General features: G+C 35.9%; 123 protein-coding genes, 1 pseudogene, 2 riboswitches and 1 other annotated feature (1 of these 127 only partly in view). Of the genes and pseudogenes, 27 read left to right on the forward strand and 97 right to left on the reverse strand.

Annotation, left to right across the window (positions count from 1 at the left end):
* Positions 1 to 16 precede the first annotated feature (16 nt).
* A complete protein-coding gene (locus EUC40_RS18215; protein WP_079999533.1) occupies positions 17 to 193 on the forward strand; it encodes a phage portal protein in 177 nt (58 codons plus the stop codon).
* A 205-nt stretch (positions 194 to 398) separates the two neighbouring features.
* Here EUC40_RS18215 and EUC40_RS18220 read toward each other — a convergent pair whose 3' ends face one another.
* Positions 399 to 1,424: a DUF2515 domain-containing protein gene (locus tag EUC40_RS18220; protein ID WP_156576222.1), complete on the reverse strand. Its 1,026-nt coding sequence runs from the start codon at positions 1,422 to 1,424 to the stop codon at positions 399 to 401.
* A gap of 103 nt (positions 1,425 to 1,527) precedes the next feature.
* Here EUC40_RS18220 and recU point away from each other — a divergent pair, with 103 nt between their 5' ends.
* The 3 genes and pseudogenes from recU (at position 1,528) to EUC40_RS27320 (ending at position 4,883) form a co-directional block, all read left to right on the forward strand.
* Positions 1,528 to 2,130, forward strand: a complete 603-nt coding sequence (gene recU, locus EUC40_RS18225; protein ID WP_000155592.1) for a Holliday junction resolvase RecU — start codon at positions 1,528 to 1,530, stop codon at positions 2,128 to 2,130.
* 240 nt (positions 2,131 to 2,370) lie between these two features.
* Positions 2,371 to 4,040: pseudogene (locus EUC40_RS27315) on the forward strand (transglycosylase domain-containing protein); the annotation flags it as partial.
* A 72-nt stretch (positions 4,041 to 4,112) separates the two neighbouring features.
* Complete coding sequence (locus EUC40_RS27320) at positions 4,113 to 4,883, forward strand: fibronectin type III domain-containing protein (RefSeq protein WP_244322207.1); 771 nt, start codon at positions 4,113 to 4,115, stop codon at positions 4,881 to 4,883.
* A gap of 25 nt (positions 4,884 to 4,908) precedes the next feature.
* On the opposite strand, the gene EUC40_RS18235 is transcribed toward EUC40_RS27320, so the two are convergent.
* The 10 genes from EUC40_RS18235 to panB all read right to left on the reverse strand — a co-directional run bounded on the left by EUC40_RS18235 (position 4,909) and on the right by panB (position 14,076).
* Positions 4,909 to 5,427, reverse strand: a complete 519-nt coding sequence (locus EUC40_RS18235; RefSeq protein WP_156576223.1) for a YpoC family protein — start codon at positions 5,425 to 5,427, stop codon at positions 4,909 to 4,911.
* Positions 5,428 to 5,430: 3 nt separating this feature from the next.
* A complete protein-coding gene (nth, locus tag EUC40_RS18240) occupies positions 5,431 to 6,078 on the reverse strand; it encodes an endonuclease III (RefSeq protein ID WP_071709754.1) in 648 nt (215 codons plus the stop codon).
* A gap of 15 nt (positions 6,079 to 6,093) precedes the next feature.
* A complete protein-coding gene (dnaD, locus tag EUC40_RS18245) occupies positions 6,094 to 6,801 on the reverse strand; it encodes a DNA replication protein DnaD (protein ID WP_000728544.1) in 708 nt (235 codons plus the stop codon).
* Between the two features lie 121 nt (positions 6,802 to 6,922).
* Positions 6,923 to 8,110 carry an aspartate transaminase AspB gene (gene aspB, locus EUC40_RS18250; protein WP_071709756.1) on the reverse strand — a complete coding sequence of 396 codons (1,188 nt, stop codon included), beginning with the start codon at positions 8,108 to 8,110 and terminating at the stop codon, positions 6,923 to 6,925.
* An 18-nt stretch (positions 8,111 to 8,128) separates the two neighbouring features.
* Positions 8,129 to 8,632, reverse strand: coding sequence for a cell wall elongation regulator TseB-like domain-containing protein (locus tag EUC40_RS18255; RefSeq protein ID WP_071709757.1), 504 nt, complete (start codon positions 8,630 to 8,632; stop codon positions 8,129 to 8,131).
* A gap of 7 nt (positions 8,633 to 8,639) precedes the next feature.
* Positions 8,640 to 8,810, reverse strand: coding sequence for a YpmA family protein (locus EUC40_RS18260; RefSeq protein WP_000412179.1), 171 nt, complete (start codon positions 8,808 to 8,810; stop codon positions 8,640 to 8,642).
* A 254-nt stretch (positions 8,811 to 9,064) separates the two neighbouring features.
* The gene (gene dinG, locus EUC40_RS18265; RefSeq protein ID WP_156576224.1) at positions 9,065 to 11,866 is read right to left on the reverse strand and encodes an ATP-dependent DNA helicase DinG; all 2,802 of its coding nucleotides are present in this window, start codon (positions 11,864 to 11,866) and stop codon (positions 9,065 to 9,067) included.
* Between the two features lie 129 nt (positions 11,867 to 11,995).
* Positions 11,996 to 12,379 carry an aspartate 1-decarboxylase gene (panD, locus tag EUC40_RS18270; protein ID WP_156576225.1) on the reverse strand — a complete coding sequence of 128 codons (384 nt, stop codon included), beginning with the start codon at positions 12,377 to 12,379 and terminating at the stop codon, positions 11,996 to 11,998.
* A gap of 12 nt (positions 12,380 to 12,391) precedes the next feature.
* Positions 12,392 to 13,240: a pantoate--beta-alanine ligase gene (gene panC / locus EUC40_RS18275; protein ID WP_156576226.1), complete on the reverse strand. Its 849-nt coding sequence runs from the start codon at positions 13,238 to 13,240 to the stop codon at positions 12,392 to 12,394.
* Entirely contained in the window at positions 13,240 to 14,076 is an 837-nt protein-coding gene (panB, locus tag EUC40_RS18280; protein WP_071709760.1) for a 3-methyl-2-oxobutanoate hydroxymethyltransferase, read from the reverse strand. The genes panC and panB overlap by 1 nt, the downstream gene beginning before the upstream one ends.
* A 411-nt stretch (positions 14,077 to 14,487) precedes the next feature.
* On the opposite strand from panB, the gene EUC40_RS18285 reads away from it, so the two are divergent.
* Positions 14,488 to 14,877 (forward strand): cupredoxin domain-containing protein, encoded by a 390-nt coding sequence (locus EUC40_RS18285; protein ID WP_156576227.1) that lies wholly within the window; start codon positions 14,488 to 14,490, stop codon positions 14,875 to 14,877.
* Between the two features lie 92 nt (positions 14,878 to 14,969).
* Here EUC40_RS18285 and EUC40_RS18290 read toward each other — a convergent pair whose 3' ends face one another.
* The 7 genes from EUC40_RS18290 to EUC40_RS18320 are packed head-to-tail and all read right to left on the reverse strand — an operon-like array spanning position 14,970 to position 20,524.
* Positions 14,970 to 15,950: a biotin--[acetyl-CoA-carboxylase] ligase gene (locus EUC40_RS18290; RefSeq protein ID WP_001192066.1), complete on the reverse strand. Its 981-nt coding sequence runs from the start codon at positions 15,948 to 15,950 to the stop codon at positions 14,970 to 14,972.
* Positions 15,935 to 17,128: a CCA tRNA nucleotidyltransferase gene (locus tag EUC40_RS18295; protein WP_156576228.1), complete on the reverse strand. Its 1,194-nt coding sequence runs from the start codon at positions 17,126 to 17,128 to the stop codon at positions 15,935 to 15,937. Before EUC40_RS18295 ends, EUC40_RS18290 begins: the two co-directional genes overlap by 16 nt.
* Positions 17,115 to 18,260 carry an N-acetyl-alpha-D-glucosaminyl L-malate synthase BshA gene (gene bshA, locus EUC40_RS18300; protein WP_156576229.1) on the reverse strand — a complete coding sequence of 382 codons (1,146 nt, stop codon included), beginning with the start codon at positions 18,258 to 18,260 and terminating at the stop codon, positions 17,115 to 17,117. Before bshA ends, EUC40_RS18295 begins: the two co-directional genes overlap by 14 nt.
* Positions 18,257 to 18,961 carry a bacillithiol biosynthesis deacetylase BshB1 gene (gene bshB1, locus EUC40_RS18305; RefSeq protein ID WP_071709765.1) on the reverse strand — a complete coding sequence of 235 codons (705 nt, stop codon included), beginning with the start codon at positions 18,959 to 18,961 and terminating at the stop codon, positions 18,257 to 18,259. Before bshB1 ends, bshA begins: the two co-directional genes overlap by 4 nt.
* 11 nt (positions 18,962 to 18,972) lie before the next feature.
* Positions 18,973 to 19,368 carry a methylglyoxal synthase gene (mgsA, locus tag EUC40_RS18310; RefSeq protein ID WP_000684760.1) on the reverse strand — a complete coding sequence of 132 codons (396 nt, stop codon included), beginning with the start codon at positions 19,366 to 19,368 and terminating at the stop codon, positions 18,973 to 18,975.
* Between the two features lie 14 nt (positions 19,369 to 19,382).
* A complete protein-coding gene (gene dapB, locus EUC40_RS18315) occupies positions 19,383 to 20,183 on the reverse strand; it encodes a dihydrodipicolinate reductase (RefSeq protein ID WP_071709766.1) in 801 nt (266 codons plus the stop codon).
* The gene (locus tag EUC40_RS18320) at positions 20,183 to 20,524 is read right to left on the reverse strand and encodes a nucleotide pyrophosphohydrolase (RefSeq protein ID WP_071709801.1); all 342 of its coding nucleotides are present in this window, start codon (positions 20,522 to 20,524) and stop codon (positions 20,183 to 20,185) included. Before EUC40_RS18320 ends, dapB begins: the two co-directional genes overlap by 1 nt.
* A 388-nt stretch (positions 20,525 to 20,912) precedes the next feature.
* On the opposite strand from EUC40_RS18320, the gene EUC40_RS18325 reads away from it, so the two are divergent.
* Entirely contained in the window at positions 20,913 to 21,794 is an 882-nt protein-coding gene (locus EUC40_RS18325; RefSeq protein WP_156576230.1) for a YitT family protein, read from the forward strand.
* Between the two features lie 27 nt (positions 21,795 to 21,821).
* Here the strand turns inward: EUC40_RS18325 and EUC40_RS18330 are convergent, their stop codons facing one another.
* From EUC40_RS18330 to EUC40_RS18470, 29 genes are all read right to left on the reverse strand, one after another.
* The gene (locus tag EUC40_RS18330; protein WP_156576231.1) at positions 21,822 to 22,466 is read right to left on the reverse strand and encodes a uracil-DNA glycosylase; all 645 of its coding nucleotides are present in this window, start codon (positions 22,464 to 22,466) and stop codon (positions 21,822 to 21,824) included.
* A gap of 123 nt (positions 22,467 to 22,589) precedes the next feature.
* Positions 22,590 to 23,273 carry a zinc metallopeptidase gene (locus tag EUC40_RS18335; protein ID WP_011109966.1) on the reverse strand — a complete coding sequence of 228 codons (684 nt, stop codon included), beginning with the start codon at positions 23,271 to 23,273 and terminating at the stop codon, positions 22,590 to 22,592.
* A 102-nt stretch (positions 23,274 to 23,375) separates the two neighbouring features.
* Positions 23,376 to 24,164, reverse strand: coding sequence for a sporulation protein YpjB (gene ypjB / locus EUC40_RS18340; RefSeq protein WP_000831593.1), 789 nt, complete (start codon positions 24,162 to 24,164; stop codon positions 23,376 to 23,378).
* Positions 24,165 to 24,271: 107 nt separating this feature from the next.
* Entirely contained in the window at positions 24,272 to 24,958 is a 687-nt protein-coding gene (gene lit / locus EUC40_RS18345; protein WP_071709771.1) for a lipoprotein intramolecular transacylase Lit, read from the reverse strand.
* Between the two features lie 22 nt (positions 24,959 to 24,980).
* Entirely contained in the window at positions 24,981 to 25,574 is a 594-nt protein-coding gene (gene lhaT / locus EUC40_RS18350) for a lipoprotein heptaprenylglyceryl N-acetyltransferase LhaT (RefSeq protein ID WP_116758450.1), read from the reverse strand.
* A 109-nt stretch (positions 25,575 to 25,683) separates the two neighbouring features.
* Positions 25,684 to 26,451, reverse strand: coding sequence for a menaquinol-cytochrome c reductase cytochrome b/c subunit (gene qcrC, locus EUC40_RS18355; RefSeq protein ID WP_000554602.1), 768 nt, complete (start codon positions 26,449 to 26,451; stop codon positions 25,684 to 25,686).
* 43 nt (positions 26,452 to 26,494) lie between these two features.
* Positions 26,495 to 27,169, reverse strand: a complete 675-nt coding sequence (qcrB, locus tag EUC40_RS18360) for a menaquinol-cytochrome c reductase cytochrome b subunit (RefSeq protein WP_000932700.1) — start codon at positions 27,167 to 27,169, stop codon at positions 26,495 to 26,497.
* Positions 27,170 to 27,682, reverse strand: a complete 513-nt coding sequence (gene qcrA / locus EUC40_RS18365; RefSeq protein WP_001290419.1) for a menaquinol-cytochrome c reductase iron-sulfur subunit — start codon at positions 27,680 to 27,682, stop codon at positions 27,170 to 27,172.
* Positions 27,683 to 27,825: 143 nt separating this feature from the next.
* Entirely contained in the window at positions 27,826 to 28,299 is a 474-nt protein-coding gene (locus EUC40_RS18370; RefSeq protein WP_156576232.1) for a YpiF family protein, read from the reverse strand.
* Between the two features lie 136 nt (positions 28,300 to 28,435).
* Entirely contained in the window at positions 28,436 to 28,972 is a 537-nt protein-coding gene (locus EUC40_RS18375) for a ReoY family proteolytic degradation factor (RefSeq protein ID WP_001095928.1), read from the reverse strand.
* Positions 28,973 to 29,045: 73 nt separating this feature from the next.
* Positions 29,046 to 30,308, reverse strand: coding sequence for a tetratricopeptide repeat protein (locus tag EUC40_RS18380; RefSeq protein WP_156576233.1), 1,263 nt, complete (start codon positions 30,306 to 30,308; stop codon positions 29,046 to 29,048).
* Positions 30,309 to 30,715: 407 nt separating this feature from the next.
* Entirely contained in the window at positions 30,716 to 31,828 is a 1,113-nt protein-coding gene (gene hisC / locus EUC40_RS18385; protein WP_156576234.1) for a histidinol-phosphate transaminase, read from the reverse strand.
* Positions 31,829 to 31,938: 110 nt separating this feature from the next.
* Complete coding sequence (gene aroB / locus EUC40_RS18390) at positions 31,939 to 33,024, reverse strand: 3-dehydroquinate synthase (protein WP_156576235.1); 1,086 nt, start codon at positions 33,022 to 33,024, stop codon at positions 31,939 to 31,941.
* The gene (gene aroC / locus EUC40_RS18395; protein WP_071709777.1) at positions 33,024 to 34,196 is read right to left on the reverse strand and encodes a chorismate synthase; all 1,173 of its coding nucleotides are present in this window, start codon (positions 34,194 to 34,196) and stop codon (positions 33,024 to 33,026) included. The genes aroB and aroC overlap by 1 nt, the downstream gene beginning before the upstream one ends.
* A gap of 285 nt (positions 34,197 to 34,481) precedes the next feature.
* Entirely contained in the window at positions 34,482 to 34,928 is a 447-nt protein-coding gene (gene ndk, locus EUC40_RS18400) for a nucleoside-diphosphate kinase (protein ID WP_000415881.1), read from the reverse strand.
* Positions 34,929 to 35,052: 124 nt separating this feature from the next.
* Positions 35,053 to 36,015 (reverse strand): heptaprenyl diphosphate synthase component II, encoded by a 963-nt coding sequence (gene hepT / locus EUC40_RS18405; protein ID WP_071709778.1) that lies wholly within the window; start codon positions 36,013 to 36,015, stop codon positions 35,053 to 35,055.
* A 31-nt stretch (positions 36,016 to 36,046) separates the two neighbouring features.
* On the reverse strand, positions 36,047 to 36,760 hold the full coding sequence (gene menG, locus EUC40_RS18410) for a 2-heptaprenyl-1,4-naphthoquinone methyltransferase (RefSeq protein WP_001187669.1): 714 nt from the start codon (positions 36,758 to 36,760) through the stop codon (positions 36,047 to 36,049).
* A 29-nt stretch (positions 36,761 to 36,789) separates the two neighbouring features.
* A complete protein-coding gene (locus EUC40_RS18415) occupies positions 36,790 to 37,539 on the reverse strand; it encodes a heptaprenyl diphosphate synthase component 1 (protein WP_071709779.1) in 750 nt (249 codons plus the stop codon).
* Between the two features lie 191 nt (positions 37,540 to 37,730).
* Positions 37,731 to 38,300 (reverse strand): GTP cyclohydrolase I FolE, encoded by a 570-nt coding sequence (gene folE, locus EUC40_RS18420; RefSeq protein WP_001151478.1) that lies wholly within the window; start codon positions 38,298 to 38,300, stop codon positions 37,731 to 37,733.
* A 120-nt stretch (positions 38,301 to 38,420) separates the two neighbouring features.
* Positions 38,421 to 38,693: an HU family DNA-binding protein gene (locus tag EUC40_RS18425; RefSeq protein WP_001043860.1), complete on the reverse strand. Its 273-nt coding sequence runs from the start codon at positions 38,691 to 38,693 to the stop codon at positions 38,421 to 38,423.
* A gap of 297 nt (positions 38,694 to 38,990) precedes the next feature.
* Positions 38,991 to 40,469, reverse strand: a complete 1,479-nt coding sequence (gene spoIVA / locus EUC40_RS18430; RefSeq protein ID WP_000416519.1) for a stage IV sporulation protein A — start codon at positions 40,467 to 40,469, stop codon at positions 38,991 to 38,993.
* A gap of 242 nt (positions 40,470 to 40,711) precedes the next feature.
* Positions 40,712 to 41,425, reverse strand: coding sequence for a hypothetical protein (locus EUC40_RS18435; protein ID WP_071709780.1), 714 nt, complete (start codon positions 41,423 to 41,425; stop codon positions 40,712 to 40,714).
* Between the two features lie 64 nt (positions 41,426 to 41,489).
* Positions 41,490 to 41,693, reverse strand: a complete 204-nt coding sequence (locus EUC40_RS18440) for a DUF2768 domain-containing protein (RefSeq protein ID WP_071709781.1) — start codon at positions 41,691 to 41,693, stop codon at positions 41,490 to 41,492.
* Between the two features lie 266 nt (positions 41,694 to 41,959).
* Positions 41,960 to 42,211 carry a stage VI sporulation protein F gene (locus EUC40_RS18445; protein ID WP_000369752.1) on the reverse strand — a complete coding sequence of 84 codons (252 nt, stop codon included), beginning with the start codon at positions 42,209 to 42,211 and terminating at the stop codon, positions 41,960 to 41,962.
* Positions 42,212 to 42,326: 115 nt separating this feature from the next.
* The gene (locus tag EUC40_RS18450; protein WP_071709782.1) at positions 42,327 to 43,349 is read right to left on the reverse strand and encodes an NAD(P)H-dependent glycerol-3-phosphate dehydrogenase; all 1,023 of its coding nucleotides are present in this window, start codon (positions 43,347 to 43,349) and stop codon (positions 42,327 to 42,329) included.
* Positions 43,350 to 43,367: 18 nt separating this feature from the next.
* On the reverse strand, positions 43,368 to 44,678 hold the full coding sequence (der, locus tag EUC40_RS18455; RefSeq protein ID WP_001125891.1) for a ribosome biogenesis GTPase Der: 1,311 nt from the start codon (positions 44,676 to 44,678) through the stop codon (positions 43,368 to 43,370).
* Between the two features lie 124 nt (positions 44,679 to 44,802).
* Positions 44,803 to 44,988, reverse strand: coding sequence for a capping complex subunit for YIEGIA (locus EUC40_RS18460; protein WP_071709783.1), 186 nt, complete (start codon positions 44,986 to 44,988; stop codon positions 44,803 to 44,805).
* The gene (locus EUC40_RS18465; protein WP_156576236.1) at positions 44,985 to 45,878 is read right to left on the reverse strand and encodes a YIEGIA family protein; all 894 of its coding nucleotides are present in this window, start codon (positions 45,876 to 45,878) and stop codon (positions 44,985 to 44,987) included. The genes EUC40_RS18460 and EUC40_RS18465 overlap by 4 nt, the downstream gene beginning before the upstream one ends.
* Entirely contained in the window at positions 45,871 to 46,482 is a 612-nt protein-coding gene (locus EUC40_RS18470; RefSeq protein ID WP_156576237.1) for a YphA family membrane protein, read from the reverse strand. The genes EUC40_RS18465 and EUC40_RS18470 overlap by 8 nt, the downstream gene beginning before the upstream one ends.
* A 117-nt stretch (positions 46,483 to 46,599) precedes the next feature.
* Here EUC40_RS18470 and EUC40_RS18475 point away from each other — a divergent pair, with 117 nt between their 5' ends.
* Positions 46,600 to 46,734, forward strand: a complete 135-nt coding sequence (locus EUC40_RS18475) for a YpzI family protein (protein ID WP_000513898.1) — start codon at positions 46,600 to 46,602, stop codon at positions 46,732 to 46,734.
* 308 nt (positions 46,735 to 47,042) lie between these two features.
* Here EUC40_RS18475 and EUC40_RS18480 read toward each other — a convergent pair whose 3' ends face one another.
* From EUC40_RS18480 to EUC40_RS27025, 4 genes are all read right to left on the reverse strand, one after another.
* Positions 47,043 to 48,092 (reverse strand): type 2 isopentenyl-diphosphate Delta-isomerase, encoded by a 1,050-nt coding sequence (locus EUC40_RS18480; RefSeq protein ID WP_071709786.1) that lies wholly within the window; start codon positions 48,090 to 48,092, stop codon positions 47,043 to 47,045.
* Between the two features lie 12 nt (positions 48,093 to 48,104).
* Positions 48,105 to 49,253 carry a 30S ribosomal protein S1 gene (gene rpsA, locus EUC40_RS18485; protein ID WP_071709787.1) on the reverse strand — a complete coding sequence of 383 codons (1,149 nt, stop codon included), beginning with the start codon at positions 49,251 to 49,253 and terminating at the stop codon, positions 48,105 to 48,107.
* A gap of 333 nt (positions 49,254 to 49,586) precedes the next feature.
* A complete protein-coding gene (cmk, locus tag EUC40_RS18490; protein WP_071709788.1) occupies positions 49,587 to 50,264 on the reverse strand; it encodes a (d)CMP kinase in 678 nt (225 codons plus the stop codon).
* A gap of 130 nt (positions 50,265 to 50,394) precedes the next feature.
* Positions 50,395 to 50,568, reverse strand: coding sequence for a YpfB family protein (locus EUC40_RS27025; protein WP_084064354.1), 174 nt, complete (start codon positions 50,566 to 50,568; stop codon positions 50,395 to 50,397).
* A 178-nt stretch (positions 50,569 to 50,746) separates the two neighbouring features.
* Here EUC40_RS27025 and ansA point away from each other — a divergent pair, with 178 nt between their 5' ends.
* Complete coding sequence (gene ansA / locus EUC40_RS18495; protein WP_071709789.1) at positions 50,747 to 51,721, forward strand: asparaginase; 975 nt, start codon at positions 50,747 to 50,749, stop codon at positions 51,719 to 51,721.
* A gap of 31 nt (positions 51,722 to 51,752) precedes the next feature.
* On the opposite strand, the gene EUC40_RS18500 is transcribed toward ansA, so the two are convergent.
* From EUC40_RS18500 to EUC40_RS18555, 12 genes are all read right to left on the reverse strand, one after another.
* On the reverse strand, positions 51,753 to 52,733 hold the full coding sequence (locus EUC40_RS18500) for a YpdA family putative bacillithiol disulfide reductase (protein ID WP_156576238.1): 981 nt from the start codon (positions 52,731 to 52,733) through the stop codon (positions 51,753 to 51,755).
* Positions 52,734 to 52,842: 109 nt separating this feature from the next.
* A complete protein-coding gene (locus EUC40_RS18505) occupies positions 52,843 to 53,373 on the reverse strand; it encodes a peptidoglycan recognition protein family protein (RefSeq protein WP_156576239.1) in 531 nt (176 codons plus the stop codon).
* Positions 53,374 to 53,452: 79 nt separating this feature from the next.
* Positions 53,453 to 53,689, reverse strand: coding sequence for a DUF3961 domain-containing protein (locus EUC40_RS18510; protein ID WP_001983018.1), 237 nt, complete (start codon positions 53,687 to 53,689; stop codon positions 53,453 to 53,455).
* A gap of 93 nt (positions 53,690 to 53,782) precedes the next feature.
* Complete coding sequence (locus tag EUC40_RS18515) at positions 53,783 to 53,992, reverse strand: hypothetical protein (protein ID WP_071709792.1); 210 nt, start codon at positions 53,990 to 53,992, stop codon at positions 53,783 to 53,785.
* A gap of 78 nt (positions 53,993 to 54,070) precedes the next feature.
* Positions 54,071 to 55,357 (reverse strand): NAD-specific glutamate dehydrogenase, encoded by a 1,287-nt coding sequence (gene gudB / locus EUC40_RS18520; protein ID WP_071709793.1) that lies wholly within the window; start codon positions 55,355 to 55,357, stop codon positions 54,071 to 54,073.
* Between the two features lie 336 nt (positions 55,358 to 55,693).
* Positions 55,694 to 56,302 (reverse strand): genetic competence negative regulator, encoded by a 609-nt coding sequence (locus tag EUC40_RS18525; RefSeq protein ID WP_071709794.1) that lies wholly within the window; start codon positions 56,300 to 56,302, stop codon positions 55,694 to 55,696.
* A gap of 77 nt (positions 56,303 to 56,379) precedes the next feature.
* On the reverse strand, positions 56,380 to 57,255 hold the full coding sequence (locus tag EUC40_RS18530; protein ID WP_156576240.1) for a MerR family transcriptional regulator: 876 nt from the start codon (positions 57,253 to 57,255) through the stop codon (positions 56,380 to 56,382).
* Entirely contained in the window at positions 57,255 to 58,031 is a 777-nt protein-coding gene (locus EUC40_RS18535; protein ID WP_071709796.1) for a metallophosphoesterase, read from the reverse strand. The genes EUC40_RS18530 and EUC40_RS18535 overlap by 1 nt, the downstream gene beginning before the upstream one ends.
* Positions 58,032 to 58,097: 66 nt before the next feature.
* The gene (locus EUC40_RS18540; protein ID WP_001231539.1) at positions 58,098 to 58,577 is read right to left on the reverse strand and encodes a LysM peptidoglycan-binding domain-containing protein; all 480 of its coding nucleotides are present in this window, start codon (positions 58,575 to 58,577) and stop codon (positions 58,098 to 58,100) included.
* Positions 58,578 to 58,599: 22 nt separating this feature from the next.
* Positions 58,600 to 59,163 (reverse strand): CPBP family intramembrane glutamic endopeptidase, encoded by a 564-nt coding sequence (locus EUC40_RS18545; protein ID WP_071709797.1) that lies wholly within the window; start codon positions 59,161 to 59,163, stop codon positions 58,600 to 58,602.
* Positions 59,163 to 60,692, reverse strand: coding sequence for a RecQ family ATP-dependent DNA helicase (locus EUC40_RS18550; RefSeq protein WP_071709798.1), 1,530 nt, complete (start codon positions 60,690 to 60,692; stop codon positions 59,163 to 59,165). The genes EUC40_RS18545 and EUC40_RS18550 overlap by 1 nt, the downstream gene beginning before the upstream one ends.
* Positions 60,682 to 61,743 (reverse strand): YpbB family protein, encoded by a 1,062-nt coding sequence (locus EUC40_RS18555; RefSeq protein WP_156576241.1) that lies wholly within the window; start codon positions 61,741 to 61,743, stop codon positions 60,682 to 60,684. Before EUC40_RS18555 ends, EUC40_RS18550 begins: the two co-directional genes overlap by 11 nt.
* Before the next feature lie 304 nt (positions 61,744 to 62,047).
* On the opposite strand from EUC40_RS18555, the gene EUC40_RS18560 reads away from it, so the two are divergent.
* A complete protein-coding gene (locus EUC40_RS18560; RefSeq protein ID WP_001151996.1) occupies positions 62,048 to 62,296 on the forward strand; it encodes a ferredoxin in 249 nt (82 codons plus the stop codon).
* 116 nt (positions 62,297 to 62,412) lie between these two features.
* On the opposite strand, the gene EUC40_RS18565 is transcribed toward EUC40_RS18560, so the two are convergent.
* Positions 62,413 to 62,991: an ECF transporter S component gene (locus tag EUC40_RS18565; protein WP_000810847.1), complete on the reverse strand. Its 579-nt coding sequence runs from the start codon at positions 62,989 to 62,991 to the stop codon at positions 62,413 to 62,415.
* 162 nt (positions 62,992 to 63,153) lie between these two features.
* A riboswitch (FMN riboswitch) is annotated at positions 63,154 to 63,293 on the reverse strand.
* Positions 63,294 to 63,541: 248 nt separating this feature from the next.
* On the opposite strand from EUC40_RS18565, the gene EUC40_RS18570 reads away from it, so the two are divergent.
* Positions 63,542 to 64,228 carry a hypothetical protein gene (locus tag EUC40_RS18570; RefSeq protein WP_000710834.1) on the forward strand — a complete coding sequence of 229 codons (687 nt, stop codon included), beginning with the start codon at positions 63,542 to 63,544 and terminating at the stop codon, positions 64,226 to 64,228.
* 177 nt (positions 64,229 to 64,405) lie between these two features.
* On the opposite strand, the gene EUC40_RS18575 is transcribed toward EUC40_RS18570, so the two are convergent.
* The 14 genes from EUC40_RS18575 to EUC40_RS18640 all read right to left on the reverse strand — a co-directional run bounded on the left by EUC40_RS18575 (position 64,406) and on the right by EUC40_RS18640 (position 77,457).
* Positions 64,406 to 65,020 carry a peptidoglycan DD-metalloendopeptidase family protein gene (locus EUC40_RS18575; RefSeq protein ID WP_156576242.1) on the reverse strand — a complete coding sequence of 205 codons (615 nt, stop codon included), beginning with the start codon at positions 65,018 to 65,020 and terminating at the stop codon, positions 64,406 to 64,408.
* 84 nt (positions 65,021 to 65,104) lie between these two features.
* Complete coding sequence (locus EUC40_RS18580; protein WP_156576243.1) at positions 65,105 to 65,686, reverse strand: cob(I)yrinic acid a,c-diamide adenosyltransferase; 582 nt, start codon at positions 65,684 to 65,686, stop codon at positions 65,105 to 65,107.
* Positions 65,687 to 65,822: 136 nt separating this feature from the next.
* The gene (gene resE, locus EUC40_RS18585) at positions 65,823 to 67,598 is read right to left on the reverse strand and encodes a sensor histidine kinase ResE (RefSeq protein ID WP_084064359.1); all 1,776 of its coding nucleotides are present in this window, start codon (positions 67,596 to 67,598) and stop codon (positions 65,823 to 65,825) included.
* Positions 67,598 to 68,314: a DNA-binding response regulator ResD gene (resD, locus tag EUC40_RS18590; RefSeq protein ID WP_002017976.1), complete on the reverse strand. Its 717-nt coding sequence runs from the start codon at positions 68,312 to 68,314 to the stop codon at positions 67,598 to 67,600. Before resD ends, resE begins: the two co-directional genes overlap by 1 nt.
* 302 nt (positions 68,315 to 68,616) lie before the next feature.
* The gene (gene resC, locus EUC40_RS18595) at positions 68,617 to 69,774 is read right to left on the reverse strand and encodes a cytochrome c biogenesis protein ResC (protein WP_156576244.1); all 1,158 of its coding nucleotides are present in this window, start codon (positions 69,772 to 69,774) and stop codon (positions 68,617 to 68,619) included.
* A gap of 14 nt (positions 69,775 to 69,788) precedes the next feature.
* Entirely contained in the window at positions 69,789 to 71,414 is a 1,626-nt protein-coding gene (resB, locus tag EUC40_RS18600; RefSeq protein ID WP_071709804.1) for a cytochrome c biogenesis protein ResB, read from the reverse strand.
* Positions 71,415 to 71,532: 118 nt separating this feature from the next.
* On the reverse strand, positions 71,533 to 72,057 hold the full coding sequence (gene resA, locus EUC40_RS18605; protein WP_156576245.1) for a thiol-disulfide oxidoreductase ResA: 525 nt from the start codon (positions 72,055 to 72,057) through the stop codon (positions 71,533 to 71,535).
* A gap of 106 nt (positions 72,058 to 72,163) precedes the next feature.
* Entirely contained in the window at positions 72,164 to 72,892 is a 729-nt protein-coding gene (gene rluB, locus EUC40_RS18610; RefSeq protein WP_060630153.1) for a 23S rRNA pseudouridine(2605) synthase RluB, read from the reverse strand.
* A gap of 289 nt (positions 72,893 to 73,181) precedes the next feature.
* Positions 73,182 to 73,712, reverse strand: a complete 531-nt coding sequence (gene spmB, locus EUC40_RS18615) for a spore maturation protein SpmB (RefSeq protein ID WP_016088671.1) — start codon at positions 73,710 to 73,712, stop codon at positions 73,182 to 73,184.
* Positions 73,709 to 74,305, reverse strand: coding sequence for a spore maturation protein SpmA (spmA, locus tag EUC40_RS18620; protein ID WP_046955232.1), 597 nt, complete (start codon positions 74,303 to 74,305; stop codon positions 73,709 to 73,711). The genes spmB and spmA overlap by 4 nt, the downstream gene beginning before the upstream one ends.
* The gene (gene dacB / locus EUC40_RS18625; RefSeq protein ID WP_149174946.1) at positions 74,298 to 75,422 is read right to left on the reverse strand and encodes a D-alanyl-D-alanine carboxypeptidase DacB; all 1,125 of its coding nucleotides are present in this window, start codon (positions 75,420 to 75,422) and stop codon (positions 74,298 to 74,300) included. Before dacB ends, spmA begins: the two co-directional genes overlap by 8 nt.
* A gap of 111 nt (positions 75,423 to 75,533) precedes the next feature.
* Positions 75,534 to 76,448: a superoxide dismutase gene (locus EUC40_RS18630; RefSeq protein WP_156576246.1), complete on the reverse strand. Its 915-nt coding sequence runs from the start codon at positions 76,446 to 76,448 to the stop codon at positions 75,534 to 75,536.
* A 105-nt stretch (positions 76,449 to 76,553) separates the two neighbouring features.
* Entirely contained in the window at positions 76,554 to 77,045 is a 492-nt protein-coding gene (locus tag EUC40_RS18635; RefSeq protein ID WP_149174947.1) for a YpuI family protein, read from the reverse strand.
* A gap of 22 nt (positions 77,046 to 77,067) precedes the next feature.
* Entirely contained in the window at positions 77,068 to 77,457 is a 390-nt protein-coding gene (locus EUC40_RS18640; protein WP_156576247.1) for a hypothetical protein, read from the reverse strand.
* 185 nt (positions 77,458 to 77,642) lie between these two features.
* Here EUC40_RS18640 and mprF point away from each other — a divergent pair, with 185 nt between their 5' ends.
* Entirely contained in the window at positions 77,643 to 80,222 is a 2,580-nt protein-coding gene (gene mprF / locus EUC40_RS18645; protein ID WP_156576248.1) for a bifunctional lysylphosphatidylglycerol flippase/synthetase MprF, read from the forward strand.
* A gap of 4 nt (positions 80,223 to 80,226) precedes the next feature.
* Here mprF and EUC40_RS18650 read toward each other — a convergent pair whose 3' ends face one another.
* Positions 80,227 to 81,015 carry a DUF8832 domain-containing protein gene (locus tag EUC40_RS18650; protein WP_156576962.1) on the reverse strand — a complete coding sequence of 263 codons (789 nt, stop codon included), beginning with the start codon at positions 81,013 to 81,015 and terminating at the stop codon, positions 80,227 to 80,229.
* Positions 81,016 to 81,189: 174 nt separating this feature from the next.
* Here EUC40_RS18650 and deoD point away from each other — a divergent pair, with 174 nt between their 5' ends.
* The 4 genes from deoD (at position 81,190) to EUC40_RS18670 (ending at position 84,820) form a co-directional block, all read left to right on the forward strand.
* On the forward strand, positions 81,190 to 81,897 hold the full coding sequence (gene deoD / locus EUC40_RS18655; RefSeq protein ID WP_000110707.1) for a purine-nucleoside phosphorylase: 708 nt from the start codon (positions 81,190 to 81,192) through the stop codon (positions 81,895 to 81,897).
* A gap of 157 nt (positions 81,898 to 82,054) precedes the next feature.
* Complete coding sequence (locus tag EUC40_RS18660) at positions 82,055 to 83,866, forward strand: sensor histidine kinase (RefSeq protein WP_071709812.1); 1,812 nt, start codon at positions 82,055 to 82,057, stop codon at positions 83,864 to 83,866.
* A 107-nt stretch (positions 83,867 to 83,973) separates the two neighbouring features.
* Positions 83,974 to 84,504 carry a tyrosine-type recombinase/integrase gene (locus EUC40_RS18665; protein ID WP_000806236.1) on the forward strand — a complete coding sequence of 177 codons (531 nt, stop codon included), beginning with the start codon at positions 83,974 to 83,976 and terminating at the stop codon, positions 84,502 to 84,504.
* A gap of 121 nt (positions 84,505 to 84,625) precedes the next feature.
* Entirely contained in the window at positions 84,626 to 84,820 is a 195-nt protein-coding gene (locus tag EUC40_RS18670) for a DUF3924 domain-containing protein (RefSeq protein WP_001094864.1), read from the forward strand.
* A 212-nt stretch (positions 84,821 to 85,032) separates the two neighbouring features.
* Here EUC40_RS18670 and EUC40_RS18675 read toward each other — a convergent pair whose 3' ends face one another.
* On the reverse strand, positions 85,033 to 85,878 hold the full coding sequence (locus EUC40_RS18675) for a DUF72 domain-containing protein (protein WP_156576249.1): 846 nt from the start codon (positions 85,876 to 85,878) through the stop codon (positions 85,033 to 85,035).
* A 160-nt stretch (positions 85,879 to 86,038) separates the two neighbouring features.
* Here EUC40_RS18675 and EUC40_RS18680 point away from each other — a divergent pair, with 160 nt between their 5' ends.
* The 3 genes from EUC40_RS18680 (at position 86,039) to EUC40_RS18690 (ending at position 90,927) form a co-directional block, all read left to right on the forward strand.
* On the forward strand, positions 86,039 to 87,310 hold the full coding sequence (locus EUC40_RS18680; protein ID WP_156576250.1) for an ATP-binding protein: 1,272 nt from the start codon (positions 86,039 to 86,041) through the stop codon (positions 87,308 to 87,310).
* 245 nt (positions 87,311 to 87,555) lie between these two features.
* Positions 87,556 to 90,303 carry a Gly-Xaa-Xaa repeat protein gene (locus tag EUC40_RS18685; RefSeq protein ID WP_244322166.1) on the forward strand — a complete coding sequence of 916 codons (2,748 nt, stop codon included), beginning with the start codon at positions 87,556 to 87,558 and terminating at the stop codon, positions 90,301 to 90,303.
* Between the two features lie 195 nt (positions 90,304 to 90,498).
* Positions 90,499 to 90,927, forward strand: coding sequence for a hypothetical protein (locus EUC40_RS18690; RefSeq protein ID WP_156576252.1), 429 nt, complete (start codon positions 90,499 to 90,501; stop codon positions 90,925 to 90,927).
* Positions 90,928 to 91,002: 75 nt separating this feature from the next.
* On the opposite strand, the gene EUC40_RS18695 is transcribed toward EUC40_RS18690, so the two are convergent.
* A complete protein-coding gene (locus EUC40_RS18695) occupies positions 91,003 to 93,045 on the reverse strand; it encodes a transglycosylase domain-containing protein (RefSeq protein WP_156576253.1) in 2,043 nt (680 codons plus the stop codon).
* Between the two features lie 311 nt (positions 93,046 to 93,356).
* Here EUC40_RS18695 and EUC40_RS18700 point away from each other — a divergent pair, with 311 nt between their 5' ends.
* From EUC40_RS18700 to EUC40_RS18710, 3 genes are all read left to right on the forward strand, one after another.
* Complete coding sequence (locus EUC40_RS18700; protein ID WP_000231448.1) at positions 93,357 to 93,977, forward strand: DUF47 domain-containing protein; 621 nt, start codon at positions 93,357 to 93,359, stop codon at positions 93,975 to 93,977.
* Between the two features lie 11 nt (positions 93,978 to 93,988).
* The gene (locus EUC40_RS18705) at positions 93,989 to 94,987 is read left to right on the forward strand and encodes an inorganic phosphate transporter (protein ID WP_000380268.1); all 999 of its coding nucleotides are present in this window, start codon (positions 93,989 to 93,991) and stop codon (positions 94,985 to 94,987) included.
* A 117-nt stretch (positions 94,988 to 95,104) separates the two neighbouring features.
* Entirely contained in the window at positions 95,105 to 95,905 is an 801-nt protein-coding gene (locus EUC40_RS18710) for a sulfite exporter TauE/SafE family protein (protein ID WP_156576254.1), read from the forward strand.
* 293 nt (positions 95,906 to 96,198) lie between these two features.
* Here EUC40_RS18710 and EUC40_RS18715 read toward each other — a convergent pair whose 3' ends face one another.
* Positions 96,199 to 96,426, reverse strand: coding sequence for a hypothetical protein (locus EUC40_RS18715; RefSeq protein ID WP_000883004.1), 228 nt, complete (start codon positions 96,424 to 96,426; stop codon positions 96,199 to 96,201).
* 170 nt (positions 96,427 to 96,596) lie between these two features.
* Between EUC40_RS18715 and EUC40_RS18720 the strand changes: the two genes are divergently transcribed.
* Entirely contained in the window at positions 96,597 to 97,109 is a 513-nt protein-coding gene (locus EUC40_RS18720; protein WP_071709819.1) for a Crp/Fnr family transcriptional regulator, read from the forward strand.
* A gap of 30 nt (positions 97,110 to 97,139) precedes the next feature.
* Here EUC40_RS18720 and hmpA read toward each other — a convergent pair whose 3' ends face one another.
* The 3 genes from hmpA to EUC40_RS18735 form a co-directional block, all read right to left on the reverse strand.
* Positions 97,140 to 98,348, reverse strand: a complete 1,209-nt coding sequence (gene hmpA, locus EUC40_RS18725; RefSeq protein WP_071709820.1) for an NO-inducible flavohemoprotein — start codon at positions 98,346 to 98,348, stop codon at positions 97,140 to 97,142.
* 159 nt (positions 98,349 to 98,507) lie between these two features.
* The gene (locus tag EUC40_RS18730) at positions 98,508 to 99,026 is read right to left on the reverse strand and encodes a hypothetical protein (RefSeq protein WP_156576255.1); all 519 of its coding nucleotides are present in this window, start codon (positions 99,024 to 99,026) and stop codon (positions 98,508 to 98,510) included.
* 114 nt (positions 99,027 to 99,140) lie between these two features.
* Positions 99,141 to 100,238 carry a site-2 protease family protein gene (locus tag EUC40_RS18735; protein WP_156576256.1) on the reverse strand — a complete coding sequence of 366 codons (1,098 nt, stop codon included), beginning with the start codon at positions 100,236 to 100,238 and terminating at the stop codon, positions 99,141 to 99,143.
* Between the two features lie 151 nt (positions 100,239 to 100,389).
* Between EUC40_RS18735 and EUC40_RS18740 the strand changes: the two genes are divergently transcribed.
* Positions 100,390 to 100,587 carry a hypothetical protein gene (locus tag EUC40_RS18740; RefSeq protein ID WP_001053353.1) on the forward strand — a complete coding sequence of 66 codons (198 nt, stop codon included), beginning with the start codon at positions 100,390 to 100,392 and terminating at the stop codon, positions 100,585 to 100,587.
* Between the two features lie 69 nt (positions 100,588 to 100,656).
* Here EUC40_RS18740 and EUC40_RS18745 read toward each other — a convergent pair whose 3' ends face one another.
* A complete protein-coding gene (locus tag EUC40_RS18745) occupies positions 100,657 to 101,508 on the reverse strand; it encodes a YhfM domain-containing protein (protein ID WP_156576257.1) in 852 nt (283 codons plus the stop codon).
* A gap of 108 nt (positions 101,509 to 101,616) precedes the next feature.
* On the opposite strand from EUC40_RS18745, the gene EUC40_RS18750 reads away from it, so the two are divergent.
* The gene (locus tag EUC40_RS18750; RefSeq protein ID WP_156576258.1) at positions 101,617 to 102,393 is read left to right on the forward strand and encodes a class I SAM-dependent methyltransferase; all 777 of its coding nucleotides are present in this window, start codon (positions 101,617 to 101,619) and stop codon (positions 102,391 to 102,393) included.
* A 39-nt stretch (positions 102,394 to 102,432) separates the two neighbouring features.
* On the opposite strand, the gene EUC40_RS18755 is transcribed toward EUC40_RS18750, so the two are convergent.
* A complete protein-coding gene (locus EUC40_RS18755) occupies positions 102,433 to 102,642 on the reverse strand; it encodes a hypothetical protein (RefSeq protein WP_000880632.1) in 210 nt (69 codons plus the stop codon).
* 282 nt (positions 102,643 to 102,924) lie between these two features.
* Positions 102,925 to 103,183, forward strand: a binding site (T-box leader).
* A 59-nt stretch (positions 103,184 to 103,242) separates the two neighbouring features.
* On the opposite strand from EUC40_RS18755, the gene brnQ3 reads away from it, so the two are divergent.
* Positions 103,243 to 104,598, forward strand: a complete 1,356-nt coding sequence (gene brnQ3 / locus EUC40_RS18760; protein ID WP_156576259.1) for a branched-chain amino acid transport system II carrier protein BrnQ3 — start codon at positions 103,243 to 103,245, stop codon at positions 104,596 to 104,598.
* Between the two features lie 24 nt (positions 104,599 to 104,622).
* Here the strand turns inward: brnQ3 and EUC40_RS18765 are convergent, their stop codons facing one another.
* The 9 genes from EUC40_RS18765 to gltP form a co-directional block, all read right to left on the reverse strand.
* Positions 104,623 to 104,994 (reverse strand): DUF3922 domain-containing protein, encoded by a 372-nt coding sequence (locus tag EUC40_RS18765; protein ID WP_156576260.1) that lies wholly within the window; start codon positions 104,992 to 104,994, stop codon positions 104,623 to 104,625.
* On the reverse strand, positions 104,991 to 105,623 hold the full coding sequence (locus tag EUC40_RS18770; protein WP_000598710.1) for a response regulator: 633 nt from the start codon (positions 105,621 to 105,623) through the stop codon (positions 104,991 to 104,993). The genes EUC40_RS18765 and EUC40_RS18770 overlap by 4 nt, the downstream gene beginning before the upstream one ends.
* A complete protein-coding gene (locus EUC40_RS18775) occupies positions 105,620 to 106,675 on the reverse strand; it encodes a sensor histidine kinase (protein ID WP_156576261.1) in 1,056 nt (351 codons plus the stop codon). The genes EUC40_RS18770 and EUC40_RS18775 overlap by 4 nt, the downstream gene beginning before the upstream one ends.
* The gene (liaF, locus tag EUC40_RS18780; protein WP_071709828.1) at positions 106,675 to 107,415 is read right to left on the reverse strand and encodes a cell wall-active antibiotics response protein LiaF; all 741 of its coding nucleotides are present in this window, start codon (positions 107,413 to 107,415) and stop codon (positions 106,675 to 106,677) included. Before liaF ends, EUC40_RS18775 begins: the two co-directional genes overlap by 1 nt.
* Positions 107,416 to 107,522: 107 nt before the next feature.
* A complete protein-coding gene (locus EUC40_RS18785) occupies positions 107,523 to 108,185 on the reverse strand; it encodes a PspA/IM30 family protein (RefSeq protein WP_000814149.1) in 663 nt (220 codons plus the stop codon).
* Between the two features lie 47 nt (positions 108,186 to 108,232).
* Complete coding sequence (locus EUC40_RS18790) at positions 108,233 to 108,589, reverse strand: lmo0954 family membrane protein (protein WP_156576262.1); 357 nt, start codon at positions 108,587 to 108,589, stop codon at positions 108,233 to 108,235.
* Positions 108,590 to 108,777: 188 nt separating this feature from the next.
* Positions 108,778 to 110,094 (reverse strand): Na+/H+ antiporter NhaC family protein, encoded by a 1,317-nt coding sequence (locus EUC40_RS18795; protein ID WP_156576263.1) that lies wholly within the window; start codon positions 110,092 to 110,094, stop codon positions 108,778 to 108,780.
* Between the two features lie 95 nt (positions 110,095 to 110,189).
* A riboswitch (SAM riboswitch) is annotated at positions 110,190 to 110,295 on the reverse strand.
* A gap of 120 nt (positions 110,296 to 110,415) precedes the next feature.
* Positions 110,416 to 110,934 carry a ribonuclease FAU-1 family protein gene (locus EUC40_RS18800; protein ID WP_156576264.1) on the reverse strand — a complete coding sequence of 173 codons (519 nt, stop codon included), beginning with the start codon at positions 110,932 to 110,934 and terminating at the stop codon, positions 110,416 to 110,418.
* A 68-nt stretch (positions 110,935 to 111,002) separates the two neighbouring features.
* Positions 111,003 to 112,277, reverse strand: coding sequence for a glutamate/aspartate:proton symporter GltP (gene gltP / locus EUC40_RS18805; RefSeq protein WP_156576265.1), 1,275 nt, complete (start codon positions 112,275 to 112,277; stop codon positions 111,003 to 111,005).
* A 493-nt stretch (positions 112,278 to 112,770) separates the two neighbouring features.
* Between gltP and EUC40_RS18810 the strand changes: the two genes are divergently transcribed.
* Together EUC40_RS18810 and EUC40_RS27030 are read left to right on the forward strand one after the other, a co-directional pair.
* Complete coding sequence (locus EUC40_RS18810) at positions 112,771 to 114,036, forward strand: murein hydrolase activator EnvC family protein (RefSeq protein WP_151625686.1); 1,266 nt, start codon at positions 112,771 to 112,773, stop codon at positions 114,034 to 114,036.
* Positions 114,037 to 114,134: 98 nt separating this feature from the next.
* Positions 114,135 to 114,293, forward strand: coding sequence for a hypothetical protein (locus EUC40_RS27030; RefSeq protein WP_001095992.1), 159 nt, complete (start codon positions 114,135 to 114,137; stop codon positions 114,291 to 114,293).
* A gap of 26 nt (positions 114,294 to 114,319) precedes the next feature.
* On the opposite strand, the gene EUC40_RS18815 is transcribed toward EUC40_RS27030, so the two are convergent.
* Positions 114,320 to 115,343 carry the 3' portion of a sodium-dependent transporter gene (locus EUC40_RS18815; RefSeq protein ID WP_000665438.1) on the reverse strand. 332 nt of this gene lie beyond the right edge of the window, so the window shows 1,024 of its 1,356 coding nt (coding positions 333-1,356); its start codon lies off the right edge, out of view — the gene reads right to left on this strand; its stop codon occupies positions 114,320 to 114,322.

A 115,343-nucleotide genomic window follows, 5' to 3' on the forward strand; every position in this document is an offset into this window, starting at 1 on the left:
CACATGACAAAACTAGTTGTTATTCGTCAAAGAAATCATTTTGTATGTCATTTATAGAAATGGTAACAATACAAAAGGGAGGTGTATTAAGATGGCAAAGAACAAAAACGAAAAAAAGAAGAAACAAAACAAACAAAATAAACCCGAAACTGGCAATCCAAAATTAGATGGTCCAAACTTCCCTGCTACATAAAGTGAAACTTTAATCAGTGGGGAGTTGTTCATCCCCACTGATTATTAGCCTTCACCAATCAGGCTTTTACAAAAAGCTAATTTCTAAGGCATCCTTAATCTCTTATATTCATTAAGTTTTGAGATTAAATTTTTAACACACTTGGCAGGATTACTTCACATTAAGAAGTCCCGTCTTCATTTATGAAGACGGGACTTCTTTTTTATTATATCACGAACTCATCCATCCTTTTAACAAAACGATTTACGATAGAAGCCGCATAGATCTGCTCCCTCTTTCTTTTATACCATTCTGTTATATCAACTTCCCCCTTATACTCTTTCAATAAAAATAGCTCATTTATTTCTGTATCTCTACAAAACCAATCCCTCATACTTATTTCCTTATGTGCAACAGCAGGATAAACCTCTCTAAGGGGTGGCGTACAAGATTTTCTAGCTTCTCTTACATAATATTCATAATCTGCTCTCGACCCTGTGTGTATCGTTTGCAATGCAAACCTATGGAATAAACTTTTATACTTCGGATGAAATAGTAACTCTGCTAATTTCTTCCCTAGTTCTATACGCTTCTGTAATGTTTCAAATTGATAAACTGAAAAACCATACATACTCCCTTCAACGGTTGGAAAAATAACGGCACTAACATGAAACATTTCTTGCAATTTAAAAAGTGCTGTATGGAATACATGTTTTTTAAAATATGTATTCTCAATAACTGGTTTTTGAATTTTATTTTGTTCATTTATAATAAGCGCTGTCATAAGCCTATTTATATCTTTTTTCTCCCAAAAATATATCCATTCTTTTTCCATAAAAATTGATACATCGAAATATTGTAACAAGTAAAATAGCGGCACCTGCCTCTTCTTACTTTCTTCGTATAACAACAGCTGAGGAAATGCATCTAAAAAAATAATCCAATTAGCTTCTTCATAAGTCTGAAACAAATGTTTTTTTACTATTTGAGGTAAAACAGCAGCATAATACCTCCCTTTTAAATCAGTCATATTCCATCCCGCATTTCTCGAGACCATACTCGCTAAAAAAGCCCATCTAATTTCACTATTTCTTACATAATATTCTTGATAAGACTGCGTTCGAGAAATGTTGTCCATATTAGCTATTTCTATTTCCTTGTTAATGTTGTAAACCATTGTTTTTTCTTCTTCTGTACAGACCATATTTTTACGATATTGTTTAATTTTTTCATAATCATTCCATGTAAACATGAATAAGTCATCATACCTTTCTTCAAAAAGGTCACATCTTTTTTCATTTTTTGTTATAATCACCTTTGTAAGTAATTCTTAGCAAGTTGGGAGTGGACACACTATGACCATTCGTTACCCAAATGGAAAACGGTACAATCAAGCTTCACAACCTCATAAAACACCAATTAAAAAACATACTTATAGTAATAGAGGTATGTCCCTTGAAGAGGAACTGAATGAAACAAATGAATATTACTTAACCCATAATATTGCATGTGTACATAAAAAACCGACACCTCTTCAAATTGTAAAAGTAGATTACCCCGCTCGAAGTGCTGCAGTGGTAAAAGAAGCGTATTTTAAACAACCTTCTACAACAGATTACAACGGTGTATATAAAGGGAAATACATCGATTTTGAAGCGAAAGAAACAAAAAATAAAACTAGTTTCCCACTTCAAAACTTCCACCTTCATCAAATTGAACATATGAAGCAAGTGATTGCTCATAATGGAATTGCATTTGTTATTATTAAATTTACACTTTTTGATGAACTTTATTTACTCGATGCTAAACATATTATTGCATTTTGGAATCGTCAAAATACTGGTGGACGTAAATCAATTACGAAAGAAGAAATAGAAGAGCATGGCTCTTTATTGTCATGCGGTTATCACCCTCGGATTGATTATATCCGTGTACTAGACACGGTTTATTTTTCGTGATAGAGTCATCACTAAGGCTCTTTTTTCGACTTTTGGGGGAGAGAATGAAAGGTAGGAGAAAGTATAATGTCAGATAATTATCGTTCTCGTACAGAACGAAATCATGTGAAAAATCAAAAGAAAGAAACCAATAAAGAAGAAAAACCAAAGAAAAAAGGCTCCTTTTTCAAGAAATTTCTTGTAGGTTGTCTACTTCTTGGTATCGTTGGTCTCATAGCTAGCGTTTCCGCTTTCTTTGTAATGGTAAAGGACGCTCCAAAATTAGACAAATCAAAACTTGTTAATCCTTTATCTACAAAGTTTCTTGATAAAAACGGAAATTTCTTCTATGAATATGGTGCTGAAAAACGAACCCATGTTACTTACGATCAAATTCCAAAGGTAGTTGAAAATGCATTCCTTGCGACTGAGGATTCACGCTTCTATGATCATAATGGAATTGATTTTAAACGAACTACTAAAGCAGTTATGGAAAATGTCACTGGCGGTTTCGGTTCCCAAGGTGGTAGTACGATTACACAACAAGTAGTTAAAAACTATTTTCTAACGATGGACAAAACTGCAAAACGAAAAGTGCAAGAATGGTACTTATCTTACAAATTAGAGCAACAATACTCTAAACATGAGATTTTAGAAATGTACTTAAACAAAATTAACTTAGGTAACCGTTCGTATGGTATTGCAACAGCAGCCCAAAAATATTATGCCAAAGATTTAAAAGACTTACAGTTGCATGAAGCTGCAATGCTCGCTGGTTTACCCCAAGGTCCTAATATTTATGATCCAACAAAACCAGACAATGTTGAACGAGCTACACAACGTCGTAACGTCGTATTATCATTAATGAATCGACATGGTTATATAACAAAAGATGAAATGAATAACGCAATGAAAATCCCTGTAACTGAGGGCCTTCAACCGTCTTCAGAAGTAACTGAGATGAAGTATCAAGCATTTTTAGATGCTGTTGTAAAAGAAGTTGAAAAAGAATATCCGGATGTAAATATCGGTTCAGATGGTTTAACGATTCATACAACACTTGATCAAGATGCTCAAGATTACGCTGATAAAATTATGGATGGCAATCTTATTAAATATCCGAACGATCAATTCCAAGGATCATTCGTATTTATGGATACACAATCTGGAGAAGTTCGAGCAATTGGAGCTGGGCGTAAAGAAAGTAAGTCTACTTTCAAAGGTCATAATATGGCCACTGATTTAAAACGCCAAGTCGGTTCAACAATGAAACCAATTTTCGACTACGGCCCAGCAATTGAGAATTTACAATGGTCTACATACCATCAATTAAATGACTCAGAGTATACGTATTCCAATGGTAAAAAATACGAAATGCAACAAATAGTTACAAAGGTGACGTTTCACTACGTGAAGCTTTGAAAAAATCATTAAACATCCCTGCTTTAAAAACAGCCCAAGCGGTTGGTATTCCTAAGTCACAAGCGTTTGCTGAAGGCTTGGGTATGACATTTAAAGACGGAAAAGCATATGAATCAACAGCAATTGGTAGTAACGATAGTTCTCCATTAGCATTAGCAGGGGCGTATGCCGCATTTGGTAATGACGGTGTGTATAACAAGCCTCACTTCGTAAAAGAAGTCATCTTCCCAGACGGGAAAAAGAAAAACTTTAAACCGAAAGAACAACGTGCAATGCACGACTATACAGCTTACATGGTGACTGACGTTCTTCGCGACGTAGTAAAACCTGGTTCTGGTGGTACAGGTCCAACAGCATACGTTTCAGGTGTTGATGTAGCCGGTAAAACAGGGACACAAAACTTTGATGAAGACGTTATTAAAAAATATGGCATTCCAGCTGATGCAAACAGAGATAGCTGGTTCGCTGGATATTCACCGCAATATACAATGGCTGTTTGGACTGGTTATGAAAAAGATGGTCCAGAAAATTACATTGGCGATCGCTCTACTAAAATTGCGCAACAAATGTTCCAAGTAATGATGAGCAAATTCGCTACAGATAGCTCTCGTTTCGAACGCCCTTCTTCTGTACAAGAATTAAATGGTGAATTGTACGTAAAAGGTGCTAAGAAAGATGCAGTGAAACAAATTAAAGTAGATGCACCTAGTGGTCTTAATGTCACTTTCGATGGCGCTAGCACTGTTACATTAAAATGGTCTGGCCCAGCAGAAGTTGATGCATATGCAGCAAGCTATAAAGCGACTGACGGTTCAAGTGGTAGCCTATCAATAAGTGGTACAACAGCTACTCTTGGTGGTATTAAACCAGGTGTTACTTACAGCTTCTCTGTAGTAGCGAAAAAAGGTACTGGAACAAGCCCTGCAGTTGGTGCATCCTTCACTGCCCCTGGCGGAACTCCAGCTCCAGATACTAAGAAAGCTGAAGATGAGGCTAAGAAAAAGGCTGAAGATGAAGCTAAGAAAAAAGCTGAAGATGAACAGAAAAAAGCTAATGAAGACAAACTAAAACAAGAAGAAGCTCAAAAGAAAGCCGCTGAAGAACAGCGCAAACAACAAGAACAGCAGCAGCAACAGCAAGAGCAACAACGTAAACAGCAAGAAGAAGCTCAAAAGAAAGCTGAAGATGAGGCAAGAAAAAAAGCTGAAGATGAGGCTAAGAAAAAAGCTGAAGATGAAGCTAAGAAAAAGGCTGAAGAAGAGCGCAAACAACAAGAACAGCAACAACAACAAGATACTGGAGGAGATCCTACTCCTCACGCAGACGGAAGTGTTGTTACAACAGAGTCTTAATAAACAAAAAAGAAGTCCATTTCTCTTAATGAGAAATGGACTTCTTTTTTGTTATCATTTTCTTTACATATAGCTTTTCTATTTCGATATACAACTGTGCTAATTGAATGTAAGAATGATAATTACTCGGTTTTTTTATAATAAATGAATATCTCTCCATAAAATTAACAGGTTGCACTTCCAATTTATTCGTATAAACTTCCATATCATTTAAACTATGAACAGGTTGCTCATTTAGCCAGCATAGAATCGATAACAAATGCGCTGCAAAAAGAATCATTGGACTCTCAGCTTCTTGCTTTTTTCTGTTTCGAAACAGTGTAGCAATTTCTTCATGCTTGTTTTTCCATACATTCAACATCGCAGGAATACTTTTTTCAATTTCATTCCATGGCTCATATTGTCTTTCAATGTCAAATATAAAGTAAGTATTTTGTATTATTTCTTCAAAAGATTGTTCTATATTATACGCAATCGAATTTACGCCTTCTTTAAAAAATGGTACGTATCGAAATTTTTTCGGTATTTCTATAACTCGCTCCATCCTTTAGTTCCCCTTCATTCTCTTCTTTCCCTCTCGACATACTTCTAGCAATCGGCACTCTTCACATTGTGGTCGCTGCGCTTTACAGTGATAACGTCCAAAGAAAATCATTCGGTGATGTGTAACGCTCCACTCATCCATCGGAATTTTCTTCATTAACGTTTTTTCCACTTCTAATACAGAGTCTTTCCATCTACAAATCGCTAATCGTTTACTCACCCGTTCCACATGCGTATCAACAGCAATTGCAGGCATTCCAAATGCTACTGATACGACAACATTTGCTGTCTTCCTTCCTACACCTGGTAATTTCGTAAGTTCATCGCGGTCCCTTGGTACTTCTCCATTATAATCATCTAATAACATTTGGCTTAGCTTTTGAATATTTTTTGCTTTGTTTCTATACAATCCAATAGAGCGTATATCTTGTTGTAATTCTTCTAGAGAAACACTTAAATAATCTTCTGGTGTTTTATATTTTTGAAATAAATTTTTCGTCACCTTATTTACAAGTGCATCTGTACATTGTGCAGATAATGCCACCGCGATCACAAGTTCAAACGGATTATCATGAATTAATTCACAATGTGCTTCTGGATACATATCCGCCATTGTGTCTAAACAATAACGAATTTGTGTTTTATTTAACATATACTTCCTCCTACATTACTGCTCCAACCAATTATAAAAAGGCACTTTCCCAGTAAATTTCGTCTCTTGTTTCGTCGTTTGTTGCGTTCGTTGCTGATTCGCTCTAAATTTCCGCCCTTGATTTTGAGCTTGATCTACTGTTTTAATGCCATTCTTTTTCCACTCAAATAAAATACGGTCAATATATCGGAAATTCAACTTACCACTCATCACAGCTTCCCTAAGAGCCGCTTGAATTAAATTCGGATGATGTTGATCTTGATCTTCCCACATTCCTAACGTTTCACATTCAAATGGCGAAAGTGGTCTTCCAAATTCTTTTTCAAACACTGTATATAAATTGACTTGCATCTGTTTTTTTTCTTTTTGTTCTTCCTCTATTGATTCATCCATTAAGAAATGCAATATTTTTTCCCATAACGGTTGTAATGAATAACTTTCGCACATCATCGCTTCTGATCTTTGTCCACCTTCTAGTGATAAAAAACCTTTTTGAATCAATGCCTGAATTACTTCCATACATTTCATTTCCGTTATCGTCATCCGTTCTGAAATCTCTGAAGGAGTCGGAAACGAATTACCCGATTCTAAAAATGTGTGCACATGAAGTACAACCATAAATTCCGTCTCATTTAAACCTAATTTTTTATAATGCATCATTAGCAATTTTGGAATTGCAATACTTCCCTGCTCAAACCACTGTAACATCATTTTCTTTTTCATCACCAAACACCTCGCTCTCTAGTATAACACACCTTTCGCTATTTCTTTTTGCCACAATTCGTCAAAAAAACCTTCCTATTATGTAGGAAGGTTTTTTGTATTACATGAATAAAATATACGATTAAGCTTGCACTTTACTTTTCATGAACGTATGAATGCGTTCTAGTGCTTTTTCTACTTGTTCAAGAGATGTCGCATATGATAAACGAACGTTATTTGGAGCCCCAAATCCTGTACCTGGTACAAGTGCTACTTTTTCCTCTTCTAATAAAGCTTTTGCCCACTCGTCAACTGTATCATATCCTGATAAAGCTACAGCTTCCTTCACGTTAGGGAATAAGTAAAATGCACCTTGTGGCTTAATACAAGTAAAGCCAGGGATTTGAATTAATTTATCATAAATAATGTTTAATCTTTCTTCAAACGCTTGACGCATTATTTCTACAGGTTGTTGTGAGCCTGCATATGCCGCAATCGCGCCGTATTGAGCGATTGAAGTAGGGTTTGACGTACTATGACTTGCTAAGTTCGTCATCGCTTTAATAAGCTGCTTATTTCCTGCTGCATATCCAATACGCCATCCTGTCATAGAATGAGATTTAGATACACCATTAATAATTAGGGTTTGTTCTTTTAATGCATTAGAAAGCTGGGCAATTGAAGTATATTCTGCACCACCATAAATTAACTTCTCATAAATTTCATCTGAAACGATTAAAATATTGTGTTCCAAACATACTTCTCCAAGCTGTTGTAATTCTTCTTTGCTGTAAATCATTCCTGTTGGATTGCTCGGTGAATTAATAATAACTGCTTTCGTTTTTTCTGTAATTGCCTCACGTAGCTGCTTTGCTGTAATTTTGTACTCATTGTCTTCTAGACCTTCTACATAAACCGGATTACCGCCAGCAAGCTTTACTTGTTCTGGATAACTTACCCAGTAAGGAGTTGGGATGATAACTTCATCTCCCTCATCAAGTAATACTTGGAATAATGTATATAGTGCATGTTTTGCACCATTACACACAATAATCTCAGATGGATCATACTTAATGCCTTGATCGCGCGTAAATTTCTTCACAATTTCTTGCTTTAACGCTTGCAAACCACCTGTTGGTGTATATTTCGTATGTCCTTCTAACATCGCTTTATGCGCCGCTTCCATAATATGCTCTGGTGTATTAAAGTCAGGTTCCCCTGCTCCTAATGCAATTACATCATGACCTTCTGCTTTTAATGCTTGTGCCTTTGCTGTAATTTCTAAAGTTGAAGACGGTGTTAAAGCAGCTACTCGCTTTGCTAATTTCATTTGTGGTTCCCCCTACATCTATTTTTCAATGCTGTAATGTGCAGCATATTCCCCATTTTGAAATTCTAGATAATAATACGTATAACGATCTTCCTGATCAATATATGTAATTTCCCACAACGGAATATCGTTTTCAGCACCTAATTTTACTTTGACAATTTGTTTTGGCTTCGGCTTCGGCTCATCGCCTTTTCCAGTTGCTTGGTCTGCCAATCTTTGTAAAGCCTCTTTTTCAGAAATGCCTTCACTCTTTTTCTTCACAAGAACATTTCCTTTTTTATCAGGTACCCAAACAATAGTTGCTTCTCCTTTTTCATCTGTACCTTGTACGACTGTATATGAAGATTTTCCGTTATAATAATCAACTGATTTTACCTTTGTAAGCTTTGCTTTTTCTTTAGCAATTTCTACAGATTTTGATTCTTTTGGAATTTTCTTTTCCATCGTTTTATTATAAACATACGCCCCGTATATTCCGCTAGCAACGATAACGATAATGATTGCAAAGATCCACTTTTTCATTGTATCACTACGTTCTGTAAATGGTAAATACAGCTGTTTCTTTGTCTTTTTCGTCTAATGCTAATCCGAACATAAGGTCCTGCTCTTTTAACGTACGATTCAAACTATCAACAATTTTATACAAATCAGACGAATACTTAATACGCGTCGTTGATAGTACTTCGATTTTCTTCTCCATGAAAAAACTCCTCCGTTACACAAAAATTTCTAATTATAGAAGAACGCAATGCGGTTACAATAAGAGTACATTCTTTACAACCCCTGCTTCATCACCCATCTATTATAGCAGGACATGTACAGCAAAAAAAGGTTTCAAGTCGAAAACCAATACATTTTGTATACAAGAAGTAAGAAAAATAAAATTCCTCCTACCCACATTTTTTACGCCTGAAGTTTCTAAATACTTCAGGCGTATTTTTCTTCCAAAATTTATCAACTTAATGGTTCTTCTAATTGTACTAGTAATTCTTCTAATGGCCCCTCATACAGCGGGACATTCGGAATAGATTGTAAAAATCGTTTTCCATAGGAAGAACTCGTCAAACGACGATCTAACACTACTACGGTCCCCGTGTCTGTACTCGTTCGAATTAAACGTCCGAACCCTTGTTTAAAACGCAATATTGCTTGTGGGAGCGCTAATTTAGCGAATACATCCTCACCTTGATTTTTTAACCATTCACCTTTCGCTTCCATCATTGGCTGATGAGGAGGTGTAAACGGAAGACGGACAATGACTAGACAACTTAAGGCATCTCCCGGAATATCTACCCCTTCCCAAAAACTACTTGTACCTAACAAAATCGATTTGTCGAACTCTTGAAACTTTCGAATTAAACGGCTTCGACTTCTATTATTCACACTTTGCGTTAATAATAAATAACCTTCTAATTCATCATTATTTTTCAAATTCGTATAGGCTTCTTTCAACATTTCATACGAAGTAAATAATACGAGCATTCTACCTTTTGTAGTTTTCGCTATCTTTGCAATATGTGCCGATACAGATTCAATATATTCCTCATTACTTACTTGCTTAATAAAAGGCACATCCGTTGAAACCATTAATTTCATTTGTTCATCATAACGAAATGGCGATGGAACCTTTAATGTGTTTGGAGCAAAATCATGTAAACCAAGCTCCTCTTTTATATAATCAAACGTATCGTTAACTGTTAATGTCGCTGATGTAAAAATAACACTCTTTTTCTCCGTTAAAAATTCATCAGCAAATCTTTCACCAATATGAACAGGTTGCGCATATAAAACAGTCGAATGAATCGTCCCTTTCGTTTCCGTCTCCATCCAAGTTACATATGCATTTTTTTCTAATACGAGTAACTGTAATGATTCTGCCATCTTTCTCAGTAACTCAATTAAATGCATAAATTCACCCGTAACAACATGCATCTCCCATTCTAACTTACTTTGCAATATATCCACTTGTTTCTCAAGATTCGTCACTAGTCTTCTTAATTCATATACAAAACGATTTGTTAATTCAACAATACTACCCCACAACTTACCTTTCTCTACTTCTGTGTTATATCGATATATGAGAGGCATATTGTTTGGTCCTTGCTCTTGCTTCGTTTGTTTAAATATAAAAGCGCGTAGCATTTGAAATAGTTCATCCGCATCAAATTTTAGTTCCTTCAAACTATGACTTATCATACGGAAAGTCGAACGAGATGCTTGCTCTGACTTTTTCATCATTTTATATACTTTAGACAGCACATCATCCGTTTCTAGTGTACCAAGACGAGATAAAATCAATTGAAAATACATACAGGAGAACTGCTCACCTAATGTTCTACTCGCGGCCTCTTCAATATGATGAGCTTCATCAAAAATAATATGTTCGCATGAAGCAAATAATGGTTCTTCACTTGAAAAATCTTGGAATAATAACGCATGATTTGTAATAACGATATCTGCAAATAAAGCTTTATTCTTTGCTCGCTGGTAAAAACAACGACTAAACCAATTACTTTGCATACCACCCGGGCTATATGCGTCACTACAAATACGATTCCATAGTAACTTTCCGCCCTCAGGAATATTTAATTCGTCACGATCACCCGTTTCAGTTTGCAATAACCAAACTAAAATCTTCGCCTTCGTAAGTGCCATATCATAATTTTTCTCTTCCTCTTGCAAAGCATACTCAAATTTATGTAAACAAAGATAATGCTTTCTTCCCTTTAGAAGAGCTACCTCAAATACAAATGGCATTATTTTTTGTAATAACGGAATTTCTTTTTCCAATATTTGTTGTTGGAGTTGTACCGTCTGTGTACTGATAATGACAGGTTCTTCTTTTTTCTTTGCAAAATAAAGACTAGGAAGTAAATAAGCAAGCGTTTTTCCAGTCCCTGTACCCGCTTCAATAAGAGAAAAACGAGAATCTCTTAACGCCGTATATATCTCTTTCATCATCATTTGCTGACTTTCTCTTCTTTCAAACTTTGGCATATGTAATTCCAGTTTATCCATCGTTTTATTCAAGAAAGCATCAAACTTTAATGAACATGTTTCTCCAATGCTTAAAGAATAGTTCCGTTTTCGCAGCGCAATATTTCGATGTACTTCATACTCTGCTATCTCTTCTTTACCGTGCATTACTTTCTTTAAAATATTTTCAGAAAGCACATCAGCTATATCACTTTGGAATACATCGCTTAATTCATAAAGCGATTGTAACGTGACAAGTGGTAACCTTTCAATTTCATTTAAAAATTGTAAAAACAATTCCGCTGTTGCAAGAGCATCACTATCCGCACGGTGTGGTTGATCATGCTCGAGTTCATGTTTTTTAGCTAAATCACGTAATTTATAACTATCAGCTGTTGGCAAAAGAATTTGGGCCAATTCAACCGTATCGATTTTCGGACAATGTATTTCTGTATATCCAGCTTGTCTTAATTCTTCATTTAAAAAATTCCAATCAAAGTGAACATTATGCGCAACGAAAGCCGCACCTTGTAATAGCTCAACAATCATCGGGGCTACATCTTGAAATAACGGGGCTTGTTTTACAAGACTTTCATCAATCCCTGTTAATTCTGTAATAAATGGTGGGATTTCTCTCTTTGGGTTAACAAAAGACGAAAAAATCTCCAATATCTCTCCATCTTCTACTACAACAGCTGCAATTTGGGTAATTTTATCCTTCCCATCTTTCCAGGAGTTCCCTGTCGTCTCTAAATCAACAACGACATAACGCTTACTCATATATGTAACACCTCAATTTCTTACCTATCAAACACAAAAATTATATAATGTTACTATACCACGTTTTATCTCATCTTAATGAAAAGATGCACAAAAAAGCTACCTCTGTAATAGAGATAGCCTTTCCTACTATAATATCGTACCTGCTTTTTCAGCACCTAACATTTTAATAATTTGATTCTGATCGTCTAACACTGCAATTTTTGGTTCTTGTTTATGAACCTCTTCTTCCGTAACTAGGCCATAACAAATAATAATTACTTTGTCTCCTGGTTGTACAAGCCTTGCCGCAGCACCGTTTAAACAAACAACACCACTACCACGTTCCCCTTTAATAACGTATGTCTCTAAACGAGCTCCATTATTATTATTTACAATTTGTACTTTTTCGTTTTCTACAATATTTACTGCATCCATTAAATCTTCATCAATTGTAATACTACCTACATAATTTAAATTTGCTTCCGTTACTGTTGCACGATGTAACTTCGCTCTCATCATTGTGCGAAACATAGATGCTCCCCCTTATTTAACTGTTAATGTTATATTGTCAATTAATCGTACATTTTCAAATTTAACTGCAATCGCTAAAATGATTCGTCCTTCAAGTTTATCTATTATTTCCAATGAAGGATATGCATATAAATCTACATAATCTACAGTGCCTTTCGTATGCGTCTCGATATGCTCTTTCACTAGATTTGTAATGATTTCCGGATTACGTTCGCCCGCCTCAATTCTTTCTTTCGCTATACATAGACTGCGGTATAAATGAGGAACCTCTGCACGCTCTTCTTGTGATAAATACACGTTACGAGAACTTTTCGCTAATCCGTCTTCTTCTCTTACGATATCGACTGGCACAATCGTAACTGGAATATTAAAATCAGTTACAAATCCTTCAATTACAGCCACTTGCTGTGCATCTTTCATACCAAAATAAGCACGCGTTGGCAATGTAATATTAAATAATTTCATTAGTACAGTCGCAACACCAGCGAAATGACCAGGCCTTTGTTTGCCGCATAATACATCAGTACGCTTCACAACTTCTACTATTGTCGTTTGTTCTGCTGGATACATTTCTTCTACGCTCGGATAAAACAAATAATCTACACCGTTCTCTTTTGCTACATTTTCATCTCTATCAATATCACGAGGATATCGATCTAAATCTTCATTCGGTCCAAACTGTAGCGGATTAACAAACACGCTTAAAACTACAATTTCATTTTCTTCTCTTGCCTTACGTAATAAAGTAGCATGACCCTCATGTAAATAACCCATCGTTGGAACAAAACCAATACTTTTTCCACTTGCATGCAGTTCGCTCGTAATTTGCTGCATCTCTTGCACTGTAGTTACGATTTTCATTATTGTTTTCCTCCGTATAACGCTAAGCATTCTTCCTCTTTCATTGTGAACGAATGTTTTTCTTCAGGAAATTGCTTTGCCTTTACTTCCGCAACATATTGCGAAATGCCTCGCACAATCTCCTCCTGAACAGACGTATATTGTTTCACAAACTTCGGAACACGCTTTACGCCATATGATATAAGATCGTGGTATACAAGAACTTGCCCATCTACTTTCTGTCCTGCTCCAATGCCAATTGTAGGAATTGTTAGTTGCTTCGAAATTAGTTCTGCTAACTGCATAGGCACACATTCTAATACAAGCGCTATCGCACCAGCTTCCTCACATTTCTTCGCATCTTCAATTAATTTTTTTGCACTTTCAGCATCTTTTCCTTGTACTTTATATCCACCCAATACTCCTACAGATTGAGGGGTTAAACCTAAATGTGCTACAACAGGAATTCCTGCATTCGTCAAATAGTGAATCGTTGATATCACTTCTCCAGCACCTTCTACTTTCAGTGCATGCGCCCCACTCTCTTGAACGATACGGCGTGCATTCACCATCGTTTCTTGTAATGATACGTGATAAGACATAAACGGCATATCAGTTACAATAAATGTTTCTTTTGCTCCGCGGCGTACAGCTTTCGTATGATGAATCATATCCTCTACTGTTACAGGTACTGTTGAATCGTATCCGAGTACAACCATCCCAAGAGAATCTCCAACTAAAATCATATCAACTTCAGCTTCTTCTGCTAATTGAGCAGAAGGATAATCATACGCCGTTAGCATTGTAATCGGCTCACCTTGCTCTTTCATCTTCAAAAAATCTGTTTTTGTTTTCAAAAACTACTCCTCCTTTATGCAGGAGAGAGGAGATGGCCGAAATCATATAAAAAACCCCTCTGGCCATAAAAGGGCAGAAGGGTTGTGTGTTAGTCGGCATTATTCATCCCTCTGTCCCAGTCCGTTATTGGATCAAGGCAGAATCCAAGTTATTATTTTTCGTATTGCTTCGAATCATGGTGCAGTTCGCTCTGATACTGCCCACATTCGAACTAATTATAGCAAACTCCAAAAAGGAATTGCTACATTTTTTCGAAAAAATAATTTTTTATTCCTATTACGGTATGTGAAATTTCCATAAATAACTCAAATTATAAAAAGATAAATAGCTTTGTTTACATACATCGTATAACTCTTTCAATAATGATGCAGGTTAATTGAGGAAACATACTTACAAAAGGAGAATTACGAATGTCTATGAACAAATGGTTATTTCAATTCATCTGTTTGCTTGTGATGATTATAGGGATAATAACTTTTAGCTCCTTCCATGCATTTGCCTCAGTTAACGTCGTAACACAACCTGTTGAGCCAGCGAAAGTGATTGAAGTCGAGCTAAACGATGATTACTTTAAGCCAAACGTCATCACAATTCCGATTGACGAATCAACAACATTGCTATTGAAAAATAAAGGTAAAAACGAGCACACCTTTACAGTAAAAAATCTCGGCGTTGACGTCGTAGTCGAGCCAGGGAAAGAAAAAAACATTACCGTGAATCCTAAAAATGCCGGTACATATGAATTAATATGCCGATACCATCTCCTTAAAGGAATGGAGGGCAAAGTAATCGTCAAATAACATGCATGGCCAACTAGACGAATTTATTATCAATTTACAAATTCAACTCAAAAATATTGAAATAAAAAGAAGTTCCAAAAGAGGAACTTCTTTTACTTAATTTCGATATCCGCAGAATGAATATGATGTACTTTTCCTTCATGATCCTCCAGAAGTAATACACCATCCTCTGTAATTCCTTTTGCTACCCCCGTAATCGTCTCTCTCATCGTTCGAGCGGTAATTTCTTTCCCGATGCTCACAGCGTAACTTTCCCAAAGAATTTTAATAACAGAGAAACCATTTTGTAAATACTCTTCATATAATTTTTCTAGTTGTAAATAGATTTGTTGCATAAGCTCTGCACGAACAATCGGCTTACCTGATTCAATCGCTAATGAAGTAGCAATGTGCTGAATTTCTTCGTCAAAATGTTCTTGCTTTTGATTCGCATTAATACCAATTCCCATAATGACAGCATTAATTTTATCAGGATCCGCTTGCATTTCTGTTAATATGCCGACAGCTTTTTTACCTTGGATTAAAATATCATTTGGCCATTTTATTCCTACGTTTACACCCGCACATTTTTCAATTGCTTGCGCAACGCTAACTGCAGCTAACAAAGTAAGCTGCGGTGCATGATGAACCGGGATTGATGGACGCAAAATAATACTCATCCAAATTCCTGTTCCTTTTGGCGAATGCCATTTTCTGCTTAAACGACCTCTGCCCGCTGTTTGCTCTTCTGCTACAACAATCGTTCCTTCTTCTGCACCTTCATAAGCAAGTCTTGCCGCAATATGCTGCGTAGATTCAACAGTTTCTTCAAAATACACTGTTCTACCAATTCGTTTCGTTTGTAGCCCTAACTGAATTTCATTAGCAGTCACTTTGTCTGGCTTACTTGCAATGCGGTAACCTAATCGACGCACAGCTTCAAGTTCATATCCCTCACTCCTGAGATCTTCCATATGTTTCCACACGGCAGTTCTTGAACAACCAAGTTTATCACTAATCGTTTGGCCGGATACAAACTCGCCATCCGCTTCAGAAAAAACTTGCAATAACTGCTTTCTTATAGTAGATTGCATCCTTGCAGCCACTCCCTTATACGCTCTTTCTCATTAACTACGTTTCCTTGTACGATTGCTTCCTCGATTTTCTGAAGCATTTCAGCAACCCACGGACCAGGATTTTTGTTTGCCCAGTTTAATAAATCATTACCAGTCACATTCATTTCTTGACGGCTCTTTATTGGCAATGCTTGAAACAATGTTTGTACTCGTTTAACAGATGTAGAGTCATAGCTTTCAATCATCGCTTCATATACTCGCTCTGCCATTTCAGCAATATGAATTCCCGTTTTATAAAGAAGAACTGTATCCCAATCCTTCTCCTTTCTAGTACGGATTGCTAATAAAATTGCGACAATATCTTTTATTTTTTTATTCGAAAACTTCCATTGACGTAAAAAGACGGATGGATGTTCTTCTCCGATACAATATAAGAAAAATGCCCACGCCTCAATATCCGTTTCGAAAGAATCCCATTTATACTGCGTAGCTTTTAACAGTCTCTCTTCTGACATTTGTAAATATGGCAAATGAGAAAATAGCTTCGTCTCTACTAACTCTTGGAGACCCTTCACACAATATGTGCCAGTTAACAGTTTCTCAAACTCTACTGTAATGCGCTCAATTGCTATATGTTCCAGCAAATGTCCATACGTTTCAATTGCTTGCTTCGTTTTTGTTTCTAAAGCAAATCCTAACGTACTTACGAATCGAATACCGCGCATCATTCGCAGGGCATCTTCTTGAAAGCGATCTGCCGCATTTCCAACTGTTACAATTTCTTTCTTTTGAATCGCTTCCTGCCCAGCAAATAAATCAACCATTTCGCCTTCTTCTGTCATGGCAATCGCATTCATTGTAAAATCACGACGCTTTAAATCTTCTTCTAATGAACGAACAAATTGAACACTACTAGGTCTTCGAAAATCTTCATATTCGCTTTCTGTTCGAAAAGTGGTTACCTCATAAGGTTCACCATTTTCTACAACAATTACAGTTCCATGCTCAAGACCAACAGGAACATGCCTCGGAAATATCCCCATCACTTCTTCTGGTAAAGCAGATGTCGCAATATCAATATCTCCAATCGGTCTGTCGATAATAAGATCTCTCACGCTCCCACCAACAAAGTAAGCCTCATGTCCTTGTCGCTTTAATGTCTCAATAATAGAACTAGCTTTTTTAAATCTTTCCATTTTTGTCATCCCTTAGTATGTCATAGTAAATCGTTTCATATTGTGAGACGATTTTTTCTGAGCGGAACTGCTCGTAAACACTTTCTCTCGCTCGTTCTCCCATATTACGGTGAAGTTCCTCATCCTTTAACAGCTGAATAGCTTGATTTGCCACTCCTGTTATATCGCCAACTTCACATAAATACCCTGTTTCACCATGTTGAATGACCTCTGGAATACCTCCAACCCTTGTTCCGATACAAGGTACACCACACGCCATCGCTTCTAATAAAACAAGGCCAAAACTTTCCTTCTCTGATAGAAGCAACATTAAGTCACTCATCGCAAGTAACTCTGCAACATTATCCTGTTTTCCTAGGAATAAAACGCGATCTTCAATATGTAAGTTCTTCACTAACTGTAAGATCGTACAAAATTCTGGTCCGTCCCCAACAAGAAGCAACTTCGCATCTACTTCTTTAGCCACTTTAGCAAATGCCTGAACAACGTCCTGTACACGTTTCACTTTACGGAAATTTGAAATATGAATCAGTATCTTTTCACTCTCACTTATACCGTATTCTTTCTTTAATTGAGACATATCGCGCTTGAAATATACGCGTTCATCTATAAAGTTGTATACCGTTTGAATGTCTTTATTTGGTTTTACAAGCTCATGCGTTTCATCAATTAATGAATGCGAGACAGCCGTAACAACATCCGACTGCTCAATACCAAACCGAATTAAATTATTTAACGAAGGGTCGGAACCTAACACAGTAATATCTGTTCCATGCAAGGTTGTAACAATTTTAATGCGCTCTCCAATCATTTGTTTTGCTAAATACGCACAAATCGCATGTGGTATTGCGTAATGCACATGTAAAATATCTAAGTTTTCTCTTTGTGCAACCTCTGCCATTTTACTCGCTAATGCTAAATCGTATGGTGGATATTGAAATACAGAGTATTGATTTACTGTCACTTCATGGAAATAAATGTTTGGATACACTTTATTTAACCGGAATGGTAAACCCGATGTAATAAAATGAATTTCATGCCCGCGCTCCGCCAATTGCTTTCCTAATTCTGTTCCAACAACTCCAGAACCACCTACAGAAGGATAACATGTAATACCTATTTTCAATTTCATTTACATCCCCCTATTAAATCAGCATGTAATAAAACCGGTTTCTTACTCATAAATCCTTCGGCATACAAAGCTCCCACTTCTTTTCCAAACATCTTCTCACGAGCGACCACAGTTTCAACGTAACCTTCTGTTAACGGCGTCTTAACACCATCACTCCCTGTTGAAAACTGACTTTCATACGCTTCTAATGCCTCCACTTTTTGCGATAGGTACTCACTAATATCTATACAAAAATTCGGTTTATGAAAACCATTAATCATATAATTATAAAATGACTCTACACGATGCGGTGGAAGTTCTGGCATATATTTACGGATTCCTGCCGAAAAAATAGCTTCTTCCACAAGCTTTGCACAATTTGCATGATCTGGATGACGATCTTCATAATACGGTGCAAAAACTAGTTTTGGTTTATATGTACGGATCACCTTTACAATTTCACGTATATACTCTTCTTTCATATACAAACCACGGTCTGGCATCGCTAAATTCAGTCTCGTCTTTACTCCCATTATACGAGCAGCGACCTTTGCTTCTTCTTTTCTCAACTCTATCGTTCCATTTGAAGAAAGATCAGCTTCTGTTAAATCACAAATACCTACTTCATACCCTTGCTTTGTATATTTAGCAATGGTACCAGCCATGCCGATTTCAACATCATCGGCATGAGCACCAAACGCTAATATATGTAATCCACTCATAATTGTTCCCCTCATTTTCTTAACTTGCGATAATCTAAATCTCCTCGCTCTAATGCGTGCATTAACATTTCAGCACTTGCCATATTCGTTGCAAGTGGAATCGCATATACATCGCATAAACGAAGCAACGCATTCACATCAGGTTCATGCGGTTGTGCTGTTAATGGATCACGGAAGAAAATCACCATATCCATATCATTTTTTGCAATCATCGCACCGATTTCTTGGTCACCGCCAAGTGGACCCGACTGATATCTTGTTACAACTAAACCAGTCGCTTCCATAATACGAAGTCCTGTCGTTCCGGTTGCAAATAATTCATGTTTTTCAAAAATTGGTTTATACGCGTATGCAAACGAAACCATATCATTTTTCTTTTTGTCATGTGCAATTAAGGCAATTTTCATCCGTTGTCTCCCCTTTAGTCGATAATATTTTCTAAACCGTACACAAGATGATCCAGGTTCATTACTGTCTCAATTGATAGTTTTACACCCGACATAAATGATGCACGATTAAATGAATCATGACGAACTGTTAACATTTGTCCATCCCCACCGAACATTACTTCTTGGTGCGCAATAAGTCCTGGTAAACGCACACTATGAATGTGAATGCCATCTACATTTGCACCACGTGCTCCTGCTAATTGTTCCGTTTCATTAGGATGTCCTTGCTCTTTTGGCACACGATTTTGACGGATTAACTCTACCGTTTTTACAGCTGTACCAGATGGTGCATCTAATTTTTGGTCATGATGTAATTCAATTACTTCAACATCTTGGAAATACTTCGCTGCCATTTGTGAGAATTTCATCATAAGAACTGCACCAATTGCAAAGTTCGGAGCGATAATTGTTCCTACTTCTTTTTCTTTTGCATTTTCTGTTAATTGCTTTAGTTCTTCTTCAGTAAATCCAGTTGTACCAATAACAGATCGAAGTCCACGTTCAACTGCAAGTGTCACATGTTTCTTTCCAACTTCTGGTGTTGTTAAATCTAATAATACATCTGCTTCTACTTCATCTAAACAAGTATGTAAATCTGCGTAAACTGGTGTGTCTAACATCGGCATACCGGGTAAATCGGAAATCTTCTCTCCACCATGCTTATAATCCACTGCTGCTACTAAATTGAAATGTTCTGTTCTTTCCATAAGAAGGACTGCTTCATGTCCCATACGTCCTCTTGGCCCAGCGATAATTACTTTAATTTCTTTCATTATTCTTTCTCTCCCTCATCAATACGTGTCCAACGATCTTTATCACGTGTATTAAATTTCTCCATTACAATGTTATGTGCTGTTTCTAAATCAATATTTAAACTATTTGCCATACAAATCATAACAAACAATACATCTCCAAGCTCTTCTTCAATACTTCGTTCTTTTTCAGTTGTTTTCTTCGGTTTCTCACCATAATAATGGTTTAATTCCCTCGCAAGCTCTCCCATTTCTTCTGTTAAACGAGCCATCATTGCAAGCGGGCTGAAATAACCTTCTTTAAACTGACCGATATATGCATCTACTTCTTTCTGCATATCCTTCATCGTTTTTGCTTCCATACAATTCACCTCTAATCCTTCCTCTTTCATGTTAGCCAATTCATCGCGATTTGACAAATATTATTCCCCGCCAAACACCTATTTGCGACCCTTTTTTGGATAGACTATAATAAAGTGAAACTTTCTTTTGCGATTTTTGCAAAAGATTAGTTGAACCAATCGGGTCCCAACGGCTGGTTTGTACTTCTTCCTTGCTCCATCTCCTACCAGCCGTTGGGACGGGGTAAAGTGAAACTTTCTTTTGCGATTTTTGCAAAAGATTAGCCCACACCAATCGGGTTCCTACGGAATTTTACTATTTTCACCAACAACTAGAAATAACTTTTTATTATGTTTTATCGTTTCAGCGGAGCACTGCCAATCATTACATAATTAGGGGGATTTCTATATGAAAGCAAACTTGAAGATCCGAAATATCATTTTCATTTTAATCGGTTCCGCTATTTTCTCTTTCGGTATTGTGAATATCAATATTGAAAATCACCTTGCAGAGGGTGGCTTTACTGGTATTACGCTATTATTATACTTTCTATTTTCGCTTGATCCTTCCTATACAAACTTAATTTTGAATATTCCTATATTTTTTATCGGTTGGAAGTTACTCGGTCGAACGACATTTTTGTACACATTAATAGGTACCTTTAGCGTATCTTTATTCCTATGGGTTTTTCAGCGTTACGAAGTACTCAACTTACATTTAAACTTGCAAAATGATATGACACTCGCTGCTTTATTCGCTGGAGCATTTATCGGTATCGGGCTTGGAATTATATTTAAGTACGGCGGTACTACTGGCGGTGTTGATATTATTGCAAGGCTAGCTCACAAATATTTTGGATGGAGTATGGGAAAAACGATGTTTATGTTTGATGCCGTCGTTATTGTCGTCTCTATTCTTACCTATTTATCATATCGCGAAGGCATGTATACGTTAGTTGCTGTTTTTATCGGCGCAAAAGTCATCGATTTTATGCAAGAAGGTGCTTATGCAGCTAAAGGAGCAACTATTATCTCAGATAGAAACGATGAAATTGCTGCAAAAATTTTATCCGAAATGGAGCGCGGTGCAACCTTTTTAAAAGCTGTTGGATCCTATACAAAAATAGAACGTAACGTATTGTATTGCGTCGTTGCAAAAAATGAAATCGTGAAATTAAAAAATATCATTACTTCTGTAGATCCTCACGCCTTTGTTGCTGTAAGTGATGTACATGATGTAGTTGGCGAAGGATTTACATTAGATGAAAATAAAAAACCGTTACATAATTAATATGACTAGAAAAGCTGCTTAGCTTTTCTAGTTTTTTATTGATATATGTTGCTTCAGCTTCTCTAAATCCTCATAAATCAACTCCAATAAACTCCGGTTATAAAAAATTGAAGCTGGATGAAAGGTCGGAAAAATATGATATTCTTTCTCTGACCATGTAAACTCTGCACTTTGCATATCCTTTAATTTTTGAATGGGTTGTTTTAATAATTTTCCGTGTACATCTGTTATTTTTTTATTTTTTCCTGTTAAACGTTGAAGACCGATATTTCCAAGCGTTACGATAAGCTTCGGGTTTATTTGCTCTAATTCATAATCTAACAAAGGTGCATGCGCAATTATTTCCCCTTGATTTGGCGTTCTATTATATTTTTTCTGTATGATTTCACCATTTCGTTCTTTTTTCTCTCGCCATTTATAAGGTCTACTCCGAACAGCGCTCGTAATATATACTTCTTCCCTTGTAACTTGAATCCGTTCTAAAAAATCCATCAATTGTTTTCCTGCCCTCCCGCTAAACGGTATCCCATTATGAATTTCTGTTTCACCAGGCGCTTCTCCTAACAACATAAATTTTGGATTTTCAGGACCTTGTCCCCTTAAAAAACCTTCTAATTGATAAGAATTACTACGCTCTTTCACTTGTTTTACTAGATCGTCTGGATATTGCACCATCTTCACCTGCCTTTATCATACGCTGCTTATATGTATTTTGACTTTCTTACAACGTTTCTTTCATTTTATCCTATCCATTTATTACAAATAATAAAAAAAGACTATCATAATTGATAGTCTTTAGTCGTCGCTACGCTGCATACCAGTATACATTAATACGAGACGTAATAATTCAAATACCGCTACAGCTGCAGCTGCTACATATGTTAATGCTGCCGCATTTAATACTTTACGAGCTTGGCCATATTCATCTGTGGATACGATACCTAGCGCTTCGATTTGTTGCATTGCACGTTTTGATGCATCAAACTCAACTGGTAATGTAACCAGTTGGAACACAACACCTGCTGCCATTAAAATAATTCCTAATAACAATAGTTTTGACATTGTCGCAAATATACCAATCATAATAAATACCCATGATATATTCGAGCCAAAATTGGCTACAGGAACTAACGAATGACGAATACGCATAAAGTTATAATCTTGTGCATCTTGAATCGCGTGTCCTACTTCGTGTGCTGCAACTGCTGTACCAGCAACTGAATGACCGTAATAGTTATCTGTTGATAATCGAACCGTTTTGGCAGTTGGATCATAATGGTCTGATAAATGACCTGGTGTTTCTTCCACAGCTACGTTGTATAATCCATTTTCATCTAAAATTTTTCGAGCCACTTCCGCTCCTGTCATACCTGATGTTGAATAAACTTGTGAATACTTGCTATAGGCACTACGTACTCTTGACTGTGCATACAACGGTATGATCATTATGATCGCGAAGTAAATTAAATAAAACATCATGAACCTCCATTGAAGTTTTAATTATAGTACTTCTCATTCTATTTTCTTCTGCCATTATTGTCAATGAATAAACCTTACAATCCATATCTTTATTTATCCGTATTATCTATTTTTAGAATGCATATTACTTTTTCGTTTCTCTCTCTCTCCTTTATACTTTCTCCATCCAACATAAGTTAATGTGAATAAAATAAGCCCTCCAGTAATTGTCATAAACCAAATGAGAGAGGGGGCAATTTCATCCTTTTTTACTGTGTGAAATATCTTTTGCAAATCCCCTTTAATAATTCCTAATTGCATTTGACCGCCTTTCGTTTTTAACATTACGTTACGAAATTCGTCCAAATAAGATAAATGAGCATTTACACGTTGCACCTCGTTTTCCGGCAGGGCAATCATTAGGCTTGGATAAATAATATTAAATTCCTTTAAAAATGTATTTAACGTTTGTTGAAACTGCCCGGTATCTTCTTTTTTCATCGCTTTTTCCATTTGAGAAAAGGCATCCATTACTTTCCCTTCTCTTTCCATCCAAAGTGGTTGATATTTCGATACTTGTGCATCAACAGCAAGTTGCAGTGCTAACACATTATCAATTTTTACTTGCTTACCTAAATCCTCTTCCGAGAGAGATTGTTTCGCCTTGTCGTAAGCTAAAGAAATGACTCTAAATTGATCTGGTGTTACCTCTTGCTTTTTTTCATTTCCCTTTATTACAAACTGCTCCGAGAAATGTTGTAATACTTGCACAGCTTTTTCATCTTCATTACGCTTCACTAATTGTAATGAGTCGTCTAACAATCCTGTTAACTCACTCCACTCTTCAGCATATATACGTAACGGAAACATTATAATTAGAAATGCGATCAATCCAATTAATGTTCTCTTCATCCCGGTCCCCCCTATAACTACTAGTACAAAATATGTTGAATTGGACAAGAATAGAACAGAACTGGACTGAAAAATATATTATCGTTTTCAAAACAAAAAAATTCTCTTTAAACAGAGAATTTTTTCTTTGAACCCCTTTTCTTTTTTACGAAATATCTATACAAACTGAAACAAAGTATACTACCACTTAAAATGAATAATAAAATAGCACATGCAGCATGCATAAAGAACTCTTCCGGTAGCATTAATATAATTGGATCCGTTTCAATATCAAACATCCAATAATCATTACTGAATAAAAGCTTATGGAATAATACAAAACTCTTTTCAAAATTAATAGCAATTGGTAACATCAGTGCTATCGGAAATATAATCGTTAAAATCGATCCGTGCAGTAAAAACTTTTCGTTTTTTCTTTTTAATAAATAAACGCCGCCTATCACTACTATCATAATTGTCGCATACATCACATATTGAATCTTTACTAAAATATTTTTAACATCTACAAAATGTATACGCCCATTTGTAGACATATCTAATGTTGGTAATTGTAATGCCCCGTCATAAAACGGAGATAAATATGTAATAAGCACATCATAATTCCTCTTAATTTCATCCTTCGTCATATCCGCTAAATCTGGAATATTTAAAAAATCAATTTCAAAATAATACAGCCATTTTCCATATACAACCGCCATTGTTGCAAGTGCAAAAATAGAAAATGCGATACTATATGAAACAACTATCGTAATCAATCGATCCAATATTTTTGTACCACTCTTATTTTTCTTCATTTTCTCCCCCTAAATGTTCTCACTACCATAAAGAAAACTGTTTCCTGTTCTCACGTAAGCAATAATAATATGTGATGCACAGCACAGCAATACTTAACCAAAATGTAAAATAACCAATTTTCTCTACAAACAAATGCATAATGCCATATCTCGGCATTTGCCAAAATAAATAATCAATTGCGTCATTATGTAATGTCCATATACCTGCCACTACAAAATGCCATTTTTTTATACGGTAAAATGGTGCATATAACACTCCCTGCACTGCCATTGCAAAATGCGATAGCATTAACATATATCCCATAAGACCAATAGGACCTTTTACATAAATCATAACCCCATTTACAACAACAGCCCATATACCATATTTTATTAAAGTAACAATTGCTAGCGCCTCTATTAATCCCCAGTTTCTCTTTATTAAGAAACCAATTAAAACAAAGACAAAAAAGAGACTCGCCATAGGACTATCTGGTACAAACGGCCAAAATATAGGTGAAGTTTCTTTTAATTGATTTCCATACCATATAAATCCGTAAATTGTACCTAATATATTAACAGCCAATAAAAATAATAATACCGAGCGTTGTCTTAACATTGCATACAAGTAAACCAAGCTGTACATCCAACACCTTTCATTCTTTCATCAAACTCTACTCTATTATATAGCAAACTTACTGTCATCAAAATAAAAAGCTGACTACAAAATTTGTAGTCAGCTTTTTTTACTTCTTATTATACTTTGCAATAAATTCCGAAAGCTTTTTCAGTTCTTCATCTGTACCTTTAAATACCCCTTTAGGCATTGAACCTTTTCCTTCTTTCGCAATTTTAGCGATTTCTTCTGGTTTTAAAGTTAAGTTTTGTAAAGCAGGTGCTGCCGCCCCGCCCTGTAAATTGTCACCGTGACATGTTAAACAAGTATTTTTTTGCATTAACTTGTATCCATCATCATTTTTATCAACTGGTGCCGTTTTTACAATTGCTCCTTGTTTTTTTGCAGCTTCCCAGTCGTGATGTGCTACAGATTCCCAAGTTAAAAAGATAATCGATGCAATTGCTAAAAGCATAAATCCAGTTGCCACAGGTCGCTTCAATGGGCGTCTTTCTGGTCCTCGATCAAGAAATGGAGCTAACAATAATGCTCCAAACGCAATCCCTGGCATAATAAATGCTCCAATTACAGTAAATGAACCAGAAGCATACGAGTACTTTAATAACTGATACAAGAATAAGAAATACCAATCTGGAAGTGGTATATATCCTGCATCTGTTGGATCCGCCATTCTCTCAAGCGGTGATGGATGCGCCACTGTTAAACATAAATAACCGATTAAAAAAACTGCACCAACCATCCATTCTTTTAACAAAAAGTTCGGCCAAAATGCTTCTGTTTTTCCTGGGTATTCAGAATAGTCTTTCGGAATATTTGGTTTCCGAGCTACCGGTACCCGAGAATCTCCTACAAACTTCATCCCTTTGCCGCGATGCATAATCTCCCTCCTTTAGTTCTTTCCCCTTTAATTTAGCAATCTCTTATAGCGGACCGGAAATACCTTGTTTGCGAATCATGATGAAGTGGAAGGCCATTAAACCTAGAAGTGCTGCTGGTAAGAAGAAGACGTGAATAGCAAAGAAGCGAGTTAATGTTTGAGCGCCAACAATTTCGGAATGACCAGCGAGTAATGTTTTTATATAAGGACCAATGAGCGGCGTTTGCTCTGCAATTTGAATCCCTACTTTCGTAGCAAATAACGCTTTCATATCCCATGGTAATAAATATCCGGTAAAACCAAGACCTAACATAACAAAGAAAATAAGAACACCAACAATCCAGTTTAACTCACGAGGCTTTTTATACGCACCTTGGAAGAAAACTCTGAGTGTATGTAAAAACATCATTACAATTACGAGACTAGCACCCCAGTGGTGCATACCACGAACAATTTGTCCGTATGCAACTTCATTTTGCAAATAATACACCGATTCCCAAGCATTTTTAATATCAGGCACATAATACATTGTCAAAAACATTCCAGATAAAATTTGAATTACAGTAACGAAAAAAGTAAGTCCTCCAAAACAATACACGAACGCAGAAAAGTGATGTGCTGGGTTTACATGTTCAGGTACTTCATGATCAGCGATATCGCGCCATATTGGTGTAATATCTAACCGTTCATCTACCCAATCATAAATTTTATTTAGCATCTACTTTGCACCCCCTTTTGGCTTCGCTTTGCCTAAATAAAGCGTTCCATCTTTCACTTTAGATTCGTATACATCGAGTGGAGCAAGGGGCGGCGTGCCTTTAATGTTCATTCCATCTTTTGTATAACGGCCCCCGTGACATGGGCAAAAGAATTGATTCGGATGTGCTTTGTCCGAATTCCAGTTAACTGTACAACCTAAATGTTTACATACTGGAGAGAATGCAACAATGTCTCCGCTTTCATCTTTATGAACCCAAGCTGATTTTGGCTCTTCAGACTTGTACCAACCATCAACCTGCTTCACCTTAAAGTCGAAACGTTTTGGTTCTGTTGTAATATCCTTTACTTGTGCAACAGCAACCATATCTGTTCCCGCTTCTTTTCTTAACACCGGATCAAGCGCAAATCGCGTCATCGGCATTAGAATACCTGCTGCCATAAAGCCTCCTACCCCTGTAAGTGTGTAATTTAAAAATTGTCTTCTTGACACACGATGTTCTTTCTCGCTCACGAAAATTTCCCCCCTCTATCAGAAATTGTCCCCTCGTGATAAATTATATAAAAAATAAAAACTAGGACACTATCATGATATAATACGCTCATGCACAGGTCAATATCATACTACTCATAATAATAAGAACTTTCTGTTTATTATTACTTTCCCCATTTTTCTTCTAACATCACCATTATATTTTTTATATGTGCATGAATCAGTTCTCTTTTTGCTTGATCACTAAATTGTTCTAGCGCTAATGACGGAAACCAAAATAAGTCTCCCTGTATATCTTGCATATCTTCTTTCCATGAAAAATCACTTGTAACATACGCAATGTGCTTAAAACCTTGCCTTTGTAAATGATCTGTCCATTCTTGCAAACGACCTTTTTCCTTCTTTTGACTTTCTACTAAATACGTAAATGCTGGTAGTAAAAGCACTCTTCCTTTATATTCTCTTTCTAACTCCATACTCAACAGTTCAATAAATTCACCTTGTTCTACAACCATTTTCATTTCTTTTGCTGCCGAAACTGATAACAGTGGTATAATCCCTGTATCTACATACTCTCTCGCTTGCTCAAACTGTTCCACATCTTTTACAATCCATTTCAAGTCTCTTCCCTCCTTCATTCAGAAATAACAGAACTTTCACTTTATATATATTAAACCATACTAAAAGAGGTAAAAAAAGAAAAACTACCTATATTAGGTAGTTTTTCTTGAAAAAATTCTGAAACTTTTTAAAATTTAATAATTCAAATGAATTCTATAAAGTTTTTAACTCTGCCGTTAACCGATGAAACGTTTCCTTATCTTGCTTATCCAACGCTTCATCAATTTGTTTCAAAAGACGTTCTCTTCTAAATGAAAATACACTCTCTTCTAAAAACCTCTCTGCCAGCAAACGGTCTTTTTCATTCACTTCAATATGCTTTGGTAAATATGGGTTTTCTTCTAATACAGCTACATAGTTTGCATTTTGAAACGATGATTTAAAGTTGAGTTGAATATAAATATCTTCATCTCGATTTAAACGAATATCATGAAACGATTTTTCAGCATCTGTTGTCATAACATTTTGTTTAAAAAAGTGAAACGGTGTGTCTTTCACACAATTCGCTGACATTACTAAGCCACGCGGACAATATTTTGCATGCTCTACGAAGTGGACTTTATGCATTAATTGGTCGTGACTCATTAAATAATTCAAAATCCATACACATTCACGCTGTTTCAGTTGGTAATTATTCAAAAACCATTTTACAAAATCCTTCTTCTCGTTTACAGAAACAGGGGTATTCATAGCAATTAAGTCCCTCCTCTGTCTTTCTCTTTTCTTTTTAGATTCAAGAAGCGGCATTCAGTTTCCTTCCAACTTATGAAAAATCCTCTAAATTATATAACAACTCTTCAATATGAATTTGTGTCGGGTCTAGTTGTATTAACTGGGTAAATACTTCTTTCGCCTCTTTTCGCATTCCTTCTTCCAATAAGAAATAACCGTACTCTTCCAAAAAGTCTGGATGATTCTTAAAAGAAGTATATGCACTTTCATAGTGTTTTAATGCATCCGAATACATTTCTAATTGTTTTTTTGCAAACGCCAGGTCCCAAAGTAGTTGTGTATCTGGCTCTCCGCTATCAATAGCACGCTCTACAACTGCAATTAACTCTTCATACTTTTCCTGTCCTTTTAAGATATACGCATATTTCAATGTTGCGCCTAAATGTCCAGGATCTAACTCAAGAGCTTTTTGAAGTACTTCTTCTGCTTCTACTACTTTTCCTAATTTAGCTGCAATATTCGCTAATTCTACATAAAACGGAACAGAAAGCTCATCTACTTTAATTCCTTCATGAAGTGTTTCATAGCTTTCTTGAAGCATTCCTTCTTTTTCATAGCTTTTCGCTAAATACATGTATAGCGATGCGTAATCAGGGTCTAATTCCTTTAATTCTTGCCAAGCACCAATTGCTCTTTGATATTCTTCTCCTTGGTATAATGTAAAGGCATATCCAAATAATGAGTGAATATCTTTTTGCTCTTCTAGGCCTGCTTCATAGTAAGAGATTGCCTCTTCCCAGTTTCCAATCGCACTTAACGTTTCTGCAAGACGAAGTGCAATCACAACACCACCCATTACTTTATGTTCTGCTAATAGCGATTCGTAATGAGTAATTGCCTTTTGTTCTTCCCCTTTACTACTATATAATTCTGCTAATCCAAACGTAATAACAGGTTCGTCAGGCATCATTTCTTTCGCCTTTAATAGTTTTTGCTCCGCTACATCATCAAAACCTTGCATTTGGAATAAATCCGCAACAAGTAATAACGATTGAACATATAAATCATCATTTTCCGGAATATCATGAAGCACTTCAATCGCTTCATCTTCTTTGTCTAGATCAATATATAATTCTGCTAAAAATACCGTAAATTCACTTTCTTCTGGATACAGTAGGCGTAAGTCCTCAGTAATTGTTAGTGCCTCATCCATAAATCCAAGTGTATGGTAATAACGAGCGATATCATACTTCTCTTCATCATTTGCAATTTGTAATTGTTCTTTTAATAATTGTAATCCTTTTTCCGCTTCTCCATTTTCAATATATGAAACAGCTTGTTCAAACTTTTGCATAAACGTCTCCTTTAATTCTAAAAAATATTCTCTTCTGTTCATTTACCCCGTAAAAGCCCGATTGGTTCAACTAATAATCAGCGAGGGACAAACATCCCCCACTAATTAAAGTTTCACTTTATCATAAGCAACTCACTGTAAGAACGCAACCTTTAGAATGAGCATACTTCTTCTTGTACTTTCTCTTATAGCACGGCTCGTTGTTCAAAAGGTTCTCATATGACACCGATACCGCATCCCTACTTTCTATTGTACCGTTTTCTTTCATTACCGTGCAAATAACTTCTCTCGTTGATTATTAAGTTATATAAAGCCAACCTGACTAGCACACTTCAATCTTTGTTAAAAAGTGGAGCTTCGTTACCTTAAATAAAAAAGGCTCCTATAATAGGAGCCACCGCAATTTCTTAAGAATATGTTTCCTCTTTCTTTACCTTCTCATTTACAAGCTCTTTCAGTAATTCTATAATTTCATCATTCTCTTCTTTTAAACCGACTGTAATACGAATACCGTCATGTATGCCAAATGCAGCACCTGAACGAACAATATATCCTTTTTGCATTAATCGTTCGAAAGCTTCATTACCAGGAATACCAAGTTTTAAGAAAATGAAATTTGTTTGAGATGGATAATAGAATACGTTATATTCCTTACAAAATGCATAGTATTGATTTAAACCTTCAGCATTCTTCTGCACACATTCTTCTAGAAACTTTTGATCTTCTAATGCAGCTATTGCTACAGATTGCGCTACAGTCGATGTATTGAATGGTAACCTTGCTACTTCTAGCTGTCCAATTAACTTCGCATTACCAACCGCGTATCCGATACGAAAAGCAGCTAAGCCATACGCCTTTGAAAACGTGCGTAAAATCATAAGATTTTCATACTTTTCAAGAAGTGGTAATGTTTGCGGATAGTCTTCCGCCCCCGCATACTCATAATATGCTTCATCCATAATAACGAGTGCTGACTTAGGAACTGATTCTAAAAATGAAAGCAACTTTTGTTTCTCTACGTATGTACCTGTCGGGTTATTCGGGTTACAAATCCATACAATCTTCGTTTTGTCATCTACTTGCTGTAACATCGCATCTAAATCGTGAATACCCTCTTTTAGTGGTACTTCACGAACTTCTGCTCCTTCAATAACAGCATGGTGATGGTATTGCGAGAACGTAGGATTCGCCATTACAACATTTGTGCCTTCATGTAGTAATGCACGGCTAATCATTTGAATGACTTCATCTAATCCACTACCAAATAATAGTTGTTCCGCTTTTACCCCTACATGCTCTGCTACTTTCGTTCGCAGGTCAAAGGCATATCCATCCGGATAAAGCGCGTATTGGCCCGCTAAAGAAGTTAATGCTTCTGTCACACGTGCCGAGCAACCAAATGGATTTTCGTTCGATGCTAATTTCACAATTTTTGATAATCCATATTCCCTTTTTACTTCTTCAATATTTTTCCCAGGTACATATGCTCTTAAAGTTAACAATTGCTCTTTCACTCTCATTTTTCTTCCCCCAGTCATTTGATTCAATTCAATTACAATACGGTTATAGTTCCTTACTGCAATCTCTTTTTATAACTGTCATTTACGAGAATACCTCTCCTATAACCCTTTTATGCCATATCCTTTTGAAATGCCTCTAACGCAATATGAACAGTCTCATCTGAAATAGATACGACATTTACTACCCCATATTCCTGCATAAGTACCATATGAATTGTTCCTGCATTTGCTTTCTTATCTTGTTTCATCAATTGAACGAGGCGCTCTACATTCAAATCACTTGGCATTTTTGGATAGCCGTACTTCAAGAACCACTGCTTCATCTCTTCATAAGCAAGATCAATCTTGTACACTTGTTCACTTAAGAATATAGCAAATAACATGCCAACAGCTACTCCGTCACCGTGAGTGATATTTCCATACCCAATCTCTTTTTCAAGAGCATGACCTAAAGTATGTCCAAAGTTCAGATGGGCGCGTACACCTTTTTCTGTTTCATCTTGCGCTACAATATTTGCTTTTACAGGAATCGCCTTCGTTAATATATGAATTAACTTCTCATCACGAAGTTCTGCTAATGTTTGTACTTCTTGTTTCAACCAATGATACAGCTCAACATCACCAATAAGAGCATGCTTTATCACTTCTGCATAACCTGAACGCCACTCTTTTTCAGGAAGAGACTGTAAAAACGGCGTATGATATACAACCGCTTCTGGCTGATGGAATGCACCAATCATATTTTTCCCTAATGGATGATTAATTGCTACTTTCCCACCTACTGCACTATCATGAGCTAATAAAGTTGTTGGAACTTGAACAAAACGAATGCCACGCATAAACGACGCAGCGACAAACCCAGCCAAGTCTCCAATCATTCCGCCTCCAAGTGCAATAATTAAAGAATTTCTATCTAATTTATTTTCAAGAGCTGAAGTATGAGCTCCGTAGAAGTTCTCAAAAGATTTTTCTTTTTCACCACTCGGTACAACAAATGAAAATACTTGTTGCTCTACTTGTAATGCATCAACAACTGTCTGTAAATGTAGAGATGCAACAACTTCATCTGAAATGATCATTACGTTAGATACAGCTGGCTGCATATTTTGAATGATTGTTGTCAAATGTGACAACGCTTCTTTTCCAACATGCACATCATATTCTTTTGATTTCGTTTGAATATGTATATTTCCCATTAAAATCCCCTCGCATATTCATTATGTTTCTCAATATTTTCACGGATAAGATCCATGCGATCTACTCCAAATTGTTCTAGTAAAGCTGTCGCTAATTCCCAAGCAACAACTGCTTCTGCAACGACACTAGCTGCTGGTACAGCACAACTATCTGAACGTTCAATACTCGCTGAAAATGGTTCTTTCGTATCTATATCCACACTTTGAAGAGGTTTATATAGTGTAGGTATCGGTTTCATCACACCGCGCACAACAATTGGCATACCAGTCGTCATACCGCCTTCTAACCCACCTGCATTGTTCGTTCTTCTTGTATATCCATGCTCCTCATCCCACAGGATTTCATCATGAACTTCACTTCCCGGTCTACGTGCTGCTTCAAAACCAATTCCAATCTCCACACCTTTAAAGGCATTTATACTCATAATTGCGGCTGCTAGTTTTGCATCCAATTTTCGATCATAATGTACATAGCTACCTACTCCAATTGGCATGCCTTCCACAACTACTTCAACAATGCCACCGATTGAATCACCATTTGCTTTTGCATCATCAATCGCTTTCATCATTTGCTTACCAGCTTCGTCATCTAAGCAACGTACAGGTGATTCTTCTGTTATACTTTTTAATTCTTCAATTGAACTATAAGTAATCTCCTTAGCTTGTACACCACCAATCTCGATTACATGTCCTGCCACTTTAATACCAAGTTCCGCTAAAACTTTTTTAGCAACTGCACCAGCAGCAACACGTACTGTCGTTTCACGTGCCGAAGAGCGTTCAAGTACATTTCTCATATCTCTATGACCATATTTAATCGCACCATTTAAATCAGCATGTCCAGGTCTTGGTTTTGTCACTTTCCTTTTCATTTCTTTTTCTTCTTGCTCCGTTAACGGCTCTGCACCCATAATTTTCGTCCAATGCGCAAAATCACGATTCTCAACAACGAGTGCAATAGGAGAACCTAATGTTTCTCCATGTCTAACACCACTTACAATTTGCACTTGATCTGTCTCAATTTGCATGCGTCTACCACGACCATATCCCTTTTGCCTTCTCGATAATTCTTCATTTATATCGTCCGCAACTATTGATAGTCCCGCTGGAACACCTTCTATAATCGTTGTAAGTTGTGGACCATGAGATTCACCAGCTGTAATATATCGCATACGTCATTCCTCTTTTCGTATATGTATTTATCTCACTATATTAAGCAATAATATGAACTTTCGTTATTCTAAAAATATGAAAGAAATTATATCGTAAATCGGCCATTTGCTTATTCTCATTCTATACTTCCAATAGGCCTTTTACTTTACATACCAATATATCATAACAACTTTAACTTCGTAACTAATTCAAATAAAAAAAGTGCAAGAAGAATACCCCTATTCTTCTTGCACTTTTTACTATTATCACAGTTATTAAAGCGTTTACAAATTATTTCAAAATAATTAGTAAATCCATTCATTCATTAATTTTGAGTAGTCTACTAATTCTTCTTCTTTAAAGAAAATAGCAATCTCGCGCTCTGCGCTTTCTAAAGAATCAGAACCGTGAATAATGTTTTTCGCAACAGTTACACCGAAATCTCCACGAATTGTTCCAGGAGCCGCTTCATGTGGTCTTGTTTTACCCATCATGTTACGAGCTGTATCTACTACACCTTCACCTTGCCATACCATTGCGAATACAGGTCCAGATGTAATAAAGTCTACTAATTCACCAAAGAAAGGTCTTTCTTTATGCTCACCGTAGTGTTCTCCAGCAATTTCCGGAGTGACTTGCATTAATTTTGCACCAACTAATTGAAAGCCCTTTTTCTCAAAACGAGCTACAATTTCCCCAATGAAAGCACGTTGTACACCGTCTGGTTTTACCATTAGAAATGTTTTTTCCATAAAAAATCTCTCCACTTCTGAATTATGTATGTAATTGTATATCCCCACACACATAGTAACACCCTTATCACAATTGTGCAATAGTTTTGAAATAGAGAGATTATTTTATTTTTTAGAAAAAACACTAAAATTTTCGTTTCCCAATATACTTTGCTACGTTTTGTAATGCATACTTCGCTTGCCCACGTGGGAGTGGTTTTATTATTTCTAATGCTTTATGTAAATAACGTTCACTAAACGCAAATGCTTTATCAATAGCATCACCATTCTTCACAGCCTCAATAATTTCTTTCATTTCGTCCGCTGTTGTATTTTCATGTACAGATGTGATTTTCTTACGAAGCACTGGATCTTCCATAGCATATAAAGCAGGAAGTGTAATATTCCCTTGTAATAAATCACCACCAGCAGGTTTTCCAAGTTTCTCTTCCGTTGAAACGAAATCTAGAATATCATCAATAATTTGATAAGACATTCCTACAAAATAGCCATACCAAAACAGACGATTTACCGTTTCACGATTCGCACCAGAAGCGATTGCTCCCAACTGACAACTCGCAGCAATTAATAATGCTGTTTTTCGCTTTATCCTTCTTAAATACGTTCGCAAATTTTGGTCATAATTATATTTATCTTTAATTTGTTCAATTTCACCTTTACAAACTTCTAAAATGGTATGTGATAGCGCCTGATGCGCCTCTGGAATTTCGATATTTGTTACACATTCAAGAGACTTAGCAAACAAATAGTCTCCTGTATACATCGCAATACGATCTCCCCATTTTGCATTCACAGTCGCACTACCACGTCGTAAAAATGCAGCATCAATAACATCATCGTGAACAAGAGAAGCCATATGAATAAGTTCTAACGCAACAGCAACATGCTTAATTGCGTCTAACTTATAATCTCCAAATTTCCCTGCAAGTAACACAAATACGGGCCGAATTCGCTTCCCACCAGCCTCAATAAGTTGTAATGCCGCTTCTTCTACTAATGGCTGTTCAGAAGCAACCGTCTTTTTTAATTCTTTTTCTATCACATTAATATCCGATCGTAAAAAAGAGTACATAAGTTGTAACTTCATATTGTTCACCTTAACCTAAAACGTCTTTTTTCTATTTTGATTCTGGTTTAATACCTAAATGCATCGCTGCTACCCCAAAAGTAAACGGCTTCACTTGTACATGTTCAAGTCCAGCTTCCTCAAACATATGAGCCAATTCCTTCATCCCCGGGAATGTACTAGCTGATTCCTGAAGCCATGAATATTCTTTATAACTTTTCGCAAACATCTTTCCAAATAACGGCATGATATACTTAAAGTATAAAATATATCCTTGTCGAAAACCAATCATTGTTGGCTGCGATGTTTCTAAACAGATTACTTTTCCACCTGGCTTTACTACACGCGTCATTTCTTTTAATACGTGCATATAGTCTGGCACATTACGCAAACCAAATCCAATCGTTACGTAATCAAATGTATTATCCTCAAATGGAAGTTCCATTGCATTTCCATGTAGAAGTTCTACTTGCTTTAATTGTAAAGCCTCTACCTTTTGCTTACCGACAGATAACATATTTTCACTGAAATCTAGTCCAACAACCTTCCCCTGCTCTCCTACCGCTCCAGCTAGCGCAATTGTCCAGTCCGCTGTCCCACAGCATACATCAAGCGCTTTACTGCCCGGTTGTACATCCATAATACGCATTGTCTCTTTACGCCATGCCTTATGTCTTTGAAAACTGATTACAGAATTCATTACATCATATTTATCAGAAATTTTTTCAAATACATCGTGTACTCTTTCTTCTTTTGATTGTTGCATGCTCGTACCTTCTTCCAATGTAAAATTGCTTATGTCTTCGATTTATCTTTTAACACAGCATTTATTTCACTTATGTCTGTGTGATTTTCTAAAAATTGATTTTCTTGCTTACTCAGTTCCATCATCCAGCCATTAATAACGGTTTCTGCATCTACTCCATCCCTCAAAATCCCTTGAACTGCTTGAAAAACAGGTGAATGTTGTTTATCAGCGTGCAATTGATATTCTTTTTGGAGACGATTTTTTCCTAACACATAAGTTATAAATGGCTTCCAATGTGATAAATGGAAATGATCACACGTTTTCTGCAATAGCGCAGACTCAATCGTTATCACACTTTTCATTATGTCCTCAATTGTTTTATGTGCTTTTTGATATAGCATAATTTTATGTTCATTGATTTCTTTAATTCCTTCAGCAAGCGCACGAATTAAAACAATATCACGATTCATAGACAATAAATAATAATATAACCCACTATAGTAATCACCTGCAAGTACTGTTAATTGGCGACATTTATGCGACTCAATCGCTTCCTCACCTGCTTTATTTGATACTCTTTCATGCGTATCAAGCGCAATTTGTACTAGCATAATCGTTACTACATAATGCTCGATTTGTTCTATATGTAAATTCGCACTCTTTAAAGCCCCATATAGTAATGCTATTTTTTCTTCATCAATAAATGGTTCTTCAATATAGTTTATAAAATAAGGATGGCGTAATTTCTCCATCAATTTCTCTTTTATACCCGCATACCCTCCGTAGATGTCACACACAAAAATCACCCTTGTTTTCTAATTCATAAAACTTATTATAACACATACATTCTATTTTCTATAACCAAAACTTGGCTACCCCTTCCAAACCTCCGCTGAATTAAATAACACCTTCCATTCTCAATCTGTCCAACTAAAACTATATCATTTATTCACATAAAAAAAAAAGAAAAGCAGTTTCCCGCTTTTCTTTACTTCGTTTTAATGAAAGATAAAATTTCACTACGTGCGGCAGCATCATTTTCTAACACACCACGTACTGCTGTCGTTACTGTTTTCGCACCTGGTTTTTTCACACCACGCATAGTCATACACATATGTTCTGCTTCTACTACTACCATAACACCATGCGGCTCTAGTACTTCCATAATAGAGTTCGCTACCGTTGAAGTAATACGTTCTTGCAGTTGTGGACGACGTGCAATTGTGTCTACAGTGCGGGCTAATTTACTTAGGCCTGTCACCTTTCCGCCTTGCGGAATATATGCAACGTGAGCAACTCCATAGAACGGAACTAAATGATGCTCACACATCGAATAAAATGGTATATCTTTTACTAGTACAAGCTCTTCGTGATCTTCTCCGAATACTTTATGCAAATGTTCTTTCGGATCTTCATGCATGCCCGCGAACACTTCTGCGTACATTTTTGCAACACGCTTTGGTGTATCAAGTACTCCCTCGCGATTTGGATCATCTCCGATTGCCTCTAAAATAAGGCGTACTGCATGTTCAATTTGTTCTAAATTAACTTTTGCCATCCGCTAGCCCTCCCGAAAACCTAAAAGTGATACGAACACATTCTAGCATATTTATGTTTTTAAAAGCAAAAAGAAGAGTTCCCAAAAAGGAAACTCTTCTTCCCTGTTAATATGTAAGGATTATTTAACCGCATCTTTTAACGCTTTACCAGGTTTGAATGCAGGTACTTTACTTGCAGCGATTTCAATCTCCTCACCTGTTTGTGGGTTACGACCTTTACGAGCCGCACGCTCACGAACTTCGAAGTTACCGAATCCGATTAGTTGTACTTTATCACCTTGTTTTAAAGCTTCTAAGATAGAATCAAAAACAGCGTCTACTGCTTTTGTTGCGTCCTTTTTAGAAAGGGAACTTGCTTCTGCAACAGCATTGATTAAATCTGTCTTGTTCATGCCATTCACCTCCTCCCAAAGATAAGACTGTATAATGATCATAAAATGAGTCTTACTTTCATTTGTAGGCAATTTTTACAAATTCTATACTACAAAGATGTAGATAAATCATTATCAACGCCTATATTATACGATTCTCCTTTATAATTCAATATTTTTAAGGAAATTGTTACTCTTAAAATGTGAAAATCTGATGAAACTTGACAATTTACAACAATATATTAGATAATGACTGTTTATTTTTCTATTACATACGTAAAAATAAAAAAATCCCTCTACAGTGAGAGGGATTTTTTCTTACAATATAATCGCAATTAATCCGCCAGAGCCTTCATTAATAATTCTTTCTAACGTTTCTTTTAATTTATATCTAGCATTTTCTGGCATTAAAGATAGTTTCGCTTGAATTCCTTCTCGAACAATTGAGCTAAGCGAACGTCCAAATATATCAGAATTCCAAATTGATAACGGATCATCTTCGAAATCTTGCATTAAATAACGAACTAATTCTTCACTTTGCTTTTCAGTACCTATAATTGGCTCAAACGTTGACTCCACATCTACTTTAATCATATGAATAGATGGGGCTACGGCCTTTAACTTCACACCAAATCTGGAACCGTGACGAATAATTTCTGGCTCATCTAAGCTCATGTCTGCTAATGCAGGCGCTGCTACACCATATCCTGTTTGCTTTACCATACGCAAGGCATCCGCCACTTGATCATATTCTATTTTCGCATGAGATAAATCGAGCATAAGCTTCAATAAATGATCTTTCCCTCGAATTTCTACTCCTACTACTTCTTTTAAAATTTGATCATACAATTCATCTGGTGCATATAAGTCAATCTCCGCCACACCTTGCCCCATGTCAATACCAGCTAGGCTCGCTCGATCAATAAATTCATATTGACTAAATTGCCAAACAACGCGGTCCACATCACGAAGACGTTTTATGTCCTTCACAGTCTCTTGAACTGCTTCCTGATAGCTTTGGCGTAACCAATGCCCTTCATTTAGCACCATTACCCAGCTCGGAAGGTTTACATTCACTTCTAAAACCGGGAACTCAAATAGCGCTTCTCGAAGCACATTATACACATCTGTTTCTCTTAAACTCTCTACACTCATCGCAATTACTGGAATATCATATTCTTCTGATAAACTTTGGCGTAATTGCTCTGTATCTGGATGATACGGCTGTACAGTGTTTATAATCATAATGAAAGGCTTTCCAACTTCTTTTAACTCATTTACAACTCGTTCTTCTGCCTCTATATAATCTCTTCTTGGAATTTCACCAATCGTTCCATCGGTTGTGATTACAACACCAATTGTAGAATGTTCTTGAATTACTTTACGTGTTCCGATTTCTGCAGCTTCATGGAACGGAATAGGTTCTTCATACCAAGGAGTATTAATCATACGCGGGCCATTCTCATCTTCATAACCTTTTGCTCCTGGAACCGTATATCCAACGCAATCTACTAATCGAATATTCACTTCAAGACCTTCATCTACTTCGATAGAAACCGCTTGGTTTGGAACAAACTTTGGTTCCGTCGTCATAATTGTACGACCAGCAGCACTTTGAGGCAGTTCATCCTGCGCTCTTTGACGGTCAGACTCATTCTCAATATTTGGAATAACTACAAGTTCCATAAATTTTTTAATGAATGTTGATTTTCCTGTTCGGACAGCTCCTACAACTCCAAAATAAATATCACCGCCTGTGCGTTCCGCAATATCTTTAAAAATATCTACCTTTTCCAAGTGATTCCCTCCCTCAAAATTTTTGGGAATAATTCCGCGTTTATAGTCAACTAATACCTTCTCTAACGTTGCCTATAATATCTGATATAATATAATGGTATTCTAGAAGTTCGGACAATATATCATATAATTTTGTCCAATTTCATATGACTATTTAAAAATATCTTTTGTTTGCATCACAAGTTGTATAACATAAAAAACCTTTCTTCTAGAACTTATTCGCTAAAAGAAAGGTTCATGACTTATGATTTAAAAAAAATTGGTTCTCCGTTCTTTACCGTATATGGCAGAGAATAAGCAGGAACAAATGGAGAGTCTTTCGATAGTATATTCCGAATATCTTCCCCTTCTTTAAATTGACCTTCATTTTTTTTCAAAGCTTCATATAAGTCGATTCTATAATCAACGAAAACTTCTCCTTTTTCATTGATTACGAAAGGCAGCCCCTTACCAGAATACGGACTTGTCACTTGCGGTACATCTTTATATCCTAGTTTTTTGAAATCTAATTCATAGACACCATCTGTAATTACTTTTTTAAAAGGTGGATATTGATGTTCATCACGATACATTTTAAGTTTCAATGTCAATTCCTGAATTTGGTCAGCCATCCTTACGTCAATTAACTTTACAGTGGGATTTGTTTCAACATCTATTAATACATATTGATATACTCCACCACTTTCATATGCATTCCCTGGTGCTTCTTGTATGTAACGCGGAGCAATCTTTTGAAAATCGATTGGATACTTCTGATAAATTGGCGTATTCATATCCCGCGTCTTAATTGGCAATATCCCATCATTTTGCTCCTTAAATGTCACTACAGCTTTTTGAACAACCTGTAGCTGATCTTCATAAGGAATAGCATTTTGTTTCATATTTTCTTTCGGATACAGACATCCTGTTAAAAGGCTCATACAACAAAATATTAAAATAATATGGACTTTTTTCACTAGCAATCACCTTTTCATACTAATATAACTTGCTCCGTATGTAGCATTTTCGAGACCATTCCCTTTACTGCTGTACAGGTCCACTAAATACAACAAGAAAAATAACAATTCCTGATACAATCATAAGGGTGTACGCTACTAACGCTGTAATCCCTTTCAAAAATTTATTCTTTATTTTGTATCTACTTATTAAAATAAAACTTACTGCAAAAAACATAAATCCAATTGCTCCTAAAGCAAACCACATTTTTAAAAGCCCTTCTGACATATACACACCCCTTTGTATTAATCTATTTTTATACTATTTTAACAAATTAAAATCTTTAAACAAATACAAAAATAACATTTTACTACAAATTGCGAATATATAACTTGAATCAACAGGTTTTTTCACAACTTTCATTAATCTAGATAAAAATAAAACCGAAGCGAGTGTCTCTCTCGCTCCGGTTGACCAAATATGCCCAAATCAGCTCTATTCCCATACTTTCATGGCTATCATATGCAATCCACAAACTCTTTGTTTCTCATATTTTATTTTTTAAACATTTTACTTAACGAGCCAAAATCCGCTGGCATATTATTATTAACAATTGCTTTTACAATTTGATCCTCTTGTTCTTTCGGCACTTCACGTCCTGCCATTAGAGCAACTTGATGAATCAATTGACGAAGCACTTTCTCATCACGTAAATTCGCATTTTGTACAGATGATGCTAATTTAAAAATATCTTCTTTATTCACTTTCGCTTCTTTTTCAATGTTATTAAAAATGTTATTATCCATTCTTTTCACCCTCTCCTCAAGTTACTCTTCATCCTATGCAAAAATGAAAAAATGGTGAAAAGACCCAAAAAAATAAAAAGCGGTAGAAGTACTTTTGTACTTCTACCGCTTTTATTTACAGTAAATCAGGTATAGCTTCCACTTCATGTTTTCGAACACGTCCCATTAATGAGCCTACTGCATCTTTCACATTATTCCCATTGAACAGCACGTCATATAAAGCAGCTGTTATCGGCATTTCAACTTCCATTTTCTCTGCTAATTCATGAGCAGCTTTCGTAGTTCTCACACCTTCTACAACCATACCCATGCTTTCTAACACTTCTTCTAAAGAGTGTCCTTTTCCAAGCATATTTCCAGCGCGCCAATTTCGGCTATGAACACTTGTACAAGTTACAATTAAGTCTCCCATACCAGTTAGACCAGCAAACGTTAACGGATTTCCGCCCATTTTTCTTCCTAAACGAGCGATCTCTGTTAAACCACGTGTCATTAATGCCGCCTTTGCATTATCACCTAATCCAAGACCATCAGTTATTCCAGCAGCTAATGCGATAATATTTTTTAACGCACCGCCAAGTTCAACTCCAATGATATCTGGATTTGTGTATACACGGAAGTAACTATTCATAAACAAGTCTTGTACTTCTTCAGCCGCTTCCATACGCTTTGCTGCAGACGTAACAGTTGTCTCTTGACGCAACCCAACTTCTTCAGCATGACTCGGTCCAGACAGCACAACAACGTCTTTAATCAAGTTCTCTGGAATTTCTTCCTCAATCACTTCCGAAATACGTTTTGACGTACCAGGTTCAATTCCTTTACTTGCATGAATCCAAGTAGTCGGACCTGCTACATATTTCTTCATATCTTGCAGTACTTCTCTATACGCTTTCGTTGGTACTACAAGAAGTACTACATTTACATCTACTAATGCTTCTTCTAAAGAAGAGTAGGCTACGATTGTGCTTGGCAATGTAATTCCCGGAAGGTATCGACTATTCTCATGTTTTGTATTAATCTCATCCATAAGTTCAGAACGATTTCCCCAAATACGTACATCATGCCCATTGTCAGCTAATACCATCGCTAACGCTGTTCCCCAGCTACCTGCTCCAACTACTGTGATTTTTGTCATAAAATCACATCCTCTCCATTAGTCTCTTGCTCTAGCGATAATGTGAATCGGCGTTCCTACAAAGCCAAATGATTCACGTAAACGATTCTTTAAGAAGCGCTCATATGAGAAGTGCAATAGTTCTGGATCGTTTACAAACACAACAAATGTTGGTGGTTTTACCGCAACTTGTGTTGCATAGAAAATCTTCAGACGGCTACCGTTATGCGTTGGCGTTGGATTCATCGCTACCGCATCCATAATTACATCATTTAATACATTCGTTTGAATACGGATACTATGGCTTTCATTTACCTCATCGATAACTGGTATTAACGTTTGTGTACGTTTTCTCGTTTTCGCAGATAAGAACACAATCGGTGCGTACTCTAAAAATTGGAAATGAGCACGGATGTTTTCTTCAAATGCTTTCATTGTTTTCTCGTCTTTTTTCACTGCGTCCCACTTGTTTACAACGATAACGACAGCTCGCCCTGAATCATGAGCGTATCCAGCGATTTTTTTATCTTGTTCAATAATTCCTTCTTCACCGTCTAAAACGACTAAAACAACGTCAGAACGTTCAATCGCTCTTAGTGCACGAAGTACACTATACTTTTCTGTACTTTCATACACTTTCCCTTTTTTACGCATACCAGCTGTATCGATAATTACATAATCTTTTCCGTCTTTACTATACGGTGTATCGACAGCATCACGAGTTGTTCCTGCTACGTTACTAACAATTACACGCTCTTGACCAAGAAGAGCATTTACAAGTGATGATTTCCCTACGTTTGGACGTCCAATTAAAGAGAAACGAATTGTATCTTCATCATATCCGTCTTCTTCAATCTTTGGAAAATGCTGTGCAGCTTCGTCTAATAAGTCACCTAATCCTAATCCGTGTGTACCTGAAATTGGGAATGGTTCACCAAATCCTAACGCATAAAAGTCATAAATGTCACTGCGCATTTCCGGATTGTCCACTTTATTTACTGCAAGTACAACTGGTTTATTTGAACGATATAATATTTTTGCAACTTCTTCATCAGCTGCTGTTACACCGTCACGACCGTTTGTCATAAAAATGATAACATCTGCTTCATCTATCGCTACTTCAGCTTGTTGACGAATTTGTGTCAAAAACGGCTCGTCTCCAATATCAATTCCACCTGTATCAATAATGTTAAATTCATGATTCAACCAATCTCCAGCGCTATAAATACGATCACGCGTTACACCTGGAATATCTTCTACGATTGAAACTCTTTCTCCAACAATTCTATTAAAAATAGTAGATTTCCCCACGTTCGGGCGGCCTACTATCGCTATTACTGGTTTCGGCATATACATTCATCCTTTCAACTTGCTTCTGTTTATTATGTAAAAAACCCTTCTTTGTGCAAGAAGGGATTTGCATTCCAGAATATTTCTCAACGTATCAAAACACCTCACATTATAACACACGTTGCTAATGTTTCACAATAATATATACATTCTCTTGTAAGCGATGCGCAATCCCATCTAAAATTGCCTCTAAATTATTTGCAACAAATTCTAGTTCCTCTGTCGAGTCACAAGTAAATAAAGGCGCACCACCTGCAAACTTCTCTGGCTTTGTTGTAATAACCGCAAGAATAACACTTTCTAACATCATCTCTTATCTCCCCTTCCTTTCGGGGCTTCCGATGACATATGGACAGCACTTTCTAACGTCGGTACATTTCCTATTACACTTATTGCCTTGTTAGCATCTTTATCTTGCGGAAGAACGAAAATCCCGATTCTTCCACTCGCTAAATCACGCTTTGCTAACGGTACAAGAGCTGGTGTTCCAGAATCTCTATATACCCCCAAAGCAACTGAAACATCATGTAAAATCGCTTGACGTTGCCCTAAATTAGAAATAGTAACCATCGCATCAATCGATTTCGGTTTCAAAATAAATCCCATGCCATATTCCATAATTTCATCTTGCCTTATCGGCAATCCAATATTCATAATATAAATATTATCGACATAAAGTCCTGCTCCTTCAAAACGCAGCGGAACATGTTCAATCTCTACAAGATCATGAAGTCTTCTGCCAGACATTAATTTTTTCGCAATAAAGAATGCGATGATAGCCATAATTACTCCAGCAATCCACGAACGGAATCCTATATACGCAAACGTCGTTGCAAACGATGTTAACATCGCCAAATAGTTACGACTTTCAAAAACTAATGCAATTCCTTCAATATATGTATTTCCACGCGGTACGAGCTCATATCCATCTAATTGTTGAAGCGTATTTCTTTCCATATTACGTACATCACGAAATTGTGTCGCTGCTAACGTAAGAAATGTAATGGCAGAAAAATCTTTTTTCAAAATTGACGGGATAGCAATCGCTCCTAAAGCAGCTGCAATTAATCCCATTGCAATATGAATAATTTTCCCGTGAAGCCTCGTCGGATATTGCCTCGTATCCGTCCGAAGCATTAACACCCTCGTTACTGTCCCCGCTATTACGCCACATAAAATGGCCGGTGTGTATTCAGTCATGTATTACCCTCGCCTTTCTTTTACGTGTCTTTCTCTTAAACTGCTCCATATATACTGATGCTTTTGCAATCCAATACAAAATTGCCATAAAAAATGTAGAAACGGCGATGATATCCAAAAACGCTAAACTACCGTAATCATAAGGAAAATGTAGTTTTCGAAAAATAAGTGTCACTAACAATTCACCTTGTAACATTCCGATATAAAGGGAACATAATCTCAATATGCGATCACCCTGTAATAAAACCGATGCATACACAAGAGCACTACTTAACAAAAACAATCTGTCCATTACAATCCAAATTGGATCATATACTTCTAACAAATGAAAACTTGTATATAACATTGCAATAATAAGTGCCGAAAGTAGGCCATATAATTTTTTCCAAATAGAATATAGCGTGATCCCGAAAAAAGAAATAATACAAAGCAATAAAGCATTTACTGATACCGTAAATGAAGCAATCGTCACATGTAATGGGGAGCAAATTATAAACACCAGTATACAAACGCTTAACTTCCACCGAACAGAGTCCTTTTTCATAAAAAAAGTTACAATAGTCCACCCTATCCAAGCTACAAAATAAAAAGTATTCCCATCCATCATTTCACCTCCTATGTTTTCCATTATGGGAACTTTTTATGAAAGTTAATCCCCCTTTCTTTACGCATAGTTTTTTCATATAACAGCAACACTTTTAATAAGGAGGTGCTATTCACAATGGGTAAAGATCGCCAAGAAAAAAAACTAAGAGAATCACGCCGCGTTGAATCAGATCGCGACCAATCACTACAATATCCGGGTGCAACTGGACTTGATACACCGGAGCAAGCTCGAAAGCAGAATCAGCACTAATCATACAAAAAGACGGTTTCGATATTGTACGAAACCGTCTTTTTCATATTTTATATTTATATTGAAATAACATTTCACATGCGAATCTTTCTACAATTTATTTTTACCCCCTGCTCATTTCCCTTGGCAAAATTAACCCTTATCCAGTAATTCAATAGCACACTATCCACATTTTTCAGTCGCAACTTTTACAAGATAATGTTTATATATAGGAATAATTTCATTTTTATAGAATATTAATTCCATCCCTCACCTTATATCACTAAAACGAATGGAATACAAAAAAAATCAACCGTTTGGTTGATTTTTTATCTTCTACTATAATGCGTCGTATCAATTCCACGCTGCGTTAACCAATGATACGTTTCACCCTTTACAACAAGAGGTACAGATTGTAATTCTTCTATCGTCTTTGCCCCAAGAGCTGTCATAATAAATTTTAAATCTGTATGTAGAAGATCAATTTCATCCACTAACTTCTCGATGCCATCTTGCATTAAAATGCGTAAAAAGTATCCAGCAAAAGCAGTTGTATTTGCCCCTAACGCGATCGCCTTTGCTACGTCTAGCGCTGTTTGTATGCCCCCAGATGCAATAAAAGAGAGGTTATTATTTGTAGAGGTTGCTTCAATAATCGAGGTAGCTGTTTGTATGCCCCAGTTATTAAAATAAGAGAGCATACGCTGTCTTCTTTCATTTTCAACTGCAGCAAAATTGGTACCACCTTGTCCGCCAATATCAATTGCTGTTACACCTATACTCGCTAACTGTTGCATTGTTTCCTTGCTCATCCCAAATCCAACTTCTTTTACAATGACCGGAACTTCGCTCTTTAAAACAATTTGCTCAATTCGCTGCAGTACACCAGTAAAATCACGGTCTCCTTCTGGCATCGTTAACTCCTGTATAACATTTAAATGAATTTGCAGTGCATTCGCCTCAATCATATCAACGGCACGATCTGCCTGTTCGGTAGTTGCCTCACTACCTAAATTGGCAAAGAAAATACCATTTGGATTTATTTTTCTAATGATTTTATACGAAGCTACTTCATTCTCATCCTTTAATGCTGCCATTTGCGAACCAACAGCCATAGCGAGATTATGATGTTTCGCTACATATGCTAATTGTTCATTAATATGTAACGTTTGCTCTCCCCCACCACCAGTCATCGCATTGATAAAAATCGGCGAACTTAGTGAAAGTTCGCCGATTTTTGTTTCACATGTTATCGTATCATAACTTGAATTTGGCAAGCTTTGATGCACAAAATCAATATCATGAAAGCCATGCGTACGAGACTGACCAGTAGAAAGAGCGTATTCAATATGATCTAATTTACGTTTTGCCCTTACCACTTGTACCCCTCTTTATTTCTTTAATTTTTTCAGTTGTTCACCAATAATATCACTTAATTGGAAAGTAGCAGAATCAGCATTTGGTTCATACTGACTGTAATCTTCAGTTACATTATTTTCCTCAAGCGCTTCTTTTATACTTAAAGAAATTCGTTTCTCTGCTACATGGACTTCAAGCACTTTCACTGTTACTTCTTGTCCCATTTCCAATACTTCATTTGGATTTTTCACGTGACGATTTGCAATTTGAGATACGTGCACAAGTCCTTCTACACCAGGTAAAATTTCAACGAATGCACCGAATGTAACAAGACGTTTTACTACTCCCTCACGAATATCTCCAGCTTTTATTTCACCCGCAACATTTTCCCAAGGTCCCGGCTGAGCTGCTTTAATTGATAACGAAATACGTTGTGTATCAGCATCAACAGATAGCACCTTTACCTTTACTTTTTGACCTTGCTCTAATACTTCAGAAGGCTGTTCTACACGCTCGTGAGAAATTTGTGAAATGTGAACTAAACCGTCCACACCACCAACGTTAACGAATGCACCAAAATCTGTTAATCGTTGTACTGTTCCTTCAACAACGTCCCCTTCTTTTAATGAAGAAATTGCTTCCTTTTTCTTAGAATCTAGTTCTAATTCTACTACCGCTTTATGCGAAAGGATTACACGATTTTTTTCACGGTCTAATTCAACAATTTTTACCGCTAATGTTTTACCTTTATAGTCAGTAAAGTCTTCTACGTAATGCACTTCTACAAGTGAAGCTGGGATAAAACCACGAACGCCAAGGTCCACAACTAATCCACCATTCACGATATCTTTTACAGTAACATCAAATACATGACCAGAAGTGAATTTTTCTTGTAATTCTATCCATGCTTTTTCTGCATCAACAGCACGTTTAGATAAAACAAGATCATCTTCTTCTAATTTAATAATTTTTAATTCTAGTGTTTGATCTAATTCTACAACATCGCTTGCTTTTTCAATATGAACGTTAGCTAATTCACTAATCGGAATTACGCCATCTGTTTTGTATCCAACATTTACAAGCACTTGCTTCTCTTCAACTTTCGTTACAGAACCTGTAACAACGTCACCAACTTGTAATTCTTTTGAATCCATAACTTCTTCATTCATTTTCTCTACCATGGAAATACCTCCCTACAGAATTGACAAAGCATTTTTATGTATATACGAAATGAAAACAAAAGTTTTCATTTGCATGTTTAAGAATTTATCATCACATACTCTGTTTCAATACTATTCACAAGAAAATATATTAATCCTATATAAATAGTATACAGCAAAATCATCTTGAAAAAAGTATGTTTTGAAATATAATAGCGAATATATTCTGAAAGTTTTATCCTTCTCTAACTAACTTCTTACAAATTCGCCCATTTGTCAAGGAAAGAGACTCATAATTCACGTATCCTTTACATTTCTATATAAACAAAAAAGAAAGAGGATAATCCCCTTTCTTTACTTCGCAAACACTCCTGAAACAATGCCCATAATTTTTTGGACAACTTCTTCAATTGATAAAGAAGTTGTATCTAATTCCAATGCATCATCAGCCTTTTTTAAAGGAGAAACTTCGCGTTCTGAATCTAACTTATCACGCTGAGCAATTTCTTCTTTTAACTGCTCTAAATTAGAATCGAAACCTTTATTTATATTTTCTAAATGTCTTCTTTCCGCTCTTTCTTCCACAGAAGCAAGCATAAAGATTTTCACTTCAGCATCTGGCATTACATGTGTACCAATATCACGGCCATCCATTACAACGCCGCCTTTTTTCGCTAATTCTTGTTGACGACGTACCATTTCTTCACGCACAAGGCGATGCTTCGCTACAATTGATACTTGATTCGTCACTTCTGGTGTACGAATTACTTCAGAAACATCTTGTCCATTTAAAAATACAAGTTGTGAATTTTCCCCTTGCTGAAATTCAATATTTACATTCCTTACAACTTCCATTAACTTCTCTTCATTTTCAATGTCCACTTTTCGCTCAAGGGCTGCATATGTAATTGTACGGTACATTGCGCCTGTATCAATATAAACGTAAGAAAGTTTCTTTGCAACAACTTTTGCAACTGTACTTTTCCCAGCTGCAGCTGGACCATCTATAGCAATTGAAATTCGTTTATCCATTGTAACACCTCATTTTTTCACTTATAAAACAAAACGAAAAGCAGGTATTCATCCCTGCTTCTTCTCATTTGCTTCACGTCATTAAATCCTCAATTATTGTAGCATACTCCTTCATAGAAGAAAATGAAAACTACCTATTCACCGGCAAGATTTCTACTTTATTTTTCGCGACGACGCCTTCATAATAAACAATTTTAGACAAATATTTCACCGAGGACTTATGTATAAATAACAATTGCACAACACAAAGACAAATGAATTGTATTACTAAAATACGAATAAAAATTTTCTCCACTTTTTTCAAAGTATTCGTTCCTTTCTACCTTCTATTTACACATTTCATTCCTGATTTTATAAAACATGCAGAGAGTCCCTATATTTATTGTCATTTTCCAAGCATACTTTTATACATTTCCATTGTCGAATTTACTCAAAACATGTTATGTTCTAAATGTATTTTTTACTTGAAAGGGGTATAAACATTGAAAAGAATCCTAGTTTTACACACAGGTGGAACAATTGCAATGGAGGAAGATAAAGAAACTGGGGTCGTACAACCAGGTGAAAAAAATCCTCTTTTAAAATTCATTCCTGATTTAGAAGGCGATGTCGATTTAATCGTGGAAGATGTGTTCCATCTACCATCTCCTCATATGACACCGAGTGAAATGCTACAATTACAAGTCATCATTGACGAAAGAGTAAAACAAGACGATATTCATGGCGTAGTCATTACGCATGGTACGGATACATTAGAAGAAACAGCTTATTTCTTAGATTTAACAGTCCAAGCAACTATTCCAATCGTTGTTACAGGTGCAATGCGTTCTAGTAATGAATTAGGTGCTGACGGTCTATATAACTTCTTATCCGCTGTAAAAGTTGCTAGTTGTAATGAAGCTGCAGAAAAAGGCGTTCTCGTCGTATTAAACGACGAAATTCACTGTGCTACAAACGTAACGAAAACACATACAAGTAATGTCGCGACATTCCAAAGCCCACAATATGGACCAATTGGGATGGTAACAAAACGCGGGGTTGTCTTCCATCACGCTTTAGTACATCACGAAACATATACAGTAAACAAAGTGTCTAAAAATGTAGTTGTGCTAAAAGCATATGCTGGCATGGATGATACATTATTAGCAGCAATCGAAAACCTTCCTGTAGATGGAATTGTTATTGAAGCACTTGGACAAGGTAATTTACCTCCAAGAACACTTCCTAGTCTAGAACGATTAATAAACAAAGGAATTCCTGTCGTATTAGTTTCTCGCTGCTTCAACGGTATCGTTCAAGACGTATATTCGTATGAAGGTGGCGGCAAACACTTAAAAGATATGGGCATTGTATTCACATACGGTTTAAATGCTCAAAAAGCACGCATTAAATTATTAGTCGCACTAGAGAATACAAATTCTCATGAAGCAATTCAAAATATGTTTATGCACGAATAAAAAAGCTGTCGAGGTTTCTCGACAGCTTTTTTTATTCTTCTCTTGATGCAATGGTTTGCGCGATCGCATCTCCATGAAATCGACCATTCTCAATAAATATTTCATTCGCATTATTTCCAGCAGCAATTACACCTGCAATGAAAATATTTTCAGCGTTCGTTTCCATTGTATCCTCGGCATAAATCGGACGTCCTGTTTCTTCATCAATCCGAACACCCATCTTCGTTAAGAAGCTATGATCAGGATGGTAACCAATCATCGCAAATACAAAATCATTTTGGATTGTATATGCCTCACCATCAACTGTATACGTTAATGTATGCTCAGTAATTTCCTTCACATGAGCACCAAAATGCATTTGAATTGTGCCGTTTCGTACTAATCCCTCAAACTCCGGCAAAATCCACGGTTTTATGCTTGGTGAATACTCACTTCCGCGATACAGTACCGTTACACGCGCACCCGCTTTAACAAGTTCTAACGCAGCATCTACACTCGAGTTTTTCCCACCTATAACTACTACATCTCGATCAAAATAAGGATGTCCCTCTTTAAAATAGTGAGCCACTTTCTTCAATTCCTCACCTGGAACATTCATATAATTCGGATTGTCATAATATCCAGTTGCTACAACAACATATTTCGCTATATATATTTCTTTACTTCCGTCACGTTTTGTCGTCTCAACCTGAAAAACTTCTCCATCTTTTTGAACTTTTTCCACTCGTTCAAACGCATTCACTCGTACAGATTTGCGCTTCACTACTTCACGATAATACGCAAGCGCTTGATTTCGAAATGGTTTACGATTTTCTGTAATAAAAGCCACTTCACCAATTTCTAATTTTTCACTAGAAGAGAAAAATGTTTGATGTGTCGGATAATTATAAATGGCATTTACAATGTTTCCTTTTTCAATTACTAACGGATTTATCCCTACCTTTTGCAACGAAATTGCTGCTGCTAATCCGCACGGACCGCCTCCAATTATGATAGCTGTTTCTTTCTGCATACTCGGTTCACTCCTAGTCTTCTACCAATACACTATTTATAAAAACAAGAAAAAACCTACTTACAGCAGTAGGCACCTATCTTTATTGTATTCATTTTTCATATATTTGTCATCTAAACGAAACGTACATCCGATAGACATCTGCTAAAAACTGCTGAAATTTAATACCTTGTTTCCTTAATACATTTTCAGGATCAATCTTTCTTGCTGGATCAAGCGTTTTATGTGATACGATATCTTTTTTCGGATTCAAGCCGAAATTTTGACATAAATATGCATGATACCACGTAAAACGGGTATATGCTTCCCAAAAGTTAACATTACCACCATAACAAAGTTCTACTCCAATGGCAGCCTTATTGGCATCATAACCGTATAAGTCATTATCTGTCGGCACACCATATCGAACATGATAGGCAACTTCATTTATAGGAACAATTTCTAATATTGTTTTGTCATCTATAAATGTATGTGCCGAGGCTTTCGGTTGTATCTCGTTAAAATAATCCCGATTCCCTATCGCATTGCTACCAGGATTCCCCGTATCATGACTTACAATAAACCTTACTTTAGAAAGAGGAATTCCCGGTCGTGAACTTCCATATCCAATATAGTTACGCTCTATAGGAAACATCGCCATTACTACCAACTCCCACTTCAGAAGATTACCTTACTTCCTTATATATGTATTCGGTAGCAATGTCCTTATCGCATATTTCTTACGCGAAGAGAAAATCGAAAATATTTGATGTGAACACCATAAATAATAAAATACTTACAGCGACTCCATAAAAACCGTAAAACCAAACACAATCTTCTTTCGTATCTAAACCGAAAAATTTATTTACTGATTGTAATAATGTGCCGCGCTTACTTTGTTTGTTTCGTAATACTTCCACTCTTTCTACAACATCTGCTGGCATCATAAATCTTTGGTCTACTGTCATTTTCATCATTTATCTCTCCTTAAAATCATTTCCGTTTTGTTTATCTAAGGAGAGTATAGCACGTTTGTTCGTGTAGAACAAGCGTTCTTTTTAAATTTCATTTTATTTTTCAACAAACCAATTAATAATTACCAATATAAAAGCGATAATCGGTCCTACTACAACAGCACCAAATATTAAAAACAGTAGCCCTTCCCCGAACACCCGAACGATACTTGTTTTTTTGGCTCTCATCGTTCTTGCGAGTTCTCCCTCTAACCTCTTAACCTTTTCTTCTAATTGTTCTACTCGTTCCATCATTTCATTTTCCATATACAACACCTCACTCTAATACTTCAACAAAAAAACGTGATTCCCTCGAAAGGAATCACGTTTTCTCACATTATAATATTATACCCAACCTCTGAAGCGACTTGCTTCAGCCATTTTACGAACACCAACCATATACGCTGCTAAGCGCATGTTCACTTTACGAACTTGTGCTGTTTCATAAATAGAGTCAAATGATCTTACCATTACTTTTTCTAAACGTTGTTCTACTTCTTCTTCAGTCCAGTAGTAACCTTGGTTATTTTGTACCCACTCAAAGTAAGATACTGTTACACCACCAGCACTTGCTAATACGTCTGGAACAAGTAAAATTCCGCGATCTGTTAAAATTTTAGTCGCTTCTAATGTTGTTGGACCATTTGCTGCTTCAACAACGATTTTCGCTTTAATATTGTTAGCATTTTCTTCTGTAATTTGGTTCTCAATTGCAGCTGGAACTAAAATATCGCAATCAAGTTCTAACAATTCTTTGTTTGAAATTGTATTATTAAATAGTTTTGTTACTGTACCGAAGCTATCACGACGGTCTAATAAATAATCAATATCTAATCCGTTTGGATCATGTAATGCACCGTAAGCATCTGAAATTGCAATAACTTTTGCGCCTGCATCATGCATAAATTTAGCTAAGAAGCTACCAGCATTACCGAACCCTTGAACAACAACGCGTGCACCTTGAATATCAATGCCACGTTTTTTTGCAGCTTCGCGAATACAAATTGTTACACCTTTCGCTGTTGCTGTTTCACGTCCATGTGATCCACCTAATACAAGTGGTTTACCTGTAATAAATCCTGGTGAATTAAACTCATCAATACGGCTATACTCATCCATCATCCACGCCATAATTTGAGAATTTGTGAATACATCTGGAGCTGGAATATCTTTCGTCGGCCCTACGATTTGGCTAATTGCTCGTACATAACCGCGACTTAATCTTTCTAACTCACGGAATGACATTTCACGTGGGTCACAAATAATTCCGCCCTTACCTCCGCCATATGGTAAATCAACAATACCACATTTTAAACTCATCCAGATTGAAAGTGCTTTCACTTCATTTTCTGTTACATTCGGATGGAAGCGAATTCCACCTTTCGTTGGACCAACAGCATCATTATGTTGCGCACGATATCCTGTAAATATTTTAACAGTCCCGTCATCCATACGAACTGGTATTTTCACTGTCATCATACGAATTGGTTCTTTTAATAATTCATACACTTCGTTTGGATAACCCAATTTTTCTAATGCTTCACTAATAACAATTTGTGTTGAATTCAATAGTTCAAAATGTTGTTCCCTTTGTTGTTGTGTTTTTGTTTGAGTTCCCTTTTCGGCTACCATAGTAAGTAAACCCCCTGTAATTTCACTTGTTTAGTAAACCTTCATTGCCTAGTATACACCCTTAAATTTGGAATGCAATAGAAAACGCTAACAAATATATACAAACTATTTTCTGTTGCAAGCGTTTTCACTATTATTATAGTCCTTTTATTGCTTTTAGAAAAGTAAAATACTTAAATATTTAAATATTTTTCATTTTCATCAAATACATTACAAAAAAATCGGATCTATTTGACGAAGAAAAACGTAAACAAACATTTGCAATCAGCTATATTTTCAACATTTTAGATTTACTACCCTTGGCCAAATAAAAAGAAAACCTCAAGCTACTCTACTTTAGCTGAGGTTTTCTTTCTTTACAAAATAGTTGTGTATTTGTTCAATTGCTTGAGTAGCCATTAGTTCTTTACCATACTCCATTAGACGATAAATAGTTGCTGTAGACGGATTACCATATTCCGCTAAAATAGCTATAAAATCTGCCTTCAGTAATTGAACTTGCTCCTCTTCTTCCATCCAAAGATAGAAACGACCATCCCACGTATATAGTTTTCCGCCAGTTACATCAAGGTTATATAAACGATTCGACAGGTTAATTACGTCATCTAGTGTAGCAAATTCATATAGTATATGTTCGCTTTCATCTAGAGTCACTTGCATTTCAATAAACTCGTCACGGAACTCATCATCTGTATCCATTTCTTGATTTTCTTTCGTAACAATTACAACCATTCCTTGTGCTTGTAGAGAAAATACTTCCACTGCAATCGGACCATCTGCTTCAAATCCTAATTCCTTATTTGCTTCTTGCATCATATCACGAAATAATTGCTGTACTTTCGGTGCATTTCTCCACAAATCTTCTTTCGTTAATCCTCGTTCAGATAAATCATCAAATGTTAAGAAAATTTTTATCTTATTGTAATTTAATCGTTCCAGCCTCATCTCATACCCTCCCTACGTAACCAATGAATCTAATTTTTATTATATGAAATAGAAAATAGATGGTTCTTTTCGAACAACTATTCTGACACTTTTAACCATTCATCCCATTCTTTTTTCGTATCACCGATTAGGATCGTTTGAATGTTCAACTGATCTCGAGCACCTATTTTTCCTATAAGTCCAACAGAAAGGTCTCTACTTTTTTCTTGTAACAAATTAACAAAATTCATCGCCCGTTTACATTCTCGTCCATCTTCAAAAGATACAAATAAATACTTTGCCTGTATTTGTTCAGCAGCTGACAAAAGACCATCTTCCTCAAAACTTGTCCTAATATATATCGCCTCATATCCTTTTAAGCGCAAATACGTTGAGAAGACAAATCCTTTCAACATAGTATTTTCTAAAACAATAACTTTGTGTAAAGAAGTAAACGATGACGCGTTATGATATACCATTCCTAAACGAGTTTGCAAAAAAGAGACTACATATTGAAATTGCGCCATTGTAATCTCATTATTATTTTTTAACGTTTGCAATTTGTTTGCCACTTGAAGAATAGTACTTGCTACAACTTTTTCTGTTGAATATATACTAAAAGCCTCGTTTAATAATGCAGAAGTTGTAATTTCATCAAATTTTAACAAAGCTTGTAGTAAATCGTCCACTAAAACAACTTCTTTATCAGAATATAATTCTTCTTGAACGTTACTCTGCAAACGATTCCCTTCTAATAATTGAACTGCTTGTCCAATCATCATACCGGAAGAAACCTTCTCCATTAACCATTGCAGAGTTTGAATATGCTCCTCTGTATATAAACGATGCCCCGCATGATTTCGCTTTGGAGCAATAATATGATAACGTCTTTCCCATGCACGAAGTGTACTCGGCTGAATTCCAATTATATTCGAAACAGCTTTTATATTATATTTTCCATTTAGAGCTGGCATCATTTCCCTCCGCATAAAGTAATAATATGAGTTTGAGCAGGTGCTCGAAAACGAAGCGGGATCAATGTTGTTCCATACCCATTACTAACAAAAAGAGTCATATTTGAATGATTATATACGCCACCCTTTAAATATTTTTCAGATGGGAATAATCGAATCTGTCCTCCATGTGTATGTCCACTTAACACAAGTGAAATTTGTTCTTTTCCAGACATTTTATTTATTATATCAGGGTTATGGCTAATTAGTATGCGAAAACCCTCTTCTTTACAATCTGCCAACGCTAAATCTAAACGATCACGCTTCAATCCAACATCATCTACACCGAGTAAGCAAATCTTCTCTCCTAATTCAGACTCAAATACAACCCTTGTATTATCTAAAACTTTCACATTATTTTCTAATAGCAAAGCATCTAATTCATGATATTCAATCTCATAATCATTATTTCCCCAGACAAAATATACAGGAGCTATTTCTCTTAATTTTTGAATATTGGCAGAGATTTTTGATAAGGGGACGCCTTTTTCTGCCAAATCACCACCAATAATGACAAGATCTACTTTTCCTTTTACTTGTTCAATTATCGAATTTGAAATGACTCTTCTATGAATATCAGAAATAAAAAACACATTCACTTTTTGAAAACTTTTCGGAAATTCTTTAAATACTAAAGTATGTTCCAACACAGTATTACGCATCGCTTCTTTATACATTACAAGAAGAAATAGAATACCTATACATATGAGAGTACTTAATAATATAATCCATATCATATTTTTTCCTCCCCTCCTTATAAAGGTAATCTTCTTTTTATAACAAACTATAAGTCACTTATTTTACTAGCTTTCTTGCTCCGCGGACTTATCTTTTATTGGAATTTTTAATTCTTGGCCTACACTTACTTCATCTTCTTGTAAATTATTATATTTTTTAATCACTTCAATTCCACTTTCATCTGAAAAATACTGCCTCGCTATACTTTCTAAAGTTTCTCCCTCTTTCACCGTATGCGTCGCCACTTTTTCAGACTGTTTTGGCGATTCAGATTTAGCTGAATCAAAGAAAATTACTTCAAATGCACTTTTCCCAGCATTATTACTATCACTTTTCACCTGAATATACTTATCCGTATACCATAATATGCTAATTGGAAGCAATATGAATAGGAATGTTAAAACCCGGACGAAAATATGATTCATTTTAAACTTTTGTTTTTTCTCTTTATTTCTATGAATTTCACTACGCGGCGGTAAACTTTCATCTTCTTCCACTCGCTCAACTTCTAGTTCCTCTTCAAAATCAGGAATTCGTTTCCTCATGTTGTTCACCACCACCTTCCATTTATTTTCTTAATTGGAGTCCCATTATAAAATCAACAAGAAAGTGTGCAAAGATTGTTATAAACAAATTTCCTGTCCATTCAAATACATAGCCAAAGACAAAACTAATGAAACAGACGAAACAAAACAAAAAAGGCTTTTTTATATATCGAATATGTAACACTGCAAATACGAAACTCGCTATTACAATTCCAAAATGAGTCTGCACTACGCCTCTAAATAAAAATTCTTCTGCAAAGCCAATCACGAACGTAATAACAAGCAATTGCATGACTGACATCCCTTGAAACATTTTATCGTTAATACCCCCATCATCAAACCACGACTCTGGAAATACTCGCATTGCAACATAATCTAATAACACAATACCAATCGCTAACAAGCCACCTATTATAAGTATAGACACCGGTTCCCATTTCCAAAGACTATATACTGCTTTTATATCTTGAAATAATATATATGCTAGTAAACAGCCAATACCAATAATAATTAACTGTGTTATATACAAGTTCAGTCTTATTTCCTTCGGACTCATATCTTCAATATTATGCCTTTGAATGTTCATCATTCCTCCATCTTTTCTAGGCCGAAAAGCTTTTGTAACTCTGTTTCCCAATTATAGTCGAAATCCGATTGTTGCGCTTGTCTTTTTTTATAATCTGTTTTTGTAATACTACAATAGTCACAGCAGTTTTTTAATTCTTGCTCTTTTCTATAACCGAACTGTTGCAGCAAATATTCACGCCTACATCCTTTCACTTGTATCCATGATTTCATGTTTTCTAACTCACTATATTTATTACGTAGCCTTAATTCTACTTCAGCTACTATTCTATTCATAATTTCATCTGACAAGCTCTCCAATATTAATTTTCGCTGTTGTATGATTCCAAGCTGTTCGAGATGATAGCGGATAAAACGCCAATATTGTTCATTAAATCTTGCTGCATTATAACAAATTTCTTCTACCTCTTCTATTGGTAATTCTTTCGTTTGAAACATTCTTTCTTGTAGTAAAGAAAATAAAAATTGTATTTGCGACTTACTTGGCAATTCATCTTCAATTATTGAAATTGGCAAATCGTGATCTAACGGACTACATAGTAATATAGCTATACTCGGTTCACCATCTCTTCCAGCTCTTCCGATTTCTTGTAAATAAGAAGCTATATTAGTCGGATAATGGAAATGAATAATATATCTCGTATTCGCCTTATTTACTCCCATGCCAAAAGCACTTGTACATATTACAAGCTGCAACTGGTCATTCATAAACTGCTGTTGAATTAACATACGCTCTTCATGTTCCATACCACCATGATAAAAAGCGACACCAGTAACGCCTTTTCCTCTTAAGTATTCTGTTAAACGTTCTGTCCACGCTCTACTTGAACAATATACAATCCCTGGACCTTGTAAATACATCACCTGATCCAAAAGCGCTTCCTTCTTCTCTTCTATCGTCTCCACAAATTGTACTTCCATTGCAATATTCGGACGATCAATGGAGTATACATGCTGCGTCACATTCTTTAAATCTAAACTCTCTGCTATATCTCGGAGTACATCTTTCGTCGCGGTTGCAGTTAATGCTAGCACCGCAGGAGACCCGATATTCTCAATAACTACATTTAGTTTTTTATAGTCCGGTCTAAAATCATAACCCCATTGTGAAATACAGTGAGCCTCATCCACAACAAATAATGAAATATGAATTCTCTTCAATTCTCTTATTAACAATTCCGACTGTAACATCTCTGGTGAAACAAAAATAAATTTATATGAAGCTAATTTTTTCATTGCTTCTCTTTTTTCATGTAATGTCCGAAAACTATTAAATGCTATCACTCTGTTTTTCACAACATATTTTAATTGTGTAACCTGATCTTCCATTAAAGATAATAATGGTGATACAACAAGTACTGTTCCTTCTTGCATTAACCCTGGAAGTTGATAGCACATAGACTTCCCTCTTCCGGTCGGAAGCATCGCTATAACGTCTTTTCCTTCCAATAAATCTGTAATTACCCCTTTTTGCCCTGGACGAAATTCAGAATATCCAAACCACCTATGTAAATATTCCTCAAGTTTCATTTATACCCTCCATCCGTGCCAATACAAGACGGACTTCAAAATAAGAGATATCCTCTCCAACCGCTTGTTTCAACTCACGCAACTTACGTGTTTGTAATGCATCAATTACTTTTGTTACTTTATCTATTTTGTCTTTTTTCATAAACATCTCGATAGAAAAATCTCTTTCTCGCAAAGCAATTTCAACAAAATGATCTTCTATCGTCGCAACCTTTAAATTTCTAATTGTAGCTATTTCTTCTAAAGAGCGCCCTTGCTTCCAAAAATTATATGTTTTTTTCGTTGATAAACTAAATAATTCCGCTCTCTCATTTGGATAAGAGATAATCTCAGCTAATAATGGAAATTCATTTTCTTTATCACGAACTTCTTGTATAAGGAAATGAATTGTACCCCAAAATAAAAAGTACACCCTGAATATATCTTGTTTCGTAATTTCCGCTAATTGCTGCAATGTACAACCTATACGTTCATATCCTGTTAATCGATATGTTACAATCGTCGCTTCTACCACATCACCTTTACCTAAAAGATTATGTATTTCTTTCCATAATCTTTTCGCCAATTCATTTCGCCTATACGGTATACCTGTTAAAAAGCGTTTTACCCACACCATGATTTCTGTATCTTGTTGAATCGGAATAAACTTCGTATTATTCCGTTGTAAATTAGATATAGTTTGAATAATTAAGGATAATCTTTTCCAAAATGTTTCACCTAATTCACCATAGTGCAAACCGTGTAAATACGCCGGAAAAGCATATACTTCCTCCCATGTATGTAACTGCACGTTACCTTTAGATGTTAACAAATATGTATTTTCATGTATTTCTTGAATCAAATCCGCTTGTAACAACTTTGCAACTTCACGATCATATTCAGTTCTATTTAACGATTTATATATCCCAAACAAAAAGGAAATTCGGAACATATTTCCATCTTGTAACGTTTGCGAAGAACGTTTTCCCTTTAATAAATAATAAATAGAAGAAACGGTCCTTTCACCATTCAATTGTTTTAAACAATACAATAAAGTATATTGTAGTTGCATTACCGCTTCCACCTTTCAATCTAACTTAATTGCTTTTCGGTACGATTGCACCTGCACCGTCTACCGTTACCCATTAAACTTATCATATCGGCACTATATACTTGTATATATTCTATTGTACCAAACGAAATAACATTTACGTATTTTGAAAATCTTATGACATAATGCAAAAATAAGTTGACACTCTAATTGATAAGCATTATCATTATAATTTTATGTTGAAAAGTTTTAAAAACCGTTTTACAATAAGGTTATAATTTTTATGACGAGCTTTTCACATACATATTATCAGGAGGGAAAAAAGATGGCAAAATATACAATCGTTGATAAAGATACTTGTATTGCATGTGGTGCTTGTGGCGCTGCTGCACCAGACATTTACGACTATGATGATGAAGGTATTGCATTCGTAACATTAGACGATAACCAAGGTATCGTTGAAATTCCAGATGTATTACTTGAAGATATGATGGATGCTTTCGAAGGTTGTCCAACTGACTCAATTAAAGTTGCTGACGAATCATTTGACGGCGACGCTTTAAAATTCGAATAGTCTTTTATTAACTTCAAAAAATGCCCCTCATATTAATGAGGGGCATTTTTTGTTTGCATAATACTTAATAAAAAACCATTAGCAGTTCCATACTACTAATGGTTTTATTCTATCTTCTATGCATTTTTCATTTTTGCAAACACCCATACTTTCAGGCGTGAAAATAACGCTACAAATACAATTGTCACAACAATTCCTTTAATCAAATTAAACGGTAAGATTGCCGTTACAACTGTTGTTCTTATCGCCTCACTAGACATAGCTGGTGAATTTAAAAACCAAGTGTAAGCTGGGAATATGATGATGTAGTTTAATACACTCATGATAAGCGCCATTGTAATTGTCCCTAGCATTAATCCTGACGTTAAACTCTTTACAGTACGATACTTTCTAAATAAGAAAGCCGCTGGTCCAATAAATAAACATCCTGCAATAAAGTTTGCAATTTCTCCAACTGGCACACCCGTTAAACTTCCTTGAATCCCGTAATGTAAAATATTCTTTATCGCCTCTACAATTACTCCCGCAATTGGTCCGAAAATAATTGCTGCAATTAGAGCCGGCACATCACTAAAATCAATTTTTAAAAATGGCGGAAGCCCTGGGAACGGGAAATCCAACATCATCAGTAAATATGCAATACTACTTAGCATCGCTACACTCACCATCTGCACTACACTGTTTTTTTGTTTCATCTTTCTCTCTCCTTTTCCATCGATCATCTCATGGAAAGTGGAAAGGTTCTGCTATGCCTATTTTTTCATAGAATGAATAAACCCTTTGTGTTTTACACAAAGGGAGAATTTAAGGCACATCAAACAGACGTTCAAATACCTATCTTTTTTGAACGCTTGAACCTCCATCTTCTCCCATCCAGACTATACTGTCGGCTTTGGAATCACACCAAATCCTGCCTTAACGGCTCGCGGGCTTAGAACAAAATCATACATAGTTCATCACCGCCGGTCGGGATTTTCACCCTGCCCCGAAGATAGACCGATATTCTATTTTCCCCTTCATTATACAACAACCTCATAACATTGTGAACTAAAAAATTGTAACTTATTAAAAATTAGTTATTTATTTTTAATAACCTAATAAAAATGACGAAATATTTTACAATACAACCCATATTTTTTATTATTCGGCATTTCTCTTATGAATTCCCTAGTCATATATAATTAAAAGTGATAAGATGTTGAATTGTTAAGATAAGAACATTTTCTGAATTATGGAGGAAATGTCATGAAGAAAGATAAGAGACACTCTATTCGAGAAGCAATGAAAAAAAACTTAAGAAAAGAATACTTTTATTTAAAAAAAGAATTACTTTTCTGCTGTCCAATCGATTTAGGCACATTCTCAAGCGAGACATACTATGCTGCTTTCGATGAAGATGGCATCAGTATTTATCAGTATGATAAAAAGACAGAAAGTAAATTAAAATTGTGCGAACGTCATCCATGGAAGAATTGGAATAAAGTGAAAGTTGATCACTATTTGACAACGTCTCAATTTATTTTTCAAGGTGAGCGAAACTGGATTTTATCCCTTTTCCAAAAAGGAAAAGAAGCTCAAAAAATTATCGAGGAGCATACAACTTTACAAACAGAAGTTGTTTCCCGCTCTTTCTTAAAAAAACTTCCTGGTTTTCGTTCTAATACACCTTTGAATAAATACATCGGCAGCATTTGCTACACTGCACTTATTGCATTTTTATTAAAATGGATGATTCCATTTCAAGCACCACAAATCGCCTTGTACTCTATTTCAATTGGTTGTATGCTTCTTGGCCTACTCTGTCTGACAATCGGTTTAATTGAACCGACTATTGTACTGTTTCGGACAAATGAGAAAACAAGAACAAAAGTCTTTTACTTATATAGCTACTTAGCTATTTCTGGATTTATATGTGTCTTTATTTTTTGGTAAAAGAAGCCGTCCCAAAATATATTTTGGGACGGTTTTCTGTTAGAAATAAGTTGCTCTTGTTATAATATTTCGTTGCTAAGTCGCTATCTTTTGGCAAAACATCGATACAATTTCATTTCCTATCGTCATCTTTAAAAAATAAATCTATTCAAAGTTTATACTTTCGGCACGTTTCCCTTACTTAACATATAATTGTTGATTTGGATAAATTCGCTCTTGCTGCAATCCATTTTTTTCTTTAATTTCATTAACTGTCATACTAAATTTCCGCGCAATACCGACTAAAGTATCTCCTTTTTGCACGATGTATAATGATGAAGAAGCGACTTCATTTCTTTGTTCATTTAAAACAAACAATGGATTCATCGCATTCTTTTTCGCCATCGTCCACCTTCCTTGATGAACTTCTAAATGTAAATGCGCTCCTCGCGATTCTCCTGTATTCCCTACTTCTCCAACTATTTCCCCCTTTGAAATATAATCCCCTTGAACTACATATCTCTTATTTAAATGTGCATACACAGCCTCATATTCTCCATGTTTAATAAATACAACATTCCCATAACTACTTGAATAATAAGACTTTGTAACCTTCCCATCTTGAATGGCTGCCACAGGCGCTCCGATCGGTGCCGCTATATCAATACCATAGTGTTTTCCATTTCTTGTCCCAAAATAATCACTTATCTGACCTTCAACGGGCCATGTCCATCGATTTTCTTCTGCGTAAACATGTAATTGAGATAAATACAATACAGTCAATAACAAGACGCCACATTTTAACACTTTCATATACATCCTCCGTTTTCTAATCACCGCCATACCTTCTCTATTTTGGTATATTACAGAAAAAAGTATACAAAAAAAGAAAGTGAATCACTCCACTTCCTTCTCTTTTTTATCTCGAAAAACGATTGCACTGCGATTATACTCCACATCTTTCACTTGTAATCGAGCATTTATTACTCTAGCTACCGCAAACAAATAATCAGATAATCTATTTACATACTTTAGAACAACTTCATTTATTTCCCCTTCTTTTTGTAAAGACACTATACATCGTTCTGCTCGCCTTACAACTGTACGTGCAATGTGAATAGCAGCTGCCGACTCACTTCCACCGGGTAAAATAAAGCGCTCTAGCGGCGGTGCTTCTTCTATATACGAATCAATTCTTTTTTCTAAGCTTTCTACCATTTCGATTTTTACTTTATAAGGAAATTTCCCCGCTACTATCGCCAAGTCTCCCCCGCAATCAAATAGTTCATGTTGAATATTTTCAAGTTCATTGTAAATATCTCCAAAAGACTCGCTTTGTAGCTTAGCCATCGCATATCCAATATGAGAATTCGCCTCATCTATCGTGCCATATGCTTCCACTCGGATATCATCTTTATCCACTCTGCCGCCTATTACACTTGTTATCCCTTTATCTCCTGTTTTTGTGTATAATTTCATCGCTTTACGACACCCCTCTTATTCTTCTTCATTCGACTAAGATAGAAAAAAGTTCTACTATTATTTATTTAATTGATTTTACAAAAAAATAAAAAACAGCAGAACTTTATTCATTATCAACTTTAAAAATAGATATCTAAATTATACGATTCGGTAAATATACAGAGAATGTAGTTCCCTCTCCAACAACACTTGAAACAGCAATTTTGCCATCATGGCCTTGCACAATATTTTTTGCAATCGCAAGCCCCAGTCCTGTTCCACCTTTTTTTCCACGTGTTCTAGCTTTATCAGCTTTGTAGAAACGATCAAATAAAAATGGAATATCTTCTTCTGGAATACCAGCACCCGAGTCTTGTACTTCAAAAATAAGACCATTATTTTTCGTATCAATTACAAGCGTTACATGTCCGCCTGCATTCGTATGACGAATTGCATTATCAATTAAATTCGTCAATACTTGTTCCATACGATCTGCATCAAACGGGTATTGCTCAATTGGATTTTTGAAATCAACCGTTAATGCGACTTCTTTATCCTTTGCAATCCCTTGGAATTTACGACCTATTTTTTCAACGAAAGGATGAATATCAACTTCACCTATATGTAACTCTACATTACCACTTTCCATACGCGCTAAATCTAATAATTCATTTACAAGTTTACCTAAACGAACAGATTCATCATAAATGATTTGAACAAATTCATTAATTTCTTCTTTCGTTTGCACAATATCATCTAAAATTGCTTCACTATACCCTTGAAGCATTACCATCGGTGTACGAAGCTCGTGTGATACGTTCGCAATAAAGTCCTGACGCATCTTCTCAAGACGGCGTTCTTCCGTCATATCACGCAATACAGCTACCGCCCCGCGAATTTTTGTTTGGTTGTAAAGCGGTGTCATAAGAACTACGTAATTACCTTTTTGTAAATTAATTTCAACCACTTGTTGTTGTTCGCTTTCTACAACGAGATGGAATAGTTCCACAAGTTCAGAAGGTAGTTTTTTACTTAGCTCTATCTCTTTTTCTTCTTGCCAAACTTGTAAGAAATGTTCAGCTGGCGGATTGATTACAACGACTGCACCTTCTTGATTTAACGTAATAACCCCATCTGCCATACTACTTAAAATACTAGCTAACTGTTCTTTCTCTTGCTGCAGAGCGTTCATATTAAACTTCAACTGTTTTCCCATTTGATTTAAGGCCGTTGCAAGCTCACCAATCTCGTCCTGAGATACCATAGGAGCTTTCGCATCAAACTTCCCACGCGCCACCTCAAAAGCAACCTCACGCATTTTACGGAGTGGCGCTGTAATTCGAGTAGATAGGAAGAATGCAAAGAACGTCGTTAATATAATCGCAATCCCTGCTGATAAGAATATAAAATCAGTCGTTCTCTCCATACCTTGTATCGGTACTTGTAAAGATTCGTATACGAACACTGCACTTTGATTTTTTGACTGTACTGGTTTTCCGACAATCATAATATCATTTTCAGTGTTTTTATTCTTTCTACTATTAGAAGCTTTTCTAATGTTATTCTTAATTTCTTTTTTGTCTGTAAAAACAGCCGCTAATTCTTTATCCTCTTTCAAATCATCCATTGTAAGAGTGACTAACCCTTCTTGTTTCGGCGAAGAAGATATTTCTTTACCATCTTCTACAATAATGATCCTTGAAAGTGGATCAGAGAATTTGTACGCGATATTCTCAATCGTTTTTACATCCGCACCTTCTTCAATTAACTCTGAAACACTTGTTGCAACTTTTTGAAGCCTAGCTTCACTCATATCAACATAATATGTTCTAAAAAACTGTGAAAGTAAAATCGCAACAAATCCAAGTACAAACGAAACGAGAAGTAATATGGTCATCCATAACTTCCCTACTACACTTCTCCAAAGCATCAGTCGTTCACAACCTCAAACTTGTAACCTACGCCCCAAACGGTAACAATCATCTTCGCAGCATCTGGTGATTTTTTGCTTAACTTCTCACGCAAACGCTTTACATGCGTATCAACTGTACGTAAATCTCCGAAGAATTCATATTGCCATACTTCTTTTAACAATTGCTCACGATCGAATACTTTATCAGGCGCTTTCGCTAAGAATAATAGTAATTCGTACTCTTTCGGTGTTAAGTTCACCTCATTACCATCTGCTGTTACACGGTGTGCATCATTATCAATTGTTAAATGAGGGAACACAGTAACATCTTTTGTCGTTGTATCTTGTGTAAAGAATGTTGTCGGTACAGAACGGCGTAAGACCGCTTTCACTCGAAGCACTACTTCACGTGGGCTAAATGGTTTCACAATATAATCATCAGTTCCTACCTCAAACCCTTGTACTCGATTTACTTCTTCACCCTTTGCAGTCAACATAATAATCGGCGTCGCTTTCTTCTCACGAACCCCTTTGCACACTTCAATACCATCTTTACCAGGCATCATAAGATCTAATAGGATTAAATCATAATCATTTTGCAGTGCCATTTCTAAAGCTGTATCACCATTGTCTGCTTCATCAATTGTGTATTGTTCTCTCTCTAAATACATTTTCAACAAACGACGAATACGATCCTCATCGTCTACAATTAAAATTCTTGATTCATTTTCCATTTTTACCCGTTGCGTACTTTTACCACAACGGTTCACACCTACCCTTCTACACTATTATGTTGCGCTATTCTCGTTTATTTAAGCAATCTTCTAAATGTTTCACTTTCCATATTATGCTTCACAAGAATAATAAAGTTTGTTCAATTTTTTTCCAAAACTATGTATTTTTTTTGAACAGTATATAATGTCCTCGACATCATTTTACAAAATCAACCGCTACTTTGTCATGTTTTTCTCAAAAAAGAAGAAAAGTTGACAAAAATAAAATAGGAAAGTGACATTCACTCTCCTATTTTATTTCTCTATGCGTATGAATGTAAACCCGCGATAATTAAGTTTACTACAATAAAGTTGAACATAATGATTGCAAAACCAATTACCGCTAACCACGCTGACTTCTCTCCGTGCCATCCTTTTGATAGGCGTAAATGTAATACCGCAGCATAAAAGAGCCAAGTAATAAGCGCCCAAACCTCTTTCGGATCCCATCCCCAAAAACGTGTCCACGCTATTTGTGCCCAAATCATCGCGAAAATTAATGCACCTAATGTGAAAACTGGGAATCCAATTGCAATAGAGCGATATCCGATTTCATCTAGTAAATCACTATTCGTATTCTTGACTAGCGGCTGAAGTGCTGCTGATACTCGTTTCCGTAAAACAAGTCTTAATACAAGATAAAGTAATGTTCCGACTAACACTGACCAAATAACAGTATTTAATTTTTTCGCATTTACAATCGCTGGAACTTCAACTGTCGGCTCTAATTTATTTTCTGTCAGTAACTTTCCTTCATGTGGCCCCACTAAAGCCGGAAGATTGTACTTCATTTCCACTTGTTGTTCATTTTTATCAATCCATTGAAACTTCGCTTCATATTTCATACTAGAAAATACTGTTGTGACTCCAATAAACCCAACTGTACAAACAAGTGTGAACACGACCGTTTCTAACCAAAATGTACGTTTACTTTTCACTGATTGATCTACATTTTTTAATAAATACATAACGCCCGTAATAAAACTAATTGCTAAGATCGCTTGTCCTGCTGCTGCAGTCGTCACGTGAATATGTAACCAATTACTTTTTAAAGATGGAATAAGCGGAGATATTTCCCTCGGAAACATACTCGCGTAGGCAATTAATAAAAGCGCAACTGGTAACGCAAAGAGTCCGATAATACTTACACGATACATAAAATACATGACAATAAATGCTCCGACAAGCATCATGCCGAAAAATGTACCGAACTCAAAAAAGTTACTCACTGGTGCATGTCCTGATGCAATCCATCTTGTTACAAAATATATTGTTTGTGCTATAAACCCTAAAATTGTAATCGTTATTCCTACATTTGCCCATTTATGACCCTTTTCTTTAATTGCTCCCCCGAAAAATAGAGTTGCAATTAAATATAAAATAAATGCGGTAAAGAGAAAGTTACTACTTATTTGCACCATATCGTTTCCCCACCTTAACTAATTTTTTTATCGACTACTTTATCGCTTGGCTGCGGAATTGCTGTACCTTCTATTACTCTTTCAATATCTTTCTTTAAACCGAACCAATTTTTATTCGTATGTCCTGCAATCCACCATTCATCATTAACGCGTTGTATCCAAATACGGCGATGATTCCAATACATCCCTTGAATCACACCAACCATAAATATAAATCCTCCAATACCGAGAATCCAAAGCGTTAAATCTTTCCTTATAGTAAGTGCTGTTGCATTTTGCATTTCCACACCTGCAAAGGACATTTTATATTTGTTATTCCCATCAGGTTCTATATTTTGCTGAATACCAACAAAACTCACTTCACCATCTGGTGTTTCAGGCGTAAACATTTTAAAGACGAATGCAGGATTGTTTGGTAATTTCGTTTTTGTGTTCGGTCTTCCATTCTCGTCAAAATAAAAATCAGGGAAATAACTTAATAGTTCTAGAGAATAACCATTTCCTAAATCATATTTTTCTGTAGGATTCGCTAAATTTACTTTAATCGGTCCCCACTTTTGATTACTTTCTTTATTTTGCAAGTTAAAGGACATACTTTTAAATTCACTTTCTTTATAATCGACTTGATAAACGGCAAATCGATCAAATTTCAGCGGTTCATTCACTCGAATTTCCGCTTCTTTTACTTTTTCTAGTCTCGGTTTTTGTCCTGCTATATTTTCGCCGACCGCTTTATATAATACAGCATTCGTTTGGAAGTTTTTCGCAATCATTTTATCACCTACACGATCAATTGCTTCATCAAAAACTTCCTTGTCTTTACTCTTATCATAAACTTCCTTTATAAACTTCTCGTTTTTTAAATAGTATTGACCATCTGTCCCTGGTATTTCTTTCGTTTCACCATCACGTAACCAAAGTGCTTCGTCTACGTACATACTTGGTAAAAAACGAAGCATCGCACCGAATAAAAAAATAATAAGACCGATATGATTCACATATGGACCCCAGCGTGAAAACCGTCCCTTTTCAGCTAAAATGTTACCGTCTTCCACTTTCACGTTATAGTTCGCTTTCTTTAAATTCTTTTGCACTCTTTCAAGGTCACCATCTTGCGGCGTACCAGTCCCATATAACCTTTGTCTCTTTAAAAAACTAGGATGTCTTTTCACCCCTTGTTTTTTTAGAGCTTTATAAAGTGGAATGACGCGGTCTAAACTACAGATCACAAGTGAAATACCGATAGAAGCAATTAAAATCATATACCACCATGAACCGTATAAATTATTAAATCCTAATTGATAGTATAATTGCCCTAAAAATCCGTATTCTTGTTTATAATATTCAGCTGGTGCAATCCCTGGAGTTATGTACATTTCTTGCGGAAAAATAGTTCCAATCGCCGATGCAGCTAAAGTGATTACAATGAGCCATACACCCACTTTTACAGAAGAGAAAAAACTCCAAATTTTATCGACTACCGTCTTTGTCTGCGTGAGAGATCTTCGAGCACTCCCCTCATAGCGCATATCCAATAGTTTTACATTTTCACTGCTTTCAAATGGTTTCCCACAAGCTTCACAAAAAACGGTTCCTATCGGATTAACATGTCCACATTCACACTTAATTTCTTTCAACACTCTCACCGCCCCTGTATCTATATGTACTATTGTATATTCTAACCTCAAGTTACCGCAATACTCAGAATTTTTAAACCAGAGGCACTATAGGTATGCACCTCGTATGTAAAGGCTTTCTTTATTGCGGCGTAATTTTCTTTAAATATCCTTCTAACTGTTCTTTCGTTTGTTCACCTATAATTTGCTCCACTACTTTTCCATCTTTATCAATCAAAAAACTTGTCGGTAATGGTCCTACTCCATATGTCCCAATAATCTTTTGACCTTTATCAATGGCAACTGGGAATTTCAAACCATATTGGTTGACAAAGTTCTTTACTGCGATATCCGTTTCGTCTGCATCTAACGCAATAATTTCAACGCCTTTTTCTTTATACTTTGGATATAATTCATTCATATAAGGCATTTCTTTTTCACAAGGTTTACACCAAGTTCCCCAAAAGTTTAAAAATACACCTTTTCCCTTTAAATCTTTTAGTTCAATTTTCTTTCCTTCTAAATCCGTCACAACAAAGTTAGGTGCTTCTTTTCCGATTTGCATTTTCTCTTTATCAGCAAAGAATCCTTGATAAAGTGTAAATCCTACAGCACCACATAAAATAAGTAGAATAATAACGCGAAATAATAAGCGATTTTTTTTCATATTACCTCTCCTCTCCTCGGTAAATGATATGTAACATCTTCTGTAAATGTTGTATTGAATAAATCACCAGCAGAGAACTCTACTGGTGAAATTTTAACTCTATAGCTTATCTTGGCTTTGTAGAAGCCAATGCACGTAATTGTTTCACCTCATGTGGTGTCAATTCTCTCGCATCACCAGGTCGCAAGCTTCCTACTTCTAGGAAAGCATAACGTTCACGCTTTAGTTTCACTACTTTACAATCTAACGCTTCAAACATACGACGTACTTGACGATTACGTCCTTCATGAATTGTTAATTGTACAATCGCCATTTCTTTACGCTTGTCCCAAGAAATAATCTTTACACGCGCTGGTGCTGTTTTCCCGTCTTCTAACGTCACACCACGTTCTAACATACGGATTTTCTCACCTGTTAGAGGGCCTTTTATTTTTGCAACATATGTTTTTTCAACTTTATATCTAGGATGCATTAATACATTTGCGAAGTCCCCATCGTTTGTCATTAATAATACGCCAGACGTATCATAATCTAAGCGTCCGATTGGGAATAAACGTTGTGTAATTTCCGGGAAAAAGTCTGTTACAACATTTCTTCCTTTATCATCTGATACACTCGAAATTACGCCAGTTGGTTTATATAGTAAAAAATAAACAGGTTCTTCTTTTTCAAGAGGGATGTTATTTACTTCTACTTTATCTTGAGGAGTTACTTTCGTTCCTAACTCCTTCACTATTTTTCCGTTAACTTTTACTTTTCCTTGCTGAATTAATTCCTCAGCCTTTCTTCTCGATGCAATACCTGCTTGCGCAATCACTTTTTGTAATCGTTCCATTTCTTTTTTTCACCTCGAATTTATCTTACCTTACATTAGAAAGACTTGGCAACCGCATACGCTTTACGGCTATTCGCTTCATCTTACTTAAACAACATAGCGATGATAATAAACATATAAAGGTCAAATCATGTTTTTACCTTTTATTATTGTCCATATTTTTCATATTGCTCACAATAAAAGTTCATTATTTTGTCAAAAATACCGCATAAAAAAACCACTATTAAGCAACACCTTAATAGTGGTCGTATACGTATTATAAGCGAAATAGCATAAAAAATGAATAGTATTACTTAAACATTAAAGAAACAAACACAATCGAACAAATAATTCCGATTAAATCAGCAAAAAGTCCTACTTTTAATGCATCTCCCATTTTTCTAATTCCAACAGCTCCGAAGTATACCGTTAAAATATAAAAAGTCGTATCTGTACTCCCTTGCATTGTAGAAGCCAATCGCCCAATGAATGAGTCTGGTCCATATGTGGCAATTAAATCGGTCGTAATACTTAAACCAGCAGAGCCTGAAATAGGGCGTATAAGTGCTAGTGGAACAATTTCTGCTGGGACATGGATTAAATCTAACATCGGCTTCATTACAGATATCATCGCATCTAACGCTCCAGACGCCCGAAAAATTGAAATCGACACAAGCATTCCAACCATAAATGGTAAAATTGAAACTGCAATTTGAATCCCTTCTTTTCCTCCCTCAACGAACGATTCATACGTCGGGACTTTTTTTATCGTGCCGTATAAAAGGATGAATCCAATTACACACGGTATGACCCATAATGAAATTGTATTTACAATACTCATTTTTTCCGCCCCTTTCTACTCCTTCTTCTGTAAAAATAGCGGTCAATCCAAATTGCTCCAATCATTGATAACACTTGTGCTATAAATGTTACTCCAACAATTTCAGTAGGATTTGCTGATTCATATGTCATTCGAATCGAAATGACGGTAGTTGGAATTAACGTAATAGCTGATGTATTTAATGCTAGAAACGTCACCATAGAACGACTTGCTGAATCCTTCCCACCATTTAATTCTTTCAGTTGTTCCATCGCTTTAATACCAAGAGGGGTCGCTGCATTACCTAGTCCAAAAAAGTTCGCCATCATATTTGATAAAATAAATCCCATTGATGGGTGATCCTTCGGTATTTCTGGAAACAACCTTTTTACTATCGGCATAAAAAGTGTGACTAATTTTTTTAACAACCCTGCTTCTTCTGCAATTTTCATTAAGCCGAGCCAAAATACTAAAACACTAATAAGTCCTATACAAATTGTTACCGCGTCTTTTGCTCCATCAAATACTGCTTTATTTATTGCTTCCATCGTTCCATTTATCATGGCATATACGATCCCTATGACTGCCATCGCTACCCATACGAGATTAACCATCGTTCCCAACACCTATCATGTAAGAAAAAATTTCTTTCACATTATTCCAGTACATTCCCGTTGTAGCTACTAACTTCCGTTTACTATAAAATAAATTCCGTTCTCCAACCTTCTCATTACCAACATATACGTCTGTCTTTCCAACCTTTACTCCATCCGTAAGCTTTGCACTTTTATCTAGTTCAACTTTTAATACTACGCTCTTTTTTTCCTCTTCAGTTAAAGGCACGGAAAAACTATTTTTCGTATAAACATGGTTCGCATATTTCTTTTCATTTATTTCAGCCAACGCTCCTTGTCCTAAAACCTTCGTTTGCTTGAAACGTTCAAAACCTTTATCAAATAAATTCATATGATCATCCCAATCGCTAGAAGCGCTCAAAGTTACGACAATTAGATCTAGTCCATCTTTTGATGCTGTTGTAACAAGCGTCCGTCCTGCTTTCTTCGTAAAGCCTGTTTTTCCTCCTGTTGCAAATTCATAATAAGACGTCACAAGTTTATGTTTGTTTTTCCACGGATAATCCCACGAATCTGATTTATACGTTTTTGTCCCAAAAATCTTCTTAAAGGTTTCGTTCCCCATTGCATACTTCGTTAAAAGTGCCATATCATAAGCCGACGAATAATGGGATCCATCTCCGTCTAAACCATGTGGGTTTGAAAAGTGAGTATCTTTCATTCCAATTTGTTTCGCCTTTTCATTCATTAAATATACAAACCCTTCTATACTCCCTCCTACATTTTCAGCAATTACTTGTGCTGCATCATTACCAGATCTAAGCATAAGTCCGTATACTAAATCCTCTAACTTTACTTTCTGTCCAGGCTTCAAATAAATTGCTGAGCCTTCTACTCTCACTGCTTCATTACTAACCGAGACCATTTCCTTCATTTTTCCTGATTCAGCAGCTAACAAGGCAGTCATAATTTTTGTTATACTAGCAATCTTTTGTGGCTCATGCTCAGCTTTTCCGTATAATACGCGACCTGACTGTTGCTCCATTAATACAGCATTTCGAGCACTGACATTACTGTTCATCTTTGCATATGTAGGAATTGGCATAACGCTTGCGTACATAATAAGAAGCGTAATTATTACACAAATTCGTCTCATATTTCCCCCCACGTCCTTTTGGCACTTTTTGTACAAGTGTATGCTTGGCCTTTTAAAATATGAACGAAATCTCCTTCTCCTTCCAATAAAAAAGACGCAGAGAACCTGCGTCTAATACGGTGTCCATTCTATTTGTTTCGCACTTTCAAATCTTTTTTCTACATCAGGCCAATTTACAACATTCCACCAATTTTTAATATATTCATCTTTTCGATTTTGGTATTGTAAATAATACGCATGTTCCCAGACGTCTAGTACAAGGAGCGGTATCGTATCCCATTGCGTAAACAATTGATGAAGTGTACTCTGCAAAATTTCTAATCTTCCAGATCGTGGCACCCAAACGAGGATCGCCCATCCTGATCCTTCCACTTTAGAAGCTGCTTCTGTGAAATGTTTTTGAAAACGTAAAAAACTCCCAAAATCTTGTTCAATCTGTTGTGAAAGAGCCCCTCTTGGACTTCCGCCACCATCTTTTTTCATGTTATTCCAAAATATCGTGTGTAAGTAATGACCTGATCCATGAAAAGCCGCTTCTCTTTCCCAATGCTTAATCAAATCAAATTGATTTGTTTTTCTCGCTTCGTCCATCATTTTCTCTGCCTTATTTAGTCCTTCCACGTAACTACGATGGTGTTTATCATGGTGTAACATCATAATTTCTCTAGAAATATACGGTTCTAACGCATTATACGGATAAGGTAATGGCGGGAGTGTGTGTCCTCCAATTGGAACAGCTCGTTCACTATCCCCTCTTTCATATAGTTCATATTCCTCTTCTTCCTGCACGAACACTTCCTGCAAATGATGCTGAATATGTTCTACATCATCACTTATTTCATACATAAACTCTGCATCTGTATCATACTCATGCTCTTTCATACGGTCTAATAACGTTTGAATTTTATAAGCAAGCATATGGACATCATACACTTCCATTGCACGGCTATCTAATACGTGAAGAACACTTTCACACCAACTTTCTACTTCATGAAAGTAATCTGTAAATACACCTTGCTGACTCATGTTACACCTCCTTAATGCTATCCCCTTAAATATATTCAACGGAAATCCCTTATATAACTGTACAAAAGGAAAAGAAGCTAAGTCCCCTTAGCTTCTTTTTCGCAATTAATATTTGTGTAACATCTTTGTTTGGTAATCCGTCTCATAATATTCTAGTTCTTCACGCATCAGTTGAAATTTACCTTCTAAATTCTCCATTACTTGCTCTATAGATACAGGTGGCGTTTGTTGAAAAACGATAGAATTTTTCCCTGTATATGCAGAACGACTATTTTCATACCAATGATCGCTCTTTGGCGAAAAGAACTCTGCAATTACTTGATGATAAATCTTATACAAAATCTTTTCAGCCGCTGTTTTTCGAAATGGCTGGCTATTCAACAAAACAAAGCACGCATCATGCCCTTCTTCACAAAAAACGAGAAGACGTCTTATTGATGCTAATAACCCTTTATAATATTGCTCATTCCCTGCCGGTGTCTCTTCTAATAAAGAAGGCAACGTATGATAATTTACATAATTGGTTATCAAAGTAATAACATCTTCTAAAAACATAGAAACTTGTTCTGTTTGATTTTCAACCATCAAATTAGACATTTCTTCTCTCCCCTTTGCCATTTCACGCAATTTCTACTCTTTTATTTTTATGTAATTCAGCCAATATTTCTTGTACTTTCACCACTGTTTCGCCATTAAAATATTGCTTAAATTCTTCTATAGTATTGAGATATAAACGTTTTTGTGCGCGAAGTTCCTTATCTTTTACTATACAAGATATCGCTACAATATCCCGTAAATATATGTCTTGTTCTTCTACTTTACATACTGGATTTCCTTCAAAAGGAGTAATTTCTTGTAAAACTTCTTCAAAATATCGAAGGTATAAAACCGAAAAAGTTTTCTCCTTACCATTTAATATATATGTCACTTCAGATCTATTAAAAAAATCTTCTGATGTATTAGGCTTTGCTTTCTCTAATTCATATCCTGCATAACCTATTATAATCATCTGTTTCCCCTCTCTTCCTTCTTTCACTTTATTCTAACTTAATTTTCTGATAAACAAAATATTCTTTTAAATATACCTATATAAAAAATAGCTTCCCTATACAGGAATTTACCTTTTTATTTTTCTTGAAGTTTGTCATAATAATATTATTGTCTCAGTTTTCTTATACAAGGAGAGTTGTATTTATGTCGTTTTCATGGAAACGTTTCTTACAAATCGGGAAAATAATCTTCCCATTTGTTGTATTAACAATTGTATTCTTTCAAGCCAAAAAAGAATTAGCAGGCATTTCTTTCTTAGAAGCGATTGATACAATTAAAAACATTCCAACTGGAGGAGTCTTCTTAGCAATTACACTTGGTGCATTTGCTGTATCCACAATGTTCTTTTATGACTATGTGATGCTTCGTTACTTAAAAGCTGATATACCTGTCCAAAAGATTTTCCGTATCTCATGGATTGCTAATACTTTAAATGGGTTTATCGGATTTGGTGGTCTCGTTGGAGCTGGTGTACGCACAATGCTGTATCGTCCATACATAAAAGAAAATAGCAAACTTATTAAAAGTATCGCCTGGATGACAACTGCCTTTATTAACGGATTGGCAATTCTTTCATTCCTCGGTCTTATCGGAGTATTAGACACTCGCTTGATTTTACATGAAAAGCCGTGGCTATGGCCCGTTATTATCTTCTTTGCTCTGTTCGTCCCTATATACATCGGCTTTTCTAAACTTAAAAATAGAAAAACAAAGCAAACCGAAGAACAAGAAGAGGAAGAGAAAAATCCAACTGTTTTATACTCATTAGTGTCATTAGTCGAGTGGGTATCTGCTGGTATTGTTATGTACGTCATTTTAATCTTATTTGGAATCGATATAGAATTCCAAAAGTTTTTAGGTGTGTATGTCATTGCTGCTTTAGCTGGTGTCGTCAGTCTTGTTCCTGGTGGTCTTGGTTCATTTGACCTTGTCTTCTTAACTGGACTAGGACAATACGGCATCGATACAGGTGTATTACTGCCTGCTATGTTATTATATCGCCTCGTCTATTACATCTTACCATTCTGCATTGGTCTCATTTTTGCAGCTTTTGAAATGACTGGAGTGGCCATTAAAAAGTTTGAAGACAAGCCTTTTATTGCGCCTGCATTAGAAACAACTGGTGTTATATGGACTTTGCAGCGTGACTTTTTAGGAAAACTAGGTTCATGGGCATCTGCTGCTTTAACAGTATTTGCTGGGTTAATGGTTATTTTATCGACCATTCTACCAACAAGTATAAATCGAGCACACGCCTTACATATTCTAGCACCCAAATATCTTATTCAATTTTCTTTTAGCTTATCGCTAACATTCGGTATTCTCCTCCTAATCCTTTCACGGGGAATATATTACGGAACAAAACGTTCTTATTATATGACGATTGTTTCGTTAATTGGAGCGGCTATCTTTAATACACTAAAAGGAATTGATATTGAGGAAACATTTATTTTATTAATCGTGCTCGCTGTATTATATATGCTTCGAAAAAGGTTTGTACGCGAGAAAATGGAAGTTTCACTTTCTGATATCGTAAAAGTTTTTATATTCTTATTAGTAACATTATATTCATATAAATATTTAGGGGTTTTATTTGCAAGTGCAAAAGAAGCTTTTAAACCTGATTTTGTCGTTCGTAACATTACACAAGTGAAAAGAAGTGCATTAGCCGCTGCCTTTTTCGTTCCTACTTTTTTACTGATTGGCTCACTCATTGCCAATCGTTATCGAAATGAATTTCCCGGGCAACCAGCTAACGATAAAAGATTACAAAACTTTTTAGATGAACATGGTGGAAATGTACTTAGTCATTTAGGCTTCTTAGGAGATAAACAATGCTTCTTCAGTAGTGATGGGAAAGCGCTCCTTCTCTTCTCCATAACTGGGAAACGCCTTGTTGTACTAGGTGACCCGATTGGTGATTCATCATCCTATCGTACTGTGTTGCAAGAGTTTTTAGCTGAGGCTGATCGATTTGGATACATTTGTGTATTCTATCAAATCGAAAGTAAATGGATGAGTTTATATCATGATTTTGGTTATAACTTCTTTAAGCTTGGTGAAGAAGCTGTCGTTGATTTAAATACATTTACAATAACAGGAAAGAAACGCGCTGGTATGCGAGCGACTTTCAACCGTTTTGAAAGAGAAGGCTATACATTCTCTATTCATGAGCCGCCATTCTCAGACGAATTATTTGAAGAGTTACGGAAAGTTTCAGATGCATGGCTCGGCGGAAAAAAAGAAAAAGGTTTTTCACTCGGATACTTCGATCGTGAGTATATTAGCCGCGCGCCTATCGCTACATTATCTGACGCAGAAGGAAAAATCATCGCGTTCACAACCTTTATGCCTGTATATCAAGACGGATCATTATCTGTTGATTTAATGCGTTATTATCCAGATGCTCCTAGCGGTATTATGGATGCCATTTTCATTCACTTATTCCACTGGGCAAAAGAAAATGACTACCACTCCTTTAATATTGGGATGGCACCACTTTCAAATGTTGGTTTATCAACACAATCGTTTTGGTCTGAACGAGTTGCTGCTGCCATCTTTAATAACGTTCGTTATACGTATAGTTTCAGCGGATTACGACATTTTAAAGAAAAATATAAGCCAGCATGGAGCGGTAAATATTTAGCATTTAGAAAGAATCATTCTTTACCAATTACAATGCTCTCTGTAACAAAATTAATAGGAAAACGAAAAAACAGCTAAGCATTTAGCTGTTTTTTCGTTTTTGAACTTGTACAATAAACTCCTTTTCATATTTCTTGCCATTGATATAGAAAGTTCCCCACATTTTATATGTTCCTTCTACAGGAAATGTAATGCGATATTGTAATTGCTCTTCTGTCTCAACAGGTATAGCGTATAAAAAGTTTTCCCTCTTATCATCTACGATATAGAGAGACTCTACTTCGCCCCTCTCTGAATGTAATTTCAATTTCACACCCTTTTTTGCTTGAAACTGAAATGTTAACGTCGCAGGCTCATTCGGATGCAATGCACCAAATAAAAGAGAAACTTCATATTCTCCTATTTTTTTTGTAAGTACACTATCGATTGGGGTTTTCACTTTTTTCTTATTTTTCTCCTCTATTTCTTTCCCAAAATTTTTCTTAGCGAATGATTCTACGGACTTATTTTCTTCTTCATATAAAAATATTGTATACTCTTCATCTTTCGCTATTTTAGAAGATAGCTTATATGATCCATTCCCTGCAAATGCAGGTTTCATTTGTTGTACCTGTTTTAATTGTCCATCTACAATAACTGCCCTAATTTGATCATTCACACCACGAACTTCATTATTGTTTTTATTTCGTAATTGGAACAAAATATCAACTTTCTCATTTCCCTTTCCATTTGCCACATTCCATTTTACTTCCTGAACATCTCCTACCGTCTCTACGGTTTCTTGATATTTTTTTATGTAAAATCCTCCTGCTACAATAAATAACAAAGCAACAAGTCCAATGAAAAGGTTCTTCAAAACATCACCTACCATTTTTATTGTCTTATCCATACAAAACTTCTTACATATATATTCTAGATTATGATTTATGAAATCCTTCTAGTTTGCACATATTACAAATTATAAAAAGATTTTAATTGAGAGGATTCGTAGTGTATAATGCAAATGATATTGATTTCTATCAATACATTATAAGGAGGACTTTTCATGAGTGTACATATTGAAGCAAAACAAGGTGAAATCGCTGAATCTATTCTATTACCTGGTGATCCATTACGTGCAAAATATATCGCTGAAACATTTCTAGAGGACGTTACTTGCTATAACAACGTACGTGGTATGCTAGGATTCACTGGAACTTATAAAGGAAAACGAGTATCTGTTCAAGGTACTGGTATGGGTGTTCCTTCTATTTCTATTTATGTCAACGAATTAATCCAAAGCTACGGGGTTAAAAATTTAATTCGCGTTGGAACTTGTGGTGCGATTCAAAAAGACGTAAAAGTACGTGACGTTATTATTGCAATGACAGCCTGCACTGATTCTAATATGAACCGTTTAACATTCCCAGGTTTTGACTTTGCACCAGCTGCAAACTTTGATCTTTTAAAGAAAGCTTACGATGCAGGAACTGAAAAAGGATTACACGTTCGTGTTGGTAATGTTTTAACAGCAGATGTATTTTATCGTGAAAGCATGGACATGGTTAAAAAGCTTGGAGATTACGGTGTATTAGCAGTAGAAATGGAAACAACTGCTCTTTACACATTAGCAGCGAAATATGGTGTAAATGCCTTATCTGTATTAACAGTAAGCGATCACATCTTCACTGGCGAAGAAACAACATCTGAAGAGCGTCAAACTACATTTAACGAAATGATTGAAATCGCTTTAGATGCAGCAATTCAACAATAACACACTAAAGAACTTGTCATACGTCTGGCGAGTTCTTTTTATGTGACTTTTTATAAAAAACTACTTTAGGAAGAGACAGATTTCTCCACTCTACTTTCTTGTCACGTTTGCTATAATAAAATAATCATTTACAGTATTTCTCATAAGAGGTGACGCAGTGAAAAACAGAAGTATCGTCTTTAAACTATTCTTATTAACGTCAACATTATTTACAATCATATTCCTCCTTTTTTTCCTAGGACAATCTTTATTTTTAGAAAAATTTTATATTAATAAAAAAGTAAAAACCGTTCAAACCGCTTTTGAAAAATTCATAGACAATTACGAAAAAAGTGGCAAAAGTTATGAGGAAATTAGAAAACTTAAACAGGAATTTCATGATAAAACCAATGCTGACATGCAATTTTTAGATTCTAACGGCATTATTAAAAGCGAAAACAATTTCTACATTGATGTAATTAATACTAACAATCACAAAACGTACTCTATCCCACTCAATAATCTTTTAACACCTGAAGAATATAATAAATTTGAAAATTTGGGTTTGAAAAAAGATGGAATGATTCATGTAGCTGGATTCGTACAGGGTAATATAATAACACCACTAGAATTAACAACAAATTATAATCGATGGCGAAACGAACATGTCAATTCAGATTTCCAATCAATAAATGGTAATCCTTCTAAAAATAAACTTACAAGCCGATATAAAACTACTACTCAAATTGTGTTTACTGGTGTTATCTCTAAGTTACAACTCCCTTCAAAAGCTGAGGTTCGTCTTGCAAATGATTTTGAAACATTACAAGCCGTTCAATCTTTTGCAGGTACTATTAGGGATGGCACTTCTAACTCCCAGCAATTAAACACTTATATATTAGATGGCGGAGAGAATATAAAAAATAGTATCTTTGTAAAACCTATTATGGAAAACGGAAAGATTACAGAATATGCTTTTGCAATAGCATCTTTGCAACCTGTTAATGAAGCTATGCTCGTTTTAAAAGACTATTATGTCTATGCCTTAATCATCGTGTTTCTCGTAATTATTTTGTTATCCTTCTACTACTCAAAAATCATTGTGAAGCCATTAATTAAGATTAATCGCGTTACGAAGAAAATGGCTAATTTTGATTTTAGCGAGAAATTACCAGTTACAGCAGACGATGAAATCGGCGGACTTTCTGGCAGTATTAATACATTGTCAGTAAATTTAAAAGACCGGATCGATCGATTAAATGTTGCCAATACAAAATTACAACAAGATATTGAACGTGAACGCCAATTGGAAAAGACACGAAAAGAATTCATCTCTGGTGTATCACATGAATTAAAAACACCACTTAGTGTAATTAGAAGTTTCGCCGAAGGAATTAAAGATGGCGTTAGTAAAGATACGACGTATTATACAGATGTTATTTTAGAAGAAACAGAAAATATGAACAGACTAATTGTAGAAATGTTAGAATTAGCAAAATTAGAATCTGGTACGTACAAACTAGAAATGACAACATTCTCAATCGGTGAATTAATTCAACAAGTCTATACAAAGTTATTATTTAGTATGGAGGAAAAGCATTTACAAGTGGATGTCGATGTAAACTCTTCCATCTATGTGAAAGCGAATCGTAGTCGTATTGAGCAAGTAGTTGTGAACTTACTAAGCAACGCCATTCGTTATACGCCTGATGGAGAAAAAATACAAGTCTCTGTTGTAGAAACGGAAGATACAGTAAAAGTCGAAATCGAAAATACAGGAAATCCCATACCAGAAGAAAGTCTTGAAAAAATTTGGGATCGCTTCTATCGTTTAGATGCATCTCGTAGCCGCCATACTGGAGGTACCGGTCTTGGGTTATCTATTGTTAAAAATATTTTGGATCTCCATCATGCCGAGTACGGTGTATATAATACGGCTAATAGTGTTGTATTCTATTTTAATTTACAAAAAGTAAAAGAAGTCAAATAATTTGTCTTAATTTCACTAGGAGTTCACATGAAATTCACACTCTCCCTTTATAGTAAGAAACAAGTTAATCCTTTCCTTTACACATATAAAAGAGGAGAGTGCGTGAAATGAAACAAGCAGGACAACCTATTCAAAATGAAAAACAATTAGAAACTATCAAAAATATACTTTTACAATCTTCGAAACGTGATGGCTTATTATTCGTATTAGCTGTAAATTCTGGTTTAAAGGTAAGTGAAATCTTACAGTTAAAAGTTAGCGATGTAATTGATGAAAATGAAAATGTTCGCCATTCCATTTTATTTTACAATGAAAAAGTAAAGAAACATAAATGGTTTGCTGTAAATGAAGACTTACAGCACGCAATCGAAGACTACATGAAAGAACGTAAAACTTGGAAACGTAATGAGCCATTATTAAAGTCTCAAAAAGGAACAAAATCTATTACGAGACAGCATGCATGGTACATTTTAAACAAAGCTGCAAAAGAAGTTGGATTAGAAGGGATTAGCTCACATACACTTCGAAAAACTTGGGGCTATTGTGCATACAAATCAGGTGTTGACATTGCATTTTTACAACACTTCTTTGATCATAGTACTCCATCAAAAACTTTAAAGTATATCGGTATTGCATAATAATTTTTATACATAAAAAAGGTTACCATTTATAGTTTTGGTAACCTTTTTTATGTTTCACATCCACTTCTCTTGTCTCTCCTATACTGTAGTGGTACTCTTATAGTAAGGGGGAGAAATTATGAACACATTAACAATTGAATTACCGCAAGAAACGGCTGAAAAACTTGATTTATTAAAACAAGCTTACGAAAAGAAAACAGGTGCTACCATTTCTGAGAGCACTCTCGTTCAAACACTTATCTCAAAAGAATTTATCCAAGCGATAACTCCTTTTGATTTACAACAATTTATCAATGGAAAAGAACAGCATTAATCGCTGTTCTTTTTTATTTCTATTCAAAATATAAAAAGTTTTTTACTTATTTTTCGAAAAACCATTGACAATGATAATGATAACCATTATCATTTATTACGAAGCCAACAATTGATGAATCAACCAAACGCTCAGTAACATTGTTACCCCTCTTTTTCATATAGAAAGGCACTGTACATTCCCCCTGTTTGTACAGTGCCTTTCTTGTTTTATCACTCGAACAAATTTAATTGCTCCGGTTTCGGCTCACCATATGTAACGTTCATCATTTTCATAAGTTGCTTCGCATTATCTGCGGCATCTCCACCTGAATTGTTGTTAAATAGTACGTAAATGTCCTTTGTCTTCTTTTTTAATTGTTCTAAGCGTTCTACCCATTCTTCCAATTCTTTATTGTTATAACGATATAAACAGCGAACCGCCCTCCAATTTTCCCCTTTATCCAGCCAGCCATGTACATTCCGGCCATGAAAACGTATTAATGCCATGTGTGAATTCGTTACTTCTAACACGAGTGGTACCGACCCTATTCCTGCCTGCGGTTCATCACAAATTGTATGAATCCATTTCTCCTGTTCTAAAAACTGTATAGTCTTATCTCTCATTTTCGGATAAAACCATGTTTGATTTCGAAATTCTATTGCGCACGGTAAACCTTCCATTTTTTCTTTCGTATATCGAAGGAAATCTACATTTTTCTTTTTGCAATCAAACCATGGTGGAAATTGAAATAAAATTGTTTTTAACTTATTCGCTTCTATTAAAGGAAGAATGGATTGTTTATACACATCAAACATCTCATCAAACGTAGAAAAAGGAATTTCTCCTTTCATATGCCCTGTCATTCCTTGATATGCTTTTACGACAAATGAAAAATCTTTTGGTGTTTCTATCGCCCATTTCGTATAATTTCGTGCAGGTTGCATCGCATAAAATGAACTATCTACTTCTACAATGGGAAAATGCTCACTATATGTCCGTAGCTTATTTCTATTTTCATAGGGATCTATATATAAAGAATCATGATCTCCCCACCCTGTCACTCCAATGAAAAGCAAACCTATTCCTCCCTTTCTACCTTCATCTTACATTCATTTTACTTACTTCCTAATCCCTTCGGCTAATCCATTTCATTCAGTAGCCTTTTCTTTAAGAGTATCCGTATAAAAGTATGATATACTAAATGGAAGAATTTTTAAATTGAGGGGTTATTTATTTATGCTTCCAAACGATGCTACTGTATCTCATGAAAAACGAATAGAAGAACTAGAAAATAAAGTACGTTTTTATGAAAAACTTGTGGATCAATTACCACATCATTTCACATATAAAAATCCACATATTGGTTTACAAATAAAAAAAACACGAACAACCCATTCCATTCAAAACATACGTAAAGAGAATAAAGAGGCCGATTTTCAACTTACTTGCGATTCACTATTTTTATTTGAACAAATCGAAAAACACTTTGTTCATATCTTTGATGCTTTTTCACATCATGTAACCTTTGTCGATAATAAAGGGAATATTACTTTATGTAATCAAGTTGCCGCAGATGATTTCGGTGTAATACGCAATGATATTATTGGAAAACCAATTCAACAATTACTAAACTTGCCGGAAGAAAAAATCAAAGCAATTGAAACATTAAGAACCGGAACAGAAATATATAATGAAGAAGTTTTAGACAAAAACTATGGCATTATAAATAACCGAATTATTCGTGATTATAACGGTGAGATTTTTAGAGTTATTAGTGTCTTTCATTATTTAAATACAGAACGTGATGCAGAGAAGTTTTCGTTAGCAGGACGAATCGCAGCTGGAATTGCACACGAAGTACGAAATCCTCTTACAACAGTACGCGGATACTTACAATTTTTACAAGAAAGTGTTTCTCCATCAAATAAAGAGTTATTTAAAAACTTGCTTATCCCTGAATTAGATCGTGCAAATAATATTATTACAAAATTTTTAGCGATTTCAAAAACACGTGAATTTACAAGAGAACCGTTTCCCATCAATACATTTTTACGCGACTATATTCAACAGTTACTAGCTAGTGAAGTCTTCTTGCATAACATTTCAATTGATTATAACTTTTCTAATGAATTAGATGATATTTTAGTCAATATTGATCGTCATGAGCTGGTACAAGTTTTTTTAAACTTATTTCAAAATGCTGTCGATGCCCAAGGCGAAAAGCCTCTTTCTATTCAAATCTCTAGTTATCGCCTAGATAACTTTGTTCGGATTACTTTCACAGACAACGGGACTGGTATTCCTCCAGCTATTCAAGAATATATTTTTGATCCATTCTTCTCAACAAAAGACTCTGGAACAGGACTAGGCTTATCAGTAACGAAGAAAATTATTCAAAATCACAACGGTACATTAAAAATGGCTAGTAATCAAAACGGTACGACTTTCACGATTTCTATTCCCATTTCACCCCAAACAAACCTGGAAAAAATGAATCAATACAAATGATAAGCTCTTTCACAAAATACACGCCAATCGTTAAGTTACGTTTAACGATTGGCGTGTATTTTTTATTCTAACCTATTTTTCTTTACCTTATATAAACCTTTCTCTATCTCACAATTCTTCTTACTAAATAGGTAAACTTCTTATTTTTTTTTGAAAATGGTAGTTTGTCCATCACGAATTTAGCTTAATTTTCATTTTAATATATAGTAATGGCTATTTATTATATGAAAGAAAGGAATGAACAGATGAACAATAAGAATAAAGGAAAAGTATTTTATGGTAATGATTGTTGCGAAGTAAGAGCTTGTAGTTTTATTAACATCTCTAAGTCCGAACTTAAAGAGTTTGTTAGACTTCTTCAAGTTCTTGGTCAAGCTATTCAAGCTGTCTTTCAAAACCCTTCTCAAAATAATATAGATAACTTGATTGATGCCCTAAATAATCTACAAAAATTTCTCAATTGCTTAGATTTGTCTCCTGCACAAAAACAAATCGGAAATTCTATTATCGCTAATCTATTAACTATTTTAAAAACACAACCTTTCTCATGTGGTGCATTATATGTTGAACTACAAAGCCTGCTTAATTATTTATTATATATTGCTAAGTTATTCAAAATTGATTGCTGTGCTACCGATAAACTCGTTAAGCTCATTGCAGAAATTCAAGCTATCTTAGTTCAATATGGATCTGGATGTCTAGGTGGCAGTACTACTGGTGCTACTGGTGCCACTGGACCGGCGGGCGCTACTGGACCTCAAGGACCTCAAGGTATTCAAGGACCGGCGGGTGCTCAAGGCGCTACTGGTGCCCAAGGACCTCAAGGTATTCAAGGACCAGCTGGTGCTCAAGGCACTACTGGTGCCCAAGGACCTCAAGGTATTCAAGGACCAGCTGGTGCTCAAGGCGCTACTGGTGCCCAAGGACCTCAAGGTATTCAAGGACCAGCTGGTGCTCAAGGACCTCAAGGTATTCAAGGACCAGCCGGCGCTCAAGGTGCTACTGGTGCCCAAGGACCTCAAGGTATTCAAGGTGCTACTGGCGCCCAAGGACCTCAAGGTATTCAAGGACCAGCTGGTGCTCAAGGACCTCAAGGTATTCAAGGACCAGCCGGCGCTCAAGGTGCTACTGGTGCTCAAGGACCTCAAGGTATTCAAGGACCGGCGGGTGCTCAAGGTGCTACTGGTGCTCAAGGACCTCAAGGTATTCAAGGGCCAGCTGGCGCTCAAGGTGCTACTGGCGCTCAAGGACCTCAAGGTATTCAAGGGCCAGCTGGCGCTCAAGGTGCTACTGGCGCTCAAGGACCTCAAGGTATTCAAGGACCGGCGGGCGCTCAAGGTGCTACTGGTGCCCAAGGACCTCAAGGTATTCAAGGACCAGCTGGTGCTCAAGGCGCTACTGGTGCTCAAGGACCGGCGGGTGCTCAAGGACCGGCGGGTGCTCAAGGTGCTACTGGCGCTCAAGGACCTCAAGGTATTCAAGGACCGGCGGGTGCTCAAGGTGCTACTGGCGCTCAAGGACCTCAAGGTATTCAAGGACCGGCGGGCGCTCAAGGTGCTACTGGTGCCCAAGGACCTCAAGGTATTCAAGGGCCAGCTGGTGCTCAAGGTGCTACTGGTGCCCAAGGACCTCAAGGTATTCAAGGGCCAGCTGGTGCCCAAGGCGCTACTGGTGCTCAAGGGCCAGCGGGCGCTCAAGGTGCTACTGGCGCTCAAGGACCTCAAGGTATTCAAGGACCGGCGGGCGCTCAAGGTGCTACTGGTGCCCAAGGACCTCAAGGTATTCAAGGGCCAGCTGGTGCCCAAGGTGCTACTGGTGCCCAAGGACCTCAAGGTATTCAAGGACCAGCTGGTGCTCAAGGCGCTACTGGTGCTCAAGGACCGGCGGGTGCTCAAGGTGCTACTGGCGCTCAAGGACCTCAAGGTATTCAAGGACCGGCGGGCGCTCAAGGTGCTACTGGTGCCCAAGGACCTCAAGGTATTCAAGGGCCAGCTGGTGCCCAAGGTGCTACTGGCGCTCAAGGATCTCAAGGTATTCAAGGGCCAGCGGGCGCTCAAGGTGCTACTGGTGCCCAAGGACCTCAAGGTATTCAAGGGCCAGCTGGTGCCCAAGGCGCTACTGGTGCTCAAGGGCCAGCGGGCGCTCAAGGTGCTACTGGCGCTCAAGGACCTCAAGGTATTCAAGGACCGGCGGGCGCTCAAGGTGCTACTGGTGCCCAAGGACCTCAAGGTATTCAAGGGCCAGCTGGTGCCCAAGGTGCTACTGGTGCCCAAGGACCTCAAGGTATTCAAGGACCAGCTGGTGCTCAAGGCGCTACTGGTGCTCAAGGACCGGCGGGTGCTCAAGGTGCTACTGGCGCTCAAGGACCTCAAGGTCTTCAAGGACCGGCGGGCGCTCAAGGTGCTACTGGTGCCCAAGGACCTCAAGGTATTCAAGGGCCAGCTGGTGCCCAAGGTGCTACTGGCGCTCAAGGATCTCAAGGTATTCAAGGGCCAGCGGGCGCTCAAGGTGCTACTGGTGCCCAAGGACCTCAAGGTATTCAAGGGCCAGCTGGTGCCCAAGGTGCTACTGGTGCCACTGGACCAGCGGGTACTCCAATTCCTGTAACTATAGCTGCAATAGGAAACTCAAATCCTCAAACTATATCACCTGGAACAAACATTCAATTTAATCAAGTTTTCGAATTAAATAACATTAATTTTAATGACACTTCAGATACTTTAACAATTTTAGAAACAGGCGTATATGATATTAGTTTCTCAGCATCTACAACTTTCCCAGGCTCTTCACCATTTGGATTCGGCATTTCATTCAATGGCCAACCACCTACTCGTAATTTTTCAACTAACGTTATCGGTAGTGCTGTTTCCTTCTCTACAATCGTTACTTTACAAGCTGGTACAACAATTGCTGTACAACCTACAGCAAATACGATTTCTATTCCGAACACGGGTGACACAACAGCAACACTATCTGTCTTCCGAATTTACTAATTGTTACTGTATAAGTATATTTATATTAATGTATTTCGTTTGACTGTGTATTAAATCTCTCTTTATATAGAAAGGAGCACTTATTTGGGAGGATAAGTGCTCCTTCTTTACGTTTCTTTACCTCAAATTTACTCTACCTTAATCCTCGTTTTGTATGATAAATAGTGAAGTCAAAGATATGAAAGAGGGATGAAAATGAGAGTTATATCACTATTACGCATTTGGATTGGTCTTATGGTATGCATTATTTTATGTGTAGGATTTTTTTTAACTCTAAAATATTCCACTATATCAAAAGCAGAGAGAAAAACAGTTCCATACGAACTTCTGTATACAAAGCAAAATAGCGTTCCATATTCTTCTTCTACTCATAATGAAAAAAAGGTTATAAAAGGAATGCTTATTACAAAAGCTTCGACTTACGAAAACCTACTTCAAATTGCTGAAACAATTAAAGATCAGTATAAAAATAAAGACATAGATGAAATCACCCTTTCCATCCATAATGAAAATAATGGTGATTATGAAGAAGAATTACCTTATGAACCTATTAGTAAGGGGAAAATAATCGTCACATACGATCCTCAATCTTTTGGCAGTACAACTGTTACACTTAACGAGTAATATCATTTATCCCGATTGGTGTGAGCTAATAATCCATAGAAAAAAGAGGCGAATCTCATTATTCGCCTCTTTTTATTACCAAAATGATGGGATCAGTTCTTTCACTTTATCAAACCACTCTTGCTGCACTTGTTTTCTTTGTTGTTCCTCTTCTTTCCTTCGCTTCTCTTCTTCTTTTCTACGTTTTTCCTCTTCAATTGTTTGCAATTGTTTTTTGTAATCAGCCTCAGATATGAGCGACAACTGGAATGCTTTTTGAGCTGGATTCGCATTCGCCTTTTTCATAATATCCCGGAACATCGTCGTCGTAATTTGACTTCCTCCCGGTACATAATGCTCATTATCCGTTTTATCATATCCTACCCAAATCGCACCTACTAAATCTGGCGTATACCCAACAAACCATGAATCCTTCGCACCAGCACTTGGCCCATTTACAAGTTGAGTCGTCCCTGTTTTTCCTGCTGTATCAATATTGTTAACTTTCGCTTTTTCACCCGTTCCTTTTTCGACAACACCTTTTAATAAGTATGTCATCTTTTGAGCAATTTTCTCACTCGTCACACGTGTCTCTTTCTTATACCATTTTCCAATTGTTTCACCTTCAGCATTTTGTATCTCTCTAATTGCATGAGCTTCCACTTGAACACCATCATTTGCCAACGCACTGTACGCTTGGGCCATTACAAATGGAGAGGTTCCCACATGCATCCCGCCCAAAGCGATTGGATACGTACGATCTTCTGGTACTAATGGAATACCAAATCGCTCTAAAGATTTCAACCCTTTGTCTAACCCTATTTGCTCTAATAGCCAAACAGCTGAAACGTTGTATGACTTTGCCACCGCTTCATACATTGTCACATCACCGTGAAAAGTATGATCACTATTTTGCGGTTTATATTCTTTAATATTAAACGGTTCGTCCTTTAATATATCGTATACTTCATACCCCTGTTCTAAAGCTGGTACATATACAGCGAGAGGCTTTAATGTTGAGCCGGGTTGTCTCTTTAATTGGGTTGCATGGTTAAACTGTAAAAACTGATATGGTCCTCTACCCCCAACTAAAGCTGGAACACCACCTGTTTTTGGATTTATAAGAACTACACCCGTTTGCATAAGTTGGTCTGAGCCGTTACCTTTGAAATAATTATCATTATTTACAACGTCTTCTACAGCCTGTTGTTTTTTCGGATCAAGCTCTGTATAAATACGATAACCACCTGCTAAAATTTCATTTTGTGTCAATTCGTACTTATCCATCGCTTCTCTAACAATATAGTCTACATATTGAGAATATTTCCCTTTATATTTATCATCAACACCACGTCTTAATACAAGTCCTGTCTCTTTTTCTTTATTGTACTGTTCTTCAGAAATATAGCCTTGCTCTTTCATTAAACTTAATACGACATTACGTCGTTCGATAGATTTATTAAAGTTTTTATAAGGCGAATACGCAGACGGTGCTTTAATCAAGCCCGCAATTGTAGCAGCCTCTGAAATTGTTAGATCTTTTACATCTTTATCAAAATAAGACTTAGCTGCCCTTTTTATGCCCCAAGCACCTTCACCAAAATAAATTTGGTTCATATACATTTCAATAATTTCATCTTTTGTATAAGTACGCTCTATTTTTTTTGTTAAAAAATATTCCTTTATTTTTCGAGAGTATGTGCGGTCTTGTGTCAGAAATACATTTTTCGCAAGTTGTTGTGTAATTGTACTTCCACCTGCCACAACTTCTCCTGCAGTGAGATTTTTAAAAACAGCACTGATAATTCCGCTGTAGTAAATACCGTGATGGTTAAAAAATTCCTTATCCTCTACAGCAACAATTGCTTGAACCATAATGTCAGGAATATCTTTCCGTTTGACACCTTCTGTTTTAGAAGAAGCTAATTTAGTCGCAACTTCATTATTTGCATCGTAAATTAAAGTCGGTTGTGGAACAGCTTGTTTTAATTCAGATATGTCTTGAATGGAAATTATTATATTTATAGCTATAAATAAAATAGCGAGCAAACTCCCTAATACAATTAATGAATTACGAAGTTTCTTCCTCTTATTGAACCACTCAAGCATTTTTTTAAAGTGAGTGTTCTTCAATTTCATTCGTTCACTTCCTTCGTTTGTTTACACTCTTCTTTTCAAAAGGAAGAATATACCTCCTTTTAAATTTATTATAATAACGTAGTGGTTCCTATAGTGTAAAGCTTTTCTTTCACATTCATACTTTTTGCAAGAAAAGGACATTCTACAAGTAAGATATTCCTTATCGAATACTAATATTATTAATAGAACAACGCGAGTTATGTTAAGTTTTTGTAAACTTTTCGATAAAATGTTTTAAAAAACGACAGTTTTTTGTTAGAATTGATTAGCCAATATATTTTACATATATTACTTTTGTGGGGGTAACAATAATGGTCTTTAAATCAAAAAAAGATAAATTTTCTGAAATGCTAATGAATGTTTCCGAAAATTTAAAAGAAGGCGCGCAGTTTTTCGTGGAGTATAAAATTAAAAATGCTAGCGATTTAAAAGAGTTTTCTATGCGCATGAAAGAGTATGAGTCAAAAGGTGACTCATTTATTCACGAAATCATTATGGAGCTAAACAAAGCGTTTATTACTCCTATTGAACGTGAGGACATCCTACAACTTGCAATGAGTATGGATGATGTATTAGACGGATTAGATCACAGTGCTGGTCTGTTCGAAATGTATTCTATTACAGAAGCTGATGAATACATGATTAAATTCGTAGAAGCAATTAATCAATGTGCAATTGAGATTGCAAACTCTGTTGAATTAATGTCTAACAAAAAATTAGTCGACATTCGTACAAATGCGATTAAGATTAAGGATTACGAGTCACAATGTGATGATATTCGCCGTCATGCGATTAAGCACTTATTCTCTCGTGAAAAAGATCCGATTAAGATTATTCAATATAAAGAGATTTACGAAGAGCTTGAAGAAGTAGCAGATAGCTGCCAAAGCGTTGCAAACGTATTAGAAACAATTATTATGAAGAACGCGTAAGGAGTTTGATCATGGATACACTCTTGATACTGACCGTTTTAGTAGTCATTTGCGCTTTAGCTTTTGACTTTATCAATGGATTTCACGATACAGCAAACGCTATTGCAACGGCTGTTTCAACGAAAGCTCTAAAGCCTAGACATGCAATTATTATGGCAGCTATTATGAATTTTTTAGGTGCGATGACATTTACAGGTGTAGCAAAAACTATTACAAAGGATATCGTTGACCCATTTGCTTTACCTAATGGTTCTCTTGTAATTTTAGCTGCTTTGCTTGCGGCAATAGCATGGAATTTAATCACTTGGTACTATGGTATTCCAAGTAGTTCTTCTCATGCAATCATTGGCTCAATCGCAGGCGCAGCAATCGCTGCTGCTGGTATTAGTTCATTAAACTATAAAGGATTTATAAAAATTCTTGAAGCTTTAATCATTTCACCGATTATCGCTTTTGTTATTGGTTATATCGTATACAGTATTTTTAAAGTCGTCTTTAAAAACTTTAACTTAACGAAAACGAACAAAAACTTCCGTATATTCCAAATCTTTACTGCGGCATTACAAGCCTTTACACATGGTACGAATGATGCACAAAAAGCAATGGGAATCATTACGATGGCTCTTATGGCCAATAACTATCATACTTCTGACGAAATCCCTTTCTGGGTACAATTAGCCTGCGCAACTGCAATGGGTCTTGGTACTTCTGTCGGTGGATGGAAAATTATTAAAACTGTCGGTGGACAAATTATGAAAATTCGTCCTGTAAATGGTGTAGCTGCTGATTTATCATCATCACTTGTTATTTTCGGTGCAACATTCATTCACTTACCGGTTAGTACAACACACGTTATCTCTTCTTCTATTTTAGGGGTTGGGGCTTCTCACCGTGTGAAAGGTGTAAAATGGGGAACTGCTAAACGCATGTTAATTACATGGGTAATTACGCTTCCTATTTCAGCTTCTTTAGCTGCTTTATTTTACTATTTACTACACTTAATCTTTTAATTAAAAGTCGTCTTCCTTATTTTTCTAGGAAGACGACTTTTTTGTGAACAACCCTATTTCTCATTGAAAAGCGTGTATAATAATTGGTGTATAAGTTATTTAGAGGAGTTGGCAATTTTGGAATACATCATGTTACTTTTCATCGGACTAATCGCCGGGACAGTCGGAAGCCTAGTTGGACTCGGAGGCGGAATTATTATTGTTCCATTATTAATTGGATTACACAGTTTATCCCCACAGCTCGCAGTGGGAACTTCTATGGTAACAGTCGTTTTTACAGGACTGTCTTCCACCCTTACTTACATGAAGCATAAGCGAGTAGATTACAAAAGTGGACTTATTTTATTTATTGGGAGTGGCCCTGGAGGTATTATCGGATCATGGGCAAACAAATTTTTAAACCAAGATACATTTTCTTTATATTTTGGGGTGTTCCTTATTTTCGTCTCAATTCTTCTTATGTTACGAGATAAATTAAAACCTCTTTCCTTATCAAATATGACTGTAATTAAGCGTTCTTTTACAGATAACGAAGGAAATACTGTAAACTATCAATTCCCACCGCTTCTCGCTATCTTGATTGCCTTTATAGTTGGATTTATTTCTGGTTTATTTGGAATTGGTGGCGGCGCCTTACTTGTTCCAGCGATGATGCTCCTTTTTGCATTCCCAGCACACATTGCTGTAGCAACTTCGATGTTTATCGTATTTCTATCAGCAATTGTAAGTTCTGCAACTCATATCTCCCTTGGAAATGTTAGTTGGATTTATGCATTAATTCTTATTCCTGGTGCGTGGATTGGTGGAAAAATCGGGGCTTATATAAATACAAAACTTAGTGGTAAAGCAGTAATTAATTTATTACGTATCACATTAATTATTCTTGGAACTAGATTAATCATTACGTCCGTCTTATAACGCGTTCTTTTTAGAATGCGTTTTTTCTTATACACATGAATATAAAAACGTTCCAAGGAGAACAAGTAAGATGAGACAAACACCTAATAGCATAAAATTTGAAATATGTACGTTCCTCAAGTTGACCACTCCTATAGCTACGACTGTTACCTTAATGATAGCGAAAAAAGAGTCCACTTGCAGTTACAAAGTGTTAACAATGCAAAATCATTTATTACAAATCTTATCCATATATTTCATTTCGTTGTATAATCTATCGATTCAATAAAAAAAGATGTCATATTGACATCTTTTTAGTGAAGAAGTGACCATCCCATAAAGTCCTCATGTACTTGGCACGCCCTCTTATCGTTTCGATCATATAATTCAGCATAACTATCGGTTTCTTCATCATAGGCCATTGTATAAATAATTTGGCCGTCTATTTCAACGGATAGAACAACTCCACCTTTCATCTCTTCCACATGAATGATAGCATTCGCCGGAATTCTCATATCCGTCATCTTCATCGCATCTAACAATATACTAAACCCCCTACAGCGTATTCATTGCTAGTACTATTACACACTAAATAGTATACTACTGTAATAGCATACATTTCGTCAATGAAATTGCTATTTAAATAGCATATTGTCTTTATACATATAAGCTAAAATAGAAGAAATAGAACTGTTTAAATGGGGGGCTAACATTGATTTTACACAAGGGAGATGTACTATTCCGTCAAGGCGAAGACGGTCCTTTATATTTTATTAAATCCGGTTTATTAAAAGTGGTTAGGTTACAAGAAGATGGGACATCATTTTTATTTAACATTATCGTTCCAGGTGAAACGATACCTCACCATTCATTAATTTCACCGAAAGAATATCACGGTACAGCTATCGCTTTAATAAAAACAGAGGTAGAACCTATTATGAGCAGCGAATGGTACGATAAACTTCAGGCAAATCCTGAATCATATGCCAATATCGCTATGCAATTACAATCAAAATTAAGAATGATGCAACAACGTATTGATCAATTAACAACCGTCTCTCCGAAAGAGCGCCTTCATCGTTTACAAGAGTGGTTCACCTTATATTTAGGTGATATCCCTATTTATGAAATATTAACACAAAGTGAAATTGGTCAACTAATAGGTGTACGCCGTGAAACAGTAAATCGATTATTAAGAGAACAAGCAAAAAACGAGGTAAAATAATACCTCGTTTTTTGTTTGTTCCAGTTCCCACTATTGTAAGCTTGCTGCTGGACCGAAAAATTCATAATGAATGTGCTCTTGTTTCACACCTAAATCAGTTAGTGCAGCATTTATATGCTTCATAAATGGCACCGGACCACAGAAATAAAATTCTGCTTCAGTTGTCGGAATAATAGATTGTAACCATTCGCCTTCAATAAAGCCTTCCTTATCAAAGTTCTTCATTTCTAAATCTTTTTCAGTCGGTGCAGAATAGCAAGTGTATGCTTTAACTTGTTCGTATTCATTATCTACTGCCTCAACGTGTTCTTTCATTGCATGTGTATTACTATTTAGCGCTGCGTGAACAAAACATACATTACGTTTTGACTCTTGTTCAATTAACGTATTTAGCATACTCATCATTGGTGTAATACCTACCCCACCACTAATGAGTACAACTGGTAATGTCGAATTCATGTTTAATACGAAATCTCCTGCTGGTGCACTTACTGGTAACATATCCCCTTCTTCTACATGATCATGTAAGTAATTAGATACTTTACCATTTGGTGTATCTACACCTTTTTCTTTCTTTACACTAATACGATAATATTCTTTTCCAGGAGCATCTGATAAGCTATATTGACGATTATGTGTATATGTTTCACCTTCGATATTGATTTGAACCGTTACATATTGTCCTGGGATGAATGAAGAAACTTTCCCGCCATCTTCAGGTTTTAAATAGAATGACGTAATAACATCACTTTCTTTCACTTTTTTAACGACCACAAAGTTACGGAAATCTTTCCATCCACCTTCTTTATGTGCCGCTTCTTCATACATCTCTGCTTCAATGCTAATGAATGCATCAGCAATGACACCATAAGCTTCTCCCCATGCGTTTAAAACTTCATCAGGTGCACCTGCGACCTCTTTAATTGCACGTAGTAAACATGTACCTACAATTGGATAATGCTCTGCTTTAATACCTAAGCTTCTATGCTTATGACCAATTTGTTTTACAACTGGAATAATAGCTTCTAAATTATCAATGTACGTTGCAGCTGCATAAACAGCATTCGCTAGCGCTTGTTGTTGTCTTCCCTTTTTCTGGTTCGTATGATTGAAAATATTCAATAACTCCGGATGTTCCGAAAATAAAATTTCATAAAATCTCGTTGTAATTTCAACGCCTTTTTCTTGTAACAACGGTACTGTTGACTTTACGATTTCAATTGTTTTTTCACTTAACATTGTATCCCACTCCTCTATTTCTTTAACTGTTTTTAGTGTAACTGAATTGTATAATACAGATTGTGATTTTAATCACTATTAACACGGTGTTTTTGTGAAAAATATATGAACATTGCACTTACAAAAGAAAATAAGCCAACTAGAATGCTAGCTAGCTTATTATTTAGACTGTATTGCTTGTTCAATTACCCTTATATCTTTCCCATCTCCAAATTCTGTATACCCCCAGATGTTCGTTTCACCTCTATATTTATTTACGATAATATCTAAGTCATGGTATACACGATGTGCATAAACTACATACTCAATATTTTGAAGTTCCACACCTTTTTTTACAATTTCATAGCTTCTATTTACATCACGTTTTATTTTTTTATTCTTTATTTCTGTATGTATATTTTTTAAAGACGATTCTTGTTGTTGAAACCATTGTTTAAATTGGTTCCAGTCCCCTTCTGTATAATTCTCTGCTTTACCATAATTTAAGAAATTATTATAACTTTCATGTGTCATACGAATAAAATCAAGTACTTTCGTCTCTTCTTGCACATTTTCTATTTGAGCTATTGTACTTACCTCAGCAGGCTTATCCGCATAATGTAACAGCACTTTCATAAGACTATAACTTGCAATAATCATCACAATAATAACCCCGAACACACTTAACAATTTCTTCATATACAGAACTCCTTCTCTACTAGGAATATTACAATATAGTACTACACTTGTAACATTCTCTCGTAGAATTATAATTCCTGTACAAATCCTTCCCATCATTTCGACACTATTTTTCTACACACTTCGCCTTGGCAAATGCTCTTGTAAAACAATGTACCCTTCATAAGCTGTATAACCAAGAATAGCCATTAGTCCGATATAACAAGCAAATACCGTCCATTTCGTTTTCGTATCCACTTTATAATAGTTTTCTTGTTGTTTCTTTTCTATATCCCATTCATGTAATTTTCTTTCTGACATTTCAAACGCTTCTCTTATATGAATCGTATGCGTCTCTTTCTCATCTTCATACGGAACGTAATCAAGTGGTTCAAACTTTGGTAAAAGATACTCTAACACTTCAATTTTTTGAAGCTCTCCTATTTTTAATTCTTTTTCACGCTCTCTTTGCCTTAATCCATTCATTTCATGCTGCATCATATATATATTTCGATGTACCGCACCAGTTTCTTTTAATTCCTCTTCAAGCTTATCGATATATTCTTTCATTCCATCAATTCTATAGCCCAATTCCTTAATCGGCTCGTCTCTCTTTATAACTCTATATAATTCCATACAGCCGATAATAACAATAAATCCTCCTAAAATGCTTTTAAAGTAAATTGAATAACCTAACAATAAAACAAGCCCTGCTCCCCAAATTTTCGTACTCACAACTGAAATAATTCGGCCACCATCTAACGGTGAAACTGGAATCAAATTAAAGAAATTAATCATACTTCCAAGCAAAATAATGAGCGCCCAAAATGGCTCTTTCGTTATTATATAAAGTGGGATTGCAGGTAAAAAGGAAAGCAATCCGAACAGAGGTCCCATATAGGCAATATAGGCTTCATCCTTTGCATTTTTCGGCATCTCTTTCATCCCAATCAAGGCCCCCATAAATGGAATAAAAATCGCCGGCGATGTTGGTATACCTTTTCTTTTCGCAGCCCACAAATGTCCCATCTCATGAACAAATAACAAGTAAATAAGTGCTACCCCAAATTTCCATCCATATATAACTGCGTATGCACCAAGCGATAGAAACATACTAAATACGGTTGAAAACTTCGCTAATTTAAAAATTGCAAATACCCACTTTAACTTAGAAAGTAAAAATAGCCCTATTGCAACAATAATTCCCCATAATCCTTTTTTATTATTTTTCATATTCCTCTCCTTTATCTCTCATTAATGAATCATATTCATTCCTCAAAGCTTGTTCTTTTCTCTATTATGACATATTTTTTTCTATTGTTAGAAATAATGTTTATATAATCCATTTTTAGCCAAAAATATAAATAAAAGGAGGTGCACACAATTGAATTTACAATCTCTCATAATAGGCGCTCTATCGTTTTTAGCTTCAACTCTTATCTTTTATACCGTTAGTTACGTATTATTATTAGATTTGTTGCCCAATCACGTATTTATTGCCCTTATCATCCTTTCCGCTCTTATGATTTCTTTTCTTATTACACGAAAATCAATGAATGAGCCATCTGCAAAAGCAAAGTAATAGAGAGGGGTGCTTTCCCCTCTCTATTATCATTTCCTAGGAAAGGCCCTATAAATTTTGTGTTTCACTTTATCTTTGTAAATTCATTTTTTCACCATACTCTTTAACAATTTGAATGATATTTTGAAAAACACCTATTTTTTCTTTTTTACTATTTAATATTTTCAAATCATAATTTTCATAATATGTTTCTAATGACTTTAATTGTGATTCTGAAGCACCTTGTATCGGAACAGTAGCATGCAATTCATACTGTTTATACCCTTCCCTTACCTTTTCACCTAAAATTTTTTCACTCTCTTTTGCTCCAATTAATTTTTGAATTTTTTCTGGGAAAATGACTTGCAAATAATATTCTTGTTCCTTCTCTAACTTGTTGTATAATGATTGTGAAATCGTATACCGTACCGTATAATTCACTTTTTGATCGCCTGCTTTAATATGAAACGCGGTAATCTGCAAATCTTTTTTTGTTACTTCCGTTAAAGGACCTACCTGCATCTCATCTTCTTTTTGTTCTGAAACATTTGGAAATATAGCCAAAAGCTTTTCCGTATCTTTTGTATTCAGCATATACATAGCTTGCTTATGTTGTACCCACCCTCGTCTGTCTTCTCCTCTTAGCCATGCATAATATATTTCTTTTTTCCCATCTCTACTAATTTGTATTTCATATTCAGGTTCACCGAAGCTACCTGTTATTTCTTGTTTCTCAGCTTTATCCATAATGTCTATTACTACCTTAGCTTCTGCTTCCTGTAACTTTTTCTCTTTATGTTTTTTTTGTATAACAGTTACCCCTATTGTTTCGTTCACTTCATTCACCGTCTCTTCCACTTTTTTTGTTTCTTTTTTTTGCTCAATTTGACTACAAGATGCTAGTAACATAGCAAATAACAACAATACATATTTCCTTTTCAACTTAATCCCCCCTTTTACAATAAGAAATTCTTATAATCTTCATATAAAAAACAAAAACGTGAAACACTATAAAATAAGCTATACTAAGCATTGAAAGGAGGTTTTTTTATGTCCATTAATTTTCACGATGCAAATAATAAATACACATACGCACAGCGAAACGCCCATATTTCTTGGGGAGAAATAATAAAAAGTATTACAAATATACAAAACAAGCAAATAATTGATATCGGCTGTGGTGGTGGAATTTATACGAAAGAACTTGCTCTTATGGGAGCCAAAAATGTTGTTGGACTTGATTTTTCAAAAGAAATATTACAAGCCGCAAAAGAAAATTGTAGTGGCGTTCCAAATATTTCATTCATTCAAGGTGATGCACATAGTATCCCATATCCTAATGAAACATTCGACATTGTGATTTCGCGCGCAGTGATTCATCACTTACAAGACATTCCTACATTTCTACGTGAAGCTTCTCGTATATTAAAGAAAAACGGTGTACTTATTGTACAAGACCGAACCATTGAAGATTGTACAATTCCTGGCAGTCCCGAACACATTCGCGGATATTTTTTCTCAGTCTTTCCAAAACTCATTGAAACCGAATCAAAAAGAAGACCAAAAACAAATACTATACAGCAAGAATTACAAAAACATTCTCTTCATGTGTTCCCCGCTCAAACACAATGGGAAATACGAAAAACACATGATTCTGTAGAAGCATTACTACAAGATTTATCTCCTCGAACAGGTCGATCTATTCTATACGAATTAACAGATTATGAACTTTCTCAACTTCTACACCACATCCAAATCGCATTACAAAACGTATCCCCTATTATCGAAAGAGATCGTTGGACAATTTGGAGCGCCATGAAACTGTAAGGAAGGAAGCCTCACAAAATAATGTGAGGCTTCCTTCTTTCATAATCTAACTTTGCAACACTCTTGATACCCTCCACTTCTGGCCTGTGCACTTCCACACTTCGGACATACTAAATATCTAGACTGATTTGTCAACAAACTACCTTTTTGAAAGAGTAAAACTTCTGCTTGTTTAAATGAACGCGAATAATATAACCACATAAAACCAATTATAGCAATAATGCCAAATAATACTCCCATCGCAAGCATTTCAGTCACCTCTTTTGGTTTGTTCTTTCCAGCAAGTGGATTGTTGTATTATTCTCTATAAATTCAATTAATCCCTTCTTCACTCCTATAAATATCAATTTTCTCCACAATTTTTACAATTACCTACAAATTTTCACTTCTCTTTTACAAAACCATTTTAAGAATCTTCCCCCTTCAAATAGTTTATATAATCGAATATATTCCGATATCTAAATGCACAAACTAAAAAATATGTTGACTTTCTAAAAAAATCATGTAACAATACTGTCAGAATACTTGAATAAAAATTCATTGACGAGAACGAGTACGTTATAGAACTGTTCCCCAGAGAGTTGGCGATTTGCTGCAAGCCAACGTTCAGCGCGTAACCGAAAATCATCTCCGAGAAGTAGAACCGAATGTCACAGTAAGTTCTTACCGGCTGTCCACCGTTACAAGGAACACGTATCATGTTGTACGTTGCAAAGCCGTATACATATAGATTTATTTCTACATGTATAAATTAGGGTGGTATCGCGGGTAAATATAACTCGTCCCTTTCTTTAGGGACGAGTTTTTTGCGTTCTTACAAATGAATTTTAAAAAAGGAGGAAAAAAACAATGAACACTGTATCAAAAAAACATATTTTTTTCACGGGTCTTATGCTATTTTCTTTATTTTTTGGGGCAGGTAATTTAATTTTCCCTCCCATGCTTGGACAAAATGCTGGTGAAAACTTTTGGCCTGCAATGATTGGATTTTTATTAACAGGAGTCGGTTTACCGTTACTAACTGTTATCGCAATCTCACTATCTGGAAATGGAATGCAACAACTTGCAAGTCATGTCCACCCATTATTCGGAATTTTCTTTACTGTCGTTGTATATATCGCAATTGGTCCTTCAATGGGCATTCCGCGTGTCGCTAACGTCGCTTATGAAATGGGAATTAGTTCTTTCTTGCCAGAAACAATTCGCTCTAGTAACCTAGCACTATTTTTATACACTGTCATCTTCTTTGCTATCGTATTTTGGCTTAGTTTAAATCCATCTAAACTTGTCAATCGCATTGGAAATATATTAACACCTATTTTATTACTATCTATTTTCTTATTGTTTGTTAAAAGTGTATTTACACCACTCGGACAATCAGGACCAGCAATGCAAGAGTATCAAACTTCTCCAATCTTCAAAGGTTTTATGGAAGGATACTTAACGATGGATACCATTTCAGCACTTGCATTTGGAATTATCGTTGTAAACGCAATTCGCTCTACCGGTGTGAATGATCGCAAATCCATTGCCATCGCAACAGGAAAAGCAGGGCTTATTGCCGCTACAGGGCTCGTACTTGTATATGGTGCACTTGGATGGCTTGGTGCAACGAGTGTCTCGCTCGGATATGCAAAGAATGGTGGACAATTACTTACTGTAATCGTACAACAATTATTCGGTCCGTATGGTCTGCTTCTATTATCTCTTATCGTTACACTAGCTTGCTTAACAACATGCGTTGGACTCGTATCTGCATGTAGTCAATATTTCTCAACATTATTTACAAAATTTTCATACAACGCATTCGCGAGTCTCATTTGTACATTAGGATTATTAGTTGCCAACCTAGGTTTAACAAAAATTATCGCCATCTCTGTCCCTGTTCTACTTGTTGTATATCCAATTGCGATTGTACTCGTTCTACTTTCATTACTTCATAAGTATTTTGGTGGATATCGCTCTGTATATGTAGGTGCATTAATTGGAGCAGCAGTTGTGAGTGTATTTGATGGATTAAAACAAGGTGGAATTCCTGTTTCATTTATCACACCATATTTTGAATCTATTCCTTTATATAATGAAGGGATCGGCTGGCTCGTACCAGCATTAGCTGGAGCTCTTATCGGATTTACTATCGCTAAACTAAGCGGTGCAAAAAAAGTCCCATTAATAGCCGACTCTCATGAAGCAAAAGCATCATAAAAAAACTCCCACAAGGGAGTTTTTTTACATTTGATAAGCACTATGATTAAAACTACTTATTTTATACGCTTTCGTATAAAAATCAATATTTGTATCAACTGTTTCTACTTTCACGACATCATAGCACTCTTCTTGCTTTACTAAAAATAAATAGTATTCTTCTGTCGCCTCAATAATTGCAATTTTATCTGTTTCAACATTATATTGTTCACAAAGCGCTTGTAATGCGTTCACATAATCCTCTAATTTTTTCGATTTATCCATTCCAAATATTGTTTGAACTAACATATACATTCTCCCCCTTGTATGTACTGTTAACACTATAATGATAACGCTTACATTAGTTGCCGTCAATAAAAAGCTTTGGCAAGATGAATAGCCAAAGCCTCTTATCATTTCGTCAATTGATGTCTAAATGCATAAATCACCGCTTGCGTTCGGTCACTTACATTTAACTTATTTAAAATATTGCTCACATGTGTTTTCACTGTTTTTAGAGCGATAAATAGTTCATCTGCAACTTCCTGATTGCTTTTCCCCTCTGCAATTAATAACAAAATTTCATACTCTCTTTCTGTTAACTCTTCATGCAAAGGTTGTTCCTTCTTCTGGCGCATACGTGACATCATTTTACCAGTGACTTTTGGCTCTAATACAGTTTCTCCATCATAAGTAGCTCGCACTGCATCCGCAATATCACTTGCTCTTGATGTTTTTAATAAATAACTTGTTGCTCCGGCCTCAATAACAGGATATAATTTTTCATCATCTAAAAAACTTGTTACAACAACAATTTTCGCTTCTGGCCACTCTTGAATAATAGCCCTTGTTGCTTCAACTCCATCCATCTCATCCATGACAAGATCCATTAAAATAATATCTGGCCTTAATTGCAGCGCTAACTCTGACCCTTTTCTTCCATTCTCAGCTTCTCCAACTACTTCAATATCTGGCTGGGTTGATAAATAAGCTGATACACCCATGCGAACCATTTCATGATCATCAACTAGTAATACTTTGATCATACTTCTCCCCCTCTCTCAATCATAATTGGTACTTTCACTTCAATTTGCGTACCTTTATTTGGAAAACTAAGCACTTTTAGTGTCCCACCAATTTCATGAACACGCTCTTGCATAGATCTTAAACCGTAGGAACCAGCCTTATTAACTCCTACTTCAAATCCAACACCATCATCAATGATTTTTAATATCGCATATTGATCAATTTTACGAAGACGCACTTCCGTTTTCTTTGCCTTCGCATGTCGTAACGTATTTGATAGCGCTTCTTGCACAATACGGAATAAATGGTCTTCTACACCTTTTTTTAATTCAATAGGTTCGATAAGCCATTCAATTTTCATATGTTGTTTTCGCGATAATTCCGTTAACAACTCTTCTATACCTTCAGTCAGTTTTTTACCTTCTAATTGTACAGGGCGTAGATGAAGCAATAATGCCCGCATTTCTGATTGCGCATTTACAACCATATTTTCAACAAGCTGTAATTGTTTTTTTGTCATATCTGGAAATTTAACCACTTGTTCATTAATCGCTGACATCATCATCGACATTGCAAAAAGCTGCTGACTTACTGAATCATGCAGCTCCCTCGCCAATCGATGCCTTTCTTGGGAAATCGCTTCTTGTCTCATCTCTTCATTCCAATGAGCTCGTTCATTCGTTACTTTTTGAAAGAGTCCAGCTTGCTCCTCTAATCGACGAGCAAGAACGATTACTTTTCGTTCCACTTCATGAAATTCATCATCTGCAGTAAACGAAACATCACTCGGAAAATTCCCTCGCTCTACTTCAAATAGAAACGTATTTAACCCTTGTATGCGCTGCTCTATATAGTAACCGATTGCATACCCTACAATTCCCCCGATAAGTAAACTTGTAGTCATAATAAACAAGCCAATTGGAACAGAAGCGATGGATTCCTTCCATAATAAATCATACACTTGTTGCTCGCTTTTCCATACATAGACAATTGTACAAATAAGCGCGATACTCACAGAGGACAACATAGAATAACGAATATACATCCACGAAATATTTTTTTGTTTCTTCATTATACTTTCCTCACTTCCGTATCGCCTACGACAAGCGAAGAAATAATTTTAATGCGACGAGGAGCCTCTTTATACTGCTCTGTTCTAAATGTAACATTGCGGTTAAACCCTGTCTCTTCATGACCTGGCAAGAGCACACGTCCGACAATAACAGAATGATTTAAAGACAGTTCAATATCATATGGCACATATAAACGAATATTACCAACCACACCTCGAATAACAATTACTGTTTCTCCTTCTGGAATCATAGCAGTTGTTAAATCTATTTCCACATCACAAGCACCATATTGAACATTAATATCCTCAAGTTCATAAATATGATCCATCATTCGGACATTACCTACAAACATATTTTTCAAATACGGCTCTGTACGATATATTTGCTTCTCTTCATCTATATATCCTTTTTCTTTAATTTCAACCTTCATTGCTTTTTGCTGCTGCCCTTGCTGAATCAGTTGATAACCAATTAAAGCTAAACAAGCAAATACTACGAGTACAAAGGCTGCTGATGAGAATAAAAAGAATAAAAGTACGATGCCGCCAACAAATAAAAATACATTTCCCCTAACATAACGATTTTTCTTACGATAATGCCTTCCAAACATAATCATAATAAATGCAAAAATTAAACCACCTGGTTCAAAATGTCCAAGTATCATATCAAGAAAAAGACCGAATCCAAATATGATGAGGAGCATCCCCATTAATTGCGTTTTTGAAAAGTGCTTTTTCATTTCAGCTCCTCCCCTCTTCGTTACATATACATAGAAGAAAAGGCATTGCTTTCCAACACCTTTTCTCCTATCACTATATCATAAGCCTGTTTTATAATATACTACAATTATTTTGTTACTTCCTTCGTTAACGACACTTCACTTTTTTCTTTCATTTCACGCTCAAGCTTTGCAATTTTCATATCAAATGTGTCACGTTCATGCTCATCATTCATACGAGTTTCTAAGTCGCGAATATGATCTTCAATTTCTTCAAATCGTAAGAACGGATTATTCTCATCCATTTTATGCATCGCTGTATTCATACGACGATTTGCATGTGCCATATTTTCACGAGCCATTAGTTCCATACGCTTTGCGTGCATTTCTTTTAATTTATTTTTCATTTCAGAAAGACGGCGCTCTAATTCATCAATTTGCTCTACAACACCTGCATACATTTCTTCTAATCGAGTTACTTGCCCTTCATAATAAGCTACCTCTTCTAACGCACGCTCGTGCAATTGTAATTCGCCTGCTTCTTGAGCAATAACAGCTTGCTTTGATCTTTTATTAACGAAATAGCGTGCTTGCTCAAGCTCACGAGCGAAGTTAGATTTTAATGTTTTATGACGCTGAATTAACTTCTCAATTTTTGTTATTTCACGCTCACTATCGCGTAAATATTGGTTTAACATAGCAATTGGATTTTTTCTTTCCTTCTCATCTAACACGTTATGAAAATCAGCTAAAATTGCATCGCGTACACGTCCGAATAAAGATTGTTTCATTATAAATCTTCCTCTCTTCTACTTTATTTATGATTTGGTTTATTGTTTTAGTTTTTCATTAACTTGTTCCACTCATCTTCAAAGTTGCTATATGGTTTAGAACTTTCTGGAGCAGCGTCAACAACTACATCTTTTTCTTTTTTCCACTCACGGTATCCATAGTATAAAACTATTAAAGCAGCGATACCGATTAATGCTGGTGAATGTGATAGGGCAATTGACAAGCCGATTAAACCGACAATACCCCAAGCTAACTTTCCAAAAAATGATTGTGCTCGCACAAATGATTTGTAGCTCCAGTACACAACTCCTGCTCCGATTGCGAATCCTACAATACCAGCAAGACTACCAAGAGCAATTAGAGCCAAAATACCGGCCGCGATAAACGCTAGAAATTGTTTCATCTTGTGCTTGCCTCCCTTCGATTTGATACTCTTATCTTAACTATTTTTTCATCTTTCCATAACGAGCTTAAGAACCGTTTTTGACTCAGACTTAAGACTGAGTTGAATTCAGCCCTTTACATAAAAAAAAACGCGCAGAGAATATTCTCTGCGCGTTTTCAATACATAACGGTAACTTTCATATTAAATTAAGCTGTTTTATGATACTCTTTTTTCTCAGCTACTTTCGAAAATCTTGGAAATCCAATCAAAATCGAAACAATCCCGCATACCCCTACTAAAATTGGATAAAATGCATATGGTAACAATTCAATCGGAGATAACGCAGCAAATCCTGCCGCAGTTAACATTTGAGCACCGTACGGAATTAAGCCTTGCACACAACAAGAAAAGAGATCTAATACACTCGCTGATTTACGTGGATCAATTTCGTATTGATCTGCAATGTTTTTCGCAAGCGGCCCTGTAAAGATAATAGAAATCGTATTATTCGCTGTACACATATTCGTCATACTCACTAAGCCAGCAATACCGAACTCTGCACCTTTTTTTGAGCGAATGTTACGTGTTAAAAGATTCATTAAATATTGAATACCACCATTATATTGAATCAGTTCGACCATACCACCAATTAAAATAGCAAGTAATACTAACTCCATCATACCGCCCATTCCTGTCGTTACACTTTTAAAGAAACTCTCTAACGTGTAACTTCCATCTATAAGGCCGATAGCACCAGATAGTACAGTTCCACCTGTTAACACAATAAGTACATTCCAGCCAAGTAACGCTGTAATAAGTACTCCTGCATACGGTAAAATCTTTATCCAGTCAAAACTATGAGCTTTAACTTGCGTATCGCTTCCTAAAGTGATGATTACTAATAGTACAATCGTAATAATCGCAGCCGGTAATACAATTAAAAAGTTCGTCTTAAACTTATCTTTCATTTCTGTTCCTTGTGAACGAACAGCTGCGATTGTTGTATCTGAAATAAACGATAAATTATCACCAAACATCGCACCGCCAACAACGGTCGCCATCGTAAGTGCAATTGAGATATCAGTTTGCCCACTAATACCTACAGCAATTGGTGCTAACGCTGCAATGGTTCCCATCGAAGTTCCCATCGCTAATGAAATAAATGCCCCAATAATAAAAATTCCAGCTACGATAAATCCTGGTGGCAAAATAGATAACGCTAAATTAACAGTTGAATCTACTCCGCCCATTCCTTTAGCTGTTTCAGAAAACGCACCTGCAAGTACAAAAATTAATACCATAATCATAATATCTGGATTTCCTGCACCTTTAGCAAAGCGCTCTACTTTCACATTAAAGCTTTCTTTACGATTCATCGCTAAAGCGATTCCTACAGCAATTGAAATCGCTACAAGTATCGGCAATTTATAGAAATCACCTGTAATAATTCCAGAACCAATAAATAGCGCCAAAAATATCCCAAGCGGTAATAAAGCTACACCATTTCCTCTCGTTTCTTTCAAAGTACCATCTCTCCCTAGTTTCAACCTTTTTTCTAATGAATAACAAAAGACCTCTTCCAATGAGAAGAGGTCTTATACATCTATAAGAAACACTCTTCTCATCTTTCAAGCACATGCTTGCTGGATTTGGCACAGCACTCTGAAATCGAGTCCGCTGCCGAGGCATCGTAGGGCCAGTCCCTCCGCCTCTCTTTATAAGAAGGTTTCGTATTTATTTTTTAATAATAATTTCTTTCCTAACTTTACTCGCTTACAAAACAAAAGTCAATTATTTTTTGTATAGATTTTTTTGGTAATTATACAAAAACGCGAATACAGCAATCATTTCCACTTTTCAATTTCTTCATCCAATATTGAAATCCAATAAAATTCATTATTTTTTATAGCTGCTATTATCCATTTTGTTGTATGCCAAGCTAACTCATATTCTTCCTTTGTAATATCACCAATTTTATAAGCATCCTCTAACTCGTCTTCATCCAATACATAGATCTCACCATTCGGTAACAATACTACATCTAAATATAAATCATCAAAATAAGGTAAACCACGCTCGTCTATTTCATATTCTTTCGCTACGTCAATATAATATTGCACTAATGTTTTTTGATCATCTAGCATAGCTGTTATGGCAAAGTTCTTCCCATTTATGAAATACTGAATCCACGTATACTTATCCCCTGCAATACAAATTTCTTTACCTGCGTATTCTTTACAACTCGGTTCTCTCACCTTCTGTATGTCCAGTATTCCTAACATACCCTCTTCTACTTGCTTCACTATATAATCCTTCTCTATTAGTCGTTTCCACGAAGAACCATCCCCATATTTACGTTTCATTACGTCCGCTCCTCTTCTATATATAGAAAAGCCCCCACATATTATGTGAGGGCTTGTTCATATTATAATTAAGCCGCTTGACCCTTTTCAGAAATCTCTTTTAAATAAGCTTGTCCTTTTTCAGCGTCATATTGACCTTCCCACTTAGACATAACTACAGCTGCTAAAGAGTTACCTACAACGTTAACTGCTGTACGAGCCATATCTAAAATACGGTCAATACCTGCAATAAATGCTAAACCTTCAGCTGGAATACCTACTGTACCAAGTGTTGCTAGTAATACAACGAATGATACGCCCGGTACACCCGCGATACCTTTTGATGTAACCATTAATACAAGTAATAATGTAATTTGTTGCGTAATAGATAAATCAATACCGTACATTTGCGCTAAGAAAAGAGCTGCAATTGCTTGATATAAAGTTGATCCATCTAAGTTAAATGAATAACCTGTCGGAATAACGAAAGATGTAATTGCTTTCGGACAACCGAACTTTTCCATTTTCTCCATGATTTTCGGTAAAACTGTTTCTGAACTTGCTGTAGAGTATGCTAAGATCAGTTCGTCTTTTAAAATCTTAAAGAATTGGAAAATGTTAATTCCAAATATTTTCGCCGTAAGTCCTAATACGACTACAACGAAGAAAATCATTGCTCCGTATACTACAATTAATAATTTCCCTAATGGAATTAATGAAGAAAGACCAAATGTAGAAACTGTAACTCCAATTAGTGCAAACACACCAAATGGTGCAAATTTCATAACTTGGTTTGTTACGTAAAACATTGCATCAGCTACACCTTGGAAAAATTGAAGAACTGGTCTTCCTCTTTCACCAATTGCCGCTACACCTAAACCAAATAATACAGAGAAGAAGATAATAGCAAGCATATCTCCGTCAGCTAATGACTTCATAATGTTCGTTGGAACAATATTTACAAATGTATCTGCAAATGAATGACTTTGTACTTGCTCTGTCGTATGTGTATATTTTGAAATATCTGTCTTTGTTAACTGCTCCATATTTACGCCTTTTCCTGGTTGGAAAATATTCGCAATCAATAGACCGACAATAATTGCAATTGTTGTAATAATTTCAAAGTAAATAATTGTTTTTCCGCCTAGTCGGCCTAATTTTTTAACATCGCCAACACCAGCAACCCCAACAACAATACTTGCTACAACAATCGGTACAACGATCATTTTAATTAATCGGATGAAAATATCACCAATTGGTTGTAAGTAACTCACCACTGCCGGATTGCCAAAGAAAATCGCCCCAACTGCAATACCTAGCGCAAGTCCTATTAATATTTGCCATGCAAGTCCTATTCTTTTCATATTTGTTGTAACCCCCTCTTCGATGTTTCACTCTATCTCTCATTCTATCTCTATAAAACTTGAAATTAAGAGTATTACATATTATTCGACAATTCACTACATTTTGTCCCTGTTAAAAATCATAAATCAAAATTTAAAATCTGACAACAAAATAAGTTTGCCCGAACGCAAATAATTTTCTTGACAAAAACAAAACCCATGTCAGAAAACCTCACATGAGAACGATTCCTTATCAGTGTTTTATTGGATTCCTATCTACTATTTTACTATATAAAACAAATATTTTTTCCCTTTATTTTACAAATAAATCCAGAAAATACATCCTTGTTGCACGAATAAAAAAACGCACCCAGCATGACAATTATCATTAAAAGATGCTAAATTCCGACAAAATTTAGCATTTTTATAAAATTTCCTTTACATTATGATTACAACGATAGACACTCCCCCTCTAATGATATATAACATTCATAGGGAAAGGAGCCAAACAACAATGAAAAAGAAATTTGCAGCGTTTAGTGTTTTAGCAGCAGGAACGATTTTGGTCTCTCCGCTACTTTCACCTGTATACGCTGAAACGAATCAAGATAAATTATCTAACATACAATCAGAATTAGACGGCAAACAAAGTGACTTACAAAATAAATCAGCTGAGAAAGACCAAATAGAAAAGGAAATTCAAGAATTACAAAAAAAAATCGATGAATTAACTACATCTATTAATAAAAACGAGGCTGAATTAAACGATACGAAGAAAGAAATTAGCAAAACACAACAAATAATTGCTGAAAAAAAGAAACATATAGAACAATTACAAACAAACATAGATACACGTCAAGAAGTTATTAAACAACGACTACAATCTATGCAAGAAAAACCTCGTACAAGTATTATTACAGAGGTCTTAACAAACTCTGCAAACATTGCTGATCTTGTTGATAATATGTATTCCGTAAGTTTGATTTTAAACAACGATACAGATATCGTGAAAAAACAAACAACTGATCAAAATGCTGTGACAACTGAAAAAGAGGCTGTTGAGAAAAAAGAGCAACATCTAAAAGAATCCGAGCAAAAATTAGAACAAAAGCAACAAGAATTACAAAACAACCAACAACAGCAACAAACGCTTATTAACGATCTACATACGAAAGTAGCAAAAGTAGATTCAGAGATTGAAGGATTAGAAGAATCAAAGGGTATTTTAGAAAATCAGCGTCAAGCTGTTCAAAAAGCAATTGAAGAAGAAAAACGTGCAGAGGAAGCTCGTAAAGCTGAAGAGGCACGCAAGGCGGAGGAAGCTCGCAAACAAGCAGCTGCCACACCTGCTCAAGCTGCTCCGGTACCGCACGATACAAACATCGGTGGATTTATTAAACCAGCAGCAGGATCAAAAACTTCTGGGTTCGGCGCACGTTCTTTAGATAACCATAAAGGAATCGATATCGCTGCTTCAGGAACCGTTCCAATTATCGCTGCAGCAGATGGTGTTGTTATTCGCTCAGAGTTATCATCCAGTTACGGAAACGTTGTATACTTATCTCATCGTATAAACGGAAAAACATATACGACAGTATATGCTCATATGAGCAGCCGTTCTGTATCAAATGGACAAACTGTAAAACAAGGAACTCAACTTGGATTTATGGGGAATACTGGCCAATCATACGGACAACATTTACACTTTGAACTTCACCTCGGAGAATGGAATGTCGGTAAGACAAATGCAGTTGATCCATCTCCTTATATCGGATTATAAAAACTCGGTGCATACCGAGTTTTTTATTTACACTTCACACAATATAGGCATTCCACATAGACTATAACTATATGCCTATATTTTACGAGGTGATTCATATGAATACACAATTACAACAAGAAATAGAAGAAGCTAGAGAAACGTACATTGGCCGGTTATTTACATTTGGCGGCTCAGCGTTGTTTTTAATCGGTTCATTCATCGCAGTCGTCACAGCTTATAAAGCATATAATCGTTTATTGCAATCATCAACATAAAAAAAGACGGGAATCCCCGTCTTTTTTTATGCAAACATTTTAAATACACCTATTGCATTTAAAAATACAATTATTACAGTTACTGGAATAATATAACGAAGTAAGAAGAACCAAATGTTAAATAGCGTTTTCCCTTTCGTTTCCGTAACTTCTAATTCTTTCATTAATAACTCTTTACTCATTTTATTGGGTACAAATAGCGAAATAGCTAGTACCCCTAACGGCAGCAACACATTACTTACCGAAAAATCAACGAAATCAAAGAATGTTTTTCCAAATATTTTCACATCACTCATAATCCCAAATGATAATGCCGATGGAATTCCAACCGCAAAAATAAGAATACCAATTAATAATGATGCGGACGGACGCTTTTTCTCATTATCTTTCGCAACAGATGCTACAACAATTTCAAGCATTGAAATCGCAGATGTTAAAGTTGCAAAGAAAAATAACACTAAAAACATAATGAAGAAAAATTGTCCAAATGGTATTTTCGCAAAGACAGCAGGAAGAACGATAAACAGTAGTCCTGGTCCTTCTGTCGGCTTAACGCCTAATGCGAAAATCGCTGGGAAAATCGCTAATCCTGCAAGCACTGTAATAAATACAGTTAAACTTACAATAGATGTTGCTGATTTCGCTAAATGTTCCTCTTTCTTCAAATACGAACTATACGTTACCATTACTGAGGCACCTACCGTTAATGAGAAGAAAGATTGTCCCATCGCATATAAAATCGTATCTGCTGTAAGCTTTGAAAAATCTGGTTTTAAGAAGAACTCTACCCCAGCCATAGCACCATCCAGTGTTAAAGCACGAATAATGATAGCAATAAATAAAATGAATAATAGCGGCATCATGTACTTACTTGCCTTTTCTATACCTTTTTCTACACCTTTACTAACAACAAAAATAGTACAAAGCATAAAGACAAATTGCGCTCCAATTGCGCTTACTGGATTTGAAATTGTTTCACCAAACAATTTTCCATAATCAACAACACCATTCCAGAAGCTTCCTGTAACACTATAGTATAAGTACAGTAAA

This window comes from Bacillus luti (assembly GCF_009739945.1).
In the GTDB taxonomy this organism is placed as follows: Bacteria; Bacillota; Bacilli; order Bacillales; family Bacillaceae_G; genus Bacillus_A; species Bacillus_A luti.

What these genes read in the sequence shown, in the direction of transcription:
- EUC40_RS18220 (WP_156576222.1), bottom strand. Translation starts at nt 1,424, where the DNA reads ATGTTTACATGGAATGATTATGAAAAAATTAAACAATATCGTAAAAAT.
- recU (WP_000155592.1), top strand. Translation starts at nt 1,528, where the DNA reads ATGACCATTCGTTACCCAAATGGAAAACGGTACAATCAAGCTTCACAA.
- EUC40_RS27320 (WP_244322207.1), top strand. Translation starts at nt 4,113, where the DNA reads ATGAGCAAATTCGCTACAGATAGCTCTCGTTTCGAACGCCCTTCTTCT.
- EUC40_RS18235 (WP_156576223.1), bottom strand. Translation starts at nt 5,427, where the DNA reads ATGGAGCGAGTTATAGAAATACCGAAAAAATTTCGATACGTACCATTT.
- nth (WP_071709754.1), bottom strand. Translation starts at nt 6,078, where the DNA reads ATGTTAAATAAAACACAAATTCGTTATTGTTTAGACACAATGGCGGAT.
- dnaD (WP_000728544.1), bottom strand. Translation starts at nt 6,801, where the DNA reads ATGAAAAAGAAAATGATGTTACAGTGGTTTGAGCAGGGAAGTATTGCA.
- aspB (WP_071709756.1), bottom strand. Translation starts at nt 8,110, where the DNA reads ATGAAATTAGCAAAGCGAGTAGCTGCTTTAACACCGTCTTCAACTTTA.
- EUC40_RS18255 (WP_071709757.1), bottom strand. Translation starts at nt 8,632, where the DNA reads ATGAAAAAGTGGATCTTTGCAATCATTATCGTTATCGTTGCTAGCGGA.
- EUC40_RS18260 (WP_000412179.1), bottom strand. Translation starts at nt 8,810, where the DNA reads ATGGAGAAGAAAATCGAAGTACTATCAACGACGCGTATTAAGTATTCG.
- dinG (WP_156576224.1), bottom strand. Translation starts at nt 11,866, where the DNA reads ATGAGTAAGCGTTATGTCGTTGTTGATTTAGAGACGACAGGGAACTCC.
- panD (WP_156576225.1), bottom strand. Translation starts at nt 12,379, where the DNA reads ATGTTTCGCACAATGATGAGAGCGAAGTTACATCGTGCAACAGTAACG.
- panC (WP_156576226.1), bottom strand. Translation starts at nt 13,240, where the DNA reads ATGAAAATCGTAACTACAGTGCAAGAGATGCAGCAAATTACGAGCGAA.
- EUC40_RS18285 (WP_156576227.1), top strand. Translation starts at nt 14,488, where the DNA reads ATGTCTATGAACAAATGGTTATTTCAATTCATCTGTTTGCTTGTGATG.
- EUC40_RS18290 (WP_001192066.1), bottom strand. Translation starts at nt 15,950, where the DNA reads ATGCAATCTACTATAAGAAAGCAGTTATTGCAAGTTTTTTCTGAAGCG.
- EUC40_RS18295 (WP_156576228.1), bottom strand. Translation starts at nt 17,128, where the DNA reads ATGGAAAGATTTAAAAAAGCTAGTTCTATTATTGAGACATTAAAGCGA.
- bshA (WP_156576229.1), bottom strand. Translation starts at nt 18,260, where the DNA reads ATGAAATTGAAAATAGGTATTACATGTTATCCTTCTGTAGGTGGTTCT.
- bshB1 (WP_071709765.1), bottom strand. Translation starts at nt 18,961, where the DNA reads ATGAGTGGATTACATATATTAGCGTTTGGTGCTCATGCCGATGATGTT.
- mgsA (WP_000684760.1), bottom strand. Translation starts at nt 19,368, where the DNA reads ATGAAAATTGCCTTAATTGCACATGACAAAAAGAAAAATGATATGGTT.
- dapB (WP_071709766.1), bottom strand. Translation starts at nt 20,183, where the DNA reads ATGAAAGAAATTAAAGTAATTATCGCTGGGCCAAGAGGACGTATGGGA.
- EUC40_RS18320 (WP_071709801.1), bottom strand. Translation starts at nt 20,524, where the DNA reads ATGGAAGCAAAAACGATGAAGGATATGCAGAAAGAAGTAGATGCATAT.
- EUC40_RS18325 (WP_156576230.1), top strand. Translation starts at nt 20,913, where the DNA reads ATGAAAGCAAACTTGAAGATCCGAAATATCATTTTCATTTTAATCGGT.
- EUC40_RS18335 (WP_011109966.1), bottom strand. Translation starts at nt 23,273, where the DNA reads ATGATGTTTTATTTAATTTACTTCGCGATCATAATGATCATACCGTTG.
- ypjB (WP_000831593.1), bottom strand. Translation starts at nt 24,164, where the DNA reads ATGAAGAGAACATTAATTGGATTGATCGCATTTCTAATTATAATGTTT.
- lit (WP_071709771.1), bottom strand. Translation starts at nt 24,958, where the DNA reads ATGAAGAAAAATAAGAGTGGTACAAAAATATTGGATCGATTGATTACG.
- qcrC (WP_000554602.1), bottom strand. Translation starts at nt 26,451, where the DNA reads ATGCATCGCGGCAAAGGGATGAAGTTTGTAGGAGATTCTCGGGTACCG.
- qcrB (WP_000932700.1), bottom strand. Translation starts at nt 27,169, where the DNA reads ATGCTAAATAAAATTTATGATTGGGTAGATGAACGGTTAGATATTACA.
- EUC40_RS18370 (WP_156576232.1), bottom strand. Translation starts at nt 28,299, where the DNA reads ATGAAGGAGGGAAGAGACTTGAAATGGATTGTAAAAGATGTGGAACAG.
- EUC40_RS18375 (WP_001095928.1), bottom strand. Translation starts at nt 28,972, where the DNA reads ATGAATACCCCTGTTTCTGTAAACGAGAAGAAGGATTTTGTAAAATGG.
- EUC40_RS18380 (WP_156576233.1), bottom strand. Translation starts at nt 30,308, where the DNA reads ATGCAAAAGTTTGAACAAGCTGTTTCATATATTGAAAATGGAGAAGCG.
- hisC (WP_156576234.1), bottom strand. Translation starts at nt 31,828, where the DNA reads ATGAGAGTGAAAGAGCAATTGTTAACTTTAAGAGCATATGTACCTGGG.
- aroB (WP_156576235.1), bottom strand. Translation starts at nt 33,024, where the DNA reads ATGGGAAATATACATATTCAAACGAAATCAAAAGAATATGATGTGCAT.
- aroC (WP_071709777.1), bottom strand. Translation starts at nt 34,196, where the DNA reads ATGCGATATATTACAGCTGGTGAATCTCATGGTCCACAACTTACAACG.
- ndk (WP_000415881.1), bottom strand. Translation starts at nt 34,928, where the DNA reads ATGGAAAAAACATTTCTAATGGTAAAACCAGACGGTGTACAACGTGCT.
- hepT (WP_071709778.1), bottom strand. Translation starts at nt 36,015, where the DNA reads ATGAAGTTACAACTTATGTACTCTTTTTTACGATCGGATATTAATGTG.
- menG (WP_001187669.1), bottom strand. Translation starts at nt 36,760, where the DNA reads ATGCAACAATCAAAAGAAGAAAGAGTACACGATGTATTTGAAAAAATT.
- folE (WP_001151478.1), bottom strand. Translation starts at nt 38,300, where the DNA reads ATGGCAAAAGTTAATTTAGAACAAATTGAACATGCAGTACGCCTTATT.
- EUC40_RS18425 (WP_001043860.1), bottom strand. Translation starts at nt 38,693, where the DNA reads ATGAACAAGACAGATTTAATCAATGCTGTTGCAGAAGCAAGTTCCCTT.
- EUC40_RS18440 (WP_071709781.1), bottom strand. Translation starts at nt 41,693, where the DNA reads ATGTCAGAAGGGCTTTTAAAAATGTGGTTTGCTTTAGGAGCAATTGGA.
- EUC40_RS18445 (WP_000369752.1), bottom strand. Translation starts at nt 42,211, where the DNA reads ATGGATAATAACATTTTTAATAACATTGAAAAAGAAGCGAAAGTGAAT.
- EUC40_RS18450 (WP_071709782.1), bottom strand. Translation starts at nt 43,349, where the DNA reads ATGACAAAAATCACAGTAGTTGGAGCAGGTAGCTGGGGAACAGCGTTA.
- der (WP_001125891.1), bottom strand. Translation starts at nt 44,678, where the DNA reads ATGCCGAAACCAGTAATAGCGATAGTAGGCCGCCCGAACGTGGGGAAA.
- EUC40_RS18460 (WP_071709783.1), bottom strand. Translation starts at nt 44,988, where the DNA reads ATGATGTTAGAAAGTGTTATTCTTGCGGTTATTACAACAAAGCCAGAG.
- EUC40_RS18465 (WP_156576236.1), bottom strand. Translation starts at nt 45,878, where the DNA reads ATGACTGAATACACACCGGCCATTTTATGTGGCGTAATAGCGGGGACA.
- EUC40_RS18470 (WP_156576237.1), bottom strand. Translation starts at nt 46,482, where the DNA reads ATGGATGGGAATACTTTTTATTTTGTAGCTTGGATAGGGTGGACTATT.
- EUC40_RS18475 (WP_000513898.1), top strand. Translation starts at nt 46,600, where the DNA reads ATGGGTAAAGATCGCCAAGAAAAAAAACTAAGAGAATCACGCCGCGTT.
- rpsA (WP_071709787.1), bottom strand. Translation starts at nt 49,253, where the DNA reads ATGGTAGAGAAAATGAATGAAGAAGTTATGGATTCAAAAGAATTACAA.
- cmk (WP_071709788.1), bottom strand. Translation starts at nt 50,264, where the DNA reads ATGGATAAACGAATTTCAATTGCTATAGATGGTCCAGCTGCAGCTGGG.
- EUC40_RS18500 (WP_156576238.1), bottom strand. Translation starts at nt 52,733, where the DNA reads ATGCAGAAAGAAACAGCTATCATAATTGGAGGCGGTCCGTGCGGATTA.
- EUC40_RS18505 (WP_156576239.1), bottom strand. Translation starts at nt 53,373, where the DNA reads ATGGCGATGTTTCCTATAGAGCGTAACTATATTGGATATGGAAGTTCA.
- EUC40_RS18510 (WP_001983018.1), bottom strand. Translation starts at nt 53,689, where the DNA reads ATGATGAAAATGACAGTAGACCAAAGATTTATGATGCCAGCAGATGTT.
- EUC40_RS18515 (WP_071709792.1), bottom strand. Translation starts at nt 53,992, where the DNA reads ATGGAAAATGAAATGATGGAACGAGTAGAACAATTAGAAGAAAAGGTT.
- gudB (WP_071709793.1), bottom strand. Translation starts at nt 55,357, where the DNA reads ATGGTAGCCGAAAAGGGAACTCAAACAAAAACACAACAACAAAGGGAA.
- EUC40_RS18525 (WP_071709794.1), bottom strand. Translation starts at nt 56,302, where the DNA reads ATGAGGCTGGAACGATTAAATTACAATAAGATAAAAATTTTCTTAACA.
- EUC40_RS18530 (WP_156576240.1), bottom strand. Translation starts at nt 57,255, where the DNA reads ATGCCAGCTCTAAATGGAAAATATAATATAAAAGCTGTTTCGAATATA.
- EUC40_RS18535 (WP_071709796.1), bottom strand. Translation starts at nt 58,031, where the DNA reads ATGATATGGATTATATTATTAAGTACTCTCATATGTATAGGTATTCTA.
- EUC40_RS18540 (WP_001231539.1), bottom strand. Translation starts at nt 58,577, where the DNA reads ATGAGGAAACGAATTCCTGATTTTGAAGAGGAACTAGAAGTTGAGCGA.
- EUC40_RS18545 (WP_071709797.1), bottom strand. Translation starts at nt 59,163, where the DNA reads ATGAACATTCAAAGGCATAATATTGAAGATATGAGTCCGAAGGAAATA.
- EUC40_RS18550 (WP_071709798.1), bottom strand. Translation starts at nt 60,692, where the DNA reads ATGAAACTTGAGGAATATTTACATAGGTGGTTTGGATATTCTGAATTT.
- EUC40_RS18555 (WP_156576241.1), bottom strand. Translation starts at nt 61,743, where the DNA reads ATGCAACTACAATATACTTTATTGTATTGTTTAAAACAATTGAATGGT.
- EUC40_RS18560 (WP_001151996.1), top strand. Translation starts at nt 62,048, where the DNA reads ATGGCAAAATATACAATCGTTGATAAAGATACTTGTATTGCATGTGGT.
- EUC40_RS18565 (WP_000810847.1), bottom strand. Translation starts at nt 62,991, where the DNA reads ATGAAACAAAAAAACAGTGTAGTGCAGATGGTGAGTGTAGCGATGCTA.
- EUC40_RS18570 (WP_000710834.1), top strand. Translation starts at nt 63,542, where the DNA reads ATGAAGAAAGATAAGAGACACTCTATTCGAGAAGCAATGAAAAAAAAC.
- EUC40_RS18575 (WP_156576242.1), bottom strand. Translation starts at nt 65,020, where the DNA reads ATGAAAGTGTTAAAATGTGGCGTCTTGTTATTGACTGTATTGTATTTA.
- EUC40_RS18580 (WP_156576243.1), bottom strand. Translation starts at nt 65,686, where the DNA reads ATGAAATTATACACAAAAACAGGAGATAAAGGGATAACAAGTGTAATA.
- resE (WP_084064359.1), bottom strand. Translation starts at nt 67,598, where the DNA reads ATGCTTTGGAGAAGTGTAGTAGGGAAGTTATGGATGACCATATTACTT.
- resD (WP_002017976.1), bottom strand. Translation starts at nt 68,314, where the DNA reads ATGGAAAATGAATCAAGAATTTTAATTGTAGACGATGAGGATCGTATT.
- resC (WP_156576244.1), bottom strand. Translation starts at nt 69,774, where the DNA reads ATGGTGCAAATAAGTAGTAACTTTCTCTTTACCGCATTTATTTTATAT.
- resA (WP_156576245.1), bottom strand. Translation starts at nt 72,057, where the DNA reads ATGAAAAAAAATCGCTTATTATTTCGCGTTATTATTCTACTTATTTTA.
- rluB (WP_060630153.1), bottom strand. Translation starts at nt 72,892, where the DNA reads ATGGAACGATTACAAAAAGTGATTGCGCAAGCAGGTATTGCATCGAGA.
- spmB (WP_016088671.1), bottom strand. Translation starts at nt 73,712, where the DNA reads ATGAGTATTGTAAATACAATTTCATTATGGGTCATACCGTGTGTAATT.
- spmA (WP_046955232.1), bottom strand. Translation starts at nt 74,305, where the DNA reads ATGGTTAATCTCGTATGGGTAGCGATGGCAGTCATAGGGATCGTATAT.
- dacB (WP_149174946.1), bottom strand. Translation starts at nt 75,422, where the DNA reads ATGAGACGAATTTGTGTAATAATTACGCTTCTTATTATGTACGCAAGC.
- EUC40_RS18630 (WP_156576246.1), bottom strand. Translation starts at nt 76,448, where the DNA reads ATGAGTCAGCAAGGTGTATTTACAGATTACTTTCATGAAGTAGAAAGT.
- EUC40_RS18635 (WP_149174947.1), bottom strand. Translation starts at nt 77,045, where the DNA reads ATGTCTAATTTGATGGTTGAAAATCAAACAGAACAAGTTTCTATGTTT.
- EUC40_RS18640 (WP_156576247.1), bottom strand. Translation starts at nt 77,457, where the DNA reads ATGATTATAATAGGTTATGCAGGATATGAATTAGAGAAAGCAAAGCCT.
- mprF (WP_156576248.1), top strand. Translation starts at nt 77,643, where the DNA reads ATGTCGTTTTCATGGAAACGTTTCTTACAAATCGGGAAAATAATCTTC.
- EUC40_RS18650 (WP_156576962.1), bottom strand. Translation starts at nt 81,015, where the DNA reads ATGGTAGGTGATGTTTTGAAGAACCTTTTCATTGGACTTGTTGCTTTG.
- deoD (WP_000110707.1), top strand. Translation starts at nt 81,190, where the DNA reads ATGAGTGTACATATTGAAGCAAAACAAGGTGAAATCGCTGAATCTATT.
- EUC40_RS18665 (WP_000806236.1), top strand. Translation starts at nt 83,974, where the DNA reads ATGAAACAAGCAGGACAACCTATTCAAAATGAAAAACAATTAGAAACT.
- EUC40_RS18670 (WP_001094864.1), top strand. Translation starts at nt 84,626, where the DNA reads ATGAACACATTAACAATTGAATTACCGCAAGAAACGGCTGAAAAACTT.
- EUC40_RS18680 (WP_156576250.1), top strand. Translation starts at nt 86,039, where the DNA reads ATGCTTCCAAACGATGCTACTGTATCTCATGAAAAACGAATAGAAGAA.
- EUC40_RS18685 (WP_244322166.1), top strand. Translation starts at nt 87,556, where the DNA reads ATGAACAATAAGAATAAAGGAAAAGTATTTTATGGTAATGATTGTTGC.
- EUC40_RS18690 (WP_156576252.1), top strand. Translation starts at nt 90,499, where the DNA reads ATGAGAGTTATATCACTATTACGCATTTGGATTGGTCTTATGGTATGC.
- EUC40_RS18695 (WP_156576253.1), bottom strand. Translation starts at nt 93,045, where the DNA reads ATGAAATTGAAGAACACTCACTTTAAAAAAATGCTTGAGTGGTTCAAT.
- EUC40_RS18700 (WP_000231448.1), top strand. Translation starts at nt 93,357, where the DNA reads ATGGTCTTTAAATCAAAAAAAGATAAATTTTCTGAAATGCTAATGAAT.
- EUC40_RS18705 (WP_000380268.1), top strand. Translation starts at nt 93,989, where the DNA reads ATGGATACACTCTTGATACTGACCGTTTTAGTAGTCATTTGCGCTTTA.
- hmpA (WP_071709820.1), bottom strand. Translation starts at nt 98,348, where the DNA reads ATGTTAAGTGAAAAAACAATTGAAATCGTAAAGTCAACAGTACCGTTG.
- EUC40_RS18730 (WP_156576255.1), bottom strand. Translation starts at nt 99,026, where the DNA reads ATGAAGAAATTGTTAAGTGTGTTCGGGGTTATTATTGTGATGATTATT.
- EUC40_RS18735 (WP_156576256.1), bottom strand. Translation starts at nt 100,238, where the DNA reads ATGAAAAATAATAAAAAAGGATTATGGGGAATTATTGTTGCAATAGGG.
- EUC40_RS18750 (WP_156576258.1), top strand. Translation starts at nt 101,617, where the DNA reads ATGTCCATTAATTTTCACGATGCAAATAATAAATACACATACGCACAG.
- EUC40_RS18755 (WP_000880632.1), bottom strand. Translation starts at nt 102,642, where the DNA reads ATGCTTGCGATGGGAGTATTATTTGGCATTATTGCTATAATTGGTTTT.
- brnQ3 (WP_156576259.1), top strand. Translation starts at nt 103,243, where the DNA reads ATGAACACTGTATCAAAAAAACATATTTTTTTCACGGGTCTTATGCTA.
- EUC40_RS18765 (WP_156576260.1), bottom strand. Translation starts at nt 104,994, where the DNA reads ATGATAAGAGGCTTTGGCTATTCATCTTGCCAAAGCTTTTTATTGACG.
- EUC40_RS18770 (WP_000598710.1), bottom strand. Translation starts at nt 105,623, where the DNA reads ATGATCAAAGTATTACTAGTTGATGATCATGAAATGGTTCGCATGGGT.
- EUC40_RS18775 (WP_156576261.1), bottom strand. Translation starts at nt 106,675, where the DNA reads ATGAAGAAACAAAAAAATATTTCGTGGATGTATATTCGTTATTCTATG.
- liaF (WP_071709828.1), bottom strand. Translation starts at nt 107,415, where the DNA reads ATGAAAAAGCACTTTTCAAAAACGCAATTAATGGGGATGCTCCTCATC.
- EUC40_RS18785 (WP_000814149.1), bottom strand. Translation starts at nt 108,185, where the DNA reads ATGAAACAATCTTTATTCGGACGTGTACGCGATGCAATTTTAGCTGAT.
- EUC40_RS18790 (WP_156576262.1), bottom strand. Translation starts at nt 108,589, where the DNA reads ATGAAACAATTTCTAGCGTTTATCGCGGCCGGTATTTTGGCTCTAATT.
- EUC40_RS18800 (WP_156576264.1), bottom strand. Translation starts at nt 110,934, where the DNA reads ATGAAACGTAAATATGGGGATGGTTCTTCGTGGAAACGACTAATAGAG.
- gltP (WP_156576265.1), bottom strand. Translation starts at nt 112,277, where the DNA reads ATGAAAAGAATAGGACTTGCATGGCAAATATTAATAGGACTTGCGCTA.
- EUC40_RS18810 (WP_151625686.1), top strand. Translation starts at nt 112,771, where the DNA reads ATGAAAAAGAAATTTGCAGCGTTTAGTGTTTTAGCAGCAGGAACGATT.
- EUC40_RS27030 (WP_001095992.1), top strand. Translation starts at nt 114,135, where the DNA reads ATGAATACACAATTACAACAAGAAATAGAAGAAGCTAGAGAAACGTAC.